82 protein-coding genes and 2 pseudogenes are annotated in these 87660 nt (G+C 66.2%); 26 read left to right on the forward strand and 58 right to left on the reverse strand.

The annotated features are described in order from the left end of the window. Positions 1–160: 160 nt before the first annotated feature. The 3 genes and pseudogenes from BEMPMBAN_RS14700 to BEMPMBAN_RS14710 all read left to right on the forward strand — a co-directional run. Positions 161–331 (forward strand): annotated as a pseudogene (locus BEMPMBAN_RS14700) (DUF3703 domain-containing protein); the annotation flags it as partial. Positions 332–408: 77 nt separating this feature from the next. Beyond that, on the forward strand, positions 409–918 hold the full coding sequence (locus tag BEMPMBAN_RS14705) for a hypothetical protein (RefSeq protein WP_159231141.1): 510 nt from the start codon (positions 409–411) through the stop codon (positions 916–918). 113 nt (positions 919–1031) lie between these two features. Then, the gene (locus BEMPMBAN_RS14710) at positions 1032–1676 is read left to right on the forward strand and encodes a methyltransferase family protein (RefSeq protein WP_200845983.1); all 645 of its coding nucleotides are present in this window, start codon (positions 1032–1034) and stop codon (positions 1674–1676) included. A 263-nt stretch (positions 1677–1939) separates the two neighbouring features. Here BEMPMBAN_RS14710 and BEMPMBAN_RS14715 read toward each other — a convergent pair whose 3' ends face one another. From BEMPMBAN_RS14715 to BEMPMBAN_RS32640, 6 genes are all read right to left on the reverse strand, one after another. After that, positions 1940–2344: a hypothetical protein gene (locus tag BEMPMBAN_RS14715; RefSeq protein WP_200845984.1), complete on the reverse strand. Its 405-nt coding sequence runs from the start codon at positions 2342–2344 to the stop codon at positions 1940–1942. After that, the gene (locus BEMPMBAN_RS32635; RefSeq protein WP_159231143.1) at positions 2341–4482 is read right to left on the reverse strand and encodes an integrase; all 2142 of its coding nucleotides are present in this window, start codon (positions 4480–4482) and stop codon (positions 2341–2343) included. The genes BEMPMBAN_RS14715 and BEMPMBAN_RS32635 overlap by 4 nt, the downstream gene beginning before the upstream one ends. Continuing rightward, a complete protein-coding gene (locus BEMPMBAN_RS14725; RefSeq protein ID WP_159231145.1) occupies positions 4479–6164 on the reverse strand; it encodes a hypothetical protein in 1686 nt (561 codons plus the stop codon). The genes BEMPMBAN_RS32635 and BEMPMBAN_RS14725 overlap by 4 nt, the downstream gene beginning before the upstream one ends. Before the next feature lie 74 nt (positions 6165–6238). Then, on the reverse strand, positions 6239–7735 hold the full coding sequence (locus BEMPMBAN_RS14730; protein ID WP_200845985.1) for a site-specific integrase: 1497 nt from the start codon (positions 7733–7735) through the stop codon (positions 6239–6241). Between the two features lie 131 nt (positions 7736–7866). Next, on the reverse strand, positions 7867–8349 hold the full coding sequence (locus BEMPMBAN_RS14735; RefSeq protein WP_159231147.1) for an Imm61 family immunity protein: 483 nt from the start codon (positions 8347–8349) through the stop codon (positions 7867–7869). 65 nt (positions 8350–8414) lie between these two features. Further along, positions 8415–8879, reverse strand: a complete 465-nt coding sequence (locus BEMPMBAN_RS32640) for a hypothetical protein (RefSeq protein ID WP_234897461.1) — start codon at positions 8877–8879, stop codon at positions 8415–8417. Positions 8880–9199: 320 nt separating this feature from the next. On the opposite strand from BEMPMBAN_RS32640, the gene BEMPMBAN_RS14745 reads away from it, so the two are divergent. Together BEMPMBAN_RS14745 and BEMPMBAN_RS14750 are read left to right on the forward strand one after the other, a co-directional pair. Continuing rightward, positions 9200–9748 (forward strand): hypothetical protein, encoded by a 549-nt coding sequence (locus BEMPMBAN_RS14745; protein WP_159231149.1) that lies wholly within the window; start codon positions 9200–9202, stop codon positions 9746–9748. Between the two features lie 129 nt (positions 9749–9877). Next, the gene (locus BEMPMBAN_RS14750) at positions 9878–10174 is read left to right on the forward strand and encodes a hypothetical protein (protein WP_159231151.1); all 297 of its coding nucleotides are present in this window, start codon (positions 9878–9880) and stop codon (positions 10172–10174) included. Here the strand turns inward: BEMPMBAN_RS14750 and BEMPMBAN_RS14755 are convergent. Beyond that, the gene (locus BEMPMBAN_RS14755; protein ID WP_159231153.1) at positions 10155–10415 is read right to left on the reverse strand and encodes a helix-turn-helix domain-containing protein; all 261 of its coding nucleotides are present in this window, start codon (positions 10413–10415) and stop codon (positions 10155–10157) included. The two genes, BEMPMBAN_RS14750 and BEMPMBAN_RS14755, sit on opposite strands and share 20 nt — an antisense overlap. A gap of 61 nt (positions 10416–10476) precedes the next feature. Further along, positions 10477–11001, reverse strand: coding sequence for a hypothetical protein (locus BEMPMBAN_RS32645; protein ID WP_234897462.1), 525 nt, complete (start codon positions 10999–11001; stop codon positions 10477–10479). Between the two features lie 436 nt (positions 11002–11437). Here BEMPMBAN_RS32645 and BEMPMBAN_RS32650 point away from each other — a divergent pair, with 436 nt between their 5' ends. The 6 genes from BEMPMBAN_RS32650 (at position 11438) to BEMPMBAN_RS14785 (ending at position 14981) form a co-directional block, all read left to right on the forward strand. Next, complete coding sequence (locus BEMPMBAN_RS32650) at positions 11438–11707, forward strand: hypothetical protein (RefSeq protein ID WP_234897463.1); 270 nt, start codon at positions 11438–11440, stop codon at positions 11705–11707. 68 nt (positions 11708–11775) lie between these two features. Then, positions 11776–13347, forward strand: a complete 1572-nt coding sequence (locus BEMPMBAN_RS14765) for a ParB/RepB/Spo0J family partition protein (protein ID WP_159231155.1) — start codon at positions 11776–11778, stop codon at positions 13345–13347. A 272-nt stretch (positions 13348–13619) separates the two neighbouring features. Beyond that, positions 13620–13871 carry a redoxin NrdH gene (locus tag BEMPMBAN_RS14770; protein WP_159231157.1) on the forward strand — a complete coding sequence of 84 codons (252 nt, stop codon included), beginning with the start codon at positions 13620–13622 and terminating at the stop codon, positions 13869–13871. 47 nt (positions 13872–13918) lie between these two features. Then, complete coding sequence (locus BEMPMBAN_RS14775; RefSeq protein ID WP_159231159.1) at positions 13919–14203, forward strand: hypothetical protein; 285 nt, start codon at positions 13919–13921, stop codon at positions 14201–14203. 14 nt (positions 14204–14217) lie between these two features. Further along, positions 14218–14463, forward strand: coding sequence for a hypothetical protein (locus BEMPMBAN_RS14780; protein WP_159231161.1), 246 nt, complete (start codon positions 14218–14220; stop codon positions 14461–14463). Beyond that, the gene (locus BEMPMBAN_RS14785; protein WP_159231163.1) at positions 14448–14981 is read left to right on the forward strand and encodes a hypothetical protein; all 534 of its coding nucleotides are present in this window, start codon (positions 14448–14450) and stop codon (positions 14979–14981) included. The genes BEMPMBAN_RS14780 and BEMPMBAN_RS14785 overlap by 16 nt, the downstream gene beginning before the upstream one ends. Before the next feature lie 142 nt (positions 14982–15123). Here the strand turns inward: BEMPMBAN_RS14785 and BEMPMBAN_RS14790 are convergent, their stop codons facing one another. The 3 genes from BEMPMBAN_RS14790 to BEMPMBAN_RS14800 form a co-directional block, all read right to left on the reverse strand. After that, positions 15124–15627 (reverse strand): hypothetical protein, encoded by a 504-nt coding sequence (locus tag BEMPMBAN_RS14790; RefSeq protein WP_159231165.1) that lies wholly within the window; start codon positions 15625–15627, stop codon positions 15124–15126. Between the two features lie 93 nt (positions 15628–15720). Beyond that, positions 15721–15945, reverse strand: a complete 225-nt coding sequence (locus BEMPMBAN_RS14795; RefSeq protein ID WP_159231166.1) for a hypothetical protein — start codon at positions 15943–15945, stop codon at positions 15721–15723. Between the two features lie 24 nt (positions 15946–15969). Then, entirely contained in the window at positions 15970–16440 is a 471-nt protein-coding gene (locus tag BEMPMBAN_RS14800; RefSeq protein ID WP_159231169.1) for a hypothetical protein, read from the reverse strand. 320 nt (positions 16441–16760) lie between these two features. Here BEMPMBAN_RS14800 and mobF point away from each other — a divergent pair, with 320 nt between their 5' ends. From mobF to BEMPMBAN_RS14815, 3 genes are all read left to right on the forward strand, one after another. Continuing rightward, positions 16761–22628 (forward strand): MobF family relaxase, encoded by a 5868-nt coding sequence (gene mobF / locus BEMPMBAN_RS14805; protein WP_159231295.1) that lies wholly within the window; start codon positions 16761–16763, stop codon positions 22626–22628. A gap of 1 nt (position 22629) precedes the next feature. Continuing rightward, the gene (locus BEMPMBAN_RS14810) at positions 22630–23214 is read left to right on the forward strand and encodes a hypothetical protein (protein WP_159231171.1); all 585 of its coding nucleotides are present in this window, start codon (positions 22630–22632) and stop codon (positions 23212–23214) included. A gap of 84 nt (positions 23215–23298) precedes the next feature. Continuing rightward, the gene (locus BEMPMBAN_RS14815) at positions 23299–24711 is read left to right on the forward strand and encodes a type IV secretory system conjugative DNA transfer family protein (protein ID WP_159231173.1); all 1413 of its coding nucleotides are present in this window, start codon (positions 23299–23301) and stop codon (positions 24709–24711) included. 764 nt (positions 24712–25475) lie between these two features. Here the strand turns inward: BEMPMBAN_RS14815 and BEMPMBAN_RS14820 are convergent. The 4 genes and pseudogenes from BEMPMBAN_RS14820 to BEMPMBAN_RS14835 all read right to left on the reverse strand — a co-directional run bounded on the left by BEMPMBAN_RS14820 (position 25476) and on the right by BEMPMBAN_RS14835 (position 28761). After that, complete coding sequence (locus tag BEMPMBAN_RS14820) at positions 25476–26030, reverse strand: TlpA family protein disulfide reductase (RefSeq protein ID WP_234897464.1); 555 nt, start codon at positions 26028–26030, stop codon at positions 25476–25478. A gap of 136 nt (positions 26031–26166) precedes the next feature. Beyond that, on the reverse strand, positions 26167–27771 hold the full coding sequence (gene lnt, locus BEMPMBAN_RS14825) for an apolipoprotein N-acyltransferase (RefSeq protein WP_159231175.1): 1605 nt from the start codon (positions 27769–27771) through the stop codon (positions 26167–26169). Positions 27772–27815: 44 nt separating this feature from the next. Next, positions 27816–28391 (reverse strand): annotated as a pseudogene (locus tag BEMPMBAN_RS14830) (P-type ATPase actuator domain-containing protein); the annotation flags it as partial. After that, on the reverse strand, positions 28384–28761 hold the full coding sequence (locus tag BEMPMBAN_RS14835; protein ID WP_159231177.1) for an ArsR/SmtB family transcription factor: 378 nt from the start codon (positions 28759–28761) through the stop codon (positions 28384–28386). The gene BEMPMBAN_RS14835 and the pseudogene BEMPMBAN_RS14830, both read right to left, overlap by 8 nt. Before the next feature lie 142 nt (positions 28762–28903). Between BEMPMBAN_RS14835 and BEMPMBAN_RS14840 the strand changes: the two genes are divergently transcribed. Beyond that, on the forward strand, positions 28904–29671 hold the full coding sequence (locus tag BEMPMBAN_RS14840; protein WP_159231180.1) for a cytochrome c biogenesis CcdA family protein: 768 nt from the start codon (positions 28904–28906) through the stop codon (positions 29669–29671). Further along, entirely contained in the window at positions 29668–31260 is a 1593-nt protein-coding gene (resB, locus tag BEMPMBAN_RS14845; RefSeq protein ID WP_159231182.1) for a cytochrome c biogenesis protein ResB, read from the forward strand. The genes BEMPMBAN_RS14840 and resB overlap by 4 nt, the downstream gene beginning before the upstream one ends. A gap of 273 nt (positions 31261–31533) precedes the next feature. On the opposite strand, the gene BEMPMBAN_RS14850 is transcribed toward resB, so the two are convergent. Both BEMPMBAN_RS14850 and BEMPMBAN_RS14855 read right to left on the reverse strand, forming a co-directional pair. Further along, positions 31534–31785: a hypothetical protein gene (locus tag BEMPMBAN_RS14850; RefSeq protein WP_159231184.1), complete on the reverse strand. Its 252-nt coding sequence runs from the start codon at positions 31783–31785 to the stop codon at positions 31534–31536. Between the two features lie 253 nt (positions 31786–32038). Further along, positions 32039–32506, reverse strand: coding sequence for a helix-turn-helix domain-containing protein (locus BEMPMBAN_RS14855; protein WP_234897465.1), 468 nt, complete (start codon positions 32504–32506; stop codon positions 32039–32041). Between BEMPMBAN_RS14855 and BEMPMBAN_RS14860 the strand changes: the two genes are divergently transcribed. Continuing rightward, positions 32505–33461 carry an alpha/beta hydrolase gene (locus tag BEMPMBAN_RS14860; RefSeq protein ID WP_234897466.1) on the forward strand — a complete coding sequence of 319 codons (957 nt, stop codon included), beginning with the start codon at positions 32505–32507 and terminating at the stop codon, positions 33459–33461. The two genes, BEMPMBAN_RS14855 and BEMPMBAN_RS14860, sit on opposite strands and share 2 nt — an antisense overlap. A 24-nt stretch (positions 33462–33485) precedes the next feature. Here BEMPMBAN_RS14860 and BEMPMBAN_RS14865 read toward each other — a convergent pair whose 3' ends face one another. The 3 genes from BEMPMBAN_RS14865 to BEMPMBAN_RS14875 all read right to left on the reverse strand — a co-directional run bounded on the left by BEMPMBAN_RS14865 (position 33486) and on the right by BEMPMBAN_RS14875 (position 36150). Next, complete coding sequence (locus BEMPMBAN_RS14865) at positions 33486–34151, reverse strand: peroxiredoxin (protein WP_159231187.1); 666 nt, start codon at positions 34149–34151, stop codon at positions 33486–33488. Positions 34152–34612: 461 nt separating this feature from the next. Further along, positions 34613–35761: an NAD(P)/FAD-dependent oxidoreductase gene (locus BEMPMBAN_RS14870; RefSeq protein ID WP_159231189.1), complete on the reverse strand. Its 1149-nt coding sequence runs from the start codon at positions 35759–35761 to the stop codon at positions 34613–34615. A gap of 89 nt (positions 35762–35850) precedes the next feature. Continuing rightward, complete coding sequence (locus BEMPMBAN_RS14875) at positions 35851–36150, reverse strand: rhodanese-like domain-containing protein (RefSeq protein ID WP_234897467.1); 300 nt, start codon at positions 36148–36150, stop codon at positions 35851–35853. A gap of 226 nt (positions 36151–36376) precedes the next feature. On the opposite strand from BEMPMBAN_RS14875, the gene BEMPMBAN_RS14880 reads away from it, so the two are divergent. The 3 genes from BEMPMBAN_RS14880 to BEMPMBAN_RS14890 all read left to right on the forward strand — a co-directional run bounded on the left by BEMPMBAN_RS14880 (position 36377) and on the right by BEMPMBAN_RS14890 (position 38963). Next, positions 36377–36646 carry a metal-sensitive transcriptional regulator gene (locus tag BEMPMBAN_RS14880; protein WP_159231199.1) on the forward strand — a complete coding sequence of 90 codons (270 nt, stop codon included), beginning with the start codon at positions 36377–36379 and terminating at the stop codon, positions 36644–36646. A gap of 70 nt (positions 36647–36716) precedes the next feature. Continuing rightward, the gene (locus BEMPMBAN_RS14885) at positions 36717–37490 is read left to right on the forward strand and encodes a sulfite exporter TauE/SafE family protein (protein WP_159231201.1); all 774 of its coding nucleotides are present in this window, start codon (positions 36717–36719) and stop codon (positions 37488–37490) included. A gap of 99 nt (positions 37491–37589) precedes the next feature. Beyond that, a complete protein-coding gene (locus BEMPMBAN_RS14890) occupies positions 37590–38963 on the forward strand; it encodes an MBL fold metallo-hydrolase (protein WP_159231203.1) in 1374 nt (457 codons plus the stop codon). A 581-nt stretch (positions 38964–39544) separates the two neighbouring features. Here BEMPMBAN_RS14890 and BEMPMBAN_RS14895 read toward each other — a convergent pair. The 6 genes from BEMPMBAN_RS14895 to BEMPMBAN_RS14920 are packed head-to-tail and all read right to left on the reverse strand — an operon-like array spanning position 39545 to position 44816. Next, a complete protein-coding gene (locus tag BEMPMBAN_RS14895) occupies positions 39545–40138 on the reverse strand; it encodes a cadmium resistance transporter (RefSeq protein WP_159231205.1) in 594 nt (197 codons plus the stop codon). Continuing rightward, on the reverse strand, positions 40135–40641 hold the full coding sequence (gene lspA / locus BEMPMBAN_RS14900; RefSeq protein WP_159231207.1) for a signal peptidase II: 507 nt from the start codon (positions 40639–40641) through the stop codon (positions 40135–40137). The genes BEMPMBAN_RS14895 and lspA overlap by 4 nt, the downstream gene beginning before the upstream one ends. Beyond that, positions 40638–42602: a heavy metal translocating P-type ATPase gene (locus BEMPMBAN_RS14905; RefSeq protein ID WP_159231209.1), complete on the reverse strand. Its 1965-nt coding sequence runs from the start codon at positions 42600–42602 to the stop codon at positions 40638–40640. Before BEMPMBAN_RS14905 ends, lspA begins: the two co-directional genes overlap by 4 nt. After that, positions 42599–43012 (reverse strand): ArsR/SmtB family transcription factor, encoded by a 414-nt coding sequence (locus tag BEMPMBAN_RS14910; RefSeq protein ID WP_200845986.1) that lies wholly within the window; start codon positions 43010–43012, stop codon positions 42599–42601. Before BEMPMBAN_RS14910 ends, BEMPMBAN_RS14905 begins: the two co-directional genes overlap by 4 nt. Before the next feature lie 17 nt (positions 43013–43029). Beyond that, entirely contained in the window at positions 43030–43998 is a 969-nt protein-coding gene (locus tag BEMPMBAN_RS14915) for a sterol desaturase family protein (protein ID WP_159231211.1), read from the reverse strand. A gap of 47 nt (positions 43999–44045) precedes the next feature. Continuing rightward, positions 44046–44816 carry a helix-turn-helix domain-containing protein gene (locus tag BEMPMBAN_RS14920; RefSeq protein WP_159231303.1) on the reverse strand — a complete coding sequence of 257 codons (771 nt, stop codon included), beginning with the start codon at positions 44814–44816 and terminating at the stop codon, positions 44046–44048. 120 nt (positions 44817–44936) lie between these two features. Between BEMPMBAN_RS14920 and BEMPMBAN_RS14925 the strand changes: the two genes are divergently transcribed. Genes BEMPMBAN_RS14925 through BEMPMBAN_RS14935 form a run of 3 tightly spaced genes read left to right on the forward strand, consistent with a single transcriptional unit; the run spans position 44937 to position 46877 of the window. Next, complete coding sequence (locus tag BEMPMBAN_RS14925) at positions 44937–45563, forward strand: class I SAM-dependent methyltransferase (protein WP_159231305.1); 627 nt, start codon at positions 44937–44939, stop codon at positions 45561–45563. Further along, positions 45563–46234: a methyltransferase family protein gene (locus tag BEMPMBAN_RS14930; RefSeq protein WP_159231213.1), complete on the forward strand. Its 672-nt coding sequence runs from the start codon at positions 45563–45565 to the stop codon at positions 46232–46234. The genes BEMPMBAN_RS14925 and BEMPMBAN_RS14930 overlap by 1 nt, the downstream gene beginning before the upstream one ends. After that, entirely contained in the window at positions 46227–46877 is a 651-nt protein-coding gene (locus BEMPMBAN_RS14935; protein ID WP_159231215.1) for an adenylate/guanylate cyclase domain-containing protein, read from the forward strand. The genes BEMPMBAN_RS14930 and BEMPMBAN_RS14935 overlap by 8 nt, the downstream gene beginning before the upstream one ends. 62 nt (positions 46878–46939) lie before the next feature. Here the strand turns inward: BEMPMBAN_RS14935 and BEMPMBAN_RS14940 are convergent, their stop codons facing one another. The 14 genes from BEMPMBAN_RS14940 to BEMPMBAN_RS15005 form a co-directional block, all read right to left on the reverse strand. Next, on the reverse strand, positions 46940–47347 hold the full coding sequence (locus tag BEMPMBAN_RS14940; RefSeq protein WP_159231217.1) for a coiled-coil domain-containing protein: 408 nt from the start codon (positions 47345–47347) through the stop codon (positions 46940–46942). Next, complete coding sequence (locus BEMPMBAN_RS14945; protein ID WP_159231220.1) at positions 47344–49485, reverse strand: site-specific integrase; 2142 nt, start codon at positions 49483–49485, stop codon at positions 47344–47346. The genes BEMPMBAN_RS14940 and BEMPMBAN_RS14945 overlap by 4 nt, the downstream gene beginning before the upstream one ends. Further along, positions 49482–50477, reverse strand: coding sequence for a hypothetical protein (locus tag BEMPMBAN_RS32655; RefSeq protein ID WP_234897468.1), 996 nt, complete (start codon positions 50475–50477; stop codon positions 49482–49484). Before BEMPMBAN_RS32655 ends, BEMPMBAN_RS14945 begins: the two co-directional genes overlap by 4 nt. A 785-nt stretch (positions 50478–51262) precedes the next feature. Next, positions 51263–52168, reverse strand: coding sequence for a site-specific integrase (locus BEMPMBAN_RS32660; protein ID WP_234897469.1), 906 nt, complete (start codon positions 52166–52168; stop codon positions 51263–51265). Further along, positions 52128–52772, reverse strand: a complete 645-nt coding sequence (locus tag BEMPMBAN_RS32665; RefSeq protein WP_234897470.1) for a site-specific integrase — start codon at positions 52770–52772, stop codon at positions 52128–52130. Before BEMPMBAN_RS32665 ends, BEMPMBAN_RS32660 begins: the two co-directional genes overlap by 41 nt. A 37-nt stretch (positions 52773–52809) precedes the next feature. Then, entirely contained in the window at positions 52810–54318 is a 1509-nt protein-coding gene (locus BEMPMBAN_RS14960) for a serine/threonine-protein kinase (protein ID WP_234897471.1), read from the reverse strand. An 8-nt stretch (positions 54319–54326) separates the two neighbouring features. After that, complete coding sequence (locus tag BEMPMBAN_RS14965) at positions 54327–54980, reverse strand: hypothetical protein (RefSeq protein ID WP_200845988.1); 654 nt, start codon at positions 54978–54980, stop codon at positions 54327–54329. 3 nt (positions 54981–54983) lie between these two features. Beyond that, the gene (locus tag BEMPMBAN_RS14970; protein ID WP_159231224.1) at positions 54984–56777 is read right to left on the reverse strand and encodes an AAA family ATPase; all 1794 of its coding nucleotides are present in this window, start codon (positions 56775–56777) and stop codon (positions 54984–54986) included. Between the two features lie 3 nt (positions 56778–56780). Continuing rightward, positions 56781–58859 carry a hypothetical protein gene (locus BEMPMBAN_RS14975; RefSeq protein ID WP_159231226.1) on the reverse strand — a complete coding sequence of 693 codons (2079 nt, stop codon included), beginning with the start codon at positions 58857–58859 and terminating at the stop codon, positions 56781–56783. Next, complete coding sequence (locus BEMPMBAN_RS14980; protein WP_159231229.1) at positions 58856–61399, reverse strand: ATP-binding protein; 2544 nt, start codon at positions 61397–61399, stop codon at positions 58856–58858. Before BEMPMBAN_RS14980 ends, BEMPMBAN_RS14975 begins: the two co-directional genes overlap by 4 nt. Positions 61400–61900: 501 nt before the next feature. Then, on the reverse strand, positions 61901–62203 hold the full coding sequence (locus BEMPMBAN_RS14990) for a hypothetical protein (protein WP_234897472.1): 303 nt from the start codon (positions 62201–62203) through the stop codon (positions 61901–61903). Positions 62204–62252: 49 nt separating this feature from the next. After that, positions 62253–63170, reverse strand: a complete 918-nt coding sequence (locus BEMPMBAN_RS14995; protein ID WP_159231232.1) for a conjugal transfer protein — start codon at positions 63168–63170, stop codon at positions 62253–62255. 1 nt (position 63171) lies between these two features. Then, positions 63172–64362: a discoidin/SUN/FTP domain-containing protein gene (locus tag BEMPMBAN_RS15000; RefSeq protein WP_159231234.1), complete on the reverse strand. Its 1191-nt coding sequence runs from the start codon at positions 64360–64362 to the stop codon at positions 63172–63174. Continuing rightward, positions 64359–64781 carry a hypothetical protein gene (locus tag BEMPMBAN_RS15005; RefSeq protein WP_159231236.1) on the reverse strand — a complete coding sequence of 141 codons (423 nt, stop codon included), beginning with the start codon at positions 64779–64781 and terminating at the stop codon, positions 64359–64361. The genes BEMPMBAN_RS15000 and BEMPMBAN_RS15005 overlap by 4 nt, the downstream gene beginning before the upstream one ends. 115 nt (positions 64782–64896) lie before the next feature. On the opposite strand from BEMPMBAN_RS15005, the gene BEMPMBAN_RS15010 reads away from it, so the two are divergent. Next, on the forward strand, positions 64897–65268 hold the full coding sequence (locus BEMPMBAN_RS15010; protein WP_159231238.1) for a helix-turn-helix domain-containing protein: 372 nt from the start codon (positions 64897–64899) through the stop codon (positions 65266–65268). Then, positions 65258–66037: a hypothetical protein gene (locus BEMPMBAN_RS15015; RefSeq protein WP_159231240.1), complete on the forward strand. Its 780-nt coding sequence runs from the start codon at positions 65258–65260 to the stop codon at positions 66035–66037. Before BEMPMBAN_RS15010 ends, BEMPMBAN_RS15015 begins: the two co-directional genes overlap by 11 nt. Before the next feature lie 19 nt (positions 66038–66056). Here BEMPMBAN_RS15015 and BEMPMBAN_RS15020 read toward each other — a convergent pair whose 3' ends face one another. From BEMPMBAN_RS15020 to BEMPMBAN_RS32675, 15 genes are all read right to left on the reverse strand, one after another. After that, complete coding sequence (locus BEMPMBAN_RS15020; RefSeq protein ID WP_425294979.1) at positions 66057–66665, reverse strand: class I SAM-dependent methyltransferase; 609 nt, start codon at positions 66663–66665, stop codon at positions 66057–66059. Positions 66666–66960: 295 nt separating this feature from the next. Next, on the reverse strand, positions 66961–67230 hold the full coding sequence (locus BEMPMBAN_RS15025; RefSeq protein ID WP_159231243.1) for a hypothetical protein: 270 nt from the start codon (positions 67228–67230) through the stop codon (positions 66961–66963). Between the two features lie 37 nt (positions 67231–67267). Next, positions 67268–68815 carry a type VII secretion protein EccE gene (gene eccE / locus BEMPMBAN_RS15030; RefSeq protein WP_159231245.1) on the reverse strand — a complete coding sequence of 516 codons (1548 nt, stop codon included), beginning with the start codon at positions 68813–68815 and terminating at the stop codon, positions 67268–67270. Further along, on the reverse strand, positions 68812–70506 hold the full coding sequence (gene mycP, locus BEMPMBAN_RS15035; protein WP_159231247.1) for a type VII secretion-associated serine protease mycosin: 1695 nt from the start codon (positions 70504–70506) through the stop codon (positions 68812–68814). The genes eccE and mycP overlap by 4 nt, the downstream gene beginning before the upstream one ends. Beyond that, positions 70503–72020, reverse strand: a complete 1518-nt coding sequence (gene eccD, locus BEMPMBAN_RS15040) for a type VII secretion integral membrane protein EccD (protein WP_159231249.1) — start codon at positions 72018–72020, stop codon at positions 70503–70505. The genes mycP and eccD overlap by 4 nt, the downstream gene beginning before the upstream one ends. Beyond that, on the reverse strand, positions 72017–73834 hold the full coding sequence (locus BEMPMBAN_RS32670; RefSeq protein ID WP_234897473.1) for a MinD/ParA family ATP-binding protein: 1818 nt from the start codon (positions 73832–73834) through the stop codon (positions 72017–72019). Before BEMPMBAN_RS32670 ends, eccD begins: the two co-directional genes overlap by 4 nt. Before the next feature lie 122 nt (positions 73835–73956). Then, a complete protein-coding gene (locus tag BEMPMBAN_RS15050) occupies positions 73957–74913 on the reverse strand; it encodes an ESX secretion-associated protein EspG (protein WP_159231252.1) in 957 nt (318 codons plus the stop codon). Between the two features lie 15 nt (positions 74914–74928). Continuing rightward, entirely contained in the window at positions 74929–75222 is a 294-nt protein-coding gene (locus tag BEMPMBAN_RS15055) for a WXG100 family type VII secretion target (protein ID WP_159231254.1), read from the reverse strand. A gap of 42 nt (positions 75223–75264) precedes the next feature. Then, positions 75265–75573, reverse strand: a complete 309-nt coding sequence (locus BEMPMBAN_RS15060; RefSeq protein WP_159231256.1) for a hypothetical protein — start codon at positions 75571–75573, stop codon at positions 75265–75267. Positions 75574–75664: 91 nt separating this feature from the next. After that, on the reverse strand, positions 75665–77044 hold the full coding sequence (locus BEMPMBAN_RS15065) for a PPE domain-containing protein (RefSeq protein ID WP_159231267.1): 1380 nt from the start codon (positions 77042–77044) through the stop codon (positions 75665–75667). 4 nt (positions 77045–77048) lie between these two features. Next, the gene (locus BEMPMBAN_RS15070) at positions 77049–77348 is read right to left on the reverse strand and encodes a PE family protein (RefSeq protein WP_159231275.1); all 300 of its coding nucleotides are present in this window, start codon (positions 77346–77348) and stop codon (positions 77049–77051) included. A gap of 188 nt (positions 77349–77536) precedes the next feature. Beyond that, entirely contained in the window at positions 77537–77956 is a 420-nt protein-coding gene (locus BEMPMBAN_RS15075; protein WP_234897474.1) for a helix-turn-helix domain-containing protein, read from the reverse strand. After that, a complete protein-coding gene (gene eccCa, locus BEMPMBAN_RS15080) occupies positions 77949–82109 on the reverse strand; it encodes a type VII secretion protein EccCa (protein ID WP_159231277.1) in 4161 nt (1386 codons plus the stop codon). Before eccCa ends, BEMPMBAN_RS15075 begins: the two co-directional genes overlap by 8 nt. Positions 82110–82114: 5 nt before the next feature. Next, positions 82115–83587, reverse strand: coding sequence for a type VII secretion protein EccB (gene eccB, locus BEMPMBAN_RS15085; protein ID WP_159231279.1), 1473 nt, complete (start codon positions 83585–83587; stop codon positions 82115–82117). A 160-nt stretch (positions 83588–83747) separates the two neighbouring features. Then, positions 83748–84878, reverse strand: coding sequence for an EspK C-terminal domain-containing protein (locus BEMPMBAN_RS32675; protein WP_234897475.1), 1131 nt, complete (start codon positions 84876–84878; stop codon positions 83748–83750). Positions 84879–85709: 831 nt separating this feature from the next. Between BEMPMBAN_RS32675 and BEMPMBAN_RS32680 the strand changes: the two genes are divergently transcribed. Next, positions 85710–85985, forward strand: a complete 276-nt coding sequence (locus BEMPMBAN_RS32680; RefSeq protein ID WP_234897476.1) for a hypothetical protein — start codon at positions 85710–85712, stop codon at positions 85983–85985. A 182-nt stretch (positions 85986–86167) separates the two neighbouring features. Here the strand turns inward: BEMPMBAN_RS32680 and BEMPMBAN_RS15095 are convergent, their stop codons facing one another. The 3 genes from BEMPMBAN_RS15095 to BEMPMBAN_RS15105 all read right to left on the reverse strand — a co-directional run. Then, a complete protein-coding gene (locus BEMPMBAN_RS15095) occupies positions 86168–86620 on the reverse strand; it encodes a hypothetical protein (RefSeq protein ID WP_234897477.1) in 453 nt (150 codons plus the stop codon). Positions 86621–86772: 152 nt separating this feature from the next. After that, positions 86773–87114 (reverse strand): hypothetical protein, encoded by a 342-nt coding sequence (locus tag BEMPMBAN_RS15100; RefSeq protein WP_159231285.1) that lies wholly within the window; start codon positions 87112–87114, stop codon positions 86773–86775. 12 nt (positions 87115–87126) lie between these two features. Then, the coding region (locus BEMPMBAN_RS15105; protein WP_234897478.1) for a hypothetical protein at positions 87127–87660 on the reverse strand (534 nt) is incomplete at its 5' end.

Genomic DNA, 87660 nt, shown 5'->3' on the forward strand with positions numbered 1-87660 from the left:
CGAGCCAGGCGCAGGCGACCGGTTTCTGACAGCGGGGCGTTACGGTGGACCACGAAGACCTCCAGAGTGAGTGGTGTGTTCCTAGACAGCTCGCACTTCACTCGGAGGTCTTCTTCATGTCACCACGCCACGCCGTCCCTAACGTCCGTGGTCGGTACAGCTAGGCCAGCACGACCGCCGCGAAGCCATCGGCCAGGTCCTGCGCCTGATCGTGGCCGCCCCTGGCTCGTTGACCGGTCGTTATCCCGTCGGCAACACCGGCCGCGTCGAAGCGGGCCTGATGACACCCATGCCCATTCCCGACGACCTCGCCGCCCTCACCAACAGATGAAACCGGCGGCGCCGCGTACCAAGCGCCGACCGGAACGACCCCGCTGGGCTGTCGCGGCCGCGACGGGGATCACCGCTGTGACGCTGGGCCTGGGATGGTGGGCTTTCGACCTACTGACAATGACGATCTTCACCGCCGGATTTGCCGGCGGCCTCCTGCTGTGGCTGTTGTTCCCCGCCGGCGGGGACTGGGCAGATGTCCGAATGCCATTCTGGATTGCGTTAAGCCTGTTCCTACTTCACCGCGTCGAAGAAAAGCAGATGGGGTTCTTCGCGTTTCTGGCGACGGTTACCGGAACCTCCAAACCCTCCCCGGCATCCCTGCCAGTCCTGCTGCTCGTCGCGGTGTCGGTTGGCGCGTGGCTGCTGACACCCATCCTGATGCGCCGCAACCACCCCCTAGGTCGTTACCTGGCCTGGACATTCTTTCCCTCCATGGGTCTGACTGAACTCGCACACTTCGCCGTCTTTCCCTGGTTAAACCCCAGCGGGATCACTGCCTACGTTCCTGGAATGTGGACGGTCCTCGCTCTTGCCCCCGTCGCCTGGTGGGGCATGTGGAGACTTGTTCGCGGCTGGGCGTATTGAGCTACGAAGCGACAGAGCGCAGGCCGGCAGGGTCTGGTCATATCGGTGACCCGCATGCAGGGCGGCTATCTGCTCGGCGTCGCCGCCAAGCCGCTCGCTGGGGGCGGTGGGCGGTGATCGCCGCCGCCGCGCTGACCCTGTTCGTGGTCATGATGTTGCTCGCCGGGGCGCTGCGCACCCTCATCCAGCGACACCGCACCGGTGACAGCGGCAACCGACGCACGCTCTCACCGCGCGGCTCGCTGGGCTGGTCGGCACTCACCGCCACCGACATCGGCTACCTCATGGTGGGTGTCGGCGGCCCACTGGCGCACTGGCTGGGACTACCGCCGGTCAGCGTGCTGCAGCACCCACCCATTCAGGCGCTCGGCGTGGTCTTGGCGTTGATAGGCATCCTGGCCGCCTTCGGGGCGCAGATGGCCTTGGGTGCGTCCTGGCGGATCGGAGTCGACCAAGGTGAACGCACCGCACTTGTCACCAGCGGCCCGTTCCGGTGGGTGCGCAACCCCATCTTCACCGCGGTGCTAATCACGTTCCTCGGCCTGGCGCTCATGGTCCCCAACCTCGTCGCACTCATCGGCTGGGGCCTCGCCCTAACCGGCATCCAGACGCAAGTACGGCTGATCGAAGAGCCCCACCTGCACCGAATCCACGGCGAACCCTACGACCGCTACACCTCCACAGTCGGCCGGTTCCTGCCAGGACTGGGACGCCTGCGCACGGACGGACTGCTCGACACCGGGGAGGGGGAGAATTGATCACTCCTCGATGTTCACTACGCCGCAACGCGAGTTGGTTAGTTGGTCGGATGGCGTCGCTACCGCAGCAGATGCGGTCTAGCGCTTCGACATTCACGCGGTAGTAGGCCCATGTGCCGCGTTGGCCGCGGCTGACGAGGCCGCTGTCGACCCGAACGCTAGGTTGACGGTGGCCTCGGCGAGCCGCTTCGCTGTCCAGCACACTTAGAGACCAGCATCGCTCGCCGAAACAACACGACGACCCTGGATAAGTCGCCCGTCGGCTACCGTGACTTTCGTTCAATCGCAACGACTAAGGCTGGCACCTCGGCCCCTTGGGCGCGGAGCTGCTGGTTTTCGATCGTGAGCTGCTGGATCACGCGGACGAGGGCGGGAACGTCGGCACGGAGTTGGTTGAGTTCGCCGGTTTTGTTCTCACTGGTTGCTCGGAGTTTGGCGATCGTCTTGCGGAGTCTGGCCTCGACCTCGGAGGGGCCCCCGCGTTCTCGGACGTGTTGGTAAAAATCGTTTTTCAGGTCGGTGTGCCGTTGTGTGAGGGCGTTGCGGGGCACCTGGGCTTCGTGTGCGAGCGCCACGATTGTCAGGGCACCGTTTGAATGCTGTGGGGTGCCGTTCAGTATTCGAATCATGGCGGCGTGGATCCGGTCGCGTTCATCAGCGGCGGTCATGGCGTGTCCTTGCAGTTGGAGTCGCGATTGTCATTCGCGATGATTCGGGTGTTGTCGTGGGCCTCGGCGTAGCTGCGCAATCTGGCCGCGCTGGCATGAAGGCGGTCCGCGATCGGTCGTGGTGTCAGCGTTGCTTGCTGGTCAAGATGATTAGCGCGGGTGCGTAATTGAGTGGCCTGCTGGTCGGTGCGGGCGATGTTCACACAGCTGGGCGCACAGGAACTGAGCAGTGGTGTGTCCGAGGGCCCGTCGCGGTGGCAGAGGGCTCGGTCCGGTTTGTATCGGCAGAGCAGCAATGCGTGGGGGTTGTCATAGATTGTCAGGTCCTGATTGGCGATCAGCCGCCGGGCGGTCGTCGCGTTGATGGACGAACCGTTGAAACGTGGTGCACTAGCGGCCGCTTTGATGACATCACGCGCGGCCGGGCCGGAGACGCCGGCACCGCTGGCGATGTCGTCTCGTAGATCTGCGAGGGTGTCGGCGACTGCGCGGACCGTCTCGATGTCGATAAGATCGTGAATGCCGTCGACCACGCGGGATGCGTAACGCCCCGCCACTGCGGACTGCACGTGTCCATACTGAATAGCCAGGGCGACGTGGCCATTTGGCCGCCGTGCGATGTGCCAGGCGAGTGTGCGTCGGAACCGTGTGGTCGCTATTGGGCCGTGCGGGTCGGGGTGAATGGTCTCCGTGAGTAACTGATGCCGGGTGGCTTCGGCATTGGCCCACGTGACGAAGTCGGTGATGCGTGTGCGCATGGTTCGTCCGACGATCGCCCCGGTGAGGCTTGATCTGCGGTTCGAGTCGTGGGCGCGGACATCGAAGAGCAGGCTGTCGGGGGAAACCATCGTTTCCAGCACTCTGATGGCGTTGACGACCGGTCCGATGGCCACCCACGGCACCGCCCGTTCCGTACCGTCAGACAGGTGGTTTCCGTCGTCGTCGACGGCAGTCTTGTACTGGCGACCGTGAATCTGATGACGCCCTACCGCGCCGTCCTCGGTGGGGTTCGGGTCCGGGCAACACCCAGCCCTCAGGCTTAGTACTTCGGCGGGTCTCATTCCGGTGAGGTAGGCGCACACGATGAAGGCGGCGGTGCCCAAATGTCGCCACAGAGCCCTGGTTTCGTAGAAGTCCATCGCTTGGCGCCAGGGCTGTCCCGCGATGCGTCCAGTGACAGGGACCTCCAGCGGGCATCCCCATTCCCGAGTCGCTGCGGTCGCGAGCAGCGCCGCCCGGCGGCGCCGGGAGGTAGCCAACTGGGCGGGGCTCGCCCCCGTCTGTCCGCAGATGTAGGTCGACGCCAGCATGATCTTGTCCTTGTACATGGTGGCAGGCAGTGGGCAGTAGGAGTCGATGAGTTGGTCAAGGTACGCGCGCAGGGCCTCACCGCCGCCGGCAGCGGCGACCGGGGGGATCGCGTCTTGGAGTCGGCGACGCTCGACCTCGGCGGCGATGATGTCCGTGGCCAGATCGTCGACGAGGCGGATGGCCCACACCAGCAGCGGCGCTATCGTTGTCTCGGCGAGTGGCCAGGTTGCGTTCTCCGGGCCTGTTGGTGTCCGATCGGGCAGGTAGTCGTCGATGCGGTCAGACTCCCATGGCGGTCGGCCAATACCGCAGGGCGCGGCGCTCACCTCGTCGAGCGCCCACAGGCGGGTGAGAGCGAGAAGCGTGTGGTGCGCGGCGTCTCGGCCTCTGGCCGGACCCGACAACAGATACATCCCGTAGTCATGCAGCGTTGCGGTATCGCAATCGGCGAGGTCATCGATACCGCGGCTGTCCAGCCACGTGGCGAGCAGAAACCATCGCCCAACGACCTGGGTGATGGTGGAGGCGCTGATCCTTGTGCGCATGGTTCCTCGACCGCTGACAAAGGTGGGTCGCAGTGCGCCGTTGATCAGGTTCCAGACCGCCAGCCGAAGCTGATCGTCAAAAGCGACGGGACAGTTCGCCCAGCTGATCTTGAGCCGCATCGCGGTTGGCGAGTCCCGCAGAGCCGCGAGTGACCAGACGGGATCGGAGTAATTCGAATTGAGGTGGGCATGAATCGGCTTGACAAGGTCATCGCCGATCACGTCCGCCCGCGGGTTGGGCCGGGGTAAGCGGTAGGGGTCATGCTCTTCGGCCGCGGTCATGCTTCGAGCATTCCGTGGAGAAGGTGATCGATGAGGTCGCGGTCGGCGTCGGAGACTCGCATTAGCGCCTGTTCCCAGACAGCATTCCCGAGGCGGGTTCGGAGGTCTTCGAGGCGGGCGTGGTGCTCGGCCCATTCCCGTTGCCACACTGTTGGGTGCAGTGCTGAGCGCAGGTTGTTCAGTGCGGCTCCCAGGTGAGCCAATCGGCTGTGATGTCCGGGGTGGACCGTTGCGTTCGTGCACGCCAGGCACAGGAGAAACGATGCGGTGCAGCCCAAGTCGGCTGAGTTGGAAAACGGGCTGGCATAGGGATCAGCGCAATCGGCGGTCGCGGTTTCGACGTGATCTGGATCGCCGCTGTCGCGAAGAGCAGCTACCAGAAGCGTGTTGCGCGCTTGGGTGAGGGCAGCTTCAGCGCCCGCGGCGATCACGTTCACGGAGTCGCGCTGAACACGACGATCCACCAAAACATAGCTGCGGTCGAAGGTCTGCTCGGACTGCTGCGCAGGTTCTCGCCGGTTCACGGCTAGGACCGTTCGGCGTCCCCGCAGGAACGGCGAGCCAGTGAAACCCTGCGCCTGCGCCCATGCCGACGCGTCTTGCGACAGCACGCCGAACCGGAACACACCAACGGGTTGCTCACGATCAGTGCTGACTTTCAACGGGCCACGATGACCGGTCCGCCACACCATCAACCGGTCTGTCTCAGGTGCGCTTTGCGCGACGCAGCTGCGGGCGAACCTGGTCGCCTGCAGCGCGTGGGTGATTAACCGGCCCGCAGAACCTGCTCCGGTGTCTGTGACATTTCTGGTTTCGTGGTGGCGGCTGGGCCCGCGGCGGGGTTTGTCTAGCTCGAGACGGTACGTCGGTTGGCCGTCCGCACCTGGGTCTGGTGAGGCTTTGGGCACCGCGAGGCCTGCGATGACCGAGAGATTCCACCCGAATTGGGCCATCAGCAGGACCGCCAACGCAGTGGTCTCCATGCGGGAGAGAAACAGCCGTTGCCAAGTGAATTGGGCTTTCGCGCCGCCTAGCGCCTTCTGGTACTTGTCGGCGGCCACGTAGAGGAAGCCCTCGCTGGCCATGTTGTTCGGTTTGCGTTCTTCGGGGACCAGACCGGTGCGGGCAAGTACGTCAAGTGCCTCGCCCAGTAGCCACTCTTGGCTGTCCTCAGCGAAGGCGCCGGCGTGCCAGCGCTGCAGGTGCAGGGCGTTGGCGTCGATGCGTTTACGTGCGGTCCGGAAGGTTCTCCGAGCGGCCACGGTGATGCGAGTGAACTCCTGGTCACTGTAGGACTGGGTGCTGCTGGGTGCGAGCCGGACGCGTCTAAGGAGTTCATCGGCGACGGCCCCGGACTGCAAGCGCGGATCCTCACGCAACAGAAACGCCATCCTGGTGAAACGCTGTTTGTCGTGCAACGGCAGACTGTTGCGCCATCGTCTGAGCACGGCCGCGCTGAGATCGTCGATATCACGCACGGTTTCTGGTTGTGCGGCAAGGAAATCGGCGAAGTACGACACGTGACGCCAGTACTTCGACGAACTGACATGCGTCGACCAGCCTTGGGGCGCGCACCTGGCGGCGAATAACGTGGCCAGTGATCGCTGAAACGGTTCTGCGACTGTCAGCGTGGAGAAGTCGAACTCCTTGATCTCCCCGCGGGAATTGCGGTGCCGAACCACCAAGGAATCCGGCAACAAGGCCTGCGGTGTTCTGTGGTCGTACGAGGGTAGGGCCGCGCGCCGCCCGGGTGCGTTCACGTGTCGGAGTCCGAGGCGCCAAAGTCCGCGATATCTTGAATGCCGACGGATTCGCGTGCAATGCGGGTGAATAGCTCGTCCAGCTCGGGCATCGGCGCCGAAGGTGGGCTGGCCGCATCTGCGAGCATGGACCTCAGCTGCAGATCGGCGACCGGCGCCAGATAGCGCTCAACGGTGGTCTCCCTGGAGGCATGCCCCAACAGATTCTGGACCATGAACCAGGGGTCACCGTAGAGCTGCCGGTAGTCCCGCCGTTCCTCTGGTGTGAGCCCGAAGCGCTGATCCATCAGGGTGTTGAGGACCACCAGCATGTAGAGGGCGAAGCTGTGACGCGTGGAATGTGGTGTGGCGTAGGGTGCATGGACTTTGTGGGGGTCCATGCCCACGCGCTCCGGCGGAGTGAGCACCGTAGCGCACCGACGATTGGCGGTGGTAAAGACGCCTTCCCACGAGTGAATCCGAAACGGAAGACCTCGCTCGTTGAGCCATAACCACATCGGTTCGGGTCCGTGCGGACCGTCATGGAACAGCGTCATTCGCTCGCTCACGGTGAAGCGGTCGAGTTCGCGTTCGCCGCCGGATCCATCATTGCCGCGCCACACCACAGTCGGGTTGGCGCCTCCGCCAAACTCGGTAACCATCCGGCGTCCGGGCAACCGGTCGTAGCGGCCCTGCTTCTGGGCTCGGCGAACTGTGAGCGCGCGCGAAGAATCGCAGTAGGTCTCGACGTCGGCAATCGCATCAGCGGCGACGTAGTAGGTGCGGGATTTCTTTGATCGGGTGACCTCGGCGGCCACACGACCACGGCAGTATCGGCCGGTCTCGAACTGGCGAGCTGGGACGTCGACCGTCAGCAGGGAACCACCCTCTGCGCGACGCAGGCCCGAGGACACCATCACACGCACGAATGCGACGTTGCGGTCCTCAAGGCGGCCGACCCACCCAGGCTCAGGAATACCGATGGCCGTGTGACCGCAGAGACCGACCCCGATCCACCGCCGCCACGTACGCGGGGTCAACCAGTGCACGTTGCCCCGTTTCGCATCCTTGGCCCTGGCCGCCGGCACCACAGCTGGCCTGCCATCGCGGCCGACAATCTGCTTGACCACGATCGGATTGACTTGCATATGCCCGTTATCGGTCGCCCAGCGGAACAGGCTCATCAGTGACGATAGTTCCCGATCCCACTTGGCTCCGCCGATACGACGAGGATTGCGCTCGGCGAACCGTCGCCAGTCCTCGTAGTCCTCAACATCTTTCGCTGTCGCGCCCGACCAGCAGACGCTCCGGTTCGTCAGGAACGTGAGGAACAAGCGCAAGTCAGTCGCATAGTTGCGGCGCGTCTCCCGCGTATGCCTGCGAAAAGACCGGGACTGCGCGTAGCCAGTCAGCAAAGGGTCCACCCGATATTCGGGCGAAAGAAAAATCGGGTCGCCCGGACGAACCCCCGCCGACTCCTCGCGCCCCGTGAAGCCCACCCAATCATCGACCACACGGGGCGGCGCCCCCAAGCTTGTTGCCGCGTCCGGTACCCAGAACACTCTCCACTGCCTCAAGAACGCCTCACTTCGCCATTACCGGACGGGACCGCCACAGGATGCGCCGATATACCGTTCCGCCGCCCTCAACACGCTGACGTAGCAGGGAACAAGGCGAGCAGGCTCAACGTCGGATCGGGCGCTGCGGCGACTGGGCTGTCCCCCGCGGCCCGCTTTAGCGTCCGGTATCCGCGCACCATGTCGCTCAATTCGTACCCGTCAGCCAAATCTTGTCTGCGCCATCCGAGTTCGAGCTGAGGCAGATCGAGGTCCTCGCGGATGTCATCGGCGAACAGCCCAACGAGGTAGCGCTCCAAGACGTCGACCTCGGCAACGAACAGCACCGGGTGTTCGGCGTCGGCGTCGACCGCCTCAGTGAGTTCGAGCCGGTCAGCACCGCGACGACGAACGAAGTACCGGGTAGGAGCGCCTGCCTCGGAGCGCAACTGAACATCGCCATCGTCGGCGACTGAGGCGAGGTAGTGGGCGGTCCGCGCCCAGCCAAGACAGTCGGCACTCAGCGCAAGCGGGCCATCTTCGCGGCCCGCTGCGTGCCCGTCCGTTCCCACGCGAATGAGGTTTACGGAGTCGCTCCCCTGCGCTCGAATAAGCGCACGTGTGGTCGACCGGGTGTTCAGATGGCGATCTCTGGCTCCTCGCGCTCGCGCTCAATACCCTGCTGCCGCTTGACCGAGGCACTGACGGTCGTGGCGAGCATGCGCCCGTGGCCGATGACCTGTCGGGCTGCGGCCCGTTCGTCGTCGGTGAGGTCGCGCTGGCGGGCAACCTGGCGCGCCTTGCTCACTGCCGAGCGGGCCAGTTCCCGCCGGCGCCGGGGCTCGGTGCTGCCGCGGGCGTCGGCGAGGGCCGACTGGGCCTCGCGGAGCAGGCTTCGCGCGGTGATGGCGAGTGCGTCCTGCATCACCGCCAGCGCACGCTCGCGATCGGCACTGCTCGTCGCGTCACCTACAGCCACTTCGGCGGCGGTGTCGGCCGCGGACCGCGCGTACTGGCCTTGCCGGTGTGGGTCGGTCTCGGATTGCGCGGTGTGCAAGTCACTTTCGGCGCCCTGCAAACTTGCCGGTTCCGGTGTGGTCATGAGCCGGACGCTACGGAGGTCGGCGCGGTTCCGTCCACCACCAGAGCCAACATCGCGGACAACTTTCTTGCCGCGGCGATGGAGGCCGCTTGCATGCAGGCCCTGTCCGCCGCTGGTCACTTCGTGCGCCGCCGCGGCGTTCGTGCGAAACAGGTTGCTCGACCCGCCGGTAAGTCGGGGGGTCGGGAAACGAAAGGCCAGGAAGAGGAGGGTTTCGGTGGGCGGAAAGGTTCTGTTTGATGGTCGAAAAGTGTTGCTAGACAACGCATTACGCGATAGACTGTTAACTATAGATAACACTCACTCGAAAGGGTAGACCCATGGAGACTCGCCTCACCGAAGCCCACCTCACCCCCGCAGCTCTGGTCAGCCACACGATGATTCGCATTCAGGGCGAGCAGGACGGCGACCTCGCCGTCTACCACGCCTGCTCACCCAACGCCAGGCTGCGTCTGCAATGGGGCGGCATCCTGATGACGATGCTGAACGCGCAGGCCTGCCAGGGCGTGCTCGAAGGGTTCAGCGCCGCCCGCTCGGCGATGACCCTGATCCCCCGCCAGATCCCGGCAGCGCCCCCGGCGGCGGCCGACCCCTTTGCCCTGCCCACCGTGGCCATCGACTGGACCCGCCGACCCGCCTACGCGGTGGTTCCCCGCCAAGAACTCTCCCGGGACCGCAAGCGCCAGCTCAAGTGGTTAGACCTTCACATGGGCCCTGTGACTTTCCAGATCCTTGACCAGGCCGGATGCGTCGGCGCAGTCGAGATTCTCCAGGCCGCGCATCACACCGCGACCCGTGTGTTCCTGGACGGCCCCGAGCACGCGCAGGACCCCACCGAGAACGACTACACGCCCCCGCCGAGCACGTAGCGGTTATCCACAGGGCAACCCGACGCCGGGCCTGTTATCCACAACCACGGATAGCAGGCCCGGCGTTTTGGTGTTTAGGGCAGACAATCGCGGTAGCCGAGTCTTTCCGCCCATTCGAGGAGACCCACCATGACTGTGCCCTGGTCGCTGACCACCACCACACCGGTCCGGATCGACACCACGATCGGCGCCTCGGATGACCACGATGCGGCAGTAACCGCCGTGCTGTTCGCCGCCCAGGACGCCATCGCCGCCGATGAGCGATCAGCAGCGCCAGCGGCCCGCTACGAATTGCGCGCGGCCGACGAGCTGGTAGCGCTCATTGGCACCGGAGCCGGCGAGGACGGCAGGCCCGACTACGCCTCGACCGGCGAGCTGATTCAGCGCATCGAGTGTCAGCGCTACCTCAGTGCGGCGCCGTACTAACAGGCTGCTTCTCCAGCAGCTGTGCAGGATCCACGCCGAGGCCGCGGGCCAGATGCACCAGCACCACCACGGTCGGGCACTTGTTCCCCGCCTCGACAGTGTTGAGATATACACGACTGATCCCCGCGAGCTGGGCAAGCTTGGTCTGCGAAAGGCCGGCGGCGGTGCGGTGCTCACGGATCGCCGTGCCGAGGGCCGCGATGATCTCCGAACCGTCGTCCGTGGACGCAATGTCGTCCATGCCCAGCTCCCTCCGGCGGTGTTGTCTATAGGTTACACCGCCATCGTGGGCGCGGGTGCTCTCAGAACAGCACAGCATCATTGGTCGCCTCCTGCCACCACGCCTCGAACCCCGGACGTGCCTTGTCGTCAACCACTGCCGGGCACACGACGAAGAAGTGCTCCAACGCCGGAAGCTGGTCGCCCCGTTCGCGGAGCACCTGGCGCGCGATTCCATCGGCCCCGATCCGGCGCTCACCGGCACACTCGCGAAGTGCCTCGTCCATCTGCTCACGGCTGCCGCGTGCGAGCGCGCTCACCGACCGCGCGGTGATCCCCCGACCGTGGGCGCGGACCGACGATCTGCGCGTGAGCCGGCGGACCTCGTAGACGGCGTGCTCGGACTCGTCGAGCATCGCGTCGAACCGGGACTGAACCTCTGTCAGCCCGGCACCGGCCATAAGGTCGGCCGCCGAACTGCCCGCGATGAGTGTCTGGCGCTCGTTGAGGGTCCGCGCGACGGCCTCGAGGAACAGTGCTCGCGCACCGGCCTGCGGCTCGTGGCGGTACCGCTCGACGAGGGCCTGACGGCCGGATGCAGTCGTCATTGCGAACACGCAGTACGAGCAGGCCGACTTCGACCAACGGCACGAGGTCGTCTCGGCGATGAAATCCGAGCACCGGGTGCGATCCCAGCCCCACTCCAGAAGCGGGTACCACCCCGTCCGGTGGTCGGTGTTGAACAGCGCATCCTTGGCCGCGCGCGCCCGTTCCCCCGCCTCGAAGCCCGAGTGCGTGTCGGTAGCGACGCCCGGCGGTCACCGACGCGATCACCGGATCCAGGCAGTTCCCCTTGGACTGCACCGAGCACATCCGCGCGCCGCCGAGCTGCGGAAGCGTTCCGGCCGAAAGCATCTCGTCGGACAGCTTGTACCCATCGACGTGCAGCCGCTGCGGCGCTGAGGAGTCGTCGAGGACGGCAACACCTTCACCGCTGGCAGTCGTCTTGCGCTGCGTGCGGCCGACCTGGATGAACCGGACCCCGTGCCGCCGCAGCTCGGGAAGTACGACGTCCTCGACGTCGCGCAACGTTTGTTCGAACTCGTCTCCGGTGTGTGCGGTGATGACGATGAGGTCCTGGAGGTCGAAGTCTCGGCTGGAAGGGTCGGCGAGCCAGCGCAACAAGATGGCAGTGGAGTCGACCCCCATTCCATAGCTGAGCACAACCGTTGCGCCGCTGTCGATTTCAGCGATGCCGGGGAGCTGATCGTGACCGATGTTCATCGTGATTCGCTCCTTTCGGATCTGCGTTAGGTGTTGCCTATAGTTTACACCTACTGTAAACTATAGGCAACAGGTCAAACCCCGAGGAAGGAACCCCAATGACCACCAACACCGCCACCACCACCGCCGCACCCGAGCTGCTTCACCTGGACCCCAACGAGATTGAGATCGGCGCGAACGTCCGCTTCGATCCCCGGCTGGACTGCGACTTCCTGGCCTCCATCGAGGAGCACGGAGTCCTGGCCCCCGTCACCGCCGTCCGGCTCGACGACGGAAGCGTGACGCTGCGGGACGGCCAGCGCCGCACCCAGGCCGCACGCCAACTCGGTCTTGCGACGATCCCGGTCTACGTCCACCAGCCCACGTCACGTCACCGAGTCATCGAGCAGATGATCCTCAACGATCACCGAGCAGACCTCACGGCGGGCGAACGCGCGCGAGGAATCAACCAGCTGCTCCTGGACGGAGTGTCAGTGACCAAGGTGGCCAAGGAACTGTCCATCACCAAGGACGCCATAGCGGCAGCCACCGTGGCCATCGAATCCGAGAAGGCGATGGGCGCTCTGGACACCGGGCAGCTCAACCTCGTGGAGGCCACCAGCTTCGTCGAGTTCGATGGCGACGACGCCGCCCAAGCCGAGTTGATCAAGGTGGCTGGCACCGACCAGTTCGACCACCGCGTGGCGCAGCTGCGGGCAGAGCGTGAAGACCAGCGCCGCTACCAGGAGACGGCGGCAACGTTCGCCGCCAAGGGCTACGCCGTGCTCGACCGACGCCCCGGCTGGTCCGACAAGGCCTACATCCCGACCAACTACCTGCGCGACGCCGAGGGAGACACCCTCACCGACGAGAAGATCGCCGCCATGGACCCGCAGAACTGGGCGGTCGTTCTCGACAGCACCGAGGCGTACCAGGATGTCGAGACCGGCGAACCGGTCGACGAGCGCGACATCGACTTCGACACCGCCGACGATCCCACCCTGGAGCCGGCCGAGGGCTACCGGCACGCACGGACCGTCACCGAGACCACGGTGTGGAGCCCCGACTTCTACTGCTGCAACCCACGCGGGGCCGGGGTCACCATGCCCGACTGGGCGGCACGTCAGTACGGCTTTGACGCCGACCGCCTGGCCGATGCCAGCGACCCCGATGGCGCGGCCGACCGCGAGCGCGCTCGCCAGGAGGAGGCCGACAAGGAACGCGCCGAGCGTCGCAAGCTCATCGCCTTGAACAAGCTGGGCGAGGCGGCAGCGGGCGTGCGCCGCGAGTGGATGCGCGACAAGCTGCTCTCCCGCAAGACCGCCCCCAAAGGTGCGGCGCTGTTCCTCGCCGAGCTGATCGTCACCCGCCCCGACCTGTTCAACGACTACCACGGCCAGCGGATCGCCCCCGACCTGCTCGGCCTGGCCGACAACGAGACTCCGGAAATGGCGGTCGCCAAGCTCCCCGCCACTGGTGATGGCCGCGCCCAGGTCATCGTGCTCGGAATGGTGCTCGCGGCCGCAGAAACCCGGACGCCGAAGGACGCCTGGCGCGGTGCCTCCGATGTCACCAAGAAGCTCTTGGCCTGGCTGAGTGAGCAGGGCTATCCGCTGTCGGACATCGAGCAGGTGATGCTCGGCAAGCGCAAGGCCGACGCGGTGTACCGACAGGCTTGCAAGGAGGACTAAGCCGCCCGACGAGGGGCCCCGGGGAGCGCTCAGCTCCCCGGGGCCCTTTGCCATTCGGGAAAGAAAAAGACGCCAATAAAAGGGGAATTGCGTTATTGGTTCCTAGTGCGAATAGGCGCGGCCTAGTGCCATTATCAACACAGCATAAAGGCGCGCAAAAAGCGTCCGAATTAGTCCAACTAATATGGCTCTATCCGTTGCCGAAATGACTATCAGCAATTAGAATAGAGCATATAGAAACACCCCGAATTCACACCATTAAGGAGCGCGAAATGAGCACCACCGCCACGGTCACCGTCTACACCAAGCCCGCCTGTGTTCAGTGCAACGCGACCTACAAGGCGCTCGACAAGCAAGGCGTCGCCTACGACGTCGTCGACATCACCACCGACCCCCAGGCCCGCGACTACGTGATGGCCCTCGGCTACCTCCAGGCCCCCGTCGTCGTGGCCGGCGACGACCACTGGTCAGGCTTCCGGCCCGACCGCATCAAGGCACTGGCCACCGTCACCGCCGCCGCGTAACCCCGCCCGGTCCGTACACCGCCACCACTGACCCTCAGGAGCCACCCATGTACACGCTGACCATCGACGACCACGGCCACGACGTGAGCACGCTGCACGACACCCCAGAAGCCGCCCAGGCGACCCTGCACACCTACCTGGTGTTGTCGGACTACTACCACCGGCCCACTCAGCTCAACGCCGCTCACACAGCGTTCGAGTTGATCTCCCTGGACGAGACCAAGCCGCGCGTCATCGGCGTGGCCACCATCGAGCCTTACTCCGAACTCGACGCCCGCCGCGACCTCAACGCCGTGTTCGCGGCCAGCCCCGTTCACGCGCTCGCGTCGTAAAGAAGTTCATTCTCATGAGCAACCACGAGAACCTGACCGGCACCACCGCCACCGACCAGCATGGCCGGGCCTGCGAAGTCCTGCAGGACACGGGCGACGTCAACGTCCGCATCCGGCTCACCGGCACCAACTTCGGCGGCTGGGTTCCCCGCACGACGCTGACCCTCACCGGAAAGGCATGGCCAGACCTCGATACTCCAGCACCGGCAGCACTGCGCGCTGGCGGCTTAGCTCCCTCCGCGCCATGCCCTACTACCTGACCCGCGTCGCCGAGCTGCCCTACCACCACACGATGGGTGAGCGGCCCCTCCCGGACGGCACACGCTCCAACTGTCCCCTTGCCCTTGAGGCTGTGCTCCGCACACGCGGTCAGCACCCCGGGCAAGACGGCTACCGCGAACTGTTCACCGACAACGCGATCTCCGGACGCCGCCAAGCCTGCGACGTCCACGCCGGAAACTGGACCGTGGTACTGCCCGCAGTCACGGCCTTCCTCGAGCCCTTCCCGGCCAGTGCCGACACCGCCACCATCGCCCACGCCGCGCGCAACCATGCACCGTTCGCCGGTCTCGCTGCGGCCGACCGCCGGCTGACGCTGGCGCTGCTGAGCTACAGCGACTCGCTACGCGTCTACACCAACGGCCACGGCCAGCGCGAAACGATTGGCCAGCATCGCATCTGCTGGGCCCGCACAGCGGGCGTCCACGCGCTGCCCGTGTGGTTCGACGCCACAACGGTGCGCCCGTCACGCGACGCGGTGCTCCTGCAGCTCGGCTAAAGCGCTCTCTCAGCGCTCTCTCAGCGCTCCGCCTGGGCGCGTCCAGCTCGACGCTGCGACACCGCCCGCCAGGACGAAACGCACGCCGTCCAAACGAACCTCCGGCACGGCACCAGCGAAAGCCGCTGAGCCCCCGCCGGGATCACCACAGAGTGGGCTGATCGCCGAGCAGCGCCGCCTGCACCGCGGTGGCGTCCCAGCCGTGGCGCACCGCATCGCGCAGCGCCACCGAGCGCTCACGCCGCACACCGCGACTGTCGAAGCGTCGCACCGCATGGCGCCCACCGCCGCGACGCATCCGCGCCATCCGCTCCATGTTGTCGCCCTGGGAGCCCGACACCACGTGCTGTTGAACGTCTGTCGCCGCCGCGACTTTCACACAAACCGGATTGTCGCACTCGTGCAAACTGAGCACGCCCGCTGCCACGCTTCCGGCTGCGATCGCCAACGCGTAGCGATGCGGGCGCACGCAGAACCCCACGCCGTCGCGCGTGAGGTAGAAACGGCCGTAGCCATCGGCACCAATGGCCCCGGTCCAGATGTTGCAGTCCGAAGGCATTGGGCCACAGACAACGTGGCTGTGGAACCGGGCAATCTCAGCGGCGTGCAACACCCGATCAACGATCAGCTGCCCCGCGCTTCTCATGGCCGCCGATCCTACGTCCGAGCACCGACACCGGACGTGCCCAAAGCCGCCGCCAGCGTCCCCGCCAACAGGACCGCAGCGGCGTTCGAGGAGCTACCGCTGTGGTGCGCCATCTGAGGCGCTGCCGAACAAGGCCCTGCGCCGTTGTAACTCACCTTCGATCGCGTCCCCCAGGCGCGCAACGGCGCCGGGGTCGGTGCGCAGCTGCAGCAGCGCACCGTCGAGATGCGGGAAGGCCGGCGGATTTCCGTCGCCAAGGCTGCCGGTGCTCGGCTGCCCGTGGAACACGATGTTCGTCTCACCCGCTGCGCCGCTCACCTACGCTCCGCTCCGGCGTCGGCATCAGGCCGACGCCGCGGTGGGCTCGGCGGTGCCAGGGTAGGCAACCCCACCGGTCTCGGCACCGGTCTCACCGCCACCGCCTAGTGCATGCGAACCGTTGCGCTGCAAGGGCTTCTCCGGCTTCGGCGCATGTCGTGCCATCGCGCGAACAATGCCGATGCCCACGTCGTGCTTGGTCGCAATCGTCGTTAGCGTCTCACCACGGTCTCGCATCCGCCCGATCGCCGCACCGGCAGCGGCCCGCTGATCGGTCACACGCTTGGCCGCTTCCCGCTCGGCCTGCGCGCGCAGCTCGGCGAACCGTTTCTTCTTCCACTCATCGACCTCGGCGATTTTACCGAGTGCGACCAGGAGGATCGTGGCGTCCTTGATGTTCGCCTTGTCCCGCTGGGCGCGCTCTTCGTTGGCGCGCCGGGTCGCTTCAATTGCCCGCCGCCGGGCCTCCGCTGTGGACGTTCCTGCTGCTGTCATGACCGGGACACTAAAACCGGCCGGGCCGGACGTGCCACCACCACAGCCACATTCGCCGCCACCAATTTTTTCGCCGCAGCCCCTGCCGCAGCACCGCACCTCACTCACCCACCGCGCAGCCCGCCCGCTCACCACCGCCGCACCGCCCACTCAGCTCACCCCCTCACAGCCACCTCCCACGGCCAACGACAGACCACACACCTCTTGCACTCAGGAAACCCGGCAGTCTAAGAGTTTTCTAAGAACCTCCGGTTTGGTGGTGGCTTCGCCAACCCCGGAGTTCGTAGCGTGCGGCGCATGCGGACACCGGCGTGCGCGTCATGGTGATGACGCTGCACAAGCTGACCGCCGGGGACGGATACCTGTACCTGGTGCGGCAGGTCGCTGCCTCCGACAGCACCGAGCGGGGCCGCTCCACCCTGGCCGACTACTACTCCGCCAAGGGTGAATCGCCGGGCCGCTGGATGGGACGCGGCCTGGCCGCCCTGTCTGACACCGGTCGCAGCGAAGTCAGTCCGCAAGCCCGCGAGGAACTTTGGACTGTCGACGAGGGATCGAGCGTCGATGAATCGCAGATGCGCAACCTCTACGGGGTGGGATTGCATCCCAACGCCGACCGCATCTCGACCTACGTCAACGCTCACGGATCGGGCGCGCCACGGGCAGCCGGTCGGCTTGGGCGAAAGTTCCACGTCCGCGACGGCGAGCCAGAGTTCGCGCGCCGTTTGGCGGTCGCTTTCCGCGACCACAACGCCGAAGCCGGCGCGCATTGGAACGCCACCATCGACCCCGAGATCCGCTCGCAGATCCGCACTCGGGTCGCCATCGAGCTGTTCGGCGAGGAGTACGGCCGCCCTCCCGCCGATGACCGCGAACTATCCGGGTTCATCGCCCGCAACACCCGCGCGAAGACCACCGCTGTGGCCGGCTACGACCTGACGTTCTCGCCGGTGAAATCCGTCTCGGCACTGTGGGCCATCGCCCCGTTACCGGTGTCCGAGCAGATCGAAGCCGCTCACGATGCGGCCGTGGCCGACGTCCTGGAATGGCTGCAAGATCAGGCCGCATTCACCCGCACCGGCGCCGGTGGTATCGCCCAGGTCGACACCGAAGGGCTCATCGCCGCGGTGTTCACCCACCGCGACTCCCGCGCCGGAGATCCCGACCTGCACACCCACGTCGCGATCTCCAACAAGGTGTCCTATGTCGACGCCAACGGGGTGCGCCGCTGGCTCGCGCTGGACGGCCAACCCCTGCACCGCGTCACAGTCGCGGCCTCGGAGTTGTACAACACCCGACTGGAAGCCCATTTGATCTCCAGGCTGGGTGTGCGCTTCGCCGAACAGTCCCGTGGGCGGGGCAAGCGCCCGGTGCGTGAAATCGTCGGAATGTCAGCGAAATTGATGGAGCGATGGTCAAGTCGCCGGGCGGCGATCAAGGCCCGCACCACCGAGCTGGCCAAGCAGTTTCAGGTCGATCACGGACGCGAACCGACCAACGTCGAGATCATCGCCCTGGCCCAGCAGGCAACCCTGGAATCGCGCGAGGCCAAGCACGAGCCGCGCTCACTCGGCGAACAGCGCCAGGAGTGGCACACACAAGCCGTCGAGGTCCTGGGCGAACGCGGCGTGAACCAGATGCTGGCCGACACGTTGGCCGCACCGCAGACCACCCGCGAAGCCGTCACGATCGACGAGGAATGGATCGCGTCGCGCGCTGGCGAACTCATCGCCACGGTGGCCGAAACACGCTCCACCTGGCAGCGCCACCACGTGCGCGCCGAAGCGCTGCGCATGGCGCGCGGCCACGACGTGGCGCACGATGTCGCACTGGTCGAAAGACTCACCGATACCGCCCTCGGAGAGGGCTTCTCGGTACCGCACGCCCGCGTCGAAGACGCCGAGCTGGGTGAGCCTGTCGCATTGCGTCGCCGCGACGGTGCCAGCGTCTACCGCCGCCACGGCGTCGCGCTCTACACCAGCCAGGAAACACTGGCCGCCGAGCAACGAATCCTGGACGCGGTGCATCGCGACGACGGACGTGTCGCAAGCGCCGCCGACGTCGAAATGGCACTGGCGGATTCGACGGCGCGAGGGCGCACACTCAACCCCGGCCAGGCCGCGCTGGTCACCGAAATGGCCACCGCGGGGCGCCGTGTCGCACTCGCGCTCGCCCCGGCCGGAACCGGCAAAACCACGGCCATGGCAGCGCTGGCGCACGCGTGGCGCAGCTCGGGCGGACACGTCATCGGATTGGCCCCCGCCGCCGACGCAGCGATCGTGCTCGGCGAGGACCTGGGCGCCACCACCGACACCCTGGACAAATACGTGTGGTCCGCCGATCCCGCCAAGGCCGCGACATCACATGTGCCCGACTGGTTCAGCCGTGTCGGACCCGACACACTGATCGTGGTCGACGAGGCCGGAAAAGCGGCCACCGCCGGGCTGGACGCGATGATCCGCGACGCCCTCAAGAAGGGCGCCAGCGTGCGTCTGGTCGGTGATGACGGACAGCTCTCGTCGATCTCGGCCGGCGGCATTCTGCGTGACATCGCCGAGGCCACCGACGCCCTCACCTTGAGCGAAGTGGTGCGATTCAAGTCCCCGGCCGAAGCCGCCGCGGGGCTCGCCCTGCACGACGCCGACCCGGCCGGAATCGGCTTCTACATCGACCATCACCGCATCCATGTCGGCACCGACGAGACCGCCGCCGACATGGCCTATCAGGCGTGGCGCGCCGACCTGGCTGCCGGCGGGGATTCGATCCTGCTCGCCCCGACCAACGACGTCATCAACGAGCTCAACGCCCGCGCCCGACTCGACCGTCTGGCCACCGACCCCGAGGCCGCCAAGGCGCCCACGGTCGTGCTGGCCGATCAGCTCCACGCCAGCGTCGGAGACACCATCCGCACCCGCAAGAACAACCGCCGAATCGCGATCGGGCGCAACGATTTCGTGCGCAACGGCTACCGCTACACCATCACCGAAGTCCTGCCCGATGGCGGCGTGAAAGCCCGTCATCTGCGCAGCGGGCGCATCGTGACGCTGCCGGCGGACTACATCGCCGAACACGTCACGCTGGGCTATGCGGCCACCATCGACTCCGCACAGGGTTTGACCGCCGGCGGCCGCGACACCAGGGGCACCTGCCACATCGTCGGCTCGGACATGCTGACCCGCCAGCACCTCTACGTCGCGTTGACCCGCGGAACCGACGAAAACCACCTGTACCTGTCCACGGCCGAGGGCGACCCGCACCGACTGCTCTCCCCCAAGGCCACCCACCCCGAAACCGCGGTCGACGTGCTGACCAGGATCTTGGCCCGCGACGGCGCGCAGGTCTCGGCGACCACCGCCGCCCGCGAGGCCGCCGACCCGGCCATGCGTCTGCAGGCGGCGGCCGATATGTACTACGACGCGCTCGGTGCTGCCGCCGAGAACCGTCTCGGCGTCGGCGCCCGTGATCGTCTCGATGCCATCGCCGACGCGGTGATCCCGCAGTTGAGCCAGCGTGAGGCCTGGCCAGTGCTGCGCCGCAACCTGTCCGTCCTGGCCCTGCGTGGGGCTGACCCGCGCGAGCTGCTCGCCGAGGCGCTGGCCAAGGGCAGCGTCTCCGACGCCGCCGACCCCGCCGCGGTGCTGGATCACCGCATCGACCCTGCCGGCACGCACTCGTCCGGCATCGGGGTGCTGCGCTGGCTGCCCGCCGTGCCCGCGGCGCTGGCCGAGGACCCGCAATGGGGCGCCTATCTGGCCCGCCGCGAGAAGCTGGTCGAGGACCTGGCCGAGGAGATCCGCGAACGCGCACGCGGCTGGACCAACGCCACCGCACCGGCATGGGCGCGCCCCCTGATCACGGTGAACCCGGTCCTGACCGCAGAAATCGCGGTGTTCCGCGCCGCCACCGGGGTCTCCGAAGCCGACACCCGCATCACCGGTGCCCGCCAGTTCCCGGTGCGAACCCGCGGTGTGCAGGCCGCGTTGCAGCGCCAGGCCGCCACCGACATCGGCCGCCACAGCGCCGATACCTCCCGCTGGAATGACGTCATCGACGCCATCGACCCGCGCCTGCGCGCGGATGCCTACTGGCCGCAACTGGCCGCTCAGCTGGTTCAGGCCGCCCGTATCACCCCCCACCTGCGCCAGGTCATCACCACCGCGGCAGCGCAAGGGCCGCTGCCCGACGAGCTGCCCGTGGCCGCACTGTGGTGGCGTATCTCCGGCGCGCTGTCCCCGACCGCCACCTTGGCCACCACCCATTCGCGGCTTCGCCCGCCCTGGGTCACCGATATCGACGTCGTGTTCGGAACCGCGCTCGCCGAAACCATCACCTCCGACCCCGCCTGGCCCGGGCTGGTGGCCGCGATCAGTGCCGCCGATCCGCACAAGTGGACACCGCGGGATCTGCTACACGTCGCCGCCGAGCAGCTCGCCGACGCCACCGACGCCACCGACGAGGACCATCCGATCCCGCCCGGCGATTACGCCCGGCTCATCACCTACACCGTCGATGCGTTCACCCATCGCCTCCAGGCCCGCCTCGGTGTCGACTTCGAGGACCTGCCCACACCGGAGCACGCACCGATCGATCCCGCCGAGGAAGCACTGTTCCCGCCCGACCCGCAAGATCCCTACGCGCACGTCGAGGAGCCTTCGCCGTTCGATGACTCTGTCGACATTGCCCCGCCCGAAGAAATCGACCCCTTCGAATACTGGGCAGAAGAACATTCCGGTCTGAAATTTGAAGACCTCTCAGCAAATCGCCCTACACCCGAATTGGGCACCACTATGGACGCATTTATCGCGCGGCGCGCCGAGTACCGGAATGTCTGCGAAGAAATCAAAACTCTTTCCGCCGCTATTAAGGCCGGAAATGGCCCGGCGCTGCGCGCCATCGCCGACGAGCTGGTGCGTATGCGCCGCCAGGTCGACGCCGATCGCCCTTACAGCCACGCCGTCACCGACGTGATGGAGCAGTGGTCCGATGCTGATGCCCGCTACAGCGACACCCTGCGTTTGATCGAACACTCGCGCACCCAGCTCGACCTCCTGTTGGCCACCCCCGATGCTGACGAACTCGACATCATCTCGGCCCGCCAAACGATCGCCTTCTACAACGACATGCTCCCCGAACAGCCGCCCGCTCTGCAGTTCCAGCAGGCACTCGCCGACGCACAGGCTGCCCGCGCTGCGGCTGCCGGCGGCGCCGACAAGATCGTCACCGAGCGCGACATCGCCGCCGCCCGCGGCGACGCCGAACGCGCCGACATCGCCGCCCTCAACGCGCTGCGAGTACGGCGCCCGGTCCTGCGCCGCGAACTCGAACGCGCCGAGCGCGACATCGCCACCGCTTTTGTCGCTGCCCAGACCGCCACCTCCGACACCCTCGACCAGCTCATTGAGTCGGCACGCTCGGAAGTCGCACTCCTGCAGGTCGCCGGCCACCGGGACCCCAAGCGCACTGCGCTGCTCATCCCCGACGCCGCACTGTCCGGCCTCGAACCTCAGACCGCCGACCGCCTCAAATCCGTGGCCGCGCAGCCCTATCGGCTCGCCGTCATCCGCGCCGACATCACCGACCGCGAAACGGCCGCCGCTCTCTACACCCTGCGCAGCGCCGCCAACGCCGAGGACCGCAAGGTGCTCTGGCTCGCGCCCACCGAGGCCAGCTCGACCCCAGCCCACGACGCCGAGCTGGCTGACACCATCGCCACCATCGAGCACGCCCACCAGCAGGTCAGTGACCAGGAGTGGGCACTGCCGCCCGGCGCCATCGTCGTCATCGAGGACCCCGCCGCGGCCGAACCCGACCAGCTCGTCGACCTCGCCCGCCACGCTGCGGCCGCAGACGCGCGACTCGTCCTTCTCGATCCCGGCACCAGCCGCGGGCCCAGCTCGTCGGCGGTGCAGCTGCTCACGCGCTCGCTGCCCTGGAACGACACCCTCACGACCACCACGTCAGCGCCGGAAGATCCGCTCCTGGCGTCAACGCCGGCGGTCACACTGGCCGACCGCCTCGGCCGCAAGCGCCTCAGTGAACCGTGGCTACAGCTGCTGTCCCAATACGACGCCGCCGCCAGCGCCGTCCGCTCTGTCCAGCGCCGCCACCTCGCCCGAGGGTGGAACACCCCGGGACTCGATCGGGATGCTCCCGATCGAACAGTCGATACCAACGATCTAGGACTATGAAATGACTTATGACCAAGTAGATGTCATCAAGGACGTCATCGTGAGTTCCGTTGCCGACGTCCTGCCCACCGGCGTCGCACCGAGACCGCAGGTCCACATTCTCGATGACGCACTGGAGCAGCCTTATGTCGGCTACGTGGTGTGTCGGCGGTACTACCGCGGCCAGGACGCCGCCGCCGCGATCAGCCATCTGGGCCGGATCGCCGCCGCGATGTGCGCCTCCCAGCTGCTCGTCGTCTGGGAGGAATCCGACCTCCGCACCTCGATCCTCGGCGGCAAGCCCGGCGACCACCCCCACGGGCTTGCCGTGCTGGACGCACCGTTCTTGCTGGGCTCAATCCATACGTTGGACTGGCACCCATTCCAGTGGTGCACCAGCGACGGCACGCCCGTGTATTTCACCAACCCCGCGCTCGGCCTCCAATGGGGACAAGCCAGCCGGCACCCAGGAGCGCCACTGCCAGATCCGGTGCCCGCACTCTTGATGTCCTGGCGAGCACCAGCGCCTTTCGGTCCAGACGACGTTGAAGGCACAATCAGCGAAGCGGTCAGCGCAGGCTACGAATTTCACCTCACCACGCGCTGAGCCTGCGAACGGGTTTACGTCTCATCCAGACGAATCATGCTCTGGTGGTGGACTGCGCCGACTGCCGCCCGCCACGATGACGTCATGAGCACGCGTCCCGAGCCCTACAGCCCCTATTGCGGGCTGGTGGTCAACAAAGACGAGCAGTACGAGAAGGTCCAAGGTGCACCGCATCTGGCGATCAGCGCCCCCACCCGTACCGGCAAAACCCGCCGCCTGCTCGCCCCGGCCGCGGTCATGCACCCCGGGCCGCTGGTCGCGGTGTCCAGCAAGGAGGACCTCGCCGAACTGGTCTTGATGCGGCGGGTCGGTACCACCGCCGTGATCGATCTGCGTCCGGAGAAGACACTCGTCTGGCCCGAAGGCGTGCGCTCGATGGTCAGTGATCCCACCATGTCGATTTACTCGGCCGATGAAGCCTTGACCGTCGCCGAAACCATGCTCGCCACTTCCGGTGTCGGCTTCGGTGGAGCCTCCGGTGGCCAGACCGTGGCCGCGGGCGGACTCTGGGAAATCCAAGCGAGCCGACCGCTGGCATGCCTGCTCTACGCCGCCGGCCCGCAAGGCAACAGAAAGGGCATGCCCTGGGTCCTCGAAGCAGTCGAGAACCTCGGCATCGACGACGAAGACGACGGCGGGCAGCCGCCGCTGGAGGCCACCCCATCGTGGGTGACCGCCGCCGCGCTATGCCCGCACCCCCAGCTCGCCGACCCCATGCAGCGGGTCCTGACGATGGACGGCCGGATGCGCGACAGCGTGGCGATCACCGTCTCGAAAGCAGTCACACCCTGGGTTCGACTCGGGCTCAGCACCACCGCCCACCTCGACGGCCGCAATGCGATCGACCAACTCAGCATCGACGCCTTCGATGTCACGATGCTCGACGACCCCGAGGCCAGTCTGTTCGTCATCGCCCCCAACACCGGCACCGTCGCCGGGGCTGCCGTGGCGCTGATCGACTCGATCATCCGGCACTTCCGCAAGCGCACCGCCCAGCACCAGCTCGAACATCGGCTACTGCTCGAACTTGACGAGGTGTGCAACTCCTGCCCGCTGCCGGCCCTGCTCAACTACGTCGGTGAATCCGCCGGTCTCGGGGTGAACATCATGGCCACCGTGCAGGCCTCCAGCCACTTCGATGTCGTCTACGGACCCAAGTACGCCGACGCCCTGCGCGACGTGTTCCCCGGCACCGTCGTGATGTACGGGGCACATGAGCGCCACCTGCTCGAACAAGCCTCGCACTGGCAGGGACTGGGCACGCGGCGCACCGAATCCTACGAGCCAGAGGGCGGAAGCCGTTCGCAGTCCTCACAACTGGGCTCCATCATCGACTGGCAAGAACTGCTTCCCCAGAGCTTGGAAGAGGCCCGTCTGCTGCTGCGCGGAACGGCGGGACGCCGGGTGCAGATCCCGGACTGGAGCGATTTCCTCAAGATCTATGACGAAGCGATCGAGGCTCGTCGGCGGCGACATCCCGCGAGGGTTTCGGCCTGATCCAGTCGGGCTGTGCAACCGCGGTTTATGCCCAGTTGAACGCGCTGCACGTCATGAGTGCGACGACCACCAGGCGTAGAGGCTTTCGAGGGTGGCGCCGGGCGCCGCGGATCGAACGACGCTGAGCAGACGTTTCTCATCATTGGTCCACGCCACGAGAGGCTGACCGGCCTGGACGCCGCAGAACACCAGTCCGCGTGTGACCGTGGGGCTGTCGTTGCGCCGCCACGGGCCGGGAGTTCACTCGCCCAGTCGACAGCTGTCGAGTCAACCCACCATGTGGCCCGACATGACAGAAAGTGAGACATCGTCAACTGCAGAAACATCTGGTCGGCACTGGTGTACCGGGCCCCGGTGTAGTCGCGTTCGCGCACCGCAGTTGAGTGGGCGGTAGAAACGGCGTCGCCGTAGGTGCCGTCGCTGACGTCCAGGAGTGAAATCAGGCGGTGCCGCAATGCGTCTGGCAGCTCAGGAGCGGGCTGATGGTGCCGTAGGCGGCGCATTAGCCAGCGTCCGCAGTGCGGGATTGACCGCCGCGGCGAGCCGGGAGTTTACGAAATACGCGATAACCCAAACAGTCCGAATAGGTTTCGTGAGGTAGCGGACCCCTCTCCCGCGTAGGACCACGCAGCCTCGTCCCCTTGATGTCGGGTTTTGGGTTCCATCTTCCGTCGGATTGTTCGAACGCTGAGCAAGTACGCTCTTCGTTTGGTCTGTGCCGCATCCCAGCCCGGCAACTTCAGAGCTAAAGAACTCTGCCAACACTAGGATTCCGACAGAAGGCGATTCAGCAGCGGCCTTAGGTCGTCGGCGAGTAAAGCCATCAGGTAGACCGCTGCCACTCGGTGTTGGCGATCAAGCACCATGGTGGTGGGAACCACACTGGTGGGATAGTTGCGGCCCAGGGCGATGAGGGTGCGCATCTCGGGGTCGAAGATGGATGGGTAGCTGACGTTGCGGTCGGTCTTGAAGTCACGTGCTGCCTGGAGATCGTCGCGAACGTCGATGCCAAGGAACTGGACGCCGCGGGAACGGTATTCATTGAAGGCCAGTTCGAGTTCGGGGGTCTCGGTGCGGCACGGGGCACACCATGATCCCCAAACGTTGATGACGACGATCTTGCCGGTGAAGTCGGACAGGCTGACGGTTTCGTCTGTCATCAGATCCGGACCGCTCAGCGCGCCGATAGTGCTTCGCGAGTCTGCTGGATCGTAGTAGATGACTGTCTTGCCGCCAGGCGATACGAAGTCGAAGTTGCCAGCTTGCGCATCTGTTCCCGCGTTCGAGCAGGCAGACAATAGTGTGAGGATCGCGACCACGAGGACCGCCAGTGGCGCGGTGCTCCTACGTTTGCATCTTAGCTGTCTGGCCACTTGTCCTCTGTATCATCGAGATTCACGTACCTACTGTTTCGAATAATAGGTACCTGGTGTCGAGCCGACGGACATGCTCGCATCATCCGCTTGACGATTTACGCCACGACGGCCTATAGCGCTGGATCGCCACTAACAAGAGCGCAGCGATTGCCAAAGCGGTGACGACCCCGTGAATGATCGGGGTCCACCGCGTGGCCGGGGTGAGTTCGTCGTTGAGTTCAATGCGGCTGATCAGATAGTCGGCGGTGAAGAAGGCTGTCTCATCGACAACCCGGCCCTCCGGCGTGATGATGGCGCTGACACCGGTGGTGCCTGCCACCACGACGGGTCTCTGGTGCTCGAGGGCGCGAATCTTCGCGAAGGCGAGAAACTGCCGACTCATAGTTTCGTTGAAGGTGGCGTTGTTGGTCGGGATGACCAACACCTGGGCGCCGTTACGAACCGATTCACGAGGAGCACGGTCGAAGACCGCCTCCCAACAGGTGGCGATGCCGACAGAAACACCGGCGGCTTGTACGACACCGGGGCCGGCCCCGGGAACGAAGAAGCCTGCGCGCTCCGCATAACCCGAGAAGAGCCGGAAGAACTCTCGCAACGGCAAGTATTCACCGAATGGTTGCAGGATCTTCTTGTCGTGTCGGGCGCCGGGTCCGTCCTCAGGTGACCAGAGAATCATGGTGTTAGAGGTGGATCTGGGGTCGGTGCTCTGTGGTGGGTTGCTCAGGACGGCCCCGACCAGAATTGGCGCGTTGATCGCCCGCGCAGCAATGTCGATTTGTTGCGATGCATCGTTGTTGATCAGTGGGTCGATGTCGGAGGAGTTTTCTGGCCACACCACCAGAGCGGGTTGAGGCGCGCGGCTGGCCCGAACGTCGTCAGCGAGACGCAGAGTCTGCTGAACGTGGTTGTCCAGCACGGCGCGACGCTGTGCGTTGAAGTCCAACCCGAGGCGCGGCACGTTCCCCTGCACCGCCGCAACCACCAGAGTCTGCTTCTCACGATCCGAACGCCAGGGCTCCCAGGCGAGTCCGGCGAGGGCCGCCAGACCCAGTGCCGTTGACAGCGTGACTACCGCGCTCCGCCGTCGGTGTCGACCCGGGCCAACGAGCGCCGCCGTGACGGTGAAACCGATCAGCGCCGTGGTGAACGAGATCAGAGAAGGTCCGCCCCAGGGTGCCAGTTGCGACAGCGGCCCGCTAGTTTGACCGAAAGCCAGTACACCCCAGGGAAATCCGCCGAAGGGCACGGCACCCTTCAAGAGTTCCACAGCGACCCACCAGGTGGCCCACCACAGTGGCCAGCCCGGTTGATCGCGCAGTGTCACGGCGGCGGCACTGAACAGTGCAGTAAACGCCGCGCATAGAGTGCTCAAAGCCAACCACGGAACGATGCCGACCAGAGCGCCGGTCCACGGTAAGAGTGGCAGATAGAACGCCAAACCGAAGACGAAGCCGTATCCCAGCCCGCCGGCCACGGTGGTGTTGCGGTGGGCCAGAACCCAGCCCAGCAGAGCGAGTCCGGCGCACGCGGCAAGCCACCAGTCGGTCGGAGGAAAGCTGCTCCACAGCAAGCCGCCGCCGGCGACAACGGCGATCAGCCGACGAGGGATCAGCCGACGAGGATCGCATCGGGCGCCCGGTGAACCGGTGCCTGACGCCGCGACAGCGGTGGGGAGGGTGTCCATATTTGGCTGCTCGGCGGGTTCACCGGCTATGTTCCGGCCACTCACCCGGTGATGTCCGACAGATCCAGGCTGGTCCGTCCTGCGGTGATGGTTCCGTCGGTGGCGGCCCGCTCGCCGGGGCGCAGAATCATCACGTCGCCGATGACGAGTTCGCCGGGTGAGACGGTGAGTTCGGTTCCGCCGCGGGTCACCGACGCCTTGGGTGGCACCAGCGACAACAGGGCACGCAACCCTCGTCTGGTCTTGGCCACCGCGTAGTGCTCGAGACCTTCGGCGATGGAGAACAAGATGCCCAGCAGCGCGGCTTCGGCGAACTGGCCCAGCGCCACGGCGCCGATGGCGGCGACGGTCATCAAGGTGTCTACGCCGATGCGTCGGTGCCGCAGATTGCGCAGTGCGTCGGGTACGAACGTGGACGCAGCGATGACGACGGCGATCAGCTCGAGCGTCAGGCCGATGCCGGCGTAGCCTGCTCTACCGATCAGCCAGCCAAACCCGAGCAACACCGCAGCGGCCACGGCCATCTGCAATTCACGTACCTGCCAGAGCTTTTCAGGTCCGGACTCGGGTTCGCCGGACTGCTGACCCTCTGGCTGCGGTCCGCAGCATGCATCAGACACGATCGACCTCCTCAACGCGAACCGAAGCGAGCACGGCGGCAGTCAAGTGGACGCCTAGCGGGGTGAGCCGATACATCACCAGCTTGCCGTCGCGGCGAGAAGCGACCAAAGCGGCGTTCTTCAACTGCCGCAGATGATGTGACACCAGGTTCTGCGCCGAGCCGACCACCCAGGCCATATCGCAGACACACAACTCATCACCGTTGCTCAACGCCGTCGCGATCATCAGGCGGGTGGGATCGCTCAGCGCCTTGGCGGCTGAGGCCGCCGACTCCACCTTGCTCGGTGCCGGCAGCGAGGCGCGGATGGCCTCGGCGTGCGGCAGATCAAGACACAACAGATCGCAGCTGTCGACAGGCGGATCAGTCATGGCAACATACTAACGGGCGTTGAGATGGTCCTCGCGGGCTCGGGCCACGAGAACGTACGGGGCAGTCGTGGTTTTAACTTACTACTCTATGTAGTAAGTACGTAGATTTCTTGAGGATGTGGTTCGACATGCATTGGCGCCGATGAACAGTTTCACCGAGATCGCCATGTCAGGCAATATTGTGCCGGCACTGCTGGTGTCCGTGCTGGCTGGGATCGTCTCGTTCGCGTCTCCGTGCGTGGTGCCCCTGGTGCCGGGGTATCTGTCCTATCTCGCTGCCGTCGTTGGCGTCGACGAGGACAGCCGATTTAGATCACGTGGGGTGCGTTTACGGGTCGCCGGTGCCGCAGGGCTGTTCATCCTTGGTTTCACGGTGGTATTCCTGATGGGCACCATCGCGATTTTGGGCCTTACCTCCACAGTCATCAGCAACCAGTTGCTGCTGCAGCGGATTGGCGGTGTCCTCACGATCGTGATGGGCCTGGTGTTCATGGGCTTCATCCCGGCACTGCAGCGCCAGGCCCGGTTCACGCCGAAGACGGTGTCCACCGTCGGCGGTGCCCCGCTGCTCGGGGCGGTCTTCGGGCTCGGCTGGACGCCGTGTCTGGGACCTACGCTCACCGGTGTCATCGCGGTCGCCTCGGCCACCGAGGGATCGAACATCGCCCGCGGTGTGGTGCTGGTCATTGCCTACTGTCTGGGTCTGGGTATTCCGTTCCTCCTACTCGCATTGGGTTCAGCACGTGCGGTACATGCGCTGGGGTGGCTTCGCCGGCACACCAGGACGATTCAGATTTTCGGGGGTGTCCTGCTCGTCGCCGTGGGAGTGGCACTGGTGACCGGCTTGTGGAACGAGTTCGTCACCTGGATTCGTGACGCGTTCGTCACCAACACCACGTTGCCGATATGAGACGGGCGTTGGCCTATGTCCGCAACACCTGGCGTGCCCTCACCTCGATGGGCACCGCGCTCGTCTTGTTGTTCTTGCTGGCATTTGCAGCGATACCGGGCGCGTTGTGGCCGCAACGCGCGGTCAACCCGACGACCGTAGCCGGCTATCTCGCCGACAATCCGCGACTCGGTCCGTGGCTGGACCGGTTCCAGGTCTTCGACGTGTTCTCCAGCGTCTGGTTCACCTCGATCTATGCCTTGCTGTTCGTCTCGCTGATCGGTTGTCTGACACCGCGATTGATTGAGCATGCCCGCAGCCTTGTGGCAACACCGGTGCCGGCGCCGCGCAATCTCAGCCGGCTCCCGAAGCACCGTGCAATGGTCATCAACGGGGATCCTGACGCCCTCGGCGTCGCAGTCTCCGACACTTTGCGCCGATGGCGCAGGACCACCCGCAGCAACGACGGCTTCGTCGAAATCTCGGCGGAGAAGGGCTATTTGAGGGAGGCAGGCAACCTGGTTTTCCACTTCTCGCTCATCGGATTGCTCGTTTTCATCGCGGCCGGGAAACTGTTCGGCTACGAGGGAAACGTCATCGTCATCGCCGACGGGGGACCAGGATTCTGTTCGGCCTCGCCCGCGGCGTTTGATGCCTTCCGTGCGGGCACAACCGTTGACGGTACCGCGCTATACCCAATCTGCCTGCGCGTCAACGATTTCGAAGTTGATTTCCTGCCGAGCGGACAAGCGGTGTCATTCGCCGCGGACACCGTCTATCAGGCCGGCGACGACCTTGTAAACGACACCTGGAACGCTTATCAGCTGAGAGTCAACGAACCACTGCGGGTCGGCGGGAACCGCGTGTATCTGCTCGGGCACGGCTACGCACCGACGTTCACGGTCACCTTCCCGGACGGGCAGACACGTACCCAGACCCTGCAGTGGCAGCCCGAGGACCTGCAGACGTTGCTGTCCTCGGGTGCTATGCGTTTCGACCCGCCGGCGGGCAGCTACCCCGACCCCGATGAGCGCCGCAAGAATCAGATCGCGCTGGCAGGGTTGCTGGCGCCGACGGCGCAATTGGACGGCACACTGTTGTCGTCGGCGTTCCCTGCCCCCAACGATCCCGCCGTGGCGATCGACATCTACAAGGGTGATACCGGCTTGGATTCTGGTCGCCCGCAATCGATCTTCGCGTTGGACAGGCGCATGATCGGGCAGGGTCGTCTCAATCGGATGGCCAGGGTGAACCTGGGTCTGGGCGAGGAGACACGCCTTGACGACGGCACGGTGGTCCGTTTCGACGCGGTCACCGACTTCGTGAGTCTGCAGGTGTCACATGATCCGGCGCAGATCTGGGTGCTGGTGTTCGCCATGACGATGATGGCCGGCCTGCTGGTCTCGCTGATCATTCGTCGGCGACGGATCTGGGTGAAGATCAGCAGAGACGAAGGCGGCGGTGCTCTGACGGTCGAGGTCGGCGGGCTGGCGCGCACCGACAACGCCGGGTGGGGTGAAGAATTCGACCGTCTGGTGATCCGCCTGTTGCCAGAAGTGTCGGAGCAACCACTGGGGACGACCACGACGAACTCCCGCGGCAGACCGTGACGGCCGGGACGCGTTGCTATGACGGCCCTGCTGACCGTGGCGTCGATGGACGCTCTCGCCGCGCCCTGATCGATGCGCATGCTGTGTCACCACGGGGATGCCGCACCCAACTATCCGCGTGGTTGTAGACACGCCCGCCCATTTCCTTGGTGACAGCCGAATCCGGCCACGCCGCTGCGAAGTTCAGACGAAAAGGCGCCTAGGCGATGCGCCCAAACAGACAGCACCGTAAGCCCCCCGACATCGATCGCGCTGGCAATAGCGACCACGATGTCAACGCTGGTTATGGATCATCTGGCTTTCGGGCGGGTCACTATGCACGTGTTCCTGCGGGATCGCTGGCGGGCTGCTGCTGTGGCTGCTGCTCAACCGCGGCAGCTGGGCCGACATCGGGATCCCGTACTTCATCGCCCTGGCCCTGTTCCTGGCGCATCGGGTCGGGTCGAGGAAGAGCAGATGGGCTTCTTCGCCCACCTCCGAAGTGACCGCGCTGCCGTCGCCAGCCGTCACCTCGGTGTCTGTCATCCTGTTGCTTCTGGTGTCGGTGGGCGTGTGGCTGCTCATCCCGGCCCTGATGATGAGGGCACCGGCATTCGGCTGCTACCTGGCTTGGGCGTTCTCCGCGTCGCTGGGCATCACCGAACTCGCTCATTTCGTTGTGCTTCTCGTTCCTCGACCAACCGGGCTACAGCTACGTTCCCGGAATGTGGGCGGTCCTCCTGCTTGCCCCGGTGGCGTGGCTGGGCATGTGGCGCTGGCCCGCGGCACACATGACCTATCAATCGCCGGCCACATCGCCGGCGGCTGATCGGTTGTCGACCCGTTCGGCAAGGACCGACTGAAACCGGGGGCACATGGCCAGGTCGCCGTGTTCGCAATTCAACCCGGAATCCACCAGGGCCAACGCTGACTGCGCAGCAGCGATGCGCTCGATCAGCTGATCGCGCTGCCGGTGCAGCACCGCGTTGCGCTTCGCCGGGGTGGCCGCGGTGAGGATCTGCCGAATGTCCTCCAGGCCCATCCCGGCACGCTTGGCTTGCAGGATCGCCGCAACCCGAAACCGGTCTGCGCGCCCGTAGACACGATGGCCCACTGAGGAGCGGTGCGGAACCAGCAATTCCACGGATTCCCAGTGGCGCAGCGCATGGGTATTGACGCCGAAATGCTCCGCCAGCTCGCCGATCGACACGTCGCCATCGTCATCGCTTGACTTCATGTCGACATTAAGGCCCAGCATCGCTGCCATGTCCATACCCGATAGTCCGATCCACCCCGCCCACCCGCATTTCGAGGTGGTACGCGAGGACCTCGCCTTCAGTTCCGGTAGCGATCGCTGCGACGGCTGGCTGTACCGGCCACGAACAGACGGCACCCACCCGTGCGTCGTGATGGCTCACGGCATCGGTGGCATCCGCAGCGCCGCGCTGCCCGAGTTCGCGACGCGGTTCGCCGCCGCGGGGATCGCCGCGCTCACCTTCGACTACCGCCATTCCGGCACCAGCGGGGGCGTACCGCGCGGTCTGATCGACATCCGCCGACAGCGAGCAGACTTGCGTGCGGCACTGGACTACGCGTGCGGCCTGGATGGCGTCGATCCGGGCCGGATGGCGCTGTGGGGGACCTCTTTCGGCGGCGGGCATGTACTGGCCACCGCCGCCGCCAACCCACGTATCGGCGCGGCTATCATCCAAAACCCCTTCGTCGACGGTCGCGCGGCGGCGGCTGCGGCGATGCGCTCGGCCGGTCGTGTCGCCACCTACCGGCTGGCTGTGCGGGCTCTTCGCGACGCGCTGCGCGCCCGCCGCGGCCGCGACCCCATCTACGTCGATCTGGTTGGCGAACCCGGCACGGTGGCGATAATGACTACACGCGATGCGAGAGCTGGATTCGAGGCGATTCTGCCACCCGACCCGATCGGTTGGGAGCCCGCCGTTGCTGCCCGTATCGTGTTGCACTTGCGATCGGATCGGCCCGCCACCAAAGCCGACCAGGTGACCTGCCCTCTGCTGGTCAGTGTGTGCGACCACGACGCGATCGCGCCACCGGATCCCGCGATTCGCGTCGCCGAAGAAGCTCCTCGGGGAGAGTTAAGCCGTTACCCCATAGGGCATTTCGACCTGTTCGCCGGGGAGTGGTTGAACCGAGTGTGCGCAGACCAAATCGCCTTCCTGCGCAGCAACCTCATTGCCGTTGTGCAGTGAACGGGTGCACGCCCGTGGGCGCCCTCAGCCTTGGGTGGGGTCGGCAACGATGCGCAGGTAGGGACGAGGGGCGGTCCAGCCGTCCGGATAGATCTTTTTGGCCTCCTCGTCGCTGACCGAGCCGGCGATGATCACGTCGCCACCTCTGTTCCACTGGGCGGGGGTGGCCACCTTGTGCGCGGCAGTGAGTTGTAGCGAGTCGAGTACACGCAGCACCTCGTCAAAGTTGCGGCCGGTGGTCATCGGGTAAACGAGCACCAACTTGATCGTCTTGTCGGGGCCGATGACGAAGACATTGCGCAGCGTCGCCATCTCGGCCGGAGTGTGACTGGTCGGGTCGCCGGCGATGTTGGCGGGCAGCATCCCGTAGGCCTTCGAAATGGTGTAGTCGTTGTCGGAAATCATCGGATAGTTGGGCGCGGTACCTTGTGTTTCGGCGATGTCGTCGGCCCATGCGGCGTGGTTGTCGAGTGGGTCGACCGACAACCCGATGATCTTGGTGTTGCGTTGGTCGAATTCGGGTTTGATCTTGGCCATGTAGCCGAGTTCGGTCGTGCACACAGGGGTGAAATCGCGGGGGTGGGAGAACAGAACTGCCCAGCTGTCGCCGATCCACTCATGGAAGTTGATCGGACCCTGGGTGGTTTGGGCGTGGAAATCGGGGGCGGTGTCGCCGATGGTGAGTGCCATTAGTGGTTGTCCTTCCGGTGTGGTGGTGGCGGTCGACGTCGACGCTAGCGGTCGAGCCTGAGGCGAACCTGAAGTCGGCGGGGGCGCGGTCAGCTTCGGAAGGTATCGACCAGTACGAGGCCGGCACCGTTATCTACTCTTGAAAGGCGCGACTAACTAATGACAGAAATTGCATTCTGGCCTGGCGCGTTGTCCGCATTCAGTCAGTCCCTTGGTGTTTAGGTCACGTAAGGCACGTCAGCAATGGGGCTCTCGTCGTCGCGAGCGATAGGAGGTCGATATGCAGGTCGGGTGGTGGTATTTGGTGGTGTGGTCGGCGGCTGAGTTGGGCGCCGGTTGCGTTCGGTTCCCAGGACAATTGGGTTCCGTACGAGGCCGAGGCGAACCGGCGCGCCGGCACGGTTGCGCGTAGCCAAATGCCCTATGTCCGGCACGGCAGCCATCGGAGACGTTTCTGTCGTTCAGCTTTCGGATCGGCCGAACCAGCGGTGCCGTCGGGTGTTGGCGAATTCGGCTTTTTCGTCGGCCAGGTCGGTGGAGGGCCCGATGAAGGGGGCGGTGGGTTTGGGCCCGGAGAGAAAGTCGGCGTCGACCTTGCCGACCTGTCCATCGCCGAACTCGATGTAGCAGACCCCGCGCCCGGAATACTTGGCGGTGAAGGGTGCTCCGTGCAGCTGTGCGGCGATGTGGGCGGCAACGGTGCGGGCAGCGTCTTCGGCGTAAACCCCGGCTCGGGGTACGGGTGCGTCGGCGCAGTCGCCGATGGCGTACACGCCAGCATGTTTGGTGGCGAGCGTGGCGGGGTCGACGGCGATCCATCCGTCGTTGCCTCCTGCAGTCAGCCCGGAGGCGTCGATCACGTCGGGGACGCGGTGTTTGGGAATGCCGATGAACAGGTCGTAGGGCACGGTGTCGGTGTCGGTGTGGGCTAGGTGTTGGTTCGGGTCCAGTGAATGAATCTTGGTGTCGGGCCGGTAGGTGATGCCACATTCGGCCATGGCGGTGATCAGCGCTTCGGACGTTTCTGGAGAGACCGGGATCGGCGAGGGCATGGGGCTGATCACCTTGATGGTGGCGGCGTCACGGATGCCCCGCTCGACCAGGTGGGCATGTAGCAGCAGGATTGCCTCATAGGGTGCCGGCGGGCACTTGAAGGGGACGCTGAGGATGCCCAGCACGATGGTGCCGCTGGTGAATTCAGCTAGGCGGTCACGCAGCCGAGCGGCCCCGTCCACGGTGTAGAAGTCGTAGCCGTCCTCGGTGAAGCCAGGTGTGGCTCCGGGCTCGTAGTCCGCGCCCAGGGCGATGACGAGGATGTCGGGCTGGTAGTCGGATTGGTCGGTGGCGACGCGGCGGGTGGCAGGGTCGATGGAGGTGATGTGTTCCTGGCGGAATTCCAGGCCTGGCCGGGTCAGCTCGGCATACGGAATGCAGACCTCCTCGGGGGTGTGGTTCTTGAACAACACGTCGATCTTGGAGAATCCGAAGGTGAATCCGTCATTGTGGTCGATCAGGATGACTTGGACCTCATCGGCGAGGGTGTCGGAGAGTTGGGCGGCTAGTTCCAGGCCGCCGAATCCGGCACCCAAGATCAGTACGTTCTTCTTCATTGGTGCGTCTCTCTTTCGTTGTGGTCGACAATCGTTGATTCAGTTGGGCTGACACCGCACACCCGGAAGGGGTGGGCGGCGACGGGTCGTCAAGTCTGAATGGGCCGGTTCTGAGCCGTCCATGGCGTCATTCCACCCCTGGCCAACACAGCGTTTCGGCGAAGGGACCTCAGGATCCGTGCACCGCGTAGGCTGCGGTTTCCCGATGCGCAGATGACATACACGGTGTCACCGTCCGGGATGTCGACGAGGTGTTCGGCCAGCAGCTTGAGTGGGATCGGCAGCGCGCCGGGAAACTGGCCCTGCGCGCACTCCCAGGGTTCGCGGACAACCACCACCGGCCGCCCAGCCGGCAGCGAGCTCCTCGACCGTGACTTCACGTGGTTCATTCACCATTCCTTGTATACCCCTACCGGTATAGCCTGTCGATGTGGCGGCGGCGACGACAGGTCACGGGTGGCCCCGACCCCTCGGTGCAACGGTGACTGATTCGGCCGTTCCGGGCCATGGGCGCACATCCGCATCGAGCGCTGTGGACGGTCGCCGCAGCGATCCTGTTTGTATACCCTGTGGGGTATACGATGGGAACTACTGCTACGGAGAAGGGAGTCGGCGATGGTCGGCGATCAGGACAGCATCGCAGTGGTGCTCAATCGGCTGCGTCGTGCGCACGGTCAGCTCGCGGGCGTGATCGGCATGATCGAGCAGGGCCGCGACTGTAAGGACGTGGTCACCCAGCTCGCTGCGGTGTCGCGTGCGTTGGACAAGGCCGGTTTCAAGATCGTGGCGACGGGTCTGCGGGAGTGCTTGGCCGGGCAGGTCGAAGGTGCGGCGGCGCCGATGACCGAGGCCGAGTTGGAGAAGCTGTTCTTGGCGCTGGCGTGAAGAGTGCGGGCGTTGCAGTGACATCGGCGGCGGAGAGAGCGGGTGGCTGGGCGTCGAAGCGGTGGCGCCGGTGACTGTGGTCATCGCCCTGGTGCTGGGTGCGGTGATCGGGGTGCTGTTGGGGTTGCTCGGCGGGGGCGGGTCGATCCTGGCGGTCCCGGCGCTGGTCTATGCGCTCGGCCTCGGGATCGAGCAGGCGATCCCCATGTCGCTCATCGTGGTCGCGGTGGCCTCGGCGGTGGGGGTGTTGCCCAAGGTACGCACCGGGCAGGTGCAGTGGCGCCTGGCCGCCATCTTCGCGGTGGCCGGAATCCCGGCCACCCTGCTCGGCAGCGCCATCGGCAGGCACCTGCCTCAGCCGGTTCTGATGATCGGCTTCGCGGTGCTCATGATCGTCGCCGGCATCCGAATGTTGGCCGATTCCGCCGACACCGGCACTGCCTGCACCGTCGGCGAAGCCGGCATCAACTGGCGTCGCTGCGCATCGCGGTCCATTCCCGCGGGCTTCGTGGTCGGCCTGCTGACCGGGCTGTTCGGTGTGGGCGGTGGTTTCGTCATCATTCCCGCCCTGGTGCTATTGCTCGGGGTGCAGATGTCCATCGCGATCGGCACCTCCCTGCTGATCATCGTCGCCAACTCCGCGGCCGGGGTGCTCTCCCACCTCAGCGGGGCAAGCATCGACTGGTCGATTACTGCGGCGTTCGTTGCGACTGCGGTCGGCGGCTCACTGATCGCCGGGCACTACGGCACCAGACTGGACACCGGCCGGTTGCAGCACTGGTTCGCCTACCTGGTCTTCGCCGTCTCGGCCTATGTGCTGCTGGACACGCTCGTCCTGACCTGACACGTCCCAACTTCATCGGTTACCCGAGTCAAGATGCTTCGATCTATACCTACCGGGGTATATGCAACCAGTACCCCGAGAACAGAAGGGAATCCTTTCGTGGACGTCACGATTATCGACACCTCCAGCCTTGGTGACCGCAGTTACCTGGTCAGCAGCGGTTCGACGGGGGTGGTGATCGATCCGCAGCGTGACATCGACCGCGTGCTGGACCTGGCCCAGCAGCGGGGGGTGCAAATCACCCACGTGCTGGAAACCCACATCCACAACGACTACGTCACCGGCGGATTGGAACTCGCCCGCACGGTGAGCGCCGAGTACGTGGTGCCCGCCGGTGACCAGGTGGACTACGAACGCCGCCGGGCATGCGACGGGGATGTCATCGACGCCGGGCCGATCCAGTTGGAGGTGATGCACACTCCCGGTCACACCCACCACCACGTCAGCTATGTGCTGCGCGACATCACCGGTGCCGTGGCCGGAGTGTTTACCGGCGGGTCGATGCTGCACGGCACCACCGGGCGCACCGATCTGTTGGGCGCCGAACACACTCACGAGTTGACCCGCGCTCAGTACCATTCGGTGCACCGGCTGGCCGCCGCGCTCCCCGATGCCACCTCGGTGTATCCCACCCACGGGTTCGGCAGTTTCTGCTCGGCCACCCCGGGCAGTGGTGATGCCTCGACCATCGCCGAGCAGCGCCTGAGCAATCCGGCGCTCACCCAAGACGAGCAGGCCTATGTCGCCGAGCTGCTCGAGGGACTGTCGGCCTATCCCGCGTACTACGCCCACATGGGCGTGATCAACCAGGCTGGACCGGCTCCGGTGGACCTGTCGTTACCCGAACCGGTCGATCCCGAGGAGGTGCGGCGCCGCATCGACGCGGGCCAGTGGGTAGTTGATCTGCGGAACCGCACCGCCTTCGCCGCAGGGCATCTCAGCGGCACGCTCGGGTTCGAACTGTCTGACAGCTTCGTCACCTACTTGGGCTGGCTGCACCGGTGGGGCGAACCACTGACCCTCATCGGGGAAACACCCGATCAGATCGCTGAGGCCCGCCGCGAACTGGTCCGCATCGGCGTCGACCACCTCGACGGCGCGGCGACCGGGGACATCGAGGATCTCCGCGCCGGAACCGAATTGCGCTCCTACCGGGTCGCCGACTTCGCCGACCTCGCCGAAACCCTAGGCAGTGGCCAGGATTTCGTCGTGCTCGACGTGCGGCAACGCCAAGAGCACGACGCCAGCCGCATCCCCGGCGCGGTCAACATCCCGCTTCACGAACTCGCCGACCACCTTCACGAACTGCCTGACACCCTGATCTGGGTGCACTGCGGCACCGGGTACCGGGCGTCGATCGCCGCCTCCATCATCGACCGGGCAGGGGGCGCCGTGGTGCTCGTCGATGACGAGTACAGCACCGCGGACACCCTGCGCCTCACCTCCACACGACAACCCACCGACTCAACTTGACCACGGGAGGGCAGAAGCCGCGAAAGGTGATGCAGGACTGGGTTGGATGAGGTGCCGGGGCACACAGATCAACCTCAGCAACTCCAATCGAGCGCTGGATAATCGCATAACCGTCCCCAGTCGAGATCGACGCCGCAGCATTGACGTCAGGGATGCGATCACTCGGCAGGAACAGAAGCGGCATCTAAGTCATGGTGTTTGGGGCTATGTCGTCGGTTTGCGCTCGGATCATCCGGCGGATACTGCAGCGGGCAGCGGCGAGATCAATGGTTACCTACCCCTGTAACGGAGTGAAGTGCCAACTTTGGCTGGCTGACCAGTGTGGCTGCGGTGATGTGTCGGTGTCCGGGTGTAGGAGTTACGTTAAGGCATGTTGCTAGTCTGGCGGCTTCGTGTGGTTCTAGTCGGCGGATCGGGAGACTGCGATGGGGTTTGACGCCCCACGTGTTGAAGGTGTTGATCGCCTCTCCCTGCTACACCGGCGGGGAACGCGAGGCGACCGAGAAACCTCCGCACACGAAGGGATCGACACCAGGGCCTTCTAGCGCTGAATCGGCGGGAGGGCGGGGGCCGCCAAGCCTTTAGAAGGCGAGGCCGCTGACCAGGATGAAGATGCCCAGGGCGATGAGGACGATCGGAAAGAGGATGTGTTCCCAGCGTTCGAGGACTTCGGCGATCGGCTCGCGGGTGGCGACGAATTTGGCGGCGATGACGAGGACCGCGACGAGCACGAGGAAGACGACACAGTAGGCCACCACGGCCGCGGGTCGGACGCTGAGGAAGACGGGGACGTAGACGCCGATGTTGTCCCCGCCGTTGGCGAAAGTGACTGCTGCGACGGTTAAGACGCCGACGTTCTTGCCCGCGAGCTTCGCGTCGTCGTCATCGCCATCGTTGTCGCGCCAGGCTTGCCATGCCGCCCACAGTCCCAGGGCCAGGGGTATGAGCCCGAAGTACGGGATGACTGCCGGAGGAAGGAACGCTCCGGCACCCAACGTCACGAGCACGGCCGCGCCCAGGATCCCCGCAAATCCCAGGTACTGGCCGGCGATGATCCGGGCCGTCGTCCCGCGTTGCCCCGCGCCGCGGGCGAAGAACAGCGAGAGCACGATGATGTCGTCGATGTTGGTGACGATGAACAGACCGATCGCGGGCAGAACCGACGACAGGATCATGCGCCCGCCCCCGGGTCTGCGGTGTCGCCTGCGCGCCAACTGGCCACAACGAGGACGGCTGCGCCGGTGACGACGAAGACGTCAGCGAGGTTGAACGTGGGGAACCACCCGGTGTGCAGGTAGTCGGTGACCAGCCCATCAGGGGCGCGGTCGATCACGTTGGCCACCGCGCCACCCAGCAGAGCGGCCAGTGCCAGTACGAAGGGCAGCGCGGCGTTGGGGGTGAAGCGGAAGGCGAACACCGCCAATGCGACCACGATCACGCCGGTGACGCCGAGCAGGACCGCTGGGGGCAGGGTGTCGCCGAGACTGAATGCCACACCCGGGTTGAAGGCCAGCCGCAGTTGTAGCAGCCCGAGATCTATTGAGCTGCCGTCGTTCAGCGCGCGGCCCGCCCACGTCTTCGCGCCCAGGTCCAGTCCCGCGACGATGACCGCCGTGGCGACCAGGATGATCCGCGCCCGAAACACCCTGGTGCCGGTGTCGGTGTGGTCGGCGGTCACGATGGCGCGCTCACCGCCGCCGCACGGGTGCGACTGGCTGGCCGTTCTACCGTCGCGGCAGCCAGCGGTGTGGTGCGCCCGGCCCGCACACCGTTGGCGATGACCACGATTTCGGCGACTTCGTGGACCAGCACTACCGCGGCCAGCCCGAGCACACCGAACAGCGCCAACGGCATCAACCCGACGATCAGGCCCAGGGACAGGCCAACGTTTTGCAGCATGATCCGACGCGCCCGCCGCGCATGGCTGAACGCTTGGGGCAGATGGCGCAGGTCGTCGCCCATCAACGCCACGTCGGCGGTTTCGATGGCCACGTCGGCGCCCATCGCGCCCATCGCGATACCGAGGTCGGCGGCGGCCAGCGCGGGAGCGTCGTTGACGCCGTCGCCGACCATCGCCGTGGGGCGCTGCGCGCGTAGCTGTTCGATCAGTCGCGCCTTGTCCTCGGGGCGTAGCTCGGCGTGCACGGCCTCGATCCCGACATCGCGGGCCAACGCGGCTGCGGTGGCTGCGTTGTCGCCGGTGAGCATCGCCACGTGATAGCCGTCGCGGCGCAGTTGGGCGACGACCTCGGCGGACTCTGGGCGCAGCTCGTCGCGCACCGCAATTGCACCGATGACCTGCCCGTCGTCTTCGACGAGGACGGCGGTGGCCCCGGCGTGCTGCATCCGCGCCACGTCGCCGGCGAGCAGCCCGGGGTCGAGCCAACCGGGGCGGCCCAGCCGGATGGTGTGACCGTCGCGACGTCCGGTGAGCCCGGCACCTGTGACGGCCTCGACGTCGGTGGCAGGCATGACGTCGTCGACGGCGGCCAGGATCGCCGCAGCCAGCGGGTGCTCGCTGCGCGCTTCCAAGGCGGCCGCCAGATCCAGCACCTGCTCGCGCGTCACACCGTTGGTGGTGGCCACGTCGATCACTGCGGGCCGGTTCGCGGTCAGCGTGCCGGTCTTGTCGAGGGCGACGCCGCGTATCTTGCCCAGCCCTTCCAGCGCCGCGCCGCCCTTGACCAGGGCACCCAGCTTGCTGGCGGCGCCGATGGCGGCCACTACGGTGACCGGCACCGAGATCGCCAGCGCACACGGTGATGCGGCGACCAGCACCACCAGGGCACGTTCGATCCAGGTGGCCGGGTCACCGAGCAGGCTGCCGATCACCGCGATTAGTGCCGCGGCGATCATCACCCCGGGTACGAGGGGTTGGGCGATGCGGTCGGCCAAGCGTTGGGAGGCGCCCTTGCGGGACTGTTCGGCCTCCACGATGCGCACGATGCGGGCCAGCGAGTTGTCCTCGGCAGTGCTGCTTACCTCCACCTCCAGTACCCCGGTGCCGTTGATCGACCCGGCGAACACCTCATCACCGGGCCCGGCTTCCACGGGAACCGACTCGCCGGTGATGGCCGAGACATCGAGGGCGGTGCGGCCCAGCCCGATGATGCCGTCGGTCGCGACACGCTCACCCGGCTTGACCAGCATCCGGTCGCCGATCCGCAAATCCGCAGGCGCAACATTCTTTTCCATCCCGTCACGCAGCACGGTGGCCTCGTCGGGCACCAGCGACAGCAGCGCGCGCAGTCCGCGGCGGGTGCGCGCCACCGAGTACTTCTCTAGCCCCTCGCTGATGGAGAACAGGAAGGCCAGCATCGCGGCCTCACCCACCTCGCCGAGGATCACCGCGCCCACGGCGGCGATGGTCATCAGCGTGCCGACACCGATCTTGCCCTTGGCCAGCCGCGTGAGCGTGGATGGCACGAAGGTGTAGGCGCCGACCAGCAGTGCCACCGCTTCGAGTGTGAGGACGACCGGCTCGGCGGCGGCGAGGAATCCGGCGATGAGGGCTGCCAGCAGGAACACCCCGGAGATGGCGGCGAACTGCAGTTCCTTGATCTGCCAAAGCCGTTCGGGCTCGTGCTCCTCGTCGTCGCCGCGGGGTTCATCGTTGCCGCAGCCGCAGGCGTCGCTCATCGGCGACCCTCCTCCGTATCGATGGTCGTGCCCGTGCGGGGGCGGGTTCCGTAGTTGGGACACAGCGCCACCGTGTTACCCGTAGCGGCCAACAGCGTTTCCGCCGCGGCCAACAGGTCGAGCAGTTCGGGGCGGGTCAGCGAGTAGAACATCTGTCGGCCTTCGGGGCGCCCGATCACCAGGCCGCAGTCCCGCAGACACGCCACATGAGCTGAGACGGTGGACTGCGCCAAGCCCAGTTCGCCGATCAGGTCGACGACACGTGCTTCCCCGTCGGCGAGTCGGCGCACGATCGCCAGCCGGGCGCCGTCGGAGAGGCTGTGGAACAGCGCCACCGCAGCGTCGAGGTTCGAGGAGGTTCCCCCTGAGGTGCTGCCAGCAAGGCACGCGTTCGATTCATTCATCGCCATACGGCGATGATAGCCGCTTAACAACGATACTTCGAGCCGGGGTCGGATGATCCCGTCCTCTGCGCCTCGTTGGTGGACGCGGTGGCGGTGGGTGTGAGGGTGCAGCCGCCGCCTGGGGTGAATGGGTAGATCATCTGCTGCAGGTAGCCGTTGGGGTAGTCGGGTTTGGCGGCCATGCCGAGCTGGGTGGAGTCGAAGCGTCGGGTGGGGTCGTAGGAGTAGGTGCGCAACAAGTGATCCCACACCAGAGTGAACAGGCCGAAGTTGACGTCGCCGATACCGGCCCATTTGAGGTGGTGGAAGCGGTGGCCCTCGTTGAGGGCCAGGACGTACTTGGCGGGGCCGATGCGGTAGTCGGCGTTGGAGTGCTGCAGCAGCAGCTGGATCGCGACGGCCAGGGCCAGCACGGAGGCCACGTCGACCGGTAGCCCGATCAGGATCAGTGGTGCGACGCCAGCGGCCATTTCCACGGTTTGGTGCAGGGGGTGTTTCATCAGGCCGTTGAGGCCGTAGAAGCGGGTGATGCTGTGATGCACCGCGTGGAATCGCCACAGCACGCCGATCTTGTGGCTGGCCAGGTGCACGACGGTGATGCCGAGGTCGGCGATCAGAATGGCGGCCAGGACCTGCACGACGAATGGCCAGTTGTGTGGCCACAGCTGCGGCGCGGGAACGACCGCGGCCAGCAGTGGGATGGCGGCGACGCTGGCCAGGATGAGGGTTTCGTTGACCGCGACGTGGATGCGGTCGCGGGTGGTGTCGGCGCGATCATGGTTCCAGTCGCGGTCATACGGAATGATCCGCTCAACCAGAAACGACGTCGCGATCGCGACGACCAGAACGACCAGCAGCCAGTACTTCGGGGCGCCGGCGGCGGTCAGGGCAAGGGCTGCGCCGTTGAGGCCGATCAGCATGAACGGCACGTAGCCATAACTGGCCACCGCCTGGGCCGCAGTGGTCGTCAATGTCGAAGAAGTCGTACTCATGCCTTGATCATCACGGTCACCGCCGTGGCGGCGCTTGAACGATTCGGCTACCCGCCGCTGTCGAGGTCCCAGGACACGTGCCGACTCAGCATCGAGGGCGCCAAACCGAACATCTCGCGGGTGGTGCGAGTGAGGTGAGCGCTGTCGGCGAACCCCGCACCGTGCGCGGCGCCGGTCAGATCGTCACCGGCCTGCACCCGGGTGATCGCGATCTGCAACCGTGACCACAGCACGTAGCGGCGCAGCGGGATGCCGACCTGCTCGGTGAACAGATGCGTCAGCCGGCTCGCCGAGATCCCCACCTGCGCAGCCAGTTCCGTACCGCTGACCGGGCCTGCCGCCACGAGGTCGGGCAGCAGCCGCAACGCGTCATCGATCACCGGGTGGCGAGGCGCGACGTCGTCTCCGGCAGTGGCGGGTGCCAGGTGCGCGATCAGCTCGTCGACTACGGTGGCCAGCGCTCGTCGACCGGTGAAGGCAAGCACTGGGGTGACAGTCCACCCGGAGCGGACCGCGCGCACGTGCGCGGACCGTCCGGGCGCGGACTCTGGGTCGAGGAACACCATCGCGCCCTCCTCGGCTCCGACCTCGATCCGGTGCGCTGTGTCGGCGGGCACGACCACCTTCGTGCCTCGGTGTCGCGCGCCGTGCTCATCGAGCACCGTGAAAGCCGTTGTTGCGGCGATGATCTGAACGGCGTGGTGAGCGTGGGCATCGGTGATGCCGATCGACCCGGTGAAAGCCAGCACCCCCGGGCGCAGCAGCGCCGCCCCACCCCAGCGCGGTTCAACGGTTTGATCACCGCCAGACCTATTCATCGCCACGAAACGATGATAGCGTTCATATTGATCGCCAGATGACGATGCCACCCATGTAATCCGATGGGTCAGGCACCAGTGGCGATTCGGTCTGCTGGGGGAAAGGGGACTGCAGTGTTGATGAATCGGGCCGAGACTGCCTTGATCAATTCTCCGCCTCGGCGGTGGCTGCAACGCTTGTACGAGGTGCCGGTACTGCTGCGCTTCGGGGGCCGGCTCCTGCCGGGCAGCAGAGCCCTCGAAATCGGCTGCGGATCGGGCTACGGCTCGCAGCTGGTGTTGCAGCGATTCGGCGCCGAGCGGATCGACGCCCTCGACCTGGACCCGGCGATGATCCGCCGGGCCCGCGGGCGGCTCGCCTCCTATGGTGACCGGGTACACCTGGTCCACGGCAGCGCCACCGACCTTCGAGCCGCGCTGAACGCCGACGATGGCAGCTACGACGCGGTGTTCGACTTTGGGATCATTCATCACATCCCGGACTGGCGCGCCGCGGTGGCCGAAGCCGCCCGGGTGCTCGCCCCCGGTGGACGGTTCTACTTCGAGGAAGTCACCGCCCACGCCCTCAACCGTCCCACCTACCGGAGATTGTTCGACCATCCCACCGACGACCGATTCACCGCCGACCAGTTCCTTCAGGAACTGCGCCGCCACGGCCTGCTCATCCTCGGATCGGTCACCCGCATCCAGGGCGATTACCTACTCGGCGTCGCCGCCAAGCCACTCCCTGCGGCCGGTGCTCGATGATGGCCGCCGCGGCACTGGCCCTGTTCGTGGTCATGATGCTGATCCTTGGGGCGCTGCGCACCCTCATTCAGCGCCGCCGCACCGGTGACAGCGGCAACCGGCGCACGCTGTCACCAAGCGGCTCGCTGGGATGGTCGGCGCTCACCGCCACCGACATCGGCTACCTCACGGTGGGTGTAGGTGGCCCGCTGGCGGCCTGGCTGGGCCTGCCTCCCGTGAGCGCGCTGCAGCACCCTCCCGTTCAAGTGCTCGGCGTTGTCCTGGCGGTCATGGGCATCCTGGCCGCGTTCGAAGCGCAGATGGCGCTCGGCGCGTCCTGGCGGATCGGGGTCGACGACCGGGAACGCACCGCACTGGTCACCACCGGCCTATTCGGCTGGGTGCGCAACCCCATCTTCACCGCGGCGCTCATCGCGTTTCTCGGCCTGGCGCTGATGGTCCCCAACCTCGTCGCGCTCATCGGCTGGGTCCTCGCCCTGAGCGGCATCCAGACGCAAATACGGCTGATCGAAGAGCCCCACCTGAAACGCGTCCACGGCGAACCCTACACCCGCTACGCCGCCAGGGTCGGGCGCTTCCTGCCCGGATTGGGGCGCCTCCGCACCGACCGTCGCGACACCACCGAGGTCGACCGCAACGATCGCGAAGCAGACGGTGGACAGCATGGGTGAGACCGCCTCCACCGACGCGACTTTCGCGTTCGTCGACCTGTCCGGTTTCACCGCCCTGACCGAAATGTGCGGCGACGAGCAAGCCGCTCACCTCGCCGGAAGACTAGTCGAACTGACGCGTGACTCGATGGCCCTCGATGTCACGCTGGTGAAGACCATGGGTGATGCCGTGATGCTTCACGCCCATGGCCCCGACACCATGATGGCGACCATCCTTGACCTCGCCGACCGCGCCGCCGAAGAGGACGGCTTCCTCGGACTGCGCGCCGGAGTTCACCACGGCAGCGCAGTCCAACGGGACCACGACTATTTCGGCCACGCCGTCAACACCGCCGCACGCGTCACCGCGCTCGCAGGCGCCGGCCACGCCGTCATCACCGAACCGGTCCTGCCCGCGTGTAAAGCCCTCGGCGTCGCAGCCCACCCGCTGGGCGCCACCGCGCTGCGCAATATCAGCGCCCCAGTGGCGGTGTACAGGGTGCAGCTACGGCCGCCGCAATACCCCACCGATCCGGTCTGCCGCATCCGCATCGACCCACGCACCGCCACCCACCATCTGCGCCACAACAACGATGACCTCTGGTTCTGCTCCGACCGCTGCACCCAACGCTTCGCAGCACACCCCGCCAGATACGCGATCTGACGCCACGGTGCTAGTCGCGTTCCTCGGCCTTGCGCTCATAAACGCCGGGGGAAGTCACACAGTCACCGTCCCGGGTGTCGGCGTGGCATCGAAACAACGACGTTGGCTCCGGAGGTTTCGTGCGTGAGTTCGGTGATCACCGCTGAGAGCGTTCTGATCTTGCTTCGCAGGTGAGTATTCTCGGCAGCCAGTTCCTGGTTGTGGGCACGGGCCTGTGCAAGTTGTCGTTGCAGAGCCTCGGCATTCGGGGTGACGGGTCCGCACCCGACCGTCGCCTTGAACTCGTTCAGCAGATCGCTGTGTTGTTCGTAGAGTCTCTGCCGTGGTACTCCCGATTCGTCGGCCAAGGCCACCACAGTGCGCGCGCCGTTACTCTGCTCGGCTTTGTTGTCTCGGAGCCGGTTCATGGCGGCCCGAACCTGCTGGTGTTCCTCATCGTTGCGTTCGCCCGCATCACCCGTGAGGGTCATTCGTTTTCCTCGTCGCGCTGGGGGGTTGTCATCTGCCGGCTGGATTCGTGGTCTGCGAGGGCCTTTCGGTGCTCGATCAGACGAATCTGAATCCGTTGCCTCAGCGGTTCAGGGAGTGCGAGTGTCCCCAGGTCACGTTCGAGTGCTGTGACATGCTGGCCAAGGTTGGCAGCGTCGCGGTCGGTCCGGGCGGCGTTGACGCAGCCCAGCCGGCACCGACTCCAGAGGGGTTCAGTGGCGCTGTCGGTAGGTCCCAGGCAGGCTGCGGTGGCGCGCCGAAACACGCACGTCACGACCGCGCCGTGGTGGATCTGCAAGTCGGGGTTCGATAGCGCCTGGTTGATCTGACTCTTGGTGGTCACCGTCAAGCCCGCGAATGTGCTTGCCCTGGCGACTCGGGCCCGGTACTCATCGGCGGCCGAGCCGGAGACGTGCTCACCGAGCTCGAGTCGATGGTGATCGTCGTGGATGATCTCGGCTCGGTGGAGAAATTGTTCGAAGGTGATGTCGTCGAGGAATCCCGCATCAGCTCCGCCGGCATAGCCTTGGATCATTTGTGTGTGCAGGTGGCCGTATTGCGTTGCGCCGGCGATTGTTCCGCCGGGACGCCGGACGATGTGCCATGCCAGTGTGCGTCGCAATCGCGGTACCTGGATCGAGCCGTGCGAATCGGCGCCGATCAGCGGATGGTCGACCGGTGGAGCGAGCTCACGGTTGAACCATTCGATGAAGCTGGTGATGTCGGTGTTGATGGAGCCGGGTGTTCTCGTCCGGGTAGTGCCGAAGCGAAATTGGTCCTCGGAGAACAGTTTGAAACCCGGGAAGAGTAGATCGCTCACCGTGATCTGCTCAAGAACGCTGACGGCGTGGGCGGTTTCGTCGGTCACGACCCACGGGATGGTGGCCGGCGATCGGTCTCGGCGCTGCTCTCCGGTCTTCAACTGGTGCCCCGACATCAGTGTCAACGCGAGCTTCGGGTCCCGGCTGATGCATCCGCGACGAAGGTTGAGTGCCTCGCCGGTTCGAACACCCGAGAGGTAGGCGATGACGAGGAAACAGGCGGTTGTGATGTGGCGTAGCAGTTCGACGAGTTCACCGGCACCGACGGGGGTTTCACGCCAGCAGTGCGTGCCGATTGCGCTGAACGTGGTGGCGCGCAGCATGTCCACGTCGATCGGTAGTCCATACTTGGCTAGCAGGACCGGAGTCTCTTTCATGCGTTTCAGTTCGGTGTGGTGCATCCATCCACCCACCGCCAGCCCCGCCAGATCAACACTGGTCGTGGCGCCCGTCCGGATACCAGGAAGTGAGGCGTCGTTGCGGCCCAGTGCCGCAAGCAGGCATTCAAGTTGAGCCTTGGTGGTCTCGAACACCGATACCGTACGAGTACGAGCTCGACGAATGTCCGGCGCAATCTGATGGGCCAGATACCGCATTGCGAGAAGGTTGCGCGCGGCGGGAAGCAGATCGGCGGCAACGGTGTGGGTGACCGCCAACGCCGCCGAGAGCAGCGGCTCCATGACATCGGGATGAATGCGCGGGGTGGTGTTCGGTTTGCCCCAGGATGACTCGTAGTGGGCCAGGCCTCGTGCACTGGTACCGCCCCACAAGGTGCCCGGCGGGAGCTGGCAATGCGGGGGCAGAGCATCCCGGTACACGTGCAAGCGCTTAATGGCCTGTAGCGCTGAGCGTTTGGATTCGGCGCTGACACCGCTGGCTTCGGTGACGTGGCGCAGGTAGTCGTCGAGGTCTTCGGCGCGGACCTGACCGAACGATGTGACACCGCGCTCCACCAGCCAGGCCGTGAACCGTCGTAACGGCACCAGCTCGCCCCAGATCGTCTTGATGTGCGGATACAGCGATCGGGCACTGTCAAGGCGGGGTGCGTCGTCGACGATGTTGAGCAGGGCGAACAGGTAGAGCTTGCAGGCGTGGCGAAACGGCGTTGGGAAGCCCTCCCAGTGCACGGATTGTCCTGCGTTGTGGCGGTCTTGGATCGCCGCGGACAGATCCCACACCGGGTCGCCGAATCGCGATCTGATCCCGTCGATGTGAAGCGTGCGGTTGATCACGACCGCGGTGTCGGGGGCGACGTGGACACCTGCCACGACGTGGAATGTTTCAGCGGTGTGGGTCATGATGCTTCGAGGTTTCCGGTCAGCAGAAGGTTGACCGTCTGGTGATCGCTGTCGGTGGTCGCGTCTCGCGCGGCGGTCAGCTGGGCTGGCTCGTACTCGGCGAAGATGTTGTCCAGTTGCGCGAGAGGACCGGCGTGATCGGCGATCCATTGCCCGACGGGCATCTCTGTGCGCAGTTCGCGGAGCCGGTCGGCGATGACGAGTTGAATTGGCAGGTGGCGCGGGTAGGCGCGGGCGTTGCTGCAGTCAAGGCATGCCATGAACGATTGGCGGCACCGTTTACCGTCGATCGGCGAGTGCTCGAAGTCGGCGCACGCGCCCAGTACGGCGTCCTGGCCGGATCCGTTGTCGTGGGTGTCCGGGTGCACCGTCATGGTGCGTCGGGCCAGTGCGCGTGCGACTTGTTCATCGAGGGCCTCGGCCACGATTTGGAATCCTTCGTTGCGTACGGGGTCCATGCGGCTCAGGTAGCGAGCCAGCGTGGCCGGGGTGTGGGAGGTGGGTTTTCGGACCTGTTCCAGGTAGGTCTTGCGCAGTCGATCCATGCTGATCCCGAGGAGCAAGCCGTCATGCTCGGCGTCACCGGTGAGCCATGGCGCCATCCACCGCCGTCGAGCGCTCACTCCGGAGGCTGTGCTGCTGATTCCGTATCCGAAGAGTTTCTGTTCGACATAGTCGGGCTGGGCGCTGTAGTAGATGAAGGCGTGCTGGGACCCGGTCAGCGCACGGGCCGGTCCGGTCAGTTCCAGCAGCAACATGAAGGCCCCGTACGCGGTCGTCAGCGATGTGTTGGCCACTGCTGCGCGCCGATTCTGCCCACCAAGGGGCCGCAGTTCGGGGCGCAGCGCGGTCACCGGCACCGTCATGACCGACCGTTTCCCACGACGGGGCTTGTTGGTGTTGACGAACAGGATGCCGGGTTCATCGGGGCTGCTGGCGTGTCGGTGCGGCGCGGGCAGCGAGTCCAGCATCGACAGGTTCAGGCCGGTCATACTGGCTAGGAGAACACCAAATGCCCATGCCTCGCCCGGGTTGAGATGCAGCAACGACTGAAGATGGCATCCACCGGCCGCGGCGGCTACCCGCCGTGTCACGTAAGCCCGTGCACCCGAGGCACTACGAGGGACATCTCCCTCACGGGCGCAGTGATCGAGCACTTCGGCCAGACTACGACTGGGGTCTGCGCGGGGGAGGTGATCGAACCGTCCCGCACGATAGTCGTCGACCATCTGCCAATGAGTCTTCAGCCGGGTACGCGCCCGCCGCACCATTCCCCGTGCAACGACGGTGATGCGGCGAAGCTCATCGGTGGAATAGGGCTGGCGTGCCGTGTTCGTCTTCGGGTGACGCACGCGCGTGAACGCCTGGCGTGCCTCATCGGAGACGACAGGACTACAACGCAGCAGCGTCTTCAGGCTATGCAACGGGCCAGGACCGCTGGGAACCCGACACGACAACGCGAGCAGCCGGGCATCCGAGGCTGACAAATCTGCCAATCCCCTCATTCCTGGCCGGTTTTCAGCAAGCCAGCAGCAAGCATGCCGGGCGGACTGCCACAACGCGCCGGCGCCCCTCAATCGCTTGGATACGCCCAGCACACCAGTGGCGTCCTCGAACGCGATAGCGAAATCGTGGCGGATCCCATCAGCACCCGGCAGGGAACCGAAGTCGAAGTCCTTGGACTGAGTGCCATCCTCGCTGACGAACGTCACGATCAGCCCGCGTCGCCGCAATACCGGACGCCACGCCGGATCCGGCTGCGTCGCAGGGTGACCCGTCACGTTGGGACCGTCAACACCCGGGGCTCACCGACGCCGACCGTTGCGACGAGACGCTCAAGGGATTGCCGATCATCGGCATCCATCAGCGCGATGAGCTCCTCCACCTGCAACGCCTGAAACGGCTCAAGATAGACGCCGCGCGTGACCTCGGCACTGCGATGGCCAAGAAGTGTGGCCAGCAGAAACCATACATCGCCGAGCTGATTGCGAAAGTCGCGCTGCTCCTGCTTGGTCAACACATCGGTACGGCGCCACGCCACGAACGTGGCAATGCAAAACCACCGCAGCGCAAAGGAATGCCTCAGCATGTGGGGACGACACCACAACGGCGTACCTCCTCCTTGCGCAAGCGCTTTCGCGACCCTGGTGTTCGCGCGGTCGAATGTCTTGTACCAGGAATGTTTAGGGCGAGGTGTGCCGTCCTCATTCAGCCACAGCCACATCGGTTCCAGGCCATCAGGTCCACTGCGGAACAACGCCATTCGTGTCGACGGCCCGAGGACATCCAGCCGGACCGTACGACGCGATCCCGCCGCATCGACGACCTCCAGCTGCCCATCCCGGCGAACATGTTCGACGACCCAACGATCGGGAACCTGCTCGTAGCGACCAGCACGTTGCGCGCGGGAGACGGCAGCAGTGCGACTACCTTCCTGCAGATAGAAGTGAACTTGTTGAGCGACGCGGCGCCGCATCCAGAACGCTCGCCCGCGGCCACCCTTAGCGCAATGAGACGCCACGCGTGAACGCATCAGCCCCTCAGAGCCCGGCTGGGGCACCTCGACCGTCAACACGCTGGCCCACTCGCCGATTCGTAAACCAGTCCCGAACAACCCCTCCACGAACGCGACGTCGCGATCCTCAGTCGCTCCCCGCCAATCGTCCCGCGGCACGCCCTCCATCGTGAAACCGCGCAACCCCAGGTTTCCGCCACAACCGAAACGCCTGTGGAGTAAGCCATTTGACGTCCGCCCTGCGCATCCCCGACGGAGTACTCTCCAACACGACTTGGCCTCCGCCCATCCACGACGTGGCGATCACACGGGCTCGGACGGGGTTGTCGATTCCGTGCTGCTCGGCGGCCCACGAGTAGAAACCGCGGATCGCCGCACGATCGACACAGAAACTACTGGCGCTCACATGCTGGGGGTTGTTCTCGGCCGACAGCCGCCACTCCTTGAACGCAGCCAGTTCCGAGCGCGACGCCTGATCCCATCGAACGCCCAACGCGTGCAGGAAATCTAGCCACACCTTCAAGGACAAGGCGTAACGACGCAACGTTCCCGTTGCTCGTCCCCGCACCAGCGGATCTCGCCAGTAGGCGTTCACCAACGCATCCGCCCGGCCCCACGGATCAAGAAAGAACGGGGTGCCATCACGCGCGCCATTTCGCTCCGCCCAGGCCGCGACATCACCCAAACCTGGAACCACGTCGTCCACCGGTACGAACCGTTGCCGGAAGTCGTAGAAATGAAGAGTCCAACCATCAGCCGAATCACCCGCCATCTCCGGACTCCCTCTCACCTCAGGGGCAACGGCCTCATCATCGCCGACCCCATTCCCCAAACTGCTTCGACACGCCTGTCGGGCAGAGAACCGGGCACTGGATGTTGGGCGGGCAGATCGCGGCGCTGGCCCGGTTCACGGTGTCGGTGAACGCCTCATTGAGCGAGGTTTGGTCGCGGCTCAGTGTGTAGGTCGACGCCGTGGGACCGCCCGGATCGGTGTTCGGCCCGCAGGACACCGCCGCCGTCACATCGGAGGCAGTGGGCAAGGCAGCGCACGTGCCGCGCGGATAGCCGGCCGGCAGCAGCCGTACTAGCGCGGACGGCGCCGGGGCGGCGGACGAGGTGGCCATCGTCGTGGACGTCGGCGCAGAGTTGTTTTCCGGTTCGCTCGATGACGATGAAATGACCTTGGTCCAGAGGACACCAGCGATGACTGCAAGGACGGCGAACACCGCCCAAAGAATGAGCACGGGCCGCTCTATCCGTCGTCGCCGCAGCGACGCGGGAGTGAAGCTGATCGAGTCTGAAATGCTTCGGATGCGCTCAGATGTGTTGAGGCGCAGCGGGTTGGTAGTAGCTTGTGTGGCCTTGCGCGCTGTCGACGGCGGCGGGCTTTCGGTGAGCGACGTCGCCGCCGCAGCGGCGGCCGCGGTGAACTCCCGTGCCGATGCGAAGCGCTCCTCGGGATTTTTGGCCAGCGCCCGGGCCATCACGACATCGAGTTGGCGGGTTGCCGCGGACAGGTGGTCTGAGATCCGCGGCGGCGGTTGGTTCAGATGTGCGCGCGCCAGCTCGGTGGTGCCCTCGGCGGTGTAGAACGGCTGCTTGCCGGTCAGCATGCGGAAAAGGGTGCATCCCAGCGAGTAGATGTCGGCTCGGCCATCAACCGCCTCGCCGGCGATGACTTCGGGAGCGGCATAGGCCAGAGTCACGGCTACCGTGGAATCGCCGTCGCCGGAATCGCTGAGGCTGCCCGCTGCCCGCGCCACTCCGAAGTCACTGAGCATTACGTGTTCGTCGTCGGGTAAACCGGCGGCCAACAACACGTTTCCGGGCTTGACGTCGTGATGGACGACGTTGCGTTGGTGTGCGTAGTCCAGGGCCTTGGCGACTTCACTGACGATGCGGATGGCCCGCGCCGCGGTCATGGTCCCGTCCTGCATGGCTGCCTCGGCATCGGTGCCGGCGACGTACTGCATGGCGATCCACAAGTGGCCCTCGTCGGATTCGCCGCGGTTGTAGATGGAGACGATGTTGGGGTGGTCGAGCAGCGATGCGATGTCGGCTTCGCGGACGAAGCGCTTGCGGAACGCGGGGTCACGTGAGAGGTCGGCGCTGAGGACTTTGAGGGCGTCGCGGCGCGGCAGCGTCGGGTTCTTGGCGAGGTAGACCGTTCCCGTCGCGCCGGTGGCAAGCACCTGCTCGATCCGATACCCCGATACCAGGGAGCCGACCGCGAACATAGACACAGCATCGCCTACCGGCGGCGTCGCCTGGCCTGCAGCGGCAGACCCGGGCGTGTCCGGTGCGCGTTCGCTGCTCATGGTGGCGCTCAGCTGCTGTCTCGGTGTCCGAGCAGCGTCCTTAGCCGCGCCAGCGGCCCCCGCGCTGCTGGCGCGGGGGTATCGGCCGGCGTGCTGGGTTTGAACACGACGTTCGCCGACTGGATGAGGTCGCCTTCGGCGCCGATGGCGACCGATTCGGTGACGTGATGGCCTTGGTTGGCGAAGGACTGCACGATCTCTTCATGCAGGCGATCGGCGCTGAATCCCCACCAGTCATCGACCGCCGCGAGCACCCTGCTCAGGGCCGGCGAGGTCGGTCGAGCTGGCGGCGGCACCGATAGTTCGGGTGTCCATTGGCCGATCTCGGTCAGCCATCCCTCCCAGCGGGCGGCCAGCTCGATGAGGTCCTGATCGAGGCCAGGCTGACTGCGTACAACATGGTGGAGTGCCTGAATGAACGCCGCGCCAGGCAGGCCTTCGACATCGGGCCCGGCGGGCGGGCACGTGTGAGCGAACTCGGCCACCGAGCGCGTTACTGCGAGTTGAGCGTTGAAGTCGGCCCGCAGCGCCTCCAGGGGCGCGCCATCGTTGCGCTCGGCGGCCTCGGCGACCTCCTGGTGGAGATGCTCGCTGATGGCCGCCCAGCGTTCGTAGGCATCCGCGATGGCGCTCAGCGCGGCGACTTCTTCGTCGCGCGCCATGGCTTAGTGGGTCTCTTCGCGCGTCTGGATCCCGGAGCTGGCCAGGATGCCCGTGATGGCGTCGTCCATGTCGGGCGCGGTCACGGTACGGAGCAGGTTCAGGTCGGCCGTGGCGAGGTCGATCGAGGTGTCAGAGGCCACTCGGGCCTTCATCTTCTCCACTGCCTCACTGATGACGTTGCGGACGTAGCGGCCGTTGCCGGCGATGTCGATCAGGCTTTCGTTGGGGTCCTCGGGGTTGTTGGTCGAGGTGGCGGTGAGCCAGTGCGTGATGTGTTGAAAAGACCCAATGGCGTTGGGGTCGACCAGGACGCGGTAGTTCTCGGCGAACTTGGCCGCGATCTGCGCCAGCTCCTCGGCGCTGTAGGAGCTGAATTCCAGCTGGGTGGGAAACCGTGAGCGCAGGCCGGGGTTGGCGGACAGCAGCCGGTTCATTCCGCCGGCGTATCCGGCCAGCGCGATCATGGTGTCGTCGCGGTGATCTTCGGCGAACTTCATGATGACGTCGAGCGCGATCCGGCCGAAGTCGCGTTCGTTGTCGGCTTTGTACAGTTCGGGGGCCTCGTCGACGAAGAGGACGCGGCCGCGGGCGCGGTCGAGAATAGCGCCGGTTTTGGCCTCGGTCTCGCCGATCACCCCGCCGACGAGATCCTTGCGCGAGACCTCGATGAACTCCGGGGATCTGAGGATGCCCAGGCCGAAATACATCTTGCCCATGACGCGGGCGATGGAGGTTTTCGCCGTTCCTGGCGGTCCAACGAGCGTCATGTGCAGGGCGTTGCGCTGGCCGACGCCCTCGCCGCGCGCCGCCATCGCCCGGTCATAGACCTGCACGTACTTCAATTTGTTGATGTGGGCTTTGACGCGGCCCAGTCCGATGAAGGACTGCAGATCGTGCTCGGCTTCCTCGAGGACGGCTTGCGCGGCCTTGGCTTGTTCGACCTCGCGCAGCTCGTCGGTGCTCGGGCCGGACTTCGGGTCCCAGCGGCTTGTCCGGGCGGCGATGGCCTCAGCGGTGGTGACCACAGGTCCGTAGGTGGCATCTGCCAGCGCGGCGTTGGCCTCTGGAAGCAGCCGCCCGCCGATGGCGGCCTTGCCCAGCTCTGCGCGCGCATCGGTCTCGCGGCCCAGCAAGCGCAACGCCAATCCACGGTAGAGCGCGGCGTAGGCCGCGGCCTGGGGGCTGACCTGGCTCGCCGGTATGCCGCTGAGCAGGCTCACGGCGGCGTCGAACTGTCCCAGGCCCACGTGGGCGATGCCGGCCATCAGGTCGGTGGCGGAATCGACCACCGGGGAGGCCCCCGAAACGGGGCGTGCCGCCCAGTCCAGGACATCGGTCCAGCGTTGGGTGACGTAGTGCAGGGTGACGCCCAAGCATCGCCACATCGTGGACTGGTGGGGCTCTGTGGAGGTGTCGTAGGACTCCAGGAGCTTCTCAGCGTCGTCGTAGTCGCCTTCGGTGAGCAGGGCCGCGACGTAGGCCAGCGCGATCGAGGCGGGCGTGTGCGGGAAAACTTCGATGAAGCCCGGCGACGGTACGGACATGTCTAGGGCGGTGTCCTGCAGGCCCAGGCGGCGGGTCTCGCGGTGCACCGTAGCGCTGGTCTCGTGGGCGTGGCGCAGGGTCTCACTGGAGTGGTCGCCGGTGGCCACCAGGCCCAGCCAGGCATCGCACATCCCTGGTTCCATGCTGACGGCCCGGCGGAACCGGTCGCGGGCCGTGGTGGGGTCAGCCGGATTGCCGAGCAAGCCCAGCGCATCTAATCCAGCGTCGAGGTAGTCACGCGCAGAACTCATCGTCTATGACCCAATCTCTCGGGGTGGTCGCGGCGGTCGGGCAGCGCGGGGCTGCGGGTTGTCGTGCTGACGTTGAGCGTCAGGGTCGATTGTCCCTGTCGGCGCGGCGTTCGTGCGCGGTGGTCGGGGACTGCTGTTGGCTGACTGGGAGCCGGTGCTGCGGCTGGCCATGGTCGCGGCTTGAGCGGGCTCGCGGGCGCCGGCAGGGGTACTGCCCGCGTCGGGACGTGGTTGTCGCAGCGGTGCCGGCGAGGGCTCGCCGTTCCCTCCGTGTGGCGCAGGCGCGGGCGAGGCCCCGCCGCTGGTGGCGCCCTTCGCGGTCTTGAGCACGTGTCCGGTGGTTCCCGCGACGCCCGCCGCCTTTGTCGCGGCAGCGACGGGGACGGCGACCTCAGGGGCGGCCACCTTGACCGCAGTCAGCGCCGCGGTGGTGGCGGCCGACTTGGCAGCGGACTTCGCCGCCGAGTGGTTCGCTCCGTTCCCGCTGGCCCCGGCGGCGTCCGCAGTGGGCTGGGTGCGCGCGACGCTCGACGAGCGGGGTTTGAACCACTCCATCCCCGGCGTCGGGCGGGTCTCAGATCCGCTGCCCGAGTCCTCGTCGCCTCCAGCAGCCTCACCGCGCGCCTGCCGCCGCTCGCGGACACCTCGCACGACCGAGCTGGCCGCCTCTTCGCGGACAGCGCCGGTGCCGGCGTGCCACGCGCTGCTCATCTGGCGGCCGATAGTGCCCATGCTGTCGGCGTGGAAGGAGCGGTCGACGAACCGGAAGCCCAGCCACAGCACCCCGGCCGCAACGGCCATGATCAGCACGCGGGGAATGGCGGTCGCCGTGGATGCGCCGAGGGCATCAGTAGTGAGCACCCACGTCAGCCCGATCGCCGACACCGCCAGGTACACCTCGAACACCATGAGTTGGACTACGTGCATGAAAAGCTCTGTGCCGCAGTGCTTGGCGAATGCGAGCGCGCGTCCGAAGCCCATCATGCCGAGCAGGAAGGCCGGGCCGACCAGGATGCCGAAGTACAGCGATTTGATTCCGACGAGCATCACCGTGAGCCCGACGTAGAAGTAGAAGAACGCCACCACGATCGCCACCACAAGCAGAGCCAGCCCGATAGTGGCGTCAGAGCCGCCGAGGCGCTGCGCGTAGGCCAGCGCCTGTGGTGCGCCGCAGTTGGTCATCGCGTGGGCGGGACCGGGCCCGTCCACTCCCCCGGCGGCCATGGTTGCCGCACTCCAGGCTTGGCGGCATCCGCCGATGTCGTCGACCACCATGCCGAAGTTGAGGACCTGCAGCGGGTGGCGAACCCCGGCGGTCACAACGTGGGACATGAGCGCATCGAGCTTGGCGTCCATAGACGCGCCGGACGCGAACGGTGCACCGATCGCGCCTTGTGCGATCTCTAGGCCGGTTCCGCGGCCCAGGGCCAGCAGCCCGTGTTCGCTATAGAGGTCACCGATGGGGTCGGAGAACACGGTGGCCAGCAGCACTGTGAGGATGATGGCGGTGCCCAGCATCGCCCAGCCCCGCCCCGGATGCCCGCGCAAAATGTGATAGCCGGCGACGATGACGCAGATGGTGATAGCGATGGGGCCCAACATCATTGAGTCAACCATCGAGGCGACGGCGTTGTAGAGCGGCAGGGCGAATGTGGCGATGGCGACGAGCCATCCGGTTGAGAGTGCGAACCGCAGGAACCATAGTGCGGCGGCCATGATGAAGATGAACGTGCCGGCGATCATGCCCAGCCACCATGAGGCGGTGGCGTTGTCGACGGCGCGCTCCATGGCTGCGGCCATCCACGGCATCCAGGTGCTCGGGTCGATCATCGACACTTCTTGACCGTTATTGGTCGCAGCCTCGCGCACCGAGACCAGGGACAGGAAGTAGAAGGCGATCGGGACGCCCTCGGTGTCGCGTAGCCCGGTCCAGCCCAGTGCAGCCGAGCCGCCAGCGGCGACGGCGTTCGGGGCGCACAGCAGCGACATGAACGACAGCGTGTAGGTCAGCGTCATGGCCACCACGGTGCGGCGGACCCTGGGATGGTCGGCCAGCCACAAGGTGAGGGCACCGGAGGTCATGCGAAGACCTCCTCGGGAGGGGTGCTGTCGACGTCGGCGGCCATCTGCGAGGTGGGAGCGCCCAGGAAGCGGCAGCGCGCCCGGCGGCCACGCTCGTCAACGATGAAGCCCTCCCCCATCCGAGACGGGTGAACCTTGCCGAAGGCTTCGTCGTCACTGTCCTCGTCGTCGGCTGATATCGCGGGGCTGGTGTCCTCGTAGTAGGACTGGACTACCTCGGGGTACAGCGAGGGATCGACCCCGGCCCACTCCAGTGTCTTGGTGGCCAGCTCCTCGTTGCGGATCGCGAACAGCCACTTCTGGGTGATGAACTTGTCCCCCATGCGCGCGAAGTCGCGGTAGTCCTGGGAGATCAACCAGATTCCGGTGGCGTGTTTGCGGCCCTGGCGGGTGATGCGGTGCGCGGCGCGTGCGCCGGCCGGGTAGGCCATCAGCTCCGCGGCCTCTTCGAAGATCATCGTGGAAAACTGCTCGCGGTGTAGGAACTGGTGGCGCTGAACGGTGTCGATGATCAGTCCGTAGATCGCCATGCCCGCGCGCGCGCCCTTGGGCAGCTTGTCGTAGAGGTGCGGGTTGAGGATGTCGTCGGCGTCGGGCAGGCCCAGCCGGTGGGTCAGCCACACGGTGGCCAGCGACTGCGACGGCGAGTACGGCTCTAGCGTCTCATCGAAGATCGCGCGGGCGCCCGGCTGAGTGGCCCAGGCCTCCAGGCGTGCGAGCAGCATGTCGTTGTTGGCGTCAGGCTGTGCGCGCAGGTAGCTGATCAGTGAGCGCATCGAGCGGATACCGTTGGCTTGCCGCATCTGCGGGCTCACCAGCAGGGTGAAGCGGTTCTCCATGTCGCTGTCGGCGGGTACGCCGATCATCGGCAGGATGTGGTCGGCGGCCACCGCGCCGGCCTCTTCGAAATCGAACATGCGCAGCGGATCCAGACTGAACTTCGAGTCCGCCAGGTCGATGACGCTGGTGTTGGTGACGTTGCGGAACGCTTGCCCCCACTCGCCGTGCGTTCCAGGGTCGAACACGTCGACCTTGCCGCCCCGGAGCACCACCTCGATACCGGACAGTTTGGCGCGGTTGGACTTTCCTGCGCCGGGATCGCCAATGACGATCAGGCCGGTGTTGCGTTGACGCTGGGCGCAACCCTCCGGATCGTGCAGGATCAGGCTGCGGCGCAGCGTGTTCTGGTTCTCGGCCAGCGGAGTACCCCGCGAATCGCCGACGCGCGTGGAGATGAGCGGCGTGAACCGTCCCCACAGATGCGCAGAGGTGGGGTCGCGGAACTCGTCGAGGTGGGCGTTCTTCTCCGCTCCTGGGTTGAATGCCGTCCACAGCTTGGACTGTGCGCCACGCCAACGGCTGACGGCGATCTCGGCCTGGTCCAGCTCGTGGCGCACCTGCTTTACCGCGTCCTCGCACATCTCCACGGTGGGACCGCCCACCGCGATTAACGTGGCTAGGTCCAGCTCGCGCTCACTCGGGTTGGACTTGATCTGCGCGTTGTACTCGCGGGTGTTCGCCAGCTTGATGTCGAGTTCGTCGTCCTCTTCGATCATTCGTCCGCGCTGGCGCATCTGGTCCTTGATGTTCTTGGCGGCGCGGGCATTGAGCGCTTCGGCGCGGTCGGGGCTGCGCACCGTGACGTGCTGCATCCAGTCGATGGCTGCCTCGGTGTCGACGTTATCGAGGGCATACAGGTACGCGGCTTTGGTGAACCGCAGCCCGGTGTCGGGAAAGTGCGTGACCGGCAGCAGCGCCTGATAGCTCCACGGTCCTTCGGGGTTGTCGGCGTCGTAGAGGCGCACGATGGGGCGCATGGTGGGCCACCACGACGAGCGCACCGCGTTGGCGCCCTCATCGAGGGCGGGTCGCACGAAATCGGCCGCAGTCAACCGGTCCGGCCCGACCGCGGCCGGGGGCATGGGGTCGCGCAGCGCACCGCGAAAGACGTTGTGCCGCTGCTGCCATTGGATCTGCAGAGGGCTTGCGGGGCGGACGCTGAACTGCTGAGGCAGCGAGGCGACCACCTCGGCGGCCAAGCGGGCGTAGGCCGCGACCGACTTGTCGGAGTCGACGTCGCGACCGGCTACCCAGTCCTTGGCCTTGGATGCCGCGCCCGCCGGTGAGCGCCCCGCCCGGCCACTGCCGACGGGAAACGTCAGCCACCCTCGCCGCCGCTCCTCCAGGAAGACCGGGGTGCCCTCGCGTGCCGCTCTGGGGTTGAACGTGGGTTCCCAGAGGCGGCAGTGTTCCACCCATCCGGGACGGTGGCTGTGGTTGCCAACGATGTTGCGCATCAGGCGATCCGGGTCGGGGGTATCCAGCAGACCAGATAGCGACCATCCGGAAGGCAGAGCCCTGGCGAGGTTGCGGTAGAAGCGGCTGCCGCGTTCGTGAGTGCGCAAGGGGCGCAGCACCAGGGGGAGCCCGTCAATGAGGTAGTCGGCGTACACGCCGCCGCGCGTGAAGCGCAAGTTCCCGATCACGGCCAGCGGCGGATCGAAAAGGTGGTCAACGCGGGGCTCAGCGTTGCGGGCCATGATGGCTCTTGGTCTGAGGCGGTGCGGCGCACGCATGCTTGGGCAGGATCGAGGTCAGAGCGAAGCTGGCGCGCGCGGCCAGCGAAGGCCGCCGCTTGGGCAGCAGCATCCGCAGCGTCACGGTGACCGCCAGAGCCGCCACCGCGGCGGCACCCAGGACCCCGAACCCGGCGTCCTGGTGCGTTCGGAACCACCACAGCGCCGGCAGCATGATCATGCCGATCGCGATGAGTTCGGCGCTGCGATAGGGGCCGCCGGGCAACCNGTTGCCCGTCGAAGATTCTCCGGCGTAGATCGGAACGTCGCGGATGCCGGTAAAGACCTTCGCCGGTTCGCCGGTCGAAACCTCATTGCTGGCCATTCAGCTCTCCTGGTGGTGTTGGTAGCTCACGGCAATAGGGCGGTTGTTGGCGTCGTCGATCAGTCCTGTTCCGCCGTGAATCAGAGCGGTAACGGCGAGGCAGCCGAGCAGCGAGACGCCTAGCTCAGACATCGTGACGGTCACTGTCCGTAGACGGAGACGATGCCGCGCTGCTCCAGTTCCTGATTGCCGGACTGTTGAAAGCCAGCGACGTTGGCGATGATCAGCGACAAGATGATGCCGCCGACCACGGCGCCGATGGCCGACCCGATCCCCTGCTTGAAGCCGTTGCGCAGGCCGACCGCAATACCCAGGGCCATCGCCGCCATGCCGCCCACGACGACCACGATGGAGAACAGCTCCTGGGACATGCCGACGATGCCTTGCGCCGCCAAAACTGTTGTGTTCGTTGAAACATCCATTGGAGTTCCTTTCAGAGTCATATTGGTTGGACTGAGCGGACGGCGTGCTGCCGCCAGCTACGTGTGGTGTTCACCGCGGCCGCGCACCGACCGGTGCGGGCGGGGCGTCGGGGTCGATGGCGGGAACAGCGTCAATGCCGGCCACCGACCAGGCCCCCCCGGTGGCGCGCAGGGTCAGCGGGTACTCCAGCGGAGTGGCGGTGTAGTCGGCCGCCCGAGCGCTGACGGTGACCCAGACGCGCAGCTGGGCGCCCTCGGCCGGTGCTTCCGGTACCTGCGCCTGGGCTCGGATCGAGGAGACGGTGGCGGCGGAGTAGGCGCGCAGCGGCCCCAGCCCGGAGTCCACGGTGACGAACCGCTCGATACCGTTCGCGTCGGTGAGGTAGCAGGTGAAGAACCCGCTGATTACCGCTGCCAGCGCGGCATCGTTAGTGATGGTGACTGGATAGTCCAGGGACACATCCACTCCCGGCGGCGGCGGATCACGACGGGCGGGCTTGGCCATCGCGCGGGGCGCGCTACCGGCGTACACGCTGACGGGCAGCTGGTAGTAGCTGCGCACCGGCGGTGCGTTCGTGTAGGACTGCTCGGTGACCGACACGATGACCCCGTAGGTTTCGACGTCGGGAGCGGTTTGGCCGACGAGCGTCGCGGACGCGGCCTGGGCGGACACGATCAGCGGGGATGTAGTCGGCAGCGCCATGTCGGTGCTGTCGGGAAAGCAGCGAGCCACCTCGGCGGCACGGCTGGTACTGGCAGTCAAAAGGACTGTCACGCAGTCGATCGCGTAACTCTCCACCAGCGCGGTCTGGTTGCCCACCGAACGCACGGTCACTGCCACGGGTGTCGCGTCGGCAGGGAATACCCAGCGCCACACGGTGGATGCACCGCTGATCACCGAGCAGATCACCAGGATCGCCACGACGACTTTGGCGCTGCCGAGGCCGGTGGTCGTGAGCCGCCGCCGCCACGTGTTGGTCAGTTGCATGTCAAACCGCCTTGTGGCCAATGATTTTGATGCTCGACACCGCGAACGTCCCGTCTGCTGGATCCCGTGAACGGTCGGCGGCGCCCATGCCGGGAAAGACCGGTGTCGGCGCCGGAGCCATATCTTGATTGCCCCCGAGAATGTCGCCGATGATTGACGGCCCAGCACCAGGCGGCGGCGGGTTTGCCGGGGCAGTCGGTGCGACGGCCGGCGGGCGGCTCGTCTCCTGAATGATCACCGTGATCTTCGAGGCGAGGACACCAGGGCGGATGGGCTCGACGGCCTCACCCCGGACATTTCCGGTGTTCTGGTTCTTCACCGTGCGGTCGGTGTCGTTGAACTGCCACTGCACCCGCGTGACCACACGATGCTGCAGCCACGGGTCGGGCTGATCCGGGCCGGTCTCTGTCTTGTTCACCGCCCCCGGCACGATCGACACCGCGGTGATGACGAATGTGCGGCCCAGGTCGATCTCCAGCACCTGGCCGTCGACCGACCGCACACAGACCCACGGTGTGGTGGCGTTCGGATCAGCCACCGTCTGCGCCGCGGTGGACCCCGGAGGGCAATCCGAGGACGCCGTAAACGGAAGTGGGCCATCCACATTCGGTGGAGCGCTCGGCGGGGCCACCTCCACCACCCGGGGAGCTACCGGCGCAGCCGAGGGCGCGGCCGACTCGGACCCCGGGGAGTTGGCCATCGTGACAACCAGGGTGATGATCGTTCCGATGACAGCGACGCCACCGAACGCTGCCAGCACCCAGGGGGTGAAGCGCCGCGGCGCTGCATCTTCGGCGCTGGTGCGGCTGACCGCGCTGTCAAGGTCGGCGGCGGGATCAACGCCACCAAAGGCCGACCCCAGCAGCGGAGCCGACCCGAGCAGCGGATCATGGCGCTGCTCGTCGTAGTCGTCGTAGCCCTCCCCGGCGCTCAGCGGCGCCTCGTCGGCACTTCCGTAAAAGTCATCGCCAGATCCCAGGGGCACATCTTCGGCGAAGCCGTACTGCTCGTCGTGAGATCCCTGCTGTGCTTCCCCGGCGACGTCGAGATCGTCGGCCGACGCTGCTGGGTCGGCCGACGCTGCTGAGTCGTGTTCCTCGTCGGCGGTCGGGTCACCGTCCAGGTCGTCCTCGTCGACAGTGACCGCCCCGATGCGTTTGAGCCACTCGTCGTTATCCATCCCGCGCGTCATGGCCGGCTGTCTCCGCTCGGGCGCGAGGGTAAGGGCCGTGCCGGCGACCGGCGCGGTTGCGCCAAGCTGCCGTAGGCCACGGCCGCTGGCGCGAGGTCCTCCTGCGCCGGCCCCCATCGCAGATACGGCGCGTCCTGCTGGACGACCGCGCGGGGCGCGGGAACCGGCACCGGCGACGCAGCCGGCGGGAACGCTGCCGGAAGCGCTGGCAGCGGGAATCCCCGATCGGGCTGCACACCCTGGGCGCGGCTGTGGCGACGGAACAGCTGGACCGCCAGGACCAGGAGCGCGGCCACCACCAGTAGCGGCACCAGTCGCTCAAGGGTTTGGAGTAGCGAGGCGACTATCTGGACAAGCAGGGCGACGACGACGGTGAACCCCACCGCAATCCCCGCCGCCACCATCAGCACGATTTTCACGTCTAGCCTCCTCGATCGGTCGCACACTCAACTAAGTAACCGCACCGTATCCACTAAGGGGCAAATGTGTCCACACTCATGGACGACTAAGGGCGAAATATGCTTTTGTTAGCCCATGGAGGCACCAGAGCAGGGCATCGAGCGGCTGCATCACTTCGTCAGCGAGCGTCGTCGCGCACTGGGTATCAGTCGCACGCAGATGTTCGCCCGCGGCGGCCCGTCGCCCTCGACGATGAACAAGGCCCTCACCGGGGATCGCGGGCTGTCCCGAACGACGCTGGAGCGCATCGACCGCGCACTGGGCTGGTCACCGGGGTCGGCCGAATCCGTCATGGACGGCGGGATACCGACTTCGCATATCCCGAGCCCCGACGCGGGTTGCCCAGCACACGATCACGTCGTAGCGGTGCTGGAAAGCCTGCGAACGCAGCTGCACACCGCCGAGCAGCTCGTGGAGGATCTACTCGGGTCCAGCCATGCCCGCTGAGGTCTTCGAGGAAGAGCGCCGCGCCTGGATCGCTGCCCGCGCCGGAATCTGGATGTTCCAGAAGCGCCGCGCGGAGCTACTCGGCAAGCGGATCCGAGGCCGCAGCCGAGCCCAAGTCGGTGCCCGACCCGACCCGCACGACGATCAGGTGACTCCACCCCTGGTGTTCCGGACGTCTTCCACCACCACGGGTGCGCTGGAGACAGGCGTTGTCGCCGCTATCGCCGTTGCCGCCCCGATCGGGTGGCCTCTGGGCCGGATGCTTTACGCGCTGACTGTCGGGCTCATCCCCGAACGTCTCCAGTCCTACCCCATCGCAGCGCTGACCTGGGCGGCGGTGATTAGCGGCGCACCCCTTCCGCTGCTGTATGACCCCAATCCCTCACTGGCCAGCACGCTGATCGTTCCGTGGCTGCTGGCCCAAGTGCCGGCCACCTTCGCCGCGGCCGCCGCGTACGGCGTTCTGGAGGGCTGGCTGGCCATCGACGGCTCCAGTGACTGGTGGCCGATGACTCCGGCTCAACGCGACATCGACGACACCCTGATCCTCGGTCCGGCCCCGGTGTCCATGCCGACCTTGCTCGACCCCCCGCCGCCGGCAAGTAGCCGATCCGCCGATGCCCCTCGCGTCCCGCGTCGTCGGCCGGCGCCCGTCAACTGGGCGCGGCTCGCCATTCCCGCCGCAGTCTCCGCGATCGGCACCTTCTGGTATCTCGCCGCCGTTGCCGGTGCCCTGATGTCGTTCCCCGCCGAGCTGCTCGCGGCCTAGTCCAGCGTCGCACTGTATTTCATCGCGTGCGTCGGGCAACGATTGCGCCGTGCGGGCGCACATCCTTCTCGGTGCGGGTGTGCGTCTCCAGAGCGTTGAACCCTCCAGCCTCGATGAGTTCACGCATCTCTCCTGCCGGCCAGCGATACGCCTGCGTGACGACGTGCTCGAACGGCTCCAGGTCGGGCCACTCGAAGAAGCCGACCAGAAGCCCGCCGCCAGGCCGGATCACGCGCGCGAACTCGGCGAGTACAGCTGGCAGGTCCTCGGGCTGGTGATGGATGGTCGTGTACCAGGTGAGCACTCCGCCGAGGGAGCCTGTCTCCGCGTCGATTGCCTCGAAGCTCCCGACATCGAAGGTGAGGTCGGGGTAGGTCGCCTTAGCGTGCTCGACAAACTCCGGAACGAGGTCGATCCCGCGTACGTCGAGTCCGTGCTGCGCTAGGAAGTTTGTCCACTGTCCAGGCCCGCTACCTGCATCGAGAACCGGACCGGTCAAACTCTCGGCCCAGGTGCTCACGAGGGCTCGGTCGGAGGGATGCGTCTGAGAGATCGCACCGGCGAGTTCGACGTACTTCTCGGACCATTTGGAGTATGAACTCTGGACTGTGCTCGCGGCGTTCGTCACGCAAGCGATCATGCCGAAGGCGCGGAGCTTGCTGCCGTCGCCGCGCGGAGTAGCAGCATGCCCGGCAACGTCGCGCGGGCGGTCATCGCGATAGCCGACCAGTGAAGGTCGCGCCCGCGGACGCTCACATTCGTGAACATTCCGAGGCCGATCCTGCCCTCAGTGACGCTCACATTCGCGAGCAGGCGACGCTGACATTCGCGGACCTAGCCAGGTGTGCGTGCTGGACCAGGCTGTCGCCCGCCGCTGATGCGATACACCAGCACTCTCCGCTACCGTCGCCAGTCGCTGGAGCCTAGCTGCGGACCGCGGGCTGCTCCTTGGCCCACTGTCGCGCAAGTTCGGCCGACTTGTCCCCCGCCTCTTTTAAAGTCTTCCCCCGGGCTTTGAACGGCCCATCAATGACATTGTCGTGCAACCGGTCTGACCCGCTACCCTTCGTGCGGTCGTAGTAGCGGGACACGAAGACCTCGTACTGCTCGCCACCCGGACCGCCGATCGGTGGGTATTGCTCGTAGTCGAAGAAGAAGGAGAAGCCGTTCTCGTTGACCTCTTGGTCCATCATTGCCGCGATGCTACAGCCGGGGCGCCCACTGCCATCGTTAGTTCAGGAAGGTCTGCTCGTTGCGGAAGGTCACTGCGTCCAGGCGAGCGGTGAACCGTTGCGTCTCGATGCGGATCCGGCCGTTGCGCTGGGTGATGCGGACGTCGGGCTCGATGGATCGAGGACCGGCGCCGACGCTGATGCTTACTAGCGCACCGGGGTAGGGATTGCTCGTTCCGTTGTGTACCACCACCGTTGGGGGGCGCGGCGGCTGAGCGCGAAGGTCAGGGCTGTTCCAGATCCGCGATGAGGCTGCGGCCATGGCCCAGCGTCGGCGAGGGTCGTACACCGCGACGAACTCGCCGCTGGCCGAGGCTCGACGGATGAGCTGGCGGACTGCGAGGTCGTCGTCGGAGTCGATGACGATGCGGGTGGGCCCGGCGGGGTCGCGCAGCGGCATCAACATGAATGCGTCGTCGACCTTGCCCAGCATTACTCCCGACGAGCCGATGGCAACGGCGGTGTCCAGGTCGTCTGTCAGGGTGCGGGCGGGCATGCCGTTGATGCGGTCAGCGCCCGGTAGCAACGCAGACATCGCCCACCACTGCCGGCCGGTGTAGCGGTTGAGGATGACCGCGGGAGGTGTCAGTAGCGGCTGAGCGGTGGTGAAGCGCACTGTCGCCGAGACGGTGATGCCGTCGCTCGAGCGGCGCAAGTGCAGCGCCACCAGTGTGTGCTCCGAGGCGACCGCCCACACGTCGTCGAGGCGCTCGGGGGTCAGGTCCTCGGCGCTGTAGTAGTAGCTGGTGACGTGAGTTCCGCGGTGGGTGAGGTCTTTCCAGCCTTCCCGGTAGGTGCTTTCGATGTCTTCCTTGCTGCCACCGTGCATGTCCAGGACCGCCTGACGCATGTCGGTGGCCGTCATGGGCTCTGCGCGGCAACCACTTTGACGCAAAGCCCGCGTGATCCGCCGGGTCACCGCCGCGACAGCGGCCGCGGTGTCGGTGCGCCACATCAGCCCTGCGGTGGTATCTGGTGAGCGGGTGTCCATCCGGATGACCAGGATGGTGCTGCGCTGTCCCGCGGCAGGGCGGTCGGCGAGCAGCTGGGCATAGAACTGCCCGTAGCTATCGCTTGCGGTTCGCCGGCCCTGGGCGATCACATCGACGTCTACACCGAGGCCGAAGCGTTGCATCTGTCCGGCGATCACGCTGAGCGGCAGAGTGTTTGGTGTCTCAGCGCCCTGCGGGCGAAGCAGCGTTGGGATGTAGGGCTTGCCCCACACGCTGACCATCGTGACCAGCGTGTGCTCGTCGATGCAGACGCCCAGGGGGTGTCCGTCGCTGTCGACGTCGACGAACTCGCCGGTGTGGACGCGGTGCTCCTTGTGGCGCAAGCGCTCGATCGCCCGTTTGAGCCATTGCCACGGTGTCAGGCGCGCCGTTTTCACCATGAACAGCAGCGCACCGAGGGCCGCGCCTCCGGCTGTGCCGGCCCACAAGGGGCCGTTGAACACGACCGCGATGGCGGTGCCCACTACCGCGAAGATTTCGGCGGGCAGCGCGGCGCGTAGATCAGCCCGCGCGCTCCATGTGCGTTCTTTCATCGCTTCTGCTTCTTTCGCCAGACCGTCGTAACCCACAGAACCGCACCGACCACGATTACCCCGACCCCGATTTGGGCGGCCAGCATCCGCGCTGGCCGTGGATCCGGTGGCGGAGGTGGCGGCGGTACCTGCAAGGGCGCCTCGGTGCGCGTGGGTGCCTTCTGGGGGGCTGGCGGCACATCCCACGTCAGGGCAGCCAGCGGGTCGACCACGCCGTAGCCGATCACGGTGTCTCGTCCACCCGAGGGCGCGTGCGCGGTGGCGGTGAGCCGGTGGATGACTTCGGTGGCGGGCATCTGCGGGAACTTGGCCCGGACGAGGGCCGCAACTCCAGAGACGTAGGCCGCCGAGAATGAGGAGCCGATGATCGGTTTGAACTTGTCCTCGTCGATCGAAGCGTTGATGACGTTGCCCGAGGTCGACAGGCCCACGATGTCGGAGCCGGGGGCGGCCAAGTCGACCCACGGTCCGTGCAGCGATGCTGCTTGGCTCATCAGCGGAGCGCCGAAGCTGTCCGTGGCCGAGACCGCCACCACGTAGTCGTCGAACCAGGCGGGTGAGGCGATGGTGACCACATCGTCCCAACCGGACGCTCCGGTCGCGGGCGGCGGGTTCTGGGTGCAGCCCTGGGTGCCGGCATTACCGGCCGCGGCGACGATCACCACGTCGCGGTCAACGGCGGCGTAGCGCAGCGCCGCGCCCAGCACTGCCTGGTCGGCAGGTTTGGTGACCGGAATGCAGGAAACGAGCGAGATATTGATGACTCGCGCACCAAGGTTAGCGGCGTGCACGATCGCGCGTGCCAGCGTGTTGATGTCGCCGGTTCGGCGGGTTTGCTCCTGGTCCTGATCGAGCCGTGGATCTTTCAAGCCGAAGTTCTGCGAACTTTGGCGGATCGCCAGAATCACCGAGTCCGGGGCAATCCCGATCAGACCATCGGGTCCGCCGGTCGGGGGCGGTAACTGGGGCAACGGGGCACGCGGGGCCAACGGCGCGTGAAGCTCTGCACCACTGGGGCCCCACGCCGGCGGCGGCCCGGGCGGCGGCATGCCGGGCGGGGGCGGCTCTCCTGGCGGTGGTGGCGGCGGCTCAGCTGGCGGTGGCGGAGGCGGAGGGGCCTCGGTGGTCTTGGTGATGGTGATCGTCGGTGGTGGCGGCGGTGGCGGAATCGGTTGCGGCGCAGGGGCGGCCGGTGGCGGTGGCGCGAGCACGGCACCTTCTGGGCGCACAGGCAGCCGAGCGCCGGACGGGGAAGCGCCGATCAGCGAGGCGACGAGGGTGCCGTGAGCATCGCAGTCAGCCAGGCCGTCACCGTACTGGCCCATCACATAGTCGCCGCCTGCAACAACGTTGGGGAGCCGCGGCGACGGCGCCACGCCGGTGTCGATGACTGCGACCACCACCCCGGCCCCGGTGGATTCCTTCCAGACCGCAGGCATGTCCAGCAGGGCAAGCGCCGGAGGAAATTCGCGCAGATCGCTGCCCGGAGTGACGCCGGTCAGTGTGCACGCCCGCGACTGCTTCATCGGCCAATCCGGCGCCGGGGCGGGATCGGCCGGCGGCGGTCCCGGCGGCACCACCGGCGGCGTGATCGCCCAGCTCGCCCCCACACTCGTGGCTGCCAGCAGCGCGACCGTGCCCGCGATGCCCGCACCGGCGCGCATCCGGGCGCCGAAGGCCTTGTGACTCATATGCCGTGCCTGACCGCGTTGCGCACCACCGGGTAGATGTTGAGCAGCCACAGCGCCCAGGGCAGCAGCGCCAGCAGCAAGATGTATTCGATGATTTCAACGAAACGTCGCATCGGAGCGGTGTATTCGCGGAAGGGCACCACCAGCGCAGTGACGAGCCCCATGACTGCAATACCGAGCGTGACCGCAACGCATACCAGCGCGACGGTGAGGCTGGTGGAGTCACTGGCGGCGTAGCGGCCGATCGCCACCGCTGCCCCACCCACACCGGCGACCATCAACGCCACCGACTGGTAGCGATCGACGAAAGTCCGAGACCGCAAGACCAGGATCACGCACACCGCACCGACGAACACGGTGTAGCGCCATCCGGAGTCCTGCTCGGGGACAACGGCGTACCGCGCGGCCACGATGGTCACCGCGGCAAGGCCGATCATCATCCCGGTCATGGTGTGGTTGCCACGCAGCACCCACGCCCGCACCTGCTCCGCGGTAGCCACCCCGGTCGGTCCTACCGGCGACACCGTGTCGTCGGGCTGTCCGGGTAGCCGCTCGAACACTCCCCGGTTGGTGACCGAGGGAAACAGCGGTGTCGGCACACCAGATGCTGCGGTCGCAGTGGAGTTCGCATAGGTGACTGCGGCGATCACGCCGACCAGGGCGATGACTGCGACGCGTTCCGGGCGGACCTCCCACGTCGAGGCCGCGACCACGGCGGCCGCGAAGGCGAACACGCTGACGGTCAGTAGCGCAGCGATGACCACGACGTGTCGGCCCCACACCGTGGCGAGCACGATGACGCCGACGATGAGAGCGACTAAGGCCGCGGCCAGATTCCAGAGCCCCGGCGTGCCGGGTACCGACATCGCGGTCGCGGCGGTTGCCGGGATTAGAGCGATCCACGACAGCGCATGTCCGGCCGCGCGGCGCTCGCGCCCGGCCGTGGTGTCCTCGCTGGCTTTAGACAGGCCCCGCGAGGTCGCCAGCACGGCCACCAACAGTGCCCAGGTCGACGCGGCGCCGATCCAGCCGAAGTGACCATCGGTGCCGCCGATGCTCCACCACCAGTTCACCAGGATCAGGCACGCCCACCCCACAATCCCTGCGGTGAGCCAGCTGACGACCTTGCGCCCCATGTCTGGGGTTAGGGTGGCCAGTAGCTCCTTGGCCGCGCGGGCAATCGCGGTCGACACCATTTCGGTGACCGGCTCGTAGGTTTCGGCCGAGGCCGCCGGCAGCAGCCACAGCTGCTCCCCGTCGAGGACACCGCACTCGTCGAGAGTCTTTTGTGGGTCCAGCGGCTGGGCATCAGCGCGGCAGAGCCGGTAGCTCTGCTCGGCGTCCAGAGGTGTGCGACCCCGCTCGGCGAGCACCTCGTTCACCCGAGCTACCAGGTCCTCGGTGACCGCGATGAGCGCGACTCCAGCGGGCAAGGAGTAGTCGATCTCGAAGTCCTCACCGACCAGCAACGCCACCCGGCAGAGCGCCGGAGCAGTCGGCTCGGCGGGGCTCACTGGCGGTCCTCGCTGCTGTTGAAGCCCCCCGCCACCCTGGCGGTAATCTCCAGATAGCGGCGGCGCGTCTCCGGCCGCAGCTCGTTGATGTCGATGACACCGGCCGAGGCGATATGGGGATCGAACGGGACGACGAAGACGCGTTGCGGACTGACCCATCGAGAGAACTTCTCCACCAGCGAGTCGACCAGCTTGCGATGTGACCTGCCGCCCTCGCCGCGGACATCGTTGATGACGACCACGGTGCGTTGCAGCAGCCGGTGATAGCCGGCCTCATAGGCCCAGTCCATCAGCTCTGCAGCGCCTTTGGCGCCATCGGGAGCAGTCGAGGCCACCATGATCAGCGCGTCGGCCCGGTCCATGAGACCGGGAATGACCGGGTGGTCGACGTCGGTGCCGGAGTCGCTGATCAACACGCTGTAGAACCGCTGCAGCTGTGCGTGGGTGTCGATGTAGATCTGTGCGGTCAGCGGCTGTCGGTCGCTTTGATACCGGTTGCCCAGAACATCGAGCCCGGAACTGTTCATGCCGACATGAGAGCGGATATCGGTGTAGCGCTGGAGATTCGGATCGGACAGCACGTCCTTGTAGGAGTCCGTTGCGCTGGGGTCGATCCGGTCGGCTAGGTTGGAAGCCCGGTCTGGGTTGGAGTCGATGGCGATGGTCTTGTCTTTACGCAGGGAGGCAAACGTCGACCCGACCGATGCGGTGGTCGTGGTCTTGCCCACGCCGCCCTTGCCGCCGAGCACCACGATCGAGTAGGTGCCGCGCAGATGGCCGGCGACCGTGGCGTTGAGGTTGCGCAGCAGTTGCTCATCCGGTGATTCGCCGGTGTTGATGAGCTTGAACGTGCCGTTATACAACCACTTTCGCCACCCGCGCGATGACGGGATCTTGCGTGGAACATTGAGCTCGGAGGCCGAAATTTGCTCGCTGCGCAGTTCGGCGCCGCCGCTGATCCCACCGGTTTGGGACCAGTTCCATTCCGGCGGCCGCGGGCCACTTGGTTCTGCCTGCGGCTGTTCCGGCCCGCGCGGGGTCCATCCCGGCGGCGGGGCGGGCTGTTGCCCACCAGGTCGTGACGGACTGCCCTGCGCCGGCCACCCCGGGGGCGGGCCCTGCGGTGCGTTATTGCGGGGCAAGGCTTCTAGCAAAGCCTCACGGGAGAGGAACTGTGTGCGCTCCTCCGGGGGGACCGGGCGAGGCGCCGGTCGCGCCGCGGGTGTGTCCTGCGGGTTGGTGCCTGCCGAGATGGGTTCCGGCCCGCCAAACAGCGGTTCGCGACCGGGCGGCGGCGGTACCGCCGCGGCGCCTGGGTCGGGCGCGGGGCGCTGCGGCCACGCTGGCCCAGGCGTCTCGCGCCCCCTGTCCGTCGAGGGTGGCGCCGGGGGGATGCTCTGCGCTGGCCCGGTCGGATCGTTGATTGAGGGCGAAAAACGCTGCGGGGCAGCCTCGCTGGGCTGCGCGCCGCGGTCCTCGGGTGCCGCTGGGGCCTCCTTGTCGGGGCCGCCGGCGGGCTGCCATGGCTGAGGGCTCGGGTCGGCCCGCCGTGCAGGCTCACCCCACGCACCGCCGGCAGGCTGACCCCACGTACCGCCCACCTCGCTCGGCGGTTCAACGTGGTGTCGACCGCCCGCCGGATCGTCGGGCTGCGCGTCTGCAGCAAATCCGCGCAGCGGGTACTCAGGTGCCGCCGGCGGCGGCACCTGACCTGCTGCTGCACTGTTCGGCGCATCCGTTTGCGCGTCGCCGTCGCCGTCGCGTCCGCTGTTGTTCAGTGCGTCGAAGAATCGTTGATCCCTGGACTCGGTCATGTAGCCCCGCCCTCCTGCCGATTCTCACCGGGGAGCATCTGAAGGCTCCTCGAATCGGTGAATATCACCGTCGCAGAAAGGCTACCAACCACACAATTCAGGCGTCCACGACGTTAGGCATATCAGCGTGCGTGAAATGTCTGAATTCTTTGGTGGCGCTCCCAATCGGCCCCGCTAGGCAACTCCTGCAGGACATCGCTGACCGCACGGCCAACGCGTGCTGGAGTGCCGGGAAACAGCATCGTCCAGCGCTGCTGATCTTCATTGGCGCTGGACGAGATGACGACCCTACCCATGAGTGAGTCGATGACCACTGCGCCTGTGGCGGCAAACTCGGGCCCGTTCAGTGAATATTGGGTGGCGCCGATGGTCGCACGGACGGCACCAGTGTCCGACACCGCGACGACGACGCGGGCCTGACGGGCGGTCAAGCCCAAGTTGAGCAGTTCGCCGATCACGTCGTAGCTCTGGGGATCTGCCTGCCAAGTGGTCAGGACCGACTCCAGGCGCTCAGCTTCGATGCTGATGCCCTCGAACTCGGCGGGCAGCTCCTCACCGAGAAGGTCGTTAACGGCCTCGAAGACTGTGGTGTCGTCCTCCAGGGGGCTGATCGTGACTTCATCGAGAGGTTCTTCGCCGGTCTGCCACACGCGCGCTGCAACAACCCATTTGCCGTCACGGCGGCAGAGAACCGCTGTGCGATCGGCTGTTTGGTGTGCGCGCCATGCGCGTAGCGCGGCCGCGGCGACCAGCGGCTCCTTGAGCGGATCCACAGGCGTCCGGAAGATTTCGGGAGGACCGCTGAGGCGCTCGGCGCGCTCGTCCGGTCGGGTCACCCTGATGGAGACGTCAATGTCGCAGCGGCCCAGGGTGAGAAGCCATTCCCGCACATCGGGGTCCAGTGTGCGTCCCTGGCACACCCCGGCCTCCTCGAGGACCGGTAGTCCGGGATGGGAGGCGAGCATCGCCTCGGCGTCGCCCACGGGGCGAACGCGCAGTGCCGCGGGAAGTCTGGTGACACCCGAGAGCGCAGCTGTCAGCCACAGTCCTTCGGAAGTGGTCGACAGCTGCGCTCCCATGGGTCAGCCCTTTACTCAGATACCGACGAAACGGGCAGCCTGCGCCGCGTCGCCAACCGAGGTGTTGTTCGACGCGCCGCCGGTCGCTTGACCGTGCCGCTCGATGGTCTGGAAGACCTGCTCATAGGCCTGCACGATCGAGCGCTGCGCCTCGGCGTAGGCGGTGGCGCCCTTGTCGGTCCAGAAGTCCTGCGTCTGGGCGAGCACATTGAGTGCGTTGTCCTTGAGACCGTTGAGATGAGCGACCAGGCCGGACTGCTGGGCAACGTGGTCGACCATCTTCGCGTGGTCGTACTTCATACCCTCCATGGGGAGTCTCCTTCTTCTTAAAGTCGTTGTGGGTGGGGGGGGTTACGCCTGCGTGGTGATGCTGGCCAGGTGCTGCTGGTTCTCCTGCTCGATGCGGTCGTACTCGGCCGCGCCCATGTTCATGCTCTGGATCACCTGGTCGAAACGCGCCGACACGTTGCGGCCACTGGTGGCGACTTCCTCGGTGGTCTTCATCGATGCCACCGAGGCGATGCCGACGAAGCCGGTCGAGCCGAGGTCCTGGTTCATCGTCATGTAGCGTCCCAGCGCGTTGAGCGTCTGGTTCTTGATCTCGTCGAGCTGGCTCGCTGCGTTGCGCAGCTTGGTCGAGTCGGTTGTGAAAACGGCCATGTCATGTTCCTTTCGGGCCCGTGAAGGGTGTCTGTTTCTGTTTCGGGTGTGTCGTCATGGTGTGTTTGTGTGCCGGTTGCAGCCGGGCAGATCACCCTCCCCCGTCTGTGTAGACCACGCCATTGGCGGTCAGGATGGGGATCGCGTCGGCGTCGTCCAAGACCACAGACAGCGAGGTGTCGTCTTCGCCGCGGCCGGCGCTCTGATCGCGGCGCTGCCCGGCCTGGGCTGCACCCATCGGCATCATCCCCATGCCGGTGCCCATGGGTGCGCTAGCACCCATCGCCGGCATTGCAGGTCGGGCTGCTGCGGTCGGCTTGTTCTGCCCCGTCGCGCTGGACCCGTCCGCCGCTGAGGCTGGGCCCCACCAGGCCGACGGCATGCCGATCGGTCCGCCGCCCATGCCGGCGCCAGCGGGCTTGGTCAGCGCAGCCGATACGGGCCCGCCTCCGGCGCCGAAGCCCCCGTTGACCCCGCTCATCGACGATGCCAGGTTGGCCCCGGGTGAGCTGGCCGTGAGCCCGCCGCCCGGGCCGCCGCCCATGCCACCCATGCTGCTCATCAACCCGCTGAGCTGCCCGCCCATCTGCATGGGTGCCTGCGCGAGCTGAGAGAGCGGCTGGGTCATGCCCTGGGCCATCTGAGGTAGAGAACTGGCCATGCCCATCATCGACTGGCTGGAGCCGAGGAGGTCGCTACCGCCAGGCTGACCCAGCTGCGGGTTGCCCATGGTTCCGACGTCACCGCCCTCAGCGCCTGAGGACGATCCCGTACCGGCGCTGGTGGCTGCTGATAGGGCCGCTGGGGCGGCGGACGAGACGGCTTGCCCTGCTGCCTGCAGTGGTGCGCTGAGCCCTTGCATTGTCGCTTGGGCACCGAACTGTCCGGCCGAAGCGCCCATGCCGGCCAGGCCAGCGGCCATCCCTGCGGGATTGGCGCCGGTGGCCACCGGTGGGGTCAGCGGGACGCTGAGCCCAGAGGCGATACCGGCGGCGGCGGTGGAGTAGCCGGTCATTGCGGTGGCGTTCTGTGACCAGTACTCGCCGTACTCGACGTCGGCCTCAGCGATGGCGGGAGTGTTCTGCCCGATGATGTTGGTCGCTTGCAGCGTGGCTTCGCGGATGCGATTCGCGATGACCACGGGGTACGGGATTGTCGCGGCGACCGCTGCGGAATGAGCTGCGGCAGCCTCGCCGATCAGCGTGCCCGCTTTCGCTGCGTGAGCGCCCGCCTCGATCTGCCACTCGGACTTGGGGAGCGCGGCTGCCATCATCGCGGAGCCGCCGACGCCCTGCCAGCTGCCCGCAGCGGTGGTGGCGGCTGTGGCCATCATCTGCGCACCTTGTTGTATGTGCGTCGTGCCGGCGGCCGTGTAGGCGGCCACCACCGGGGCCATCGCCGCAGCGCCCGGGCCGGTGGTCAGCCGGATGGCGTTAACCTCCGGCGTCAGTCCCCAGTATTGAGCGGGCATGATCTCAGAGCAGCAGTGAGGCTTGGTTGACAGCCTCGGTCGCGGTGTACGTCACGCCGGAGACACCGACGTTCCCAGCGAACATCGACCGGTCGGCGACGCTCACTCCGGTTTCGGCGAGGAACTGTGCGTTGTGGGCCTGGATCACGGTCGTGAGAAGGGCCGAGACCTCCTCCATCCCCATCGGGACGACCGCGGTCATGGCGGGTGCAGAACCGGTGATTACGCCCGCTGTCGTCGCTGCGCCGGTAGCTTCAGCTACGGATTGAGCAGCAACCCCGACGGGTTCGACAAAAAAGGTCACGATGAGCCTCCCCTAGTGAGCTAGGAACTTGATTAGACCGAGACTAGAGCGCACCGGCAGAGGCTGCCACCAGCGCAGCCACATTCGATCTCAACAAATTGGTTATTCGCCGGTTGTCTGCGCGTAGCTCGGACTTTTCTTCACTTTTTCATTGTCCCAGCTACCAACTGGTGCTCAGAACACTTCTTTTAGCGGGTCCGTGTGGCCAGCTGAGCTGCGGATTCCGCAAGCTCACCGATCACCTGCAGGCGCTTGCTGAGCGCCTCTGCCGTGGCGGCTCCTGAACGGGCTTCCTGCGAGATCTGCGAGAGCTGCTCGACCAGGACTTTCTTCGCCCCGCTCAGCGGATACTCGGTGGTCGACAGCAAGGTGGGTTCCGCCCCGTCCAGTACGGCGTCGAAGCTGCCGGCGGTCCAACCCAGCGCGGCCTCGATACGTGCACGTGTCACCGCCCGGCCCGGGACTTGGCCACGGTTGATCAGGATGGCGATGGTGGAACGCGCGACCTTGGCGAGACTGGCCAGCTCCGTCTTGGACAGACCCATGTCCAATCGTGCCGCATCGACGGCCTCTCCCAGCCGCTGGTTCGGATCATTGGAGTCAGACAAGGGGCAGTACCTGCGCGATCTGGGCCGGGGCTGCGAGCCGGTCGGTCACATAGATCCCTCGGCCCACCGGCTGCTTGCCTGGACGCACTCCCCTGATCAGCTCGCCCTCCATCCGGTTGCCGTCCATGACGACCAGCGGCGCGGTCTGGGCGATGAGCCTGCCCGCCACCGGCGAGGACATGGCCGGTCCCCACGGGAACCGCCGACCCACAATCAGGTGCAGACCAACCTCCCGAGCACGGTCGAGGTACTTGGTCAGCCCCTCCGTCGCCGGGCCCTTCCCATCGGCGCGGAACATGTTGGCCCCGGCACTCCAACCGGACACGATCTGCTCGTCGTCAATCAAGACGAAGATTTCCGGACCCGTCCACGACCGCTTGGACTGGGCGAGTTCTTCCTGCCCAGCGCGGCCGCGCGGCATCCGCGGCGCCAGCAGCGCGTCGATGTATTCGGTCATCGCGCGCACGTCGTCCTCGTAGTAGGTGTACCCCTCCGACTCCAGGCCGTCGCCGCCGGTATAGCGGCCCAGGTGCGCGCCCTGAACCACCTTGACCAGCGAGTTGCCGGGGTCGATCACGTAGATCTGGGCTTCCTCCGGCCGGTAGCACCGCATGATCGAGTGTGCGACCGCCGCCAGTGAGTTCGACACTCCGCATTCGGGGTTGCCGATGAACATCAGGTGCGGGTTCCGGTTGAAGTCGGCTTCGGCCGCGACCAGTCCGACCTCCGAGATGCCGAAGGGCACCAGGCCGGGGCGCGCCTGGCGGTGGGCGGCGAAAACCTCGTCGAGGCTCACCGTGCTGGGCAGCATCCTGACTTCGGCCACCTGGCTTACGCCAGTCAGCTCGGCAATGACTCCTGCGGCCTCGCGCGGCCCAATATTCGCGCCAGCCGAGGTGGTGACGACAGGCAGTGCCGCCTGGAAGTGGTAGCCCGCCATTGACGTTCCGCGACCGCTGATCGTCTCGGTGATGGTCTCTGCATTCGGGTCGGACGGGTCGCCGAGCACTTCCCGCTTACCGAACGGAACCTTCTTGGCGACAACACGATTGTTCTTCGACGGATCGTCTTGGCTGCCGAGGGCCAGCTCGACATTGAGCGTAAAGGTGTTCGACATCCAGGACGGGAAGCCGCCGGCGATCCATCCGGTCGCTGCGACGATCGCGCGAATGCCCAAGCTGTTGCCGCGCTCCATGATGACGCCGAGATCGGCGAGCATGTCCTCACCGAAGGTCGTCCGGAACTGCTGCCATCCGTCGATGACCAGGAAGACTTCACCGAAGGGGTCATCGGGCACCGGTCCGGGCTCATTGCCGAACTTGCGAGCGCGGAAGCTGTCCATGGTCAGGCTGAGTCGGCTGAATGCTTCCTCGCGCTCCTCCACCAGCAGCTTCATCTCCGCGATGGTGCGCTGCACTCGCTCGCGGTCCCCCGCGCGGGCGAAGGAGCTGACGTGGGGCAGCGTTTCGACCTCGTTGAGCAGCGGACCGCCCATGGCGATTACGACGAACTGAACACGTTTGGGGTGATACATCATGGCGGCGCCGGTGATGATCGTCGCCAGCGCGGTGGTCTTGCCGGCACTCTGCTGACCGATCACCGCGCAGTTGCCTGAGGAGAAGTCCAGGGCATACACCCGCTGCGCGTGCTGGAACGGCCGGTCCTCGATGCCGACCGGAAACTGCAGCCCGGCGGTGTGTCCGTAGTCCTGGTACCACGGCTTGCGCCGCAGGCGGCGCACCAATTCGGCGACCGGAACCGGCTCCAGCGGCGGCAGCCACATTTGGTGAACCGGCACCCGAGTCTGCTCGCGCAGGGACTTGATAGAGGCTTCGAGCTCGCGGATGGGCTGACCATCGGCGCCCAGCACGGTGTCAGTCGAATTTACCGGCGCGGCAGATGTTCTCGGCGCGACCGGAATTGCTGCCATGGGTGCGGCGGTGAACACCTCGGGGGCCATGTATCCCGCCTGGGTGCGCACCGCTTCGGCGGCCACCCGCCGCGGCGGGTGGTACACCTTGCGGGCAAACGCGGACTGGAAGCGCACCAGGCGGTCACGGCCCTGTACGCGCAACAAACCTGCGCCTGCGGGCTTTTCGGGAAGATGCTTGGCTTCGTCGGTGCCGATGATGGCCATCGACTCGCCTGCGTCGAGGGTACGCAGGCCCACGCGGATGGGGATGTTGGCCATGATGCCTGACTGCATCTCGTGACCGAGGCGCTGCGAGCCCAAGATCATCTTCACGTTCAGGGCGCGGCCCTGGCGTCCGATCTCGTCAACGATCTTCTTCGAATCAGGTGCGTCGATGAACATCTGGGTGAATTCGTCGATGACGATGATGAGGACCGGCAGCGGCTCCAGGGGCATGCCGAGGTGGATGCGGCGGTACTCGTACTCGGCAACCTCGCTGACCCCCGCCCGGTCCAGCAGCGACTTCCGGCGCTCCAGTTCGCCGTTGATGACATCGCCCATGCGGTCGATCCACAGCGAGTCGCTGGCCAGGTTGCCCATGGCCGCCACGACATTGGGAAGCCCGGCCACCATATTGGCCGTCGTCTTACCTTTGAAGTCGAAGAACGCGAACACCAGCGTCTCTGGCGAGTGAGTCAGCGCGCCCGACAGGATCAGGGTCGTCAGGAATGAGGACTTTCCCGAGCCCGTCGTGCCGGCGATCACCATGTGGTGTCCCATACCACCCTCATGGGTCTCTTTGAAGTCGATGTAGACCGGCGCTCCGGTGGGATCAACACCGATCGGGAACTGCATCCACTTAGCGCCCCACGGGTTGTCCTCGAAGGGTGGGCCGGGCAGTGTTGGCGCCCAGAGCTTTTCGACGTCGAGATTGCCCGGATCGTCAATGCCGATCACCTTGTACAGATCGGCGTCCACGGCAGTGTCGTCGATGACGCTGCGGGAGCGGTCACCTTCAACGCGGTAGCGGGCCATCTTGCGGGCGAGTACCCGGGCGCTGGGCAGATCCATCGTGTCGGGCCGGCAGAACCACTGGCCGCGGTGGGTGACCTCGTTTTCGGAGACCCAGAACGTATGAGCGTCATCGAATCCCACGCCGCGGCCAGGCTCGTCGGACAGGGCTAGGAACGTCATGCCAGCCACGCCGGTAGCGCGGGTGAGCGTCTCCCAGTGACGATCATCGCCGCGGCGGCGGCGATCGTCGATCACCAACCAATGCGGTGTCGTGGACCCGCCGGAGCGGAATGCGTCGCGGCCGTGCAGCTCTACCCCCACCGCTGCATCCATCTGCTCCCCGGTCGACCACACCATTCGAGTGGGGCCGCCTCGGTCGCGCTGGGTCGGATGCGCGCAGTGCGGCAACCATTTGCACCACTCCCAACGAGCAATATCGTCGGTCACGATCATGATCTTGAAGTCGCGTGGCGCGTGGGCGACAGCCGCTTGGCAGATTATCGCGCGGGCCAGGCCGTACACAGTGTCCATGCCGTCACGGCCGATCAAGGCCATCCCGGCGATGTTGCGCAGCAGCAGTGGTTTCGGAGCGTTTTGCAGCTTGCTCTGCGTTTGGAGGAACGCCGAGGATGCGTCGTAGGTGACGGGCTCGTAGTCCTCGCGGCGCCCCAGCTCGTTGGTCTCCAGCTCTTTGACGACCTTCGACGTGCCAAGCCCGATGCGCACCTGACTGTAGAACACCTTCATGACCGGGTGATTCGGTGTGCGGCACCACATCCGCGTGGATCCCACGAGCCCCGACAGCAGGGCCGGCTCCGGGTGTAGGTACTCGAACTGCGCGTGCTGGGCGCGTGCGGCGTCCTGAACCTTGTCGCGAATCTCGTCGAGATTCATCGCGTAGTCGCGGCGGGCTTGTTCGAGTTCGGCTCCGGTCAGCTGCTTAGTCCCACCGCCCCGATTCATCATGAACATGCCCGCCATCGAGGCAATCATCATGATGGGGAAGAACAGGCTCATCACACCCATACCGCCGCTGCGCAACCCAGGTTGCGTCACCATCAGCGCCATCATGCCGAGGAACGCGACACCCATCACGGTCGGCAAAATGATCGCGACTTTGCTCCGTGGCACTGGCCGCGGCGCCTCCAGCGGCTCGGCCACAGAGAGCTTGCCGCCCATCGTGGGGGGAACTTTCACCTCGCCCTGGCGGGGTTTCACTGTCGCCATGTCGTTTACCGTCCTTGTCCGGACATCGGCGCAGCCGAGCCAGTCATCGTGTCGTGCATCGTCATCGCCGCTTCCTTGGACAGTTCAGGGCCGGCAGGCCATACCCGAAGCAGTGGCCACGGCGCTAGGAGTGGGGCAGCATTCTTGAGCCCCAATGCCTGCAGGGCTGCATCATCGAACGGGACGCCGTAGCGGGCACCGGATTCGCTGATGAGCCAGAGTGTTTCGCGGCGGGCGGAGTCAGGACTTGCGCCGGTCGTCGAGACCCAAGTGGCCGGGCTTTTGGCCAGCAGCACTTGATCGGCGAGCTTTCCTTGGTCGTCGCTGCTGACGACGAGAGGGACGAGGTGTGATTCCTCCTCAGCCGTCACTGGCAGAGCCCGGCCGACCAGCAAGCGCTGACGGGCCTGGCGATCCGTTACTCCGCGCTCCCACGCGACACAGAGCACCGGGTCGGCCCGCCAGTCGACAATCTTCAGCGGCGCGGTCGGATAGCCGGTCACGTCGAGGACCTCTCGAACCGGAACGTCGCCAAGGACATCCGGCGAGATCCTCGGCGGCTGCGAGGTTCCGTACGAATCACGTTGGCGCAGCATCGCGGCCACCACCGAGGACACCGGCTGCACGCCATCGGCAAGGACGACATAGAACTGATCGTTGCCTGAGGCGACGTCCTGAGACACCACCACCGAGCCATTGACCATCGGCGTGCCCAGGTTCACCGTGCTCGGTTGACCGGCCAGTGGCAGTGCTGGCACCACCAGGGGACGACCGGCGGGAAGTGCGTCGAGCATGGCCTGGGACAACTCCACAGGCGCGCCTGCGTCCTCCAAGCCGACCGGATCAGTCACCGCTCGGTCGGAGAGGTCCACCGGCATCCGAACCCCGTTGGTGATGACGTAGGTCTGATCATCGAAGGTGCCGACCACCGCCGTGTCGCTTCCCAGCTCCCTGGCCCCATCGCCCATCGTCAGCTCACCGTTGATCCCGGTGATGGTCGGGCGCCCGCTCATCGACTGCGATGCGGTGTCGCACAGTGCCCAGCGAGACATCTCCGGTGTCAGTACCCGAGGAGGCTCAGTCGGTGCGCCCTCGATGCCGACCAGCGGTCCCCGAGGCCACTTGGCGAGGTCGTCGGGGCTGACGAAGGTCGGTGCTGCTGGTTCCCCGGCGATGAGCCACGCCGAGACCAAATTGAGGGCCGGATGCAGCCGGCCGTCCACCGACACGAACACCGTCCCAAGTTTGCGGTCGGCGACGATCTTCGAATCGTTCACCAAGCCCGCCGGCCTCAACCAGCCCACCACGAGGGCCCCGACGACCACCAGGACAGCAAGAAGCGCCGAGATCATGAACATCAATCGCTGGGTACGCATCCGGTCGGTCTGCATGCGCACCGACCGGCGCTGAAATGCGAAACCCAACCGTCTACGCAGGAAGTAATGGCCTGAGACCTGAGTCTTAGACGCCAAATTCATCGGCACTCCAAAACCGTACCGTGCAAAACAACGGGTCAGCCACCACCGCAGCCGAATTGACTGAAAACCAGTTTGGGCGACGTTGCTGTAGGCGACTTTCTACTCCGCTACGGGCGCGACAGACACCCCCGGAGTCGACCCGCCTACGGACGAGTCGGCATCACTGGCCGTGCCCGAGGTCCTCTTCGACACTTTCAAGCGACTCCACGACGAGATCCCGGATGTGGACGTTGCCGGCGGCCGCCGCGGCGTAGCACATATCGGGCAAGGGCAGCGGGCGCGTGGCCCACCCGCCGATCAGTTCAGCGGTACGCGCCACCAGCCAGTGCGCCCGGTAGCGCACCAGCTCCTCAATGGTCTCGCTCGGATCGGCCTGGCCGACGAAGCCTGGTCGGAAGATCGAGGTCACGGTGTTGAAGTCTTTGGCCGCGGCGTCGTACTCAGCCCACTGTTGGGGGCTGGGGTCGCGGTCCCCGCCCCGAGTCAGCCAGATTGCGCGCACGGCGTTGGGGATGCCGCCCTCCACGGCCTGGGACTGGGTGGTGGCCGAGTTCATCAGCAGTGCGCTGGTGGCCGCGACGATTCTGTCTTGGAGCATCGGGTCGGTATCCATGACGCGCAGCAGGCGTGGATAGACCTCGGGCCACAACATGGCGAGCCGATGCACGTGCATGCTGTCCATGCCAGGCGGTGCTACCTGTTGGCCTGGCTGCAGAAGAGGGTTCGTCTGACGGGTGCATGACGGTGGATGCTCGACCGCGGCATCGCGCAGCGCGGTCAGCGGACCTGTCGTCGCTGCCGCGACCAGACGCCAGCCCAACTCGGCGCGCAGCTGCGCATACTCGACGAGGACCCGGGCCGGATCCGACCAGCCGAACCACAATTGCCGAAAATGGTCATCCACCAACGGATCTGTGGCCAACACACGAACTGATCGAGGAACGAACACGCCCGCGGGGATGTAGCTCGCACCGTCATTTGAAGTGATGACCGTTTCCGTGCCGCTTGACGAGCGGAAGATCCCTACGGCCCACTCAATCGGATAGTTGACCGCTTGAGCCGCGTGCTGGAGCTTCCATGCCAGCTCCTTGGCCGCTGCCGCGTCGGCCGACTCGCGGCGCTCACGAGCCGCCGCGGTCTGGCCTGCGGCCACCACGCTCGCCGGAATCAGCGTCGCACCCGCACCCGCACCCGAGGGCGACGGCGAGGCCGATGGAGCGCTAGTGGCAGCACTGGCCGCGCCGGCCGTCATCGTCGCCGGGGGCGGAACAGCGCCCGCTGGCGGTCCCATCGAACCAGGCGGAAGCATCATCGGAGCACCGCCGCTGGCACCCATACCAGCGCCGGTGGGGGCTGCGGCGGGAGCGGCTGGAGCGACCATTCCTGGCTGAGCGGCCGCCGGCGACATGCCGCCACCGGCTGTGGCCGAGACAGGGGCAGCGGGCACCGCGTGCCCGCCGGCAGACAGGGCCGGTGACGGACTCGCTGGAGCTGGCGGGGCGGCGGGCATTCCACCACCGATCGCCCCACCGGTCGATAACCCCTGGGTGAACGCAGCGGCGGGCGACCCCGCGCCCGTGCCAGCACTCGGCATGCCGCCAGCACTCGGCAATCCGCTTCCGGCACCTGGCATTTGGCCCATCCCGCTACTCAGCGGGTTGGACCCCATTCCGGGCATGCCGCCGCCCCCGAGGCCGCCCGGCATCTTGGGCATTCCGCCGGACCCCATACCGCCACCACCGCCGCTGCCCATACCGCCTATAGACGGCATACCGCCGCCGCTCAGCGGTGAAGCCGTTGCGCGCGGCGAGGTAGCAGCTCCAGGCGTCGCCTGAGTCACCGGGCCGGCCGCCGCGGTGATCCCTCCATCGCCTGTCGCGGTGTTGCCCCCTGGCTCAACGCCGCTTTGGGTTGAAGAGGCACCTGTGGGATCCGCTGGTGGCTGCTCCGGCTTAGCCACTTTGTCGCCAGTGTCATCGGCGCGTTTCAGCGGGTCGTCCTCCTGCACAATTCCCGGTGTCGTGTTATCGACAGGTCGAATCGCTGGGCTGTTGGGGACGTCACCGTATCTGGTTAAAAGGTCTAGAGCACGGGTGTTTTCGGTGCTGCCCTTGAATGACGTGTGCAGCGCTATCGCAGCTTCGACGCCCCAGCCGGTCTGTGTGCGGGCCTGCATGTGGTACTGCGTTACAAGGGCTTCGCGCTCCCCTGGCAGCTTCGCCGACTGGATCTTGGCGTCTGCGTCGCGCACCAACTGGTCCTGTGCTGCAGCGGTTTCCCGCAGGACGCCCGCGATACCGTTGCATTTCGTCGCTACGCCGTCGTGCCACTCGCTGATCGTTTTGGCTTCCTCGGCGAGCAGGGCCCCGGCTTCGTGGGCTTTGTCGAAACCCGTTGAGTCGGCGGCCTGTCGGAACGCCGCGTTATCTTGGACGATCTGCCGGTGGATGCCGTCCCATGTCTTGGCCCCGGCCCGGTACGTCTGCTCCTGGGCATCCCAGTGCGAAGCGTCAGGCGGCACCATGTCGGGCGTAACAATAAGCGGCCCATACGATCCCGCCGATCCCCCAACCGAAGGCATTAGCGCAACCCGCACGCAGGGGCTATCACATCCACAAGACCATTCCCGCGATTGAGCGCCGCGCTCGCCGCGGGCCAGTCACGCATATTCACAGAATGCAGCCTGTCGATCTCCGAGGCAATCCAGGCTTCGATCGGCGTCACTACAGTCTCCGGTGCGGCCGGCTCAATCTGCGTTCGTAGATAAGAGATCTCGGCCATGCTCACACGCTTCTCTGTGGCGCGGGCATCGAAGCGCTCATCGATGGAGCCTGGTGCCGTCACAGCGGCGCGCTCCTTGCTTGCCGCAGCAGTGGCGAGTGCCGCCTGTTCCCAGGCCGCGCACGCCGAGCTTTTGGCTGCTTGAACCTCCGCATTGCTGTACTCGGCTGGCGGTGGCGGCACGACGTTGACGGTGTGTTGCGCCGGTGTGCTTGGGCTGGCGAGCGCTGCCGCGGTCGCCGCTGTTGCCACGGCCGCCGTAACCAAAGCGCATGCAGCGAGGACTATCCCGGCCCGGCGGGGCCGTGGAGTCCGCTGAGTAGGTGGCCCACCCGCGAGGGGGGGAGTCGCGGGTGGACCGCCAATCGGGGGGGACGGCTGAGTGGTTGACGTCGCGTAGGTGGTCATATCCCCACGGTCCCGCCACTGGGTATGAGGGTGAGTGCCTGCCGGTTTTCTTGGTCGATCGTGACCATCGTGGTCACGTATTCGGTCTTGCGCTGATAGATGCCCGCGATCCGCCGACCTCCGCCGGCGTTGAGGGCCTGTCGAGTCACTTCATCTTCGGCGACGGTTTCCGCGAGCGGGGCCCACATCGGCCGCGCCACGCAGGTGGCCGCAGCGCTCGACGACGCTGCACCAGCGGGCGCTTGGGCGACAGTCTCGGCGACCATGGTCGGAGCGGACGCGTTGGCTGCCTGTGCCTCGGCAGGCTGGAGGGTGAAGGGCTTGGTTACCGCGGGCATTGGATGTCCCTTCTACTTCTGGCAGGCCGCATGGACTTTGTCCATCGCGGTCTGGCCCTGCTGGGCGGGTAGGTTGCGGTCCTGGCCGCTGGTGTCAGCAGCCAGCACCGCAAGTGTGGCGTTGATGTAGTCGGTCATCGGCTCGGCGATCTCGCGAGGTGTGGCCGGCGGGGTGTGAAGCCGCAGATACTCCATCTCGACCAGGACCACGGCCTGCTCGTTGGCGAGCGCCGCTTTGTACTCAGGGCTTTCCCGGTTGGGCAGCGCTGCTACCAGCGGTACCGAGGCCTCGTACACCGCGGCGACCACCGACTTTGCGGACGCACAAGCGTCGTCGCGGGCAGCGCTAATTTCTTCGGCGCTGTAGGTGGGGGCGGAAGGTGTCACCGTTGTGGTGATCGGCGCGGGATCTGGTCGGGTCCAAGCGAGCGCACCCATGACGACCGCAGCCACCGCAAGGACGACTGCGCCGCCGGATAGCAGCCACACTGCCTTCGAGGTGCGTTCCCGCGGCGCTGGGGCCGGAGGGGGCGGCATGGGTGGGGG

The organism is Mycolicibacterium austroafricanum (assembly GCF_902705885.1).
Taxonomy (GTDB): domain Bacteria; phylum Actinomycetota; class Actinomycetes; order Mycobacteriales; family Mycobacteriaceae; genus Mycobacterium; species Mycobacterium vanbaalenii_A.

Bases quoted from the DNA above. Each gene is read 5' to 3' on its own strand.
- BEMPMBAN_RS14715 (WP_200845984.1), bottom strand. From the start codon at position 2,344: ATGACCGCCGCTGATGAACGCGACCGGATCCACGCCGCCATGATTCGA.
- BEMPMBAN_RS32635 (WP_159231143.1), bottom strand. From the start codon at position 4,482: ATGACCGCGGCCGAAGAGCATGACCCCTACCGCTTACCCCGGCCCAAC.
- BEMPMBAN_RS32640 (WP_234897461.1), bottom strand. From the start codon at position 8,879: ATGACCACACCGGAACCGGCAAGTTTGCAGGGCGCCGAAAGTGACTTG.
- BEMPMBAN_RS14745 (WP_159231149.1), top strand. From the start codon at position 9,200: ATGGAGACTCGCCTCACCGAAGCCCACCTCACCCCCGCAGCTCTGGTC.
- BEMPMBAN_RS14750 (WP_159231151.1), top strand. From the start codon at position 9,878: ATGACTGTGCCCTGGTCGCTGACCACCACCACACCGGTCCGGATCGAC.
- BEMPMBAN_RS14755 (WP_159231153.1), bottom strand. From the start codon at position 10,415: ATGGACGACATTGCGTCCACGGACGACGGTTCGGAGATCATCGCGGCC.
- BEMPMBAN_RS32645 (WP_234897462.1), bottom strand. From the start codon at position 11,001: ATGACGACTGCATCCGGCCGTCAGGCCCTCGTCGAGCGGTACCGCCAC.
- BEMPMBAN_RS14765 (WP_159231155.1), top strand. From the start codon at position 11,776: ATGACCACCAACACCGCCACCACCACCGCCGCACCCGAGCTGCTTCAC.
- BEMPMBAN_RS14770 (WP_159231157.1), top strand. From the start codon at position 13,620: ATGAGCACCACCGCCACGGTCACCGTCTACACCAAGCCCGCCTGTGTT.
- BEMPMBAN_RS14775 (WP_159231159.1), top strand. From the start codon at position 13,919: ATGTACACGCTGACCATCGACGACCACGGCCACGACGTGAGCACGCTG.
- BEMPMBAN_RS14780 (WP_159231161.1), top strand. From the start codon at position 14,218: ATGAGCAACCACGAGAACCTGACCGGCACCACCGCCACCGACCAGCAT.
- BEMPMBAN_RS14785 (WP_159231163.1), top strand. From the start codon at position 14,448: ATGCCCTACTACCTGACCCGCGTCGCCGAGCTGCCCTACCACCACACG.
- BEMPMBAN_RS14790 (WP_159231165.1), bottom strand. From the start codon at position 15,627: ATGAGAAGCGCGGGGCAGCTGATCGTTGATCGGGTGTTGCACGCCGCT.
- BEMPMBAN_RS14800 (WP_159231169.1), bottom strand. From the start codon at position 16,440: ATGACAGCAGCAGGAACGTCCACAGCGGAGGCCCGGCGGCGGGCAATT.
- mobF (WP_159231295.1), top strand. From the start codon at position 16,761: ATGGTGATGACGCTGCACAAGCTGACCGCCGGGGACGGATACCTGTAC.
- BEMPMBAN_RS14810 (WP_159231171.1), top strand. From the start codon at position 22,630: ATGACTTATGACCAAGTAGATGTCATCAAGGACGTCATCGTGAGTTCC.
- BEMPMBAN_RS14815 (WP_159231173.1), top strand. From the start codon at position 23,299: ATGAGCACGCGTCCCGAGCCCTACAGCCCCTATTGCGGGCTGGTGGTC.
- lnt (WP_159231175.1), bottom strand. From the start codon at position 27,771: ATGGACACCCTCCCCACCGCTGTCGCGGCGTCAGGCACCGGTTCACCG.
- BEMPMBAN_RS14835 (WP_159231177.1), bottom strand. From the start codon at position 28,761: ATGACTGATCCGCCTGTCGACAGCTGCGATCTGTTGTGTCTTGATCTG.
- BEMPMBAN_RS14840 (WP_159231180.1), top strand. From the start codon at position 28,904: ATGAACAGTTTCACCGAGATCGCCATGTCAGGCAATATTGTGCCGGCA.
- resB (WP_159231182.1), top strand. From the start codon at position 29,668: ATGAGACGGGCGTTGGCCTATGTCCGCAACACCTGGCGTGCCCTCACC.
- BEMPMBAN_RS14850 (WP_159231184.1), bottom strand. From the start codon at position 31,785: ATGACAGACACCGAGGTGACGGCTGGCGACGGCAGCGCGGTCACTTCG.
- BEMPMBAN_RS14860 (WP_234897466.1), top strand. From the start codon at position 32,505: ATGTCCATACCCGATAGTCCGATCCACCCCGCCCACCCGCATTTCGAG.
- BEMPMBAN_RS14855 (WP_234897465.1), bottom strand. From the start codon at position 32,506: ATGGCAGCGATGCTGGGCCTTAATGTCGACATGAAGTCAAGCGATGAC.
- BEMPMBAN_RS14865 (WP_159231187.1), bottom strand. From the start codon at position 34,151: ATGGCACTCACCATCGGCGACACCGCCCCCGATTTCCACGCCCAAACC.
- BEMPMBAN_RS14870 (WP_159231189.1), bottom strand. From the start codon at position 35,761: ATGAAGAAGAACGTACTGATCTTGGGTGCCGGATTCGGCGGCCTGGAA.
- BEMPMBAN_RS14875 (WP_234897467.1), bottom strand. From the start codon at position 36,150: ATGAACCACGTGAAGTCACGGTCGAGGAGCTCGCTGCCGGCTGGGCGG.
- BEMPMBAN_RS14880 (WP_159231199.1), top strand. From the start codon at position 36,377: ATGGTCGGCGATCAGGACAGCATCGCAGTGGTGCTCAATCGGCTGCGT.
- BEMPMBAN_RS14895 (WP_159231205.1), bottom strand. From the start codon at position 40,138: ATGATCCTGTCGTCGGTTCTGCCCGCGATCGGTCTGTTCATCGTCACC.
- BEMPMBAN_RS14905 (WP_159231209.1), bottom strand. From the start codon at position 42,602: ATGAGCGACGCCTGCGGCTGCGGCAACGATGAACCCCGCGGCGACGAC.
- BEMPMBAN_RS14910 (WP_200845986.1), bottom strand. From the start codon at position 43,012: ATGGCGATGAATGAATCGAACGCGTGCCTTGCTGGCAGCACCTCAGGG.
- BEMPMBAN_RS14915 (WP_159231211.1), bottom strand. From the start codon at position 43,998: ATGAGTACGACTTCTTCGACATTGACGACCACTGCGGCCCAGGCGGTG.
- BEMPMBAN_RS14920 (WP_159231303.1), bottom strand. From the start codon at position 44,816: ATGAATAGGTCTGGCGGTGATCAAACCGTTGAACCGCGCTGGGGTGGG.
- BEMPMBAN_RS14925 (WP_159231305.1), top strand. From the start codon at position 44,937: ATGAATCGGGCCGAGACTGCCTTGATCAATTCTCCGCCTCGGCGGTGG.
- BEMPMBAN_RS14930 (WP_159231213.1), top strand. From the start codon at position 45,563: ATGGCCGCCGCGGCACTGGCCCTGTTCGTGGTCATGATGCTGATCCTT.
- BEMPMBAN_RS14935 (WP_159231215.1), top strand. From the start codon at position 46,227: ATGGGTGAGACCGCCTCCACCGACGCGACTTTCGCGTTCGTCGACCTG.
- BEMPMBAN_RS14940 (WP_159231217.1), bottom strand. From the start codon at position 47,347: ATGACCCTCACGGGTGATGCGGGCGAACGCAACGATGAGGAACACCAG.
- BEMPMBAN_RS14945 (WP_159231220.1), bottom strand. From the start codon at position 49,485: ATGACCCACACCGCTGAAACATTCCACGTCGTGGCAGGTGTCCACGTC.
- BEMPMBAN_RS32655 (WP_234897468.1), bottom strand. From the start codon at position 50,477: ATGACCGGCCTGAACCTGTCGATGCTGGACTCGCTGCCCGCGCCGCAC.
- BEMPMBAN_RS32660 (WP_234897469.1), bottom strand. From the start codon at position 52,168: ATGGAGGGCGTGCCGCGGGACGATTGGCGGGGAGCGACTGAGGATCGC.
- BEMPMBAN_RS32665 (WP_234897470.1), bottom strand. From the start codon at position 52,772: ATGGCGGGTGATTCGGCTGATGGTTGGACTCTTCATTTCTACGACTTC.
- BEMPMBAN_RS14960 (WP_234897471.1), bottom strand. From the start codon at position 54,318: ATGAGCAGCGAACGCGCACCGGACACGCCCGGGTCTGCCGCTGCAGGC.
- BEMPMBAN_RS14965 (WP_200845988.1), bottom strand. From the start codon at position 54,980: ATGGCGCGCGACGAAGAAGTCGCCGCGCTGAGCGCCATCGCGGATGCC.
- BEMPMBAN_RS14970 (WP_159231224.1), bottom strand. From the start codon at position 56,777: ATGAGTTCTGCGCGTGACTACCTCGACGCTGGATTAGATGCGCTGGGC.
- BEMPMBAN_RS14975 (WP_159231226.1), bottom strand. From the start codon at position 58,859: ATGACCTCCGGTGCCCTCACCTTGTGGCTGGCCGACCATCCCAGGGTC.
- BEMPMBAN_RS14980 (WP_159231229.1), bottom strand. From the start codon at position 61,399: ATGGCCCGCAACGCTGAGCCCCGCGTTGACCACCTTTTCGATCCGCCG.
- BEMPMBAN_RS14990 (WP_234897472.1), bottom strand. From the start codon at position 62,203: ATGACTCTGAAAGGAACTCCAATGGATGTTTCAACGAACACAACAGTT.
- BEMPMBAN_RS14995 (WP_159231232.1), bottom strand. From the start codon at position 63,170: ATGCAACTGACCAACACGTGGCGGCGGCGGCTCACGACCACCGGCCTC.
- BEMPMBAN_RS15000 (WP_159231234.1), bottom strand. From the start codon at position 64,362: ATGACGCGCGGGATGGATAACGACGAGTGGCTCAAACGCATCGGGGCG.
- BEMPMBAN_RS15010 (WP_159231238.1), top strand. From the start codon at position 64,897: ATGGAGGCACCAGAGCAGGGCATCGAGCGGCTGCATCACTTCGTCAGC.
- BEMPMBAN_RS15015 (WP_159231240.1), top strand. From the start codon at position 65,258: ATGCCCGCTGAGGTCTTCGAGGAAGAGCGCCGCGCCTGGATCGCTGCC.
- BEMPMBAN_RS15025 (WP_159231243.1), bottom strand. From the start codon at position 67,230: ATGATGGACCAAGAGGTCAACGAGAACGGCTTCTCCTTCTTCTTCGAC.
- eccE (WP_159231245.1), bottom strand. From the start codon at position 68,815: ATGAAAGAACGCACATGGAGCGCGCGGGCTGATCTACGCGCCGCGCTG.
- mycP (WP_159231247.1), bottom strand. From the start codon at position 70,506: ATGAGTCACAAGGCCTTCGGCGCCCGGATGCGCGCCGGTGCGGGCATC.
- BEMPMBAN_RS32670 (WP_234897473.1), bottom strand. From the start codon at position 73,834: ATGACCGAGTCCAGGGATCAACGATTCTTCGACGCACTGAACAACAGC.
- BEMPMBAN_RS15050 (WP_159231252.1), bottom strand. From the start codon at position 74,913: ATGGGAGCGCAGCTGTCGACCACTTCCGAAGGACTGTGGCTGACAGCT.
- BEMPMBAN_RS15055 (WP_159231254.1), bottom strand. From the start codon at position 75,222: ATGGAGGGTATGAAGTACGACCACGCGAAGATGGTCGACCACGTTGCC.
- BEMPMBAN_RS15060 (WP_159231256.1), bottom strand. From the start codon at position 75,573: ATGGCCGTTTTCACAACCGACTCGACCAAGCTGCGCAACGCAGCGAGC.
- BEMPMBAN_RS15065 (WP_159231267.1), bottom strand. From the start codon at position 77,044: ATGCCCGCTCAATACTGGGGACTGACGCCGGAGGTTAACGCCATCCGG.
- eccCa (WP_159231277.1), bottom strand. From the start codon at position 82,109: ATGGCGACAGTGAAACCCCGCCAGGGCGAGGTGAAAGTTCCCCCCACG.
- eccB (WP_159231279.1), bottom strand. From the start codon at position 83,587: ATGAATTTGGCGTCTAAGACTCAGGTCTCAGGCCATTACTTCCTGCGT.
- BEMPMBAN_RS32675 (WP_234897475.1), bottom strand. From the start codon at position 84,878: ATGGGACCGCCAGCGGGCGCTGTTCCGCCCCCGGCGACGATGACGGCC.
- BEMPMBAN_RS15100 (WP_159231285.1), bottom strand. From the start codon at position 87,114: ATGCCCGCGGTAACCAAGCCCTTCACCCTCCAGCCTGCCGAGGCACAG.